Origin of the sequence: Nostoc edaphicum CCNP1411 (genome assembly GCF_014023275.1) — a bacterium.
GTDB classification, from domain to species: domain Bacteria; phylum Cyanobacteriota; class Cyanobacteriia; order Cyanobacteriales; family Nostocaceae; genus Nostoc; species Nostoc edaphicum_A.
This window is the reverse complement of sequence record NZ_CP054698.1, coordinates 3919926-4035268: the sequence shown is the minus strand read 5'-3', so window position 1 is coordinate 4035268 and position 115343 is coordinate 3919926. Positions and strand designations below refer to the sequence as shown.

Below are 115343 nucleotides of genomic sequence, written 5' to 3'. Positions count from 1 at the left end.
ATGATGTGACTGCCAAAGATGATCGGGAAACTTTAGTGTTTCTACATGGTTTTGGTGGTGGATCTTCTGCTTATGAGTGGTCGAAAGTTTATCCAGCTTTTGCGGCTGAATATCGCGTGATTGCGCCAGATTTGATTGGTTGGGGTAGGTCTGAGCATCCAGCACGGAGTTATAAGATTGAGGATTATTTGATCACGATTCGGGAGTTTTTTGAGCAAACTTGTACTGGGCCAGTAACAGCGATCGCTTCTTCTTTGACCGGAGCATTTACAATTCGGGTAGCAGCAGACCATCCTGATTTATTCAAGTCTTTAATTCTTACCACCCCCGCCGGACTTTCCGATTTTGGCGAAGACTACTCCCGTAGTTTTTTTGCTCAGTTAGTTAGCGTTCCTGTTGTTGATCGCTTACTTTACAGCGCTGGAATTGCTACCAGTGGCGGTATTCGCGGCTTTTTGGAACAACGGCAATTTGCTAAATCTAATCGAGTGTACGAAGAAATTGTAGATGCTTATCTACAATCTGCCCAACAACCTAATGCTGAGTATGCGGCATTGTCATTTGTACGTGGCGATTTATGCTTTGATTTATCCCTTTACATTCAACAGTTAATTACCCCCACCGCCATTATTTGGGGACAAAAGTCAGAATTTACAGGGCCCTCAATTGGTCGCCGCCTTGCCGAAATTAATCCCCAAGCGATCCGATTTTTTCAACAATTAGAAGATGTGGGGTTAACACCGCAGTTGGAATTACCAGCAGTGACAATTGGATTAATTCGCAAATATTTGCCTTTGCTTAATTAGGTTATTTAGTAGCATCTCAGTTTTGCAAATATACCTGGCGATTAGAAATTGCGGCTACACAAACGTTCGCCCTTGGCCTACCCTCCGGGAAGGCCAAGGGCGCGGACTTAAGAAATTGGAAACCCGCCTACGCGGGTTTTGTCTGTTATGTACACACACGTCTTATGTAATTGCTCTGCACAGTTTTGATTTCACCCAGTTTATGCCAGTTATTTTTCCTGTTGGAGATGGAGAAATATATAAGACAAAATGTGAATACTATTTGTCAAATCTGATATCAATAACAGTTGCATTAAAGTTGTAGTTAAAGCCTTCTAACTCAAATGGCATACCAATTTTAACTTTACTGCTACCTAGAACTAGTCCGCTTTCGGTCTGCTTGGCTTTGCCTTCTAAGGTCAAAAGCATATCTGTGCTAAAATTATTGGTCTTTGGATCTGGCAATTCTTTAACAGTGCCATCAGGTTGGAAAACATTGACTGTTCTAGGTAGCTGCTGAACAGATTTAATCTCAATTTGCCCATAAGGTTGATTGCGGATAATCACATTAGTTTTTCCGCCTGTTTTTAAGCCGTTATTAAATAATTGCTCAGGATCGCGTACATTCAAACCACGAACTACTAAGTCTACTTCTATCGGTACTATTTTCTCACCGATTTGGGCAAGACCCAAGCTAGACAAGAAGGTAGACAATATGACAAATATAACTAGCAGAGTTACCAGCGCAGCACCTAAATCTAGGAGGTTGATTTTGCCGAACAAACGACCTTTTGAATCTAAAATAGCCATAAAAACTTTTCCGAGGTAATAGCGAAGTAATTGATTGTAGCAAGAAGGTTTTTGATGGGAACGGCAATTTTCCCTATTTGGTAATAACTCAAAGCATTCGAGGATTGCGGTTATGCGACAGTTTATCACGAGTTCGCAAGTTCCGAGGAGTGGCAGCTAAACCTTAAACTTGTACCTATTAAGACTGACGTATCTAGAAAGTAGAATCTAGTGTTAAAACCTATCTCTAGAGGGAATCCCTAGCGCCGCCCAGTTCAGTAGATTTGCGTAAGGATTATCTGTATAACAAATCCTTTGGTCTTGAGTTAAGAATTGCAACTTAGAATACTCTAAATCCGTCTCATAATTTGTCTCATTATTTTATGTTCTCCCGAAATAATCTTCAAAGCGTATTATGTTCAATTGGAAAGGTTTTGTTACAAATTACCGTATGTGGCGGCGCCGCTGGTTTTATCCCCTAATTTCGGTGGTAGTCGCCCTGAGTCTCTGCCTGAGTACACCCTTACCGGGAAGAACTTTAGACTTCTTGCCTCTGATATTGCAGGGAGTCCAGGTACTTCAGCTTTCTAATATATCCGATCGCCAGGAAACTGATATTGGTAAGCAGATTAATCAGCAAATACTGGGAAGTCAAGTCCGACTTTACCGAAATTCTAATGTTAATGCCTATGTCGAACAAATTGGTCGGCGTTTAGCAGCTAATAGCGATCGCCCCAATCTTCCCTATACCTTCCAAGTGGTTGAAGATGATGCTATTAATGCCTTTGCTACTCTAGGAGGTTATGTATATGTCCACACGGGTTTGCTGAAAGCTGCCGATAATGAAGCGGAACTTGCAAGTGTCATCGCCCATGAAATTGGTCATATTGGCGGTAAACACCTAGTTAAACAGATGCGGCAAAAAGCGATCGCAAGTGGTTTAGCAACAGCAAGTGGTTTAGATCGCAATGCAGCTGTGGGTATTGGTGTAGAACTTGCTTTGAATCGTCCCCGCAGTCGTAGTGATGAATTTGATGCTGACCAAAGAGGGTTAAGAACTTTGACACGCGCTGGTTATGCCCAGTCTGGGATGGTTTCTTTTATGCAAAAGCTGCTGAAAAAGGGTGGTTCTGTGCCAACATTTTTGAGTACACACCCCGGAACGAGCGATCGCATTAATGGCCTTAAACGTGCTATTAACTCCCAACCTAGTAATGGAAAATATGGCTTGGATAACGCTAGTTATAAAGCTAATATTCGACCATTAGCGTAGTCTTGAGAGTCTTGGGAATTGGGCATTGGGCATTGGTTATCTCCCTCATCTCCCCACTCCCCCTCAATTCTTATTGCGACGATCAACTTTAATCTTGGCTGGATCAACGTTAATTACAACTTCTTCTAAGGGCAGGACACGGATATAGTTTTTAAATATGTTAACTTGATAAACCAAGTCATTTGTGACATCCAGTCCAGTCAACCAGCCACTCCGGGGATGATAAGCGCCAGTATCTATGTCTAGCCATCCCTTTCCTTGTGCCAGTTTACCAGGAGAAACACCCGGCAGAGTAAAGGTAATGGTGTGACCGATAATAATTTGCTTATCTGGAAAGTAGGGTTTTTCAATGCTGTGAAATTCCTCTCGTATCCAGCACAGTTCATCGGCTGTTTGCTCTGTCACTGACTTGGAAGGGTCAACACCAGCATGAGTTAACCAAATATCCCCCAAGTCAATGTATGTAGGCAAAGTTTTTAACCAATCCAGATGGTCATCAGGAATTGGAGCCTCTTGGTAACTGGCCACGGTAGCTTGTCCTCCACCATACAGCCATGCTTGCATCGTCGAGGCGGAAGTCTTTTCATTGGTCAGAATGTTTAATAACATCTGCTCGTGATTTCCCAATAAACATGAGTAGTTATTTCGCTTGACAAAATTAACTACTTGTGCGCTATGGGGACCGCGATCAATTAAGTCTCCCAGAAAATAGACTTGATCTTCTGATGTGGGGGCGATCGCCTCCAACAATGTCATTAAACCTTCATAGTGTCCATGCACATCCCCAATTACAATTCGTCTGGGGCTAATTTCGCTCATTGTCTCTTAGCTACAATAGTTTTGGCTAATACTTCTGCTACAGTTTACGCTGTTTGCTTTCCGCAATTAAAGGTAAAAATACTGGATAATGTTTATTTTAATTTAATTGTTGTACGAGTAATAAACTTAACTTATCAAATATATACAACGGCAATTGTTTTTCAGATATCACTTATAATAACGATGGTGCAAGACTAATGCCTTTTCTGCTAATTTGAAATATTGGCAAATCTCATCTACTTAGGTGAGAATTTAGACTCTTGCCGTATTGGCCACTTTTAATCTCACAATGTCTAAAGATTTTTCTCCTGAAATTAGTTCGCGCATCTGCAAGCATATGAATGATGATCATGCTGATGCTGTAGTTATTTATGCTAAAGCTTTTGGTGGTGTGACAGATGCGATCGCAGCCGAAATGCTTTCAATTGATGCACAGGGTATGGATTTAACAGTGCAAGTGAATGGCGAGCCTGTACCAGTTCGCATTCAATTTGATCATGTTTTAGCAGATGCGGAAGATGCCCATCAAACTCTGATTGCGATGGTGAAGCAAGCGCGGGTGAAAACTAAGTAGGAAATAACAAACTAACTTACAGCGATTTTTAATTGAATAGACCATAGGCGTAGGGGCACAATAATATATTGTGCCCCTATAGTAATTTGTATGACATGAATTTTTACTAGCTAGATTTCCTTGTCAATCTTTTTCTCATGCTGGCACAAGAGAAGGGTTTGTTGATACACGAGGTACGCTATTTTTTGAAATAACGAGATTACTTGATACCTATAAACCACAAGCTTTCATATTCACAACGTAGGGGACTTGTTTGCTTCCGAGTCGAAATGGCATGACAATTGTCAGCAAACCATACTGATGCATGAGGCTAAGAGTCACAAGCAATTCAAAATTCACTCAATAAAGAGAATAATATTTTTGGCAATTAATATCCATTTTCTGACCGCAATAACCAAAAGCCGCTATAAGTCATCCCAGAATCATCTGGTTGAACTAACAAAAAATGCAATCCTCGGCTTTGCTGTTTCCGTTGTTCAAATGCTTGGGCTGCTGTTGTAACTTCTGGATCTTCAAATGTGGCAACAATCCATCTATCCACCAAGCCAGCTTCTAAAATTAAGCCATCTGGTGCGCCAGAAATATAGTTTAATGCCACAGAACGGGCTTGCTGCAACCACCGTACTAGGCGCATTGATTGCCGTCCACCATAAATTACCACACCAGGAACGGGGACTGTTGATGCCAAACCTAAATTGATCGGTTTGAGATGTTCTGGGATGTGCAAAATGGGAATGGGGCGATCGCTAAATATCGTTTCTACATCACTAGCAGCTAGACTCGCAAAACGCCATTGTTCTCCCCAAAGGTTTTCTGGTAATGGTGCTGGGGGTGGTTTATCTAGCGCTGAGGGATACTGCTTTTCTTGTAACCATTGCTTTAACGCCAAGGTGTAGCGGGTAGGTTCGACATTAATACTTAAATTGCGTCCAGCCGCTTCAATTAAACTTAGAGACTGAGGACGAAACACCTGAATCACATCTGGCAATTTTTCACCTGCGGCTAACTCAAGTTGAGCAGCCACCCAACTAGAATTCGCTGCTGACTGGAGACAGGTAGCTTCATATTCAAAGCTGCGAGTTGCGTCACAAATTAACAACTCCCATAAAATTTGTCCAGACGCGTCTTGTGAGGGACGACGATAAAAATCAACTTGCCAAATTTTCATATTATGTGGGGAGTGGGGATGAGGGAGATGAGGCAATAGGTTCGGTTAAGCCAAGAGACGTGATAAATCGCCGTCAAGACGAAGGATTGATTATTGTAGAGACGGCGATTTATCGCGTCTTTGTGATTTAGAATTTTCATCAAAAAACCCTAACCGAACCCTATGAGGAGATGAGGGAGCGAGGGAGAAGAATTAATAACCAATGCTTTATGCCCCATGCCCCACAATAAATTTAAAAAGCTTGAATCCATTCTTTGACAGAATATTCAGTCCAGATGCCATTTTTCCAGTAGGGATCATTTTCAATCAACTGGCGCACAGTGGCTTCGTCTTCGGCTTCGTAAATCCCAAAAACTTTTGTAACATCCTTGGTGGGGCCGATGGTAATCAGCACACCGGATTCTTTCTGTTTTGCTAATCCGTCTAAATGAGCTTGACGGTGAGGGACACGTTTTTCGAGAACGTCTTCGCAGTAAGTTCCCCAGAGTACATATTTAGTCATAATTGCTTGTTACTCCTACTGGTTAATAAGATATTACTCTCGCGGTTTCTAAGAGGTTGCTTGAAAAGTGTTTCCCTGTGATTTTAGGCACCTTGAGATCCTCCCTAACCCCCCTTAAAAAGCTACGGTGTACACACAAGTCTGAAATCGCTGATTAACCAAGGTTTTACCCCACCCTAACCCTCCCCTTGCAAAGGGGAGGGAACTAGATTTATTTTTTCCCCCCAATGCATCGGGGGGATTAAGGGGGGTAATTCGACTTGTGTGTATACGGTAGCCTTAAAAAGGGGGGAACCGGAATCAAAGTCCCCCTTTTTAAGGGGGATTTAGGGGGATCTAAAACTTCTGCTACCGACAATAGGACTTTTCAAACATCCTCTAAGCGCCCTTTTAACTCAAAATTTAGACTCTATTTGTTGCCTCAACCAATCACGAAAACTAGCATGATAAACACTATAGTGGATTTCGGCTGCTATTGATTCTAAATATAAAAATTCTCGCCACTTGTCTAAAATTACCTTGATTTCATATTCATCTACATCTAATCTTTCTGCGATCGCTTCCATTGATATTGATTGCTCTTGAACTAAGATATTTAACACCTGCAAAGCCATTGGTTGCTGTTTACTGGTGGCTAAATTCATTTTTTCTAAATGATTTTGGTAATATATCTGTAAATTTTGGGGGTAAATATCCTCATTAATAGCTGCTAAAATTTCTTTAACATACATAAAATTGGTTTCATCATTAAAACCTTGCTCTGTCATGTTGAGCGAAACATCTTTACGAGTCTTATCTTCGCTAACACTAGGCACTCTGTGGGAAGCCGAAAAATCGTCTACAGAATGAGATGATTCATTTAAATAAGTTTTAATATATTCCTGAATATCAGCGCGATTTTGTTCAGGGTAATTTGATAAATCTAAAGATTGGGCTGGTGTTTCAATTAATAAACCTGATTTATCTGCCAAAAAAGGACGACGAATAAGGATAAAATAAACTTTTTCGGGTAGATAACGGGGTAAATAGAAAATATTTGAGCCGCGTGGTTGATTGTTGATATCAATTCTATCGCAGCCATCTATAGTAATAATTAAATGTTGTTTTGGTTGCAATCTATTGCTGATTTGTTGCAGTAATAACGATAAAAAACCACTGTCTTCTGTGGTAGAGTCAGAAAAGTTAGCGGTGAGATTGTTTCGACTCCGCTCAACACTAGTTTTAATACCTTGATTTTGGGCGATTTCTATTAATTGAGTGCAAATCGTCGTCAGAAATTCCTCAACGCGATTTTTACCTGAGATTTCGACATTGTAATAGACAACTCCCGGATTTTGACTGACATAGTGGGCAAGAATGGCACTTTTACCAATGCCAGGATCGCCGATAATAGTAAAGTAGCCCCGGTCAGATTGATTGAGAAATTTGTTGATAGCAGCAAAGACAAATTCACGACCGACAAAGTTTTGATTTTTAGCGGTAATGATTTGCTGAAATTCTAGGGGATATCTGGGGATATTGATCGGATTTTCAGCGATCGGTTTCATTTTTTGAACCCCCTTCTAAACGGAGGAAATGAACCCGCCCTGAGCTTTCGCCTGCTGCAATTGTTAATCCATCTGGGGAAACAGCACAGCAATATATATAACTTTCACCAGTAAAAGTAGAGATTTCCTGTGCTGTGTCTAAATCCCACAATTTCAGGGTGTGGTCAGCAGAAGCAGAAACGGCTATTTGACCATCTGGGGCGTTGGCTTTGCCCGCCGCAGGCATCGCTACTCCTTTTACCCAGTGGTTATGACCAGTCAGGGTAGAGATTTCCTTTCCTGTCTCTAAATCCCACAGTTTTAAGGTCTTGTCATCTGAAGCAGAAACGGCTTTTTGACCATCTGGGGTAATGGCTACTGCATTTACCGAGTTGTTATGACCTCTCAGGGTAGAGATTTCCTTTCCTGTCTCTAAATCCCACAGTTTCAGGGTGGTGTCGCTAGAAGCAGAAAACGCTGTTTGACCATCTGGGGTAATGGCTACTGCATTTACTGAGTCGTTATGACCTCTCAGGGTAGAGATTTCCTTTCCTGTCTCCAAATCCCATAGTTTCAGGGTGTTGTCACTAGAAGCAGAAACGGCTGTTTGACCATTTGGGGTAATGGCTACTGCGTTTACTGAGTCGTTATGACCTTTCAGGGTAGAGATTTCCTTTCCTGTCTCCAAATTCCATAGTTTCAGGGTGTTGTCACTAGAAGCAGAAACGGCTGTTTGACCATTTGGGGTAATGGCTACTGCATTTACCGAGTTGTTATGGCCTCTCAGGGTAGAGGTTTGCCATCCTGTGTTCAAATTCCACAGTTTCAGGTTATTAGAAGCAGAAACGGCTTTTTTTCCATCTGGGGTGATGGCTACTGTATTTACTGAACCTCTATGATCTCTCAGGGTAAAGATTTCCCTTCTTGTCTCCACATTCCACAGTTTCAGAGTCCACAATTTCAGAGTCCACAGTTTCAAGGTGTTGTCACTAGAAGCAGAAACCGCCGTTTGACCATCTGGGGTAATGACTACTGCATTTACCAAGTCGTTATGACCTCTTAGGGTAGAGATTTCCTTTCCTGTCTCCAAATCCCACAGTTTCAGGTTGTTAGAAACAGAAACGACTGTTTGACCATCTGGGGTAATGGCTACTGCTGTTACCGAGTTGTTATGACCTTTGAGGGTAGAGATTTCCCTTCCTGTCTTCAAATCCCACAGTTTCAGGGTATTGTCACTAGAAGCAGAAACGGCTTTTTTTCCATCTGGGGTAATGACTACTGCGTTTACCGAGTCGTTATGACCGCTTAGGGTATAGATTTCCCCTCCCGTCTTCAAATTCCACAGTTTCAGGGTGTTGTCACTAGAAGCAGAAACCACTGTTTGACCATCTGGGGTAATGACTACTGCATTCACCGAGTCTTTATGACCGCTTAAGGTAGATATTTCCCTTTTCGTTTCCAAATCCCACAGTTTTAACTGTTTCAGATGACCTCTCAGGGAAGAGAAATCTCTTGCTGTCTCCAAATTCCATAGTTTGAGGGTGTTGTCACTAGAAGCAGAAACTGCTGTTTTGCCATCTGGGGCGATCGCTACTGCTGTTACCGAGTCTTTATGACCTCTCAGGGTAGAGATTTCTTCTCCAGTCTCCAAATCCCACAGTTTCAAAGTCCACAGTTCCAGGCTATTAGAAATAGAAATTGCTGTTTGACCATTTGGGGCGATCGCTACTGCTGTTACTGAATCTTTATGACCTCTCAGGGTAGAGATTTCCTCTCCAGTCTCCAAATTCCACAGTTTCAGGGTGTTGTCACTAGAAGCAGAAACCGCTGTTTGACCATTTGGGGTAATGGCTACTGCATTTACTGAGTCGTTATGACCTCTCAGGGTAGAGATTTCCTTTCCTGTCTCCAAATCCCACAGTTTCAGGGTGTTGTCAACAGAAGCGGAAACTGCTGTTTTGCCATCTGGAGCGATCACTACTGCATTTACTGAGTCGTTATGACCAGTCAGAATACGCACTAGGTTTCCACCCGGAGAGGTTAAACTGGCTGTAATCGGTTGAAGTCGAGGAATTTCACTTTTACTTTGTACTGCATCTGCCAATATTTTCTGAATTTCTGGCTCAGGAAAACTCTGCAATCTTCCCCATAATTGTCCTACTAATTGATTTGGGTCTTGATTCAAAACATGGGCTGATAACTGTAGGGTACGTTGAATTAATTTGAGGGGTTTGATTCGTTCTGGGTCTAGTTTCTCTTCTTCTTCTAAGCTATCTAATATTTCTGGGTCATCAATGAAATAATAATCTCTAATCAGGCTTTCTACTCCAAATTGAGGATATTGAATTTTCAAACAAATAAAATCAAAATCTGTGAGAGTTTGATAATATTTTTCCGAGTTCCCAGCTTTTAATTGTTGTTCAGGAAATTGACCTAAAAACAAATTTTGAAATTCTGCTGATTTTGATGCTAATTTAATGGCAATCTCTCCCATTTTATGCCATCTCCTTCAGCATAAAATTAGCCATACTCTTATTAACTTCTTTAAATAGTTTTCGACCTTTACCTAGTTTATCTTGACCTTTGAGAAATTCTAGAAAACTCTGATGGTAAATACTATAGTAAGTTTTTTGGTCATCTTCATTTACTTGCGATTTTACATACTCAACCCAATCATTTAAGACTGATTTTACCTCATATTCATCCTCATCAAGAATTTCTGCAATCATGTTTAGGGATATTGGCTCACCTCTTTCTACCAATATATACAGTATTTTTACCTTTTTTTCATTGGATTCTTTGTCCATTCCCATCCGGTTCCAATGAGCCATATAATAGTCATGAAGACCTTGTGGTAATCCCTTTAAAGTTAAATCATTGTATTTACCTTCAGAGATTCCGGGTAATATATAGCGCAAATATATAAAATTATTTTCACTCTTAACAGCTATTTCCTGAGTAAAAATATCTTCAGAAATATTGCGCTCATTAATCCAATGTCTTAGTTTATAATCATTATTCAAAAATAATTGAATATACTCTTTTACATCTTCTTGACTCAAAGCTGTGTAATCACGCTTTGTTAAATCTAATTCATCTACAGGAGTATCGGGAGACAAAGTTAAACGTTTTGTTTCTTGATTGTAAAGTCTTCTAGTCAGTAAAAAATAGACTCCATCAGGAAGATTTTGTGGTAAATCTAAAAGATTACTATTTCCTTCTTGTTCTACTTCATCTAGTGCATCGACAACAATGATAAGTTTTTGTCCTTTTAGTTCTTCACTAACTTTTTGCAGGAAAGTTCTCAAATCAACGTTGTCTACATTTTGGAGAGAATGACGCTTGATTAATTGTTGACGAATACTGGCTAAAAACTTTTCTGGTTTGTTGCGTCCTTCTGCGAAAACATTAAAATAACAAGGGAATTTAGTAGCTAAAACGTATTTAGCAGCAATGGAACTTTTACCCATCCCTGCATCCCCAATCACAGTAAAATAACCCTTATTTTGAGTTGCGAAGAATCTTTGAATAGCCTGAAAAACAAAATCACGTCCGCAAAATAAACGAGTCTTTTCAAAGATTAAGGCTTTAAATTCTTTGGGATAAACATCCAAATTCCAATCTGGATAAGGCTGATATTTAGAGGCTTTCGTTTGTTTAGCAACCGCAATAAAGGTTTCGCCAAATTCTTCTAATTCAGCCAAAAAGTTAATTTTAGCATTAATTATCTGCGTTTTTAGTTCGCTATTTTGAGTTATAAATTTTTTTGTATTCTCTACGAATTTAAAGGGAGCATTAGAACTGTAAGCATCCCAAAAATAATCTTTAATTACTTTCTCTCTAAACAGTTTTAAAATTGCTTCAGGCTTAAATACACCATATTTTACCAGAGTGTAAGCATAAACCCCATCAACATCATCAGGAATTTGGGTAGGATTGAGTTTTAATTCTTGTAAAACTTTGATAACAGCTTCGTTTTTTTGAGCTTGTTTAATGATTAGTTGACTAGCTTGAGGAGCATACTTACTAATCACTGAAGTAATGGCGGCAAATTCTATCATGGCATATTACCGAAAACTTACTATGTTTGTTACGAGCAGTATTATACTAAGTACTGTTGAATAATATTATAGTTGCATAATAATGTTGTTGTATTTAAACATCTGCCAAAACTACTGCTGCTGGAGCAATGCCTACGCAGGGCAAAGCCTACACACAGTACTGCAATTGCGATACTGATTATAAAAATGTGTAATATAACATTATTTTCCTAGTGATAACACTGATTTATTAAATGAAATTGGATTAGTATTATTAGATGCGATCGCCTCCGCCGGGGCGTAGCCTATCGCCACACCTCATGTATCATCAAATATGATATCTGCCAAATTATTCGTAATAAAACAACCCCTCCCCGCAAGGGGTTACGGTGTACTGCAATCATGACGAGCGCAGCCGAAGTGCTAGCTACGCCTACGCATTTGCTATTTCGGCGAACCCATTTGCTATTTCAGCGATCGCATTTGCTATTTCGGCGAACCCATTTGTTATTTCGGTGATCGCATTTGTTATTTCGGCGATCGCATTTGCTATTTCGGCGATCGCATTTGCTATTTTGGCGATCGCATTTGCTATTTTGGCGTACCCATTTGTTATTTTGGCGAACCCATTTGCTATTTCGGCGAACCCATTTGCTATTTCGGCGAACCCATTTGCTATTTCGGCGAACCCATTTGCTATTTTGGCGATCGCATTTGTTATTTCGGCGAACCCATTTGCTATTTCGGCGAACCCATTTGCTATTTCGGCGTGTCAACAAGTCTGAAATAGCTGATTAACCAGGATTTTACCCCACCCTAACCCTCCCCGTATGTATTGGGGAGGGAACTAGATTTCTTTTTCCCCCCTTTCCAAGGGGGGATTAAGGGGGGTAATTCGACCAGAATCAGTCGGACATGATATTACTTCTAACTTCTCAAGTTCACGCCGAATTTTTCCACCAAGGCTTCGCGGACTTTATTGTGTACTGGTTCGACTTCCGCCTCAGTCAGAGTGCGATCGCTAGCCCGATAAATTAAGCGGAATGCTAAACTCCGCTGTCCTTCGGGGACATTTTCACCCCGATATTCATCAAATAATTCCACCGAGTCGAGCAAATCTTTACCAGCTTTGGTAATTACTTTTTGAATATCGGCAACTGAGATTTTCACGGGTGCGAAAAAGGCGATATCGCGATCGCTAGCTGGATAGGTAGAATAGGGCCCGAATGTGGGAACGAGAACTTCATCTTGTCCTAGCGAATCTAAAAGTACATCTAGATCCAACTGGAAAACGTAGACGGAATCTGGTAAGCCTTTTTCTCGTCGTAGTTGGGGATGGATTTGTCCAAAAATACCCAGCCTGTTACCCCGAATCCACAGAGAAGCGGTGCGTCCTGGATGTAAGCGATCGTCGCGGCGATCGGGTTGAAATTCTACCTCCAAGGCAAGTTGCCGAAATACACTTTCTAAAATGCCTTTGGCTTCAAACCAGGTGATGGGTTCTTCGCGCCCACTTTTTGACCATTTGCCAAGGGAAGTATCGCCTCCCACAATCCCTGCAAGGGCTTCTGTCTCTTGCAAACCGTCTTCTTCTCGCCAGAATATTTGCCCGATTTCAAAACCGTTAAGGGCACCATTACCCTGCTCTAAATTGTATTGGAAGGCATCAATTAACCCAGATAACAAATCGGTTCGCAGCGCTGAATATTCGACAAATAAAGGGTTTGACAGGACTATATTTCTGTCTTCTCCTGGTTTGACTAAAGAATAGTGGATTAATTCTGTCAACCCTTCAGCCCGCAAGAAAGCTCGTAACTTGCGAACTAGTTCTTGATCTAAAGGCAGATAGCCAGCTTCCGCTTTTTCTGGTAGTGTGTCGCAGAATTTGTTGTAACCATAGAGACGGGCAATTTCTTCAATTAAATCAATTTCCCGCTCTAAGTCGCGGTAACGATAAGGTGGGACGGAGACAGACCACGTAGGTTGATGGCTGCTATCTTCTCCTGAAGGAGTTAACTTACATCCCAATGCAGTCAGGATGCGCTCAACATCTTGTTCTTGGAGTTCACCTGTGTCCTCTTCTAATTCGATTGGCCCTAATATCTGATTAACTCTGTCTAAACGCAGGGCGATAGAACGACTCCAGGTAGAAGGATCGGGGCGGGTGTCGGCAATTTCCTGCTGGACAAGAATTCCACTAGCTAATTCGCTAATTAAAGATAAGGCGCGGCGATTAGCTATTTCCAACTCAGCGCGGTTAACTCCCCGTTCATATCTGCCAGAAGCCTCACTTCTTAAGCCTGCACTGCGGGAAGAACGGCGAATTGCCACAGAATCAAATAATGCTGCTTCTAAAACTAGACTTTGAGTCCCTTCATAGACTTCCGTTTCTTCTCCACCCATAACTCCCGCCAGTGCAACGGGTTTGTCGTTAGCGGTAATTAACAAATTTTGGGATGCTAGGGTGCGAGTTTGTCCATCTAGTGTTTTCAGAAATTCTCCATTATTGGCGAAACGAACGCCGATGGTTAAATTTTCGCTACTTGCAACAGATTTTATGCGATCGCAATCAAAGGCGTGTAGTGGTTGTCCCCATTCCAACAAAACGTAGTTAGTAATGTCCACCACATTACTGATGGGACGTACCCCAGCCGCCCGTAAACGCTGTTGCAACCATTCGGGAGATGGAGCAATTTTGACCTGTTCAATTACCGTACCAATGTATGCAGGACAAGCTTGGGTATCAGCAATTTTTAAAGCTAAATTTCCGGTAGTTTTGGGAATAGAGACTTCACCAGGTTCAGGAATGCTCAACTTTCCACCAGTTAAAGCTGCTACTTCCCGTGCTACGCCTACCATACTTAGAGCATCAGCGCGGTTGGCAGTTGCGGTAAGGTCTAAAATTACATCATCTAAACCCAACAACGGCCGCACATCACTACCCAATGGTAAATTTTCTTGAGTGAAAATATGAATTCCGTCTACATCGGTGGGCAAACCGAGTTCCTTTAAAGAACAAATCATGCCCTGAGATGGGACCCCACGTAGTTTTGCAGGTTTAATTTTTAAATCGATGTTGGGTAAGTAAGTACCCGTAGTAGCCACTGGGACATAGATATCTGCCTTCACATTGGCAGCGCCACAGACAATATTTAAAATCTCATCTGCACCGATATCCACTTGGCAAACACTCAATTTATCGGCGTTGGGATGGGGTTGACGCTCAAGCACTTTCCCGATCACCACGCCATTTGCCCAAGTGCGGCGGTCTTCAATATCTTCTACCTCAAACCCTGCCATTGTCAGGGTTTCGGCTAATTCTTCCGGACTAAGTTTTATCTCTACTAGTTCGCGCAGCCAATTTAGAGAAATACGCATGGAGTGTGCTTGTTTTAGGAATCGTCTTTTGCTCTTATTTTAGGGTGCAAGAAGCGCTCGATGGCTACTCGTCCTGCAAAGCGTACCCTTTCACTTGAACAATCCTACTACGTTAGACTGGCAGAACAATCTCTCATGCTAATCTTTTCTTTTCGTCTTGACTTATGTCAGTCAATGTGAGTTAGATGTTTGCTACGAGAGATTCAGTAGCTAATCTATACAAATGGAACCCACTATTGAACAGTTAAAAGCTTTCTACGATTTATGTGTGCGAGTAAGTAACCTACTACAAACAATTGAGCTAACCAGGTACGACAAGCGATCGCAAAGAATAGTAGTGCTAATAGGCCAAACAATTCAAGTAGAAATTTTGAGTAACGGAGAGGAAATCATCCAATGAGTAATTTAGATTATCAGCAATTAACTGAAGCTGAATTACGGGAATATGTAAAGCATCATCCCCAGGATGAAGAAGCTTTTCAACACTATTTAATGATTGTTAGAGCCAGACCAAATAGGGTTGTGGTTAGCACAGGTGAACAGTTGGAGGCTGAGTTAAGGAAAAGGCTGGCATTATGAGCAAAACCCTTTATCCTCTAACTTGAGTGTAGGGTTAAGTAGCGTAGACCTAGCATTGAAACAATGTTATGGGAATATGCTGACTGAAATTCGCAAAATCTTTATCTGTGGTTACTATTGTGTAATTTCTCCGAACGGCTGCGGAACAAATGAGAAAATCAGTGTTTGCACCTTGAATACCATTGCTTCGGCAAGTGTTATAAAACTCAGAAGCAAGTTCATAGTCTTCCATATCTAACTCCAGATTGGGAAATGCGCGGAGATAATTTTTCAGCCGATTGTATTGGTTAGCATCACGAATCCCTGAGAGTATCTCTTGCCGAACAGCACCCAGCAAAGCAACTCGACCATCACTAATTAATTCTTGCAACACTGCAACATAGGGTGATTCATCAACTTTATAATTGCGTCTGAGAGCTAAAGACCAGACCGAAGTATCAACAATGACTTTCATCGACTCCGACGCTGTTGCTTGTAGTCATAATCATCGTCATATTCAATCGTACCAAATAGCTCCAGAATTTTCAGTTGTTTTCGACGTTGCACATACTCTCGTAATGCCTCTTCAACAACGGCATCCTTAGTTGGATGACCACCAAGTTCGAGAGCTTCCTTAATTAAGTTTTCGTCAATTTCTAGATTAGTAGCCATGTATAGATTATCGCACAAAATAATGTGCAGCAAAAACTCATTGGAGTAGTTAATTTAAGTCAAATGCATAAAGACTATTTTCAGTAATTCGGCGCGGGTAAATGGTTTAGTCAGATAGCCAGATGCTCCAACTAATTTCGCTTTTACTTTGTCTACAATCCCTTTACTTCCAGTGACAAAAATGATGGGAGTCTTCTGAAATATTGAATTATTTCGTATAATCCGGCACAACTCATAACCATCGATTCCTAGCATATTTAAATCCAGCAAAATTAAATCTGGTTTGTGCCTTATAATTGACAAAACGGCTTTTAGTGGATCGTTGATAGTCACGACAGAAAAATTTTCATTTTCTAAGAAATGGCTAATTTCTTTGAGAATTGTGGGGCTATCATCTACAGAAACGATTTTGTGGACTTTTTGTGCGGTTACAGTAGCAGCCGTTACTCTTTGGGAAGCAGAATTTATGTTATTTGATATTGTTGGTTCCTGAAAGTTCTCTTTTGGAGGAGTAGATATCTGTGGTAATCGCTGAACAGGAGCTATATTCTCTTCAGAAATATTTGGGTAAGAGTTGACGCTGGTACTTAGTTTTTCTTTGGTGTCAACTAACTCTGGAACTAATTTTGAGGAAAGCGTAGACGTAGCCCGTCGTAGATATCGCTCTTCAAAAATCTTTGGTAATTTATCAAATGGTGGATCGGGTTCATGTAGGATAATCGCACCCTGAAGGATGTAAGGGTATAAATTGCGAGCCAGTTGGATTTCATCTTGATTCAAAATTGCAGCCAGATGACACAGGCTAAAACCCTTCATCCAGCTAATTAAATCTGGCTGAAGTTTTGGTAAGTCTTGGCTCTCAAGTTTACTGTTAATCAACAGATATGGACGTTGATATGGAGAAGAAATTTGGGGAACAAAAGCCTGCCAATTCTGTAATCTTATTTGGCAACGCTCTAGAATTTTTTCTACATCTAGCCTGCAAATTTTTGGCATTCGATTAAGTGATTCTGCTAATTCATAAGTACCTTCTTCGATGAGCAAAAATGATTCAATCACCTCTTTAACTAATTCCTGAATCAGCACTGCTGCTTGTGTAGAATGTAAATGTTGTTGACTAATAAGCCAGGATATAGCCTGATATTCAGGAGGATAGCTTCTCGAATTGCTGTCATCTTCGATTAACTGACTGTGTAAATCAGGTTCAAACATCAACCTTACTTGAACACGAACCTCATTAGTAAGGAGTGGAATTTGGTGGCTGAGACGACGCAAATGGCGTTCTAGTCGATCAAAAGGTTCTACGGAATGAGTAGCGTAAGTTATTTTGCCCTGTTCTAAGTAAATAGACCAAGTAACTGAGTTACTGAATGCTTGTAAACAAGTACTGTCGGAGCAATTTGATAACTGTCTTAACAAACTTAGAGGACGTAGTTTGGTGAATGTACCTGAGTTATTCATATTTTTCAAGTTTTTTTTGCGGAATCAACAACTGAACATTTGTAGATTGAAAATATGAGCTATGAAGTATTTTCTTCTTTGTAATATGTCTTTATGCACAGCTTATTCCTTTTAAAATATGTATATATATTAAAAAATATAAGTTTTGCAACCTATCTGTTACATTTTGTACGTACTACTTAATTTATCTCAAAAAATAAGTAGGTGGGTATGAATAAAAGTAAACACTTGTCATAGCTATGACTAACAGTAGATATTGTTGCTTCTAGGCTTTACTCACTACTAACAACTCTTGAGTGAAGACATTAATCATCACGTTTATTGATTCCCACTTACAAAAAGCAGGTAAATCTTATTCCAAGTTCGCGCAGTTACACTGGTATACTTCTAAAGTTGATGATCTTAATTATGGTTAATTATTTTTCGATAAAGAAACGATTCTTCTACATAAAATCTTTAAGAAGTTACCTAGGAAAGTTTACGTATTTATTGTACTGTAGGTTTAATGGATATAAATTTTTGGTAGATACATTACAACAGGTAATGCTGGGTTTTGATAAACTCTTTTTTGCTAAACTAAGCTGTGTTCAAGTTCATCTTAAATATATAGAGAACTTCATGAAAATAATTTGTTTAATAAAGATTAGAGCATCTACCACTAGATACTATATTCTGTAGTCGCCTCGGCGACTGAGAATTATATACTTTGAACAAAGGAAAATAAAACGTTGAATTTTAACATAACACAAAAAGTTATGCATGATACATTAAGACTTGATGAAGTAGTAGAATTTGCTGAGAACCCAGAACCACGTTGTCCTTGTGTACTTTTACTAGACACATCTGGGTCGATGCAAGGAGATCCGATTGAGGCTTTAAATCAGGGTTTACTGAGTTTGAAGGATGAATTAGTCAAAAATTCCTTAGCCGCAAGACGGGTGGAAGTGGCGATCGTCACGTTTGATAGTAATATCAATGTAGTACAAGACTTTGTGACTGCTGATCAATTCAACCCACCTATTTTGACAGCACAGGGCTTGACTACTATGGGTGCAGGAATTCATAAAGCTTTGGACATAATTCAAGAGCGGAAATCTCAGTATCGTGCCAATGGGATTGCTTACTATCGTCCTTGGGTATTTATGATTACTGATGGGGAACCGCAAGGTGAGTTAGATCATGTGGTAGAGCAAGCATCCCAACGGTTACAGGGAGATGAAGCGAATAAGCGGGTAGCATTTTTTACAGTAGGCGTAGAAAATGCGAATATGACGCGTTTAAATCAAATAACCGTGCGTACACCTCTGAAGCTCAAAGGCTTAAATTTTATTGAGATGTTTGTCTGGCTATCAACTAGTATGTCAGCTGTTTCTCATTCACAGGTGGATGAACAGGTAGCACTACCGCCAATTGGTTGGGGGACTGTTTAATTAAAAATTGCAGCTTGATGTTTACACAGCTAGCTGCTGGAAAAAATTTATGAACATATCAAAACAGATTGCTCAATGGCGGATTGTGGCTGCATCTGTATGTGGTACAAGTCACTTAAAAAACAATCAATTATGTCAGGATGCTCATCACTGGCAGATATTGTCAGATAATGTTTTAGTGGCGGCCGCAGCAGATGGTGCGGGTTCTGCTAGCCTTGGGAAAGTGGGAGCGATGATTGCTGTGGAGACAGCAATAGAAAACATTTCCACTAAAGGACTGACCCGAAAAAGTTTGACTGATGATGCATTGGTGCGATCGCTTTTAAATGATGCCATACTAGCGGCAAAAAAAGCTGTGGAGGCTGAAGCGGCTACTTGTGACAAACAGCCTCAAGACTTAGCAACTACCTTAATTATGCTAGTCGCCACACCAGAAGTTGTCGCTGTGGTACAGATAGGTGATGGTTTGGCAGTGGCAAAAGATCGTATGGGTAATTTGCTGGCACTGACTATGCCTGACAGTGGTGAATACATCAACGAAACCACCTTCTTAACTTCGCCTAGTGCTTTAGATGCAGCGCAGATGAGATTGTGGCGCACAGATATAGTGAATGTTGGTATAATTACTGACGGACTACAAATGCTGGCTTTGAATATGGTTGTTGGCGAACCTCACAAACCCTTCTTTTTTCCGCTGTTTGAATTCGTAGCCAATACCGAAGACAAGACAGTAGCCAAGGAACAATTGGTAAAATTTTTACACTCAGAGCGGATTACACAACGCACTGATGATGATTTGACACTCATCATAGCTGCATTCAACGACTCATGAGCGATAAATCTACAGGTTTAACATCTTACAATAACTCCCGTTAGCGGTAATTTCATTATGCAGGTACTACGTTGTTCCCCTCGAAAAGAAATCCTCAGCCTCAATGTCAGTTTGGGGCGTGGCGGTGAAGCTTGTGTTTACACAGTGCCATCCGATAGCAACTTGGTGGCGAAGATTTACCACAAGCCAACCAAAGCCCATGCAGAGAAACTCCAGGCGATGCTGGCCAACCCGCCAGAAAACCCTACAGCTAGTTTGGGGCATATCTCTATCGCTTGGCCAGAGGATTTATTACGGGCAGCAGATGGCAAAAATAGCATCCTGGGCTTTTTGATGCCACGCATCGAGGGGATGCGTCCAATCATCGACTTTTACAACCCTAGAACCCGTCGCCAACACTGCCCCCTATTCAACTATCAGTACCTGCTCCGCACGGCTCGTAACCTGGCGGCGGCTTTTGCCGCTTTGCACGCTAGTGGATATTGTATTGGTGATGTGAACGAGTCCAATATCCTCGTCAGTGACACCGCACTGGTGACTTTGATAGACACAGACTCTTTCCAAGTAACCGACCCAAGCAACAATGTTGTTTATCGCTGCCCAGTGGGTAAACCAGAGTTTACCCCACCAGAACTACAGAATAAAACTTTTGCCCAGCACGATCGCGAAATCTCTCACGATTTATTTGGGTTAGCGGTGCTAGTATTCCAACTCTTAATGGAAGGCACTCACCCATTTTCGGGGATTTTTCAAGGTGCTATTGAGCCACCACCTTACGAAGCTCGGATTGCATCGGGTCATTTCACATACAGCCAAAAGCGTTACGTACCCTACCTACCGACACCCATTGCACCCCCTTGGGAAATTCTTCATCCCAGCCTACAAGAACTATTTGTCCGTTGTTTTGAAGAGGGTCACAACAACCCACAACTACGTCCCAGTGCCCAGACTTGGCTCTCAGCAATCGCTGAAGCCGAAGATTCTCTGATTACCTGCACGACAAATCCCCAGCATCGCTACAACAACCACATGCGTAGCTGTCCGTGGTGTGAACGTACCGTGCGATTAGGTGGACGCGACCCCTTCCCATCACATCGGGCTATCGAAGCTAGAGAACATCTCCAACCACGAGTTAAACCGAGAAAACATTACACCCAGACACCGCGTTTTCCACAGCGGGCCATGTCGCCCCACCTAACTAATTACTGGCAGCCAGTAATGACTCCCAGCAGTTCATCTTATAAACGTTCCAAGAAGTCAAAACTGTACCCGATTATTTTTTGTTTGATGGGTTTTGGTTTATTGGGATATGCGGACGTAATGATTAAATTTACTCAGCCGTTGGTTTCCCAAAATGCTTACACTCAACAAACATTGAAGTCTCGCCAGACAAATAACAAACTCAGCTTCGCTGATTCCTATCAGCAAGGTTATACAGCTTACAAAGACCGAGACTATGACCAAGCAATTGCCAGCTTTACCGCAGCAATTGAACAAGAACCTAAACATGCCAGAGCGATTGTAAATCGTGGCAATGCCCGCTATAACTTGAAAGACTACGAAGGAGCAGTTAAAGATTATAGCCAAGCTCTTACAATCCAGCCCAATCAAATCAAAGCTTTGGTGAATCGGGGCAATGCCCGTTATATGCTCGCCGAATATAGTAACGATCCCGATCTAGAATATAACCTAGCGATCGCAGACTATAATCGGGCCATCGGTCTGGATAATAATGAAATTGAAGCTTATATCAGACGGGGAATTGTCCGCGCCCAAATGGCTAAATACAGCGGTGAATCTCAACAAGAGTACAAAAGAGCGATCAAAGATTTTACTCAGGCAATAAAACTTAACGTATCCAAAGCAGAAGCTTACTTTCAGCGGGGTGTTGTCTTTTATCAAATTGCTCAATATAGCAGCAATTATGAGCAAGAATACAATCAAGCGATCGCTGACTTTAACCAAGCCTTAACTATCAGCCCCAAACTAGCAAAAGCATATCTTAAACGAGGTATGGTTCGTTATGAACTAGCACAATATGGCGGTAGTGAATCTAACAAAAATCAGACAAAAGCTGTCGAAGATATACAGTCATCTGCCAAAATCTTTCTTGAGCAAGATGATATGGATAATTATCAACAAGCACTCAGTAACATGTGCGTAGTTGTAGAAAACAAATGTGACCCTTTATTCCAAGGCCCAAGTAATAGTGAAAAAACTAACTAGAAACAAGTAAGTTTTATTACTAGTAAAATATAGGTTTTGATTGAAAAAATCAAGCCTGACTAGGGTTAGCTGATGCTAACCCTATTTATTTTATAGGTAACATTTTTATTTAATTGAGCAATTCATTTTCATCTTTATAGATATTCATAGAGCTTTTATATAGAAAAGATTTTAATTTATATTCCCTTTATAATTTTGTCGGAAATTACAGTTAGATTATTGACGGAGAAACAGAAATCAGAAATACATTTTTCTCCACCTAAGTGCATCCTCTTCATGTCGATAAAGTCAACCGATTTTGGATTTTGGATTTTGGATTTTGGATTAAAAGAGTTTTTTGGTACATGCCCCACGATGAAGCTGGGCGGAGCAAATCTACTCATAAGCTCGTGACGTTCGATGACTAATCCCAAATTGCAAATCAAAAATCAAAAATTGGCATGGTCAAATAATCATATCCCTACAAATCTCCGAGGTAATTGCATGAAAGCGGTGATTTTGGCTGGAGGACTTGGTACACGCCTCAGTGAAGAAACTAGTATCAGACCCAAGCCGATGGTTGAAATTGGTGGTAAGCCAATTCTCTGGCACATCATGAAAACTTACTCAGCCCACGGCATTAATGATTTCATCATTTGTTGTGGTTACAAAGGTTACATAATTAAAGAGTATTTTGCTAACTACTTTTTACACATGTCAGATGTAACCTTTGATATGCGCTTTAACCAGATGAACGTGCATTCTGGGTATGCTGAACCCTGGCGTGTCACCTTAGTAAATACGGGTGATAATACAATGACAGGCGGACGCTTAAAGCGAATCAGTGAACATCTTGGTAATGAGACTTTTTGCTTTACTTATGGTGATGGTGTAAGTAATATTAATATCACCGAGCTAGTTAAGTTTCACAAAGAACAAAATAGCTTAGGAACACTCACAGCCGTTCAACCAGCCGGACGTTTTGGTGCTATTTCTTTAGGATATGAGCAAACTAAAATCACCAGCTTTCGAGAGAAACCTGAAGGTGATGGAGCCTGGATTAATGGCGGTTATTTTGTCTTAGAACCAGAAGTAATTAACTTAATAGCCGATGACTCTACAGTGTGGGAACAAGAGCCATTAGAAAAGCTAGCTGATATGGAACAGCTATCTGCTTTCAGACATGATGGGTTTTGGCAACCGATGGATACTTTACGCGATAAAAACTATCTCGAAGGGCTGTGGAAAAACAACCAAGCTCCTTGGAAGGTATGGTAGAAAGAAAGTCAGAAGTCAGGAGTCAGAAGTTAAATGACCAATGACAAATGACCAATGACAAATGACAAATAAATTTACTGTAACTTGAAGTGCGATAATACTAATGTATGATTTTGCGATTATAGGTGGAGGAATAGTTGGACTCTCTACAGCATTAGCTCTAGGAAAACGCTATCCCAATGCGCGTATTTTAGTACTAGAAAAAGAGAGTCAATGGGCATTTCACCAAACTGGCAATAATAGCGGGGTGATTCATTCTGGTATTTACTACAAGCCAGGTAGTTTCAAAGCTAAATTTTGTCGTGATGGTTCTCGTTCAATGGTAGAATTCTGCCAAGAGCATGGAATTGACCATGAAGTTTGTGGTAAGGTCATTGTCGCAACTGAAGAACAAGAACTACCACGCTTAGAAAATCTCTACCAACGTGGCTTAGACAATGGCATAGAAGTCCAGAGAATCAGCCCCGAAGAAGTCAAGGAAATTGAACCTCACGTAAAATGTGTAGGTGGAATTAGGGTATTTTCAACTGGTATTGTTAATTACAAGCAAGTTTGTTTGAAATATGCCCAGCTAATTCAACAGCAGGGTGGAGATTTACACCTGAATACAAAAGTTCTGAAAATCTCCCCAAGTGGTAAAAATCAGGTATTGCAAACAAACAAGGGTAGCTTTGAAACACGGTTTGTAATTAATTGTACTGGATTGCATAGCGATCGCACCGCCAAACTAGGTCAAGTTGAACCCCAAGCAAAAATTGTCCCATTCCGGGGAGAATACTACGAACTCACCCCAGAAAAACGCTATCTGGTCAAGACACTAATTTATCCAGTACCCAATCCAGATTTTCCCTTCCTGGGTGTCCACTTTACCCGGATGATTGATGGTAGTGTCCATGCAGGGCCAAACGCGGTTCTCTCTCTCAAACGCGAAGGTTACAAAAAAACCGACTTTGACTTACGGGATTTTCTGGAAGTCATCACCTATCCCGGTTTCTGGAAATTGGCAGCCAAACACGCTGATGAAGGCATTCAAGAAATCATTCGTTCCTTTAGTAAAGCAGCCTTTACCAGAAGTTTGCAAAAACTAATTCCCGAAGTCCAAGCAGAAGACTTAGTTCCCACTCATGCAGGAGTTCGCGCTCAAGCCTTAATGAACGATGGCAAGCTTGTAGACGACTTTTTGATTGTTTCCGGTCAAAACTCCATTCATGTTTGCAATGCTCCTTCTCCTGCTGCTACATCTTCTCTAGAAATTGGCAAAGCGCTTGTAGCAGAAATTCCGCAACTTTCGCATCTAGATAGTGTAGTCACTGCATAGATATCATAGTTGTTCTTTCCGGGACTGCTGAATTAAGGCATGAATCTTGTATAGTAGGCATCTTTGTCTGCCTGGAAATACAAGGGACGGGTAAGATATCCATCCCACAAGAAAAAAGCGTAGTGCATCAATTAAGAACCGCTATAGAGTGCTGCTACTCAATGGGTTAGTCGGCAAACTATGTAATGAATGTTAGCCGATATATATAGCGCTTCTGGGTTGAGTTCAATGACCTAACCCCCAACCCCTTCCCTACTAGCGTTGGGGAGTAAGATTCAAAGCCTCTCTCTTAAGAGGAGAGAGGTTTGGAGAGAGGTCAAGTTATTGCATACAAACGAAAAATATAGCGGTTCCCTTCTAGATGCTACACGCTGTAGGGCACATATCTGTGCGCCCCAAATAAACGAAAAATTTAACTCATCAATACAAAGGCATTAACCACAATGAAAATATTAGTAACTGGCACAGAAGGTTATCTAGGTTCATTATTACCACCTCTGTTAATTGAACGGGGACATGAAGTTATTGGTCTAGATACCGGTTTTTATAAAGTTGGTTGGCTATACAACGCTAATGGGGTGACACCCAAAACCCTCAACAAAGATATCCGCAACATTACCCCTGATGATTTGGAAGGTGTTGAAGCAATAGTTCACATGGCGGAACTCTCCAACGACCCAGCCGGACAATTAGCACCTAACATTACCTACGAAATTAATCATGTAGGTTCAGTTCGCCTAGCTAGTCTGGCTAAGGCTATGGGCGTGCGTCGTTTCGTATATATGTCTTCGTGCAGTGTTTACGGTGTTGCTACCGCAGGTGATGTTACAGAAGAATCCCCAATTAATCCCCAAACAGCCTACGCAGAGTGCAAAACTCTTGTAGAACGAGATGTCAAACCACTCGCTGACGATGACTTCTCTCCCACCTTTATGCGGAATGCAACAGCCTTTGGTGCTTCCCCCAGAATGCGCTTTGATATTGTTTTAAACAACTTAGCAGGGTTGGCATGGACTAGCAAACAAATCAAAATGACCAGTGATGGTACACCTTGGCGGCCATTAGTCCACGCACTGGATATTTGCAAAGCAATAGTCTGCACCTTAGAAGCACCACGAGACATTGTACATAACCAAATCTTCAACGTGGGGGATACAGCAAACAACTATCGCGTTAAAGAAATCGCGGAAATTATTGCTGATATTTTCCCAGATTGTAAATTATCCTTTGGTGATAACGGTTCAGATAACCGCAGCTATCGGGTATCCTTCGAGAAAATTAACACAATCCTACCCGGATTTAAGTGTGATTGGAATGCCCGACTTGGCGCCCAGCAACTATTTGATTTATTCAGTCAAATACACATGGCTGAAGATACCTTTTTGTTTAGAGGATTTACTCGCTTAAAACAGCTAGAGTATCTGATTCGTACCGAGCAAATTGACCAAGATTTCTTCTGGAATAAAAAGTAGCTAGATTCCTCTAGTAACAGCGAACAAATAACCTAAGTTTCCGAATCAAATAGGATTGATTCGGACTTATCCCATCTCTTAAATTATTTGCAATCAGTGAGTTGAAATTTATGGCGATCGCAAAATGTCGTTTTAGTGGTCAACCTCTGCACCAAACCTTTATTGATCTAGGAATGTCACCTTTAGCCAATGCTTATCTTAGAGCAGAACAGCTAAATAATGCCGAAAAGTTTTATCCTCTCCACGCTTATATTTCTGAAGACACTCTTTTAGTTCAATTAGAACAATTTGAAACTCCAGATCATATTTTTAGTGACTATGCTTACTTTTCTTCCTACTCATTAAGTTGGCTAAATCATGCTAAAGCTTACACCAATATGATGGTAGAAAAGTTTGGCTTTAATCATCATAATCAAGTTATTGAAATTGCCAGTAACGATGGCTACCTACTGCAATATTTTTTAGAGAAGGGAATCCCCGTCTTAGGAATAGAACCAGCAGCAAATATAGCCAAAGTTGCTGAAGGTAGAGGCATTCCTTGTATCAACAAGTTTTTTGGAGTTGAAACGGCCAGAGAACTCGTGATACAAGGAAAAGTAGCTGACCTTTTAATTGGTAATAATGTTTTAGCTCATGTACCAGATTTAAACGATTTTATCGCTGGGATGAAACTCATCCTCAAACCTAATGGGATCTTGACGATGGAGTTTCCTCATATTTTACAACTCATTCAACAAAATCAGTTTGATACCATTTATCACGAGCATTTTTCTTACTTCTCATTCCTCACTATCGAAAAGATTTTTGCCGCACACAACTTACAGCTTTTTGATGTAGAAGAATTATCAACTCATGGCGGCTCACTCAGAATTTATGCCAAACATGACCACGCTGATAATCCTAGCATTAGCGACCGAGTTAGCCATCTAAAAGCAAAAGAAATTGCCGCTGGACTACATTGCATAGAGACTTACATTACATTTGCTGAAAAAGTCAAACAAACAAAGCACAAGCTATTAAATTTTCTCTTGAAGGCTAAAGCCGAAGGAAAATCAATTGCTGGTTATGGCGCACCAGCTAAAGGTAATACATTGCTCAATTACTGTGGAATTGGGAAAGATTTTATCGATTACACAGTAGATTGTAGCCCCTATAAGCAAGGTCTATTTTTACCTGGAACTCATATTTCCATATTTGAACCAGATAAAATCCGCGAAACTCAGCCAGATTATCTCCTAATTTTACCTTGGAATCTCAAGGAGGAAATTATGGAACAAATGGCATTTATTGGTGAATGGGGTGGACAGTTTGTAGTGCCAATTCCTGAAGTCAAAATTTATCCATCTCCTGTTCCGGATAGCCTTTTAATAGCGTCGTAATTACTAAACATAAGCACGAAAACGCCTTTTATTACTAATTCTTTAATTATCTTGGTAATAGATAGTCTGGAAAAAGCAATTAAAAGGCGTATATCCTTTAAAAATCTGGCTGTCAAACCACAAATAATTAGATCAAGCTGCTGTAAATAGCGATTTCTATTAACTACATCTTTTAATTTAATATGAACAAATTACTTACCATCGCCATTCCTACATTCAATCGTGCTGAATTACTTAATAAACAGTTAGCATGGCTAGCTCAAGCTATCAAAGGTTTTGAAGATGATTGTGAAATTTTAGTTTCTGATAATTGTTCAACAGATAATACTCAGCAGGTAATCCAAAAATGGCAAGCAACACTTAGCAACATCACATTTAATTCTAATAAAAATCCTAAAAATTTAGGCGTTGTCAAAAATATTATGTATTGCCTAAATTCTACAACGACAAAATATGTTTGGACAATTGGTGATGATGACCCAATTCAAGACAGAGCCATTGCTTATGTAATTAGCAAACTCAGACAACATGAAGATTTATCATTATTGTTCCTCAACTTTTCTGGACGGAACCAAATTACTGGTGAACCAGTTCATCCACCAAAAATTATTGGTAATCGTTGGTTTGATGTAGATAGTGAAGATGGTAAAGGTGATGGTAAAGCTATATTCGAGCATTGTTTTTCAAAAAGTGTTGGCGCAGTCATTTTTCTGACTGCTACAATCTACCGCACTGACTTAGTGAAACGCGCTCTCCAAAATTGGCAAGATGCTGAGAATAACTGGATATCTTTAGCATATTTAGCCGGATATTGTGCTGCTAATGGTAGTGTAATTGTCACTAAAGAGACTTATTTGGAATGTGTTGTTGGTGTGAGTTATTGGCAGAAAGAACCAAAATCTGCACTTTTAATGCAATACAAACACATACCCGAAGTGATTTTGAAACTGGAAGAGAATGGATATTCTAAGCAGTTTTGTAGACGGATGCTGTTGCAGAACGGTAAAGAAGTTAACTTGAAAGTTTTCTTGGGTGCTTTAAGAAGATGGCCTATGTCTGCAATTAAGACAGTAGTTCCATTTTTAGCTTTAGTTAGCTTATGTGCTTTGGATGTGATGGTTTTTAAAGAGTTTGGATTAGCAGAATCAAGCGAAATCTCTACTCAAGAAATACGGGGTTATAAGCCATAAGCTATTAAATTACTGATAAAGATACATCTGAACTAGAAGGAATTTACGTCATGTTTAGTGCAATTAAACGCAAAATATCTACACTGTCTTCTGACTTTAAATACTACGTAGCCCGTTGGAAGCATAGCAGAAATCTGCCAGCATTAGAAGGAAGCGATCGCAACATCCTTAATGCTCTCAAAAAAGATGGTGTTTATGTCACAACACTGGCAGATTTAGGGTTAAACTCTACCTCCGAACTGCTCAAAGCTGCTTACCATCAATTGTCTCAGATGGAAAATCCCAACAACGACCATCTAGACGAAAGGTTACCACAAATTTACACAGTTACAGGTTTACCAGAATTTTATGCTTGGGGAATCGAGAAAAGACTGGTCAACATCATCGAAAATTATATCGGTCTTCCGATAGCTTTTCATGGTGTACATTTACGCAAAGATTTCAAGAGCAAACATCAGTTTGGAACACTCCTATGGCATAGTGATGCAGAAGACCGCCGCATTATCAAAATCTTTATTTACTTGAATGATGTAGAAGAAAAAACTGGGCCTTTTGAATATATTCCCCGCTCTTTAACTCCCTTATTTAGCTGGAAATATTTTCAACTTTACTACAAACTTTATAAGTCAAGATATTTGGGTATCGATGACGAAGAAGTAAAAGCAGTCATCCCCAAATCAGCTTGGAAATCCTGTCCCGGCCCAGCAGGTACAGTCATCATTGTAGATACGAAAAATGCTTTGCATCACGGCACAATTCGCATAGAAGACAGGTCAACACTATTCTTTTGTTACACCGCTAATCCCCCCGAACGACCAGACCTTTGTACCCAATATTGGGATGATACATATCCCAGAGCAGAATTACGATCTTCATCAGATGCAATTTCTGTTTAGGGACTAATTATTTACTGTGGGGTGGGCATCTTGCCCGCCTACTAGCCAAAGGCGGGCAAGATGCCCACCCCACAAATATTTCTTGGAAATCCTTTAATCTGTAGGCGTTCTAAAACTCAATATTCATCTCAAATAAATCATCATGATTTTCACCGAAACCGCACTTAAAGACGCATTTATTATTGACTTAGAAGAAAAACCAGACCACCGTGGTTTTTTTGCTCGATCTTTCTGCGCTCAAGAATTTGAGGCACACGGATTAAAGGCAACAGTTGCCCAATGCAACCTATCTTTTAACTACAAAAAAGGCACTATCCGGGGAATGCACTATCAAATTTTGCCAGCAGCCGAAACAAAATTAATTCGCTGTACGAAAGGTGCAATCTATGACGTAATTATTGATATGCGTCCTGAATCTCCCACTTTTTTATCACACATCGGTGTAGAGCTAACTCCAGAAAACCGCCGCGCCTTGTATGTTCCAGAAATGTTTGCTCACGGCTATCAAGCACTCACAGATGAAACCGAGGTTGTATATCAAGTGGGTGAATTTTACACGCCAGGGTATGAAAGAGGTTTACGTTATGATGACCCATTCTTTGAGATTAATTGGCCTTTAGATGTAACTGAAATTTCCGAAAAAGATTTAAATTGGCCTCTGTTGAGAATGATGACTGTTGGAGCAAAATAGCTGTTTGAAAGTTGCAAATACTCTTTGTTTAACTTCACAATTACAAGAGGTATCAAATGCCAAATAATACTCTATCCCATCTGACTACTTCTATCAATTCGTTGTTAAAAAAAGTAGTAAATCGCATTAATTACATCAAAGGCTTAAAGGTTGTTTCACTCAAACCAAACCAGCCTTCTAGAGGGAATGTACTTTTTTCTTACCGGATTGAGCCATTCTTGTTAAAAGCTGGTCAGCCCATACCCCACGACCACACTTGGTACTGGGAGGTTTGGCGGATGGTGCAAACATTTTTGGATCTTGGTTATAACGTTGATGTTATTCAGTTCTACAATGATGAATTCGTTCCTGAAAAACATTATTCATTTTTCATCGATGTCCGTCATCGGATGCAAGAACTAGCACCAAAACTCAATAGAGATTGTGTGAAAATTTTCCACGTTGACATTGCGAATATGGTGTTTCGTAATGCGGCTGAATGTCATAGACATTTAGAACTACAACAACGGCGAGGAATTACTCTCTGTCCACAGCGATATGAAGTGCCTAATTTGGGAATTGAATATGCCGACTATGGCATAGTTTTAGGGAATGAATTTACCATCAATACCTTCAAATACGCGAATAAACCGATTTATCGTGTACCGCTTTCTAATCCTACTGTCTATCCTTGGCCAGAACAAAAAGATTTTGAAGCCGCAAGAAAACATTTTTTATGGTTTGCTAGTCACGGGTTTGTTCATAAAGGTCTGGATTTAGTTTTAGAAGCATTTGCACAAATGCCAGATTTCCATTTAACAGTTTGTGGGCCAATTAAGCAGGAACCAGAATTTGAACAAGCTTTCCATCAAGAGCTTTACGAAACACCAAACATCCATACTTATGGTTGGATTGATGTTACTAGCCCTGAGTTTATAGAAGTTAGCAATAGTTGTATTGGTACTGTGTTAGTTTCAGCAGCAGAAGGTGGAGCGGGCAGCGTTATCACTTGTATGCATACAGGATTAATCCCGATCGTCAATTACGAAACTAGCGTTGATGTGCATGAGGATTACGGTGTCCTATTAAAGAATTCTTCGATCGCAGAAATTCAAGCGGCAGTTAGAAGAATTTCTAATTTGCCTATAGAAGACCTGAAAAGTATGTCTCGAAAGGCGTGGGAATATGTAAGAGCAAATCATACTAAAGAGAACTTTGCCCAAGTATACCGAAATACTATAGAGCAAATTATCGAAAACCACAGCCAGAAAAAGCAGACATCTAGCAAACAACTGGTTAGTAGCGATGCCTCCGGCGGGCTACGCCTACGCTAACACCAATTAACTATGAAAATGTACTTAATATTTAGTTGTAACAAATCATTAAGTGCAAGTTTATAGAGAATTTGTATCACAACCAACAGTTCCAAAAAGGAGTTTAGTTCATGATTATTATCGATCGCGCCTTACAAGCTCGTGCAGCAGCAGGAAATCCTATCAAAGTAGGAATGATCGGTGCTGGTTTCATGGGTCGAGGAATTGCCAACCAAATTGTCAATTCAGTGCCAGGAATGGAGTTAGTTGCTATCTCCAATCGCAAGATTGACGCAGCCAAACAAGCTTATTCGGAAGCAGGAATTGAAGATATTCAAGTTGTTGCAACTGTCAGCGAATTAGAAGATGCGATCGCTAACGGTAAGTATGCAGTCACAGAAGACGCTAAGTTACTGTGTCGAGCTGAAGGCATCGATGCATTAATCGAAGTCACAGGTGCAGTGGAATTTGGCGCTCAGATCGTTATGGAAGCGATCGCTCATTGCAAACATGTGATCATGATGAATGCCGAACTCGACGGCACCATTGGCCCCATCCTAAAAGTGTATGCCGACAAAGCAGGCGTCATTCTCAGCGCTTGCGATGGCGATCAGCCAGGGGTACAAATGAACCTTTACCGCTTTGTCAAAAGCATTGGTTTAACTCCCTTATTGTGCGGTAACATTAAAGGACTCCAAGACCCCTATCGCAATCCCACCACCCAAGAAGGATTTGCTAAACGTTGGGGTCAAAAGCCCCACATGGTGGCTAGCTTCGCAGACGGAACCAAAATTTCCTTCGAGCAAGCGATCGTTGCCAATGCCACAGGGATGAAAGTCGCCAAACGGGGAATGCTGGGATATGACTTCAACGGTTATGTCGATGAAATGACCCAGTTATATGATGTTGAACAACTCAAAGAACTAGGCGGCATTGTCGATTATGTAGTTGGAGCAAAACCAGGCCCAGGCGTATATGTATTTGCCACTCACGACGACCCCAAGCAACAGCACTATCTCAACTTATATAAATTAGGCGAAGGCCCACTTTACAGCTTCTATACTCCTTATCACCTCTGTCATTTTGAAGTTCCCCTGTCCGTAGCGCGTGCTGTCCTATTCGGTGATGCCGTTATGTCTCCACTAGCAGGCCCGCTAGTAGATGTTGTCACCACCGCCAAAATCGACCTGAAAGCAGGAGAAACCCTGGATGGCATCGGCTACTACATGACCTACGGACAATGTGAGAATTCCAATATTGTCCAACAGCAAAATCTCCTACCAATTGGTTTAGCCGAAGGATGTCGCCTGAAACGAGACATTTCTAAGGATCAAGTTCTCACTTATGAGGATGTAGAATTACCTGAAGGCAGACTTTGCGACCAACTACGAACTGAGCAAAACAACTATTTCGCCTCAGAAAAAATCTTGGTAGCAGTTGGATAATAGCGACAAATGAATTGGCTGTAGGGGCGTACAGCTGTACGCCCCTTACGTTTCGGAAAGATCCCCCCGCCTGCGGCGACCCCCTTAAAAAGGGGGTGAAAATTAAAAAAGCCCCCCTTTTTAAGGGGGGTTGGGGGGATCTCCGAGGCCCCTACCAACGTATGTATTTGTCGCCAGAATTTCGTGAAGAGGATAGGAAGTTATACTGCTGAACACTAAAGTTGTTGATAATATATTTGCTGGGGAGCGTTGAAATAAACCTGATCGAAACTTTAGGTTAAATTCATGAAAATTGCTCTAGTCCACGATTATTTAACCCAGCGAGGTGGGGCAGAGCGTGTGTTTGAACTGCTTTGTAAACGGTATCCTGAAGCAGATATTTTCACATCTCTGTACGATCCACAAAAAACTATCGATCTAGGCGATCGCGTAGTCAACACAACTTTCTTACAAAAGATTCCTGGTGCAGCAAAATATTTTAGGTCGATGGCTCCTCTATATTTTCCTGCCTTTCGCGCCTTGGATCTACAAGACTACGATTTAATTATTAGTAGTAGCACCAGCTTTGCCAAAGCAGTGCGAAAAAATCCCAATGCCCGCCACATTTGCTTTTGCCATAACGTCACCCGTTTCTTATGGGATACAGCAACTTATTTAAGAGAGTACGGAGACTATAGATATTTTGCTCCTTTAATAGAACAAGTATTTCAAGTCATGAGAAAGGTAGACCTGAAATATGCCCAGGAACCTGATCTTTATATTGCTAATTCTAGTGTTGTTGCCCGCCGTATTGAAAATATTTATGGCAAAAAGGCAATGATGGTGAATTATCCAATTGATACTAGTAAATTTCTTTTTTCAGATATAAAAGATGAATATTATCTGGCCTCCGCCCGGATGATCAGTTATAAGCGACTTGATATAATAGTCGAAGCTTTTAATTGGTTGGGGTGGCGGTTATTAATATCTGGTGATGGGCCAGAACAAGCACGGTTAAAATCCAAAGCATTACAAAATATTGAATTCTTGGGACACGTAAGTGATAGAACCCGCAAAGACTTGTTTTCCAAAGCCAAGTCTATTATTGTCGCAGCCCTAGAAGATTATGGGTTAGTTCCAGTAGAGGCTAATGCTAGCGGCACACCAGTCATCGCCTATGGAGCAGGTGGAGTATTAGATACTCAAATTCCAGGTGAAACAGGAGTCTTTTTCAAAAGACAAACACCCGAATCTCTACAACTTGCATTACTAGAAGCCAATGGCATTTCTTGGGATTACGATCGCATCCGTAATCATGCAGTAGCAAACTTTTCAGAGAATGCATTCTTTAGTAAAGTTGAGCAAATTATTAACCAAGCTTGTGGTGTGCATCTTTAATAATAAAGAATTCAGGAGTCAGGAGTCAGAATTCAGAATGGGCTAAACCTTAGCTATCCGCTAATAGCATGAACTCTGCCAAACTTGCAAAATCATAGGTTAAATTTACTAGTCTTCAACCAGCGACACATTTAAATTATCTACTGATTACATTCTGACTTCTGAATTCTGAATTCTTCTTTATCTCTTAGCGTAAATCTTGAAGACAAGGATATAAAAGTGGTTCAAACTAGTCTAAATCCTCAAATAATTCCATCATCTGAAAATGAGCCAAGTTACGGACAAATGTTTGCCGTATTTGTGCGGAGATTCCCTTGGTTCTTAGCAGTATTTGTTGCTTCTATTGCTATTGCAAGTATGGTAACTTTAAAAACCAAACCTACTTATAGAAGTTCTATGCAACTGCTTGTAGAGCCTAACTATCAGGGTAAGAAAGAAGGTGCTGGGGTAGACAACCAGTTTACTGACTCGAATGTGTTTATAGATACTGCTACTCAGCTTAACTTGATGCAGAGTTCGGGACTCATCCAAAAAGCAGTTGATAAACTTCAGTCTGACTATCCAGATATAAGTACATCTGAGATTAAAGCTTCTTTGGTCTTAACTCAATTAAGGAGCAAAGAAGATAATGTTGCTACTAAAATATTTCAAGTTGAATACACTGCTGGAGATCCAGAAAAAACACAAAAAGTTCTGGGTGCAATTCGACAAGTTTATGTGGAATATAACAAACAGCAACAGAGTTCTCGTTTGCAAAAAGGTTTGCAAATTATCAGGGAACAGTTAAGTAAAGCCAGTGAAGAAGTAAACGCGGCTGAAACAAATTTACAAAGGTTTCGGAGAAATCAGAACTTAATTGATCCAGAGTCACAGGCGAAAGCTATTGAGACAGCTTTGAACAATATTGGCCAAGAAAGACAGACAACTCGCGCCCAATATGGGGAAGCTTTAGCACGCCAAAAATCTTTAGAAGAACAACTTAATCGTTCTCCCCAAAATGCTCTAGTTGCTTCTCGTCTGAGTCAGTCTACTCGCTACCAAAGCTTACTCAACGAAATCCAAAAAAGCGAACTAGCACTAGCACAAGAACGTTTACGCTTTACAGATCAAACTCCGAGTGTGCAAAAGCTCAAAGAACAGCTTCAGGGACAGAAGGAATTATTACAACAAGAAGTAGGAAGAACTTTAGGCGGAAAGTCTGCTGGTGCTTTCACTTCTGGAGACTCTCTTCTCGAACGAGGACAACTCGGTGAAATTGATCTCAGCCTTGCCGGTCAGCTAGTGGAAACGCAGACTAATATAGTTGCCTTAACTGCTCGCGATCAAACTTTAGTTCAGAAAGAAAACGAGCTACGTTTGGAAATTAAACGTTTCCCGCCTCTGTTAGCTTATTACAATCGGATGCTACCGCAGTTGCAATTTAGTCGTGAAAGATTAGAACAACTTTTAAGAGCAGAACAGCAATTGCGGCAAGAACTTTCCAAGGGTGGATTTAATTGGGAAGTGGTAGAAGATCCCCAACAGGGCGCACAATTAGGCCCCAATCTTCAGCAGAATTTGCTGTTAGGTGCTGTGGTAGGGTTAATGTTAGGAGGTATTGCTGCCTTTATTCGGGAATCGGCTGATGATGCAGTTCACACCACTGCTGAGTTGGAGAAGCAAATGGCTATGCCGTTGTTGGGAACAACTCCCAAATTACCGCCAGCCAAACCCAGAGAATCAATGATCAAGTTACCTTTTGGGAAGCCAGAAGTTCTTGCCCCCTGGACGATTCAGGTATTGCAATCTCCACCGCGTTGGGAATCGCTGGATCTGATTTACAAAAACATTGAACTTTTAAATACTGTTACTAGCTTAAAATCTTTGATGATCACCTCGGCTTTAGCCGATGAGGGTAAATCAGCTTTGGCGTTGGGTTTGGCGATGAGTGCTGCCCGTTTACACAAAAGGGTACTGCTCATTGATGCCAATTTACGCGATCCCAGTCTACACCACCAACTGAATCTTCCTAACGAGCAGGGGCTTTCAACTCTATTGGCGAGTGATGCAAGTCTACCCAACCAGATTAGTCTGCAATACTCAGGTTCCGCTTACATCGATATTTTGACCGCCGGCCCCAAACCTGCTGATCCAGCTAATCTGTTGAGTTCGCCTCGGATGATGCAACTAATGGCAGCATTTGAGGAAAACTATGATTTGGTACTGATAGATGCTCCCCCAGTTCTCGGCTTGGTGGATGCTATGCTCACCGCCTCATCTTGTCGTAGCGTGGTTATGGTGGCAAGCATTGGTATTGTGACGCGGAGTCAGCTTAATCAAGCAACAGCCATGCTGAGTAAGTTAAATCTGATTGGGGTTGTAGCTAATGGGGTATCAAACTCTAGCAGTAATTACGTACCTTATATCAAACAACAGCAATTAGCCCTGCGACAAGCTGTAGAAAAGTAATTCGTAATTTCTCGTTTCTAGCCTCTGGCTGGAAATGCATTCAAAGCGGCTCTGCCGCGAGTAAGGGAGGCGGAGCCTCTAGGATGGCATTCCCAGTCGGAGACTGGGAACGAGGTAAAGACTGATTAGGTAGGGGCAATTCATGAATTGCCCCTACATTTTTATGACCAAAATTTAATTTTATTGCTATCAGGAAAATTTCAGTATATTTATGCTATCTTTATGGATTTTCAGGGAAATCACTGGCTCTTTAAAGAGTAAATAAAGAATTTATTTGAGCGATCGCTATTTCTACATAGTCTTATATTCTAGAGATTAAAGCACCTTCATAAAGGCTAGAAGACAAGAGTGGACTGGTTTTGGTAAATCTATCGACACAAGAAACACCTCAGTACGATTAAACGTATATATAGATTTATGGGTAATTTCCCTCTACACATTTCTACTTTCAGTAGTTACCGGAAAAATACCAATTACCCATGAATATTGATAGTAACGTTGATTTGTACACCTCTACACCAGCAGAATTCTGCATGATGTGTGCTTGGCTGAGTGGCAAATAGCAATAGCATATTTTTGCCCTCAATCTTTTTGGACTGACAACAAGATTCGGATTTGGGTCTTTGGCATTGATAGCCTTTGATAACGCCTCAGTAATTCACTCCTGTATAAACCCAAAGACATTATGACAACTTCAATAATTCCAACTCTACAGAATTTATATGATGTAACCCAGGAAAACCAAGATAATCGTGGGTACTGCACACTCCAATGGCGGCGCGGTAAGTTGTTGGTGAAGGTGCCTGGAAAAGTTAAACAACCATATCTGCCTGCATTAGATAGTAAGCGATCGCTAGTAAAATGCTTACAACATTCTCCAGTAAGTTTGGTAAGCATAGATCCAAAGCTGGGTGAAGCTTCGCTCCGGTTTTGGGCAGATGCATGTGAAGAAGCTCAAAAGCCAATATTCCTCAGCATACCCACTGGCAAAAAACTACCCTTCAGACAATTGCAGCGACTAATTGATTGGATTGCTGCTTTAGGGTTGCTGCTATTACTGAGTCCAGTAATGCTGGGATTGATTGTGTTGATGCAGGTTTACTCACCAGGATCACTTTTTTGTCATGAATGGCGTGTTGGAGAACGGGGTAAACTCTTTCAATCGATGAGTTTTTGCACGTACAACACCACACCCCTAGAGCGTTGGATGGGCAAATACAATCTCAACAATCTGCCACAGTTATTTAACGTGCTGCGGGGTGACATGAGTTTAACCGGCTCTCGTTGTTGGACTTTAGAAGATGCAGTACAGCTAAATAAACTACCAGCTTTATGGGAAGTAGAGGCACAGTCTCACCTGTTACATCTGGATGGCCAAACCCTATGAAAAGGAGTCAGAATTCAGAATTCAGAATACCTCAACAGTCAAGTCAGGGGCAACAGTCACGGAAAGAATTTTTTCTTCTCCACGATAGCGTAGCGGTAGCGAATCCTTGAGTGTCTTAAAATCGCTTGCTCTAAACCTCGATTTTCCATCCAGTCGCACAGAATCCATTCTGGATTCTGGCTCCTGAATTCTGAATTCTTCTTCCGTAATTGATGATTTCATCTACCGCACTGAGGCTAAAGTAAAAATTGCTTGCGTAGCATCTATAGCGGTCTATCTACCTTGCCAAACTATTATTATAAAATTCATGCATTCTCAACTTCCTCAACAACTTCGTAATCTGCTCAAAGCTACCAGCTTTTGGCAAGAAAACTATTTGATATTGCGAGAATTTAAACACTTTCGCAAAATTGCAATTTTAGCTCTGATATTTTCGATTTTGGCGGCAACTTTTGAAGGCGTGAGTATTGGTTTCTTACTTTCATTTTTGCAAAGTTTAACCAGCCCCAATGCTCAACCTGTCCAAACAGGAATAGAATGGTTTGATATTTGGATTCTGGGAGCCAAGACATCAGCAATTAATCGCCTCTACCGCGTATCTTTGCTGATTTTATTGAGTACTTGGTTACGTGCTACCTTCAATTATTTTTCTCAAGTCTATACTGAATTATCTCAACTACATCTTGCCGACCGCTTACGTAAGCAAATTTTTGAACAGTTACAATCTTTATCGCTGAGTTACTTTGCCAAAACTCGTTCTGGTGAACTAATTAACACAATTACCACAGAAATCGAAAAGATCAGACAGGGTTTCAGTGGCGGTGCTTTTTTAGTAACAAGAGGATTGACAACTATTGTCTACTTAATATCAATGTTTTTGATATCATGGCAACTGACGCTAATTTCAGCATTACTATTTACACTTTTAGGTGTGGGGTTGTCTAATCTGAACGCTAGAGTCAGAGAATCAAGTTTTGGGATGACAACTGCTAATGCTAATTTTACATCAACAGCCATAGAATTTATTAATGGAATTCGGACTGTTCACACCTGCGGTACTCAAGAATTTGAGCGTCAGCGTTACTACAAAGCTAGCGACAAAGTAATAAGTTCTACAACAAAAGTTGTATTCACTTGGACACTTGTGAAGCCAATTGCCGAAGGGGTAGCAACTACGGTATTGGTGGGAATGATTATTTTGGCTTTCACTAGCCTTGTTACCAATGGAACACTACAAGTTGCTTCTTTGCTAACCTTTTTCTTTGTGTTATTTCGCTTTATTCCCTTCGTTCAAGATATCAATGGGACGAGAGCATATCTCAGTACTTTACATGGTTCGGCAGACAATGTTAAAAAGCTGTTGACAACGGAGGAAAAATATTACTTTAAAAATGGCAAAGTTCAGTTTACTGGTTTAAAAAGATCAATAGATTTAGTATCTGTAGATTTTGGTTATGATGATGAAAATCTAGTGCTGCATAATATTACCCTAACTATTGAAAAGGGAAAAATGACAGCATTAGTCGGAGCCTCTGGTGCTGGTAAAACAACTCTTGCGGATTTAATTCCCAGATTTTATAATGCTACAGATGGATATCTCTATATTGATGAAATTGATATTCAGCAGTTTGAAATTAACTCTCTGCGTCGCAAAATAGCTGTTGTCAGTCAGGATACTTTTATCTTCAATACTAATGTTTGGGAAAATATTTCTTACGGGACTCCAGAAGCAACTAATGAGGAAATTCAAGAAGCAGCTAAACTAGCAAACGCACTAGAATTTATTTTAGAAATGCCCGAAGGTTTTAACACCCAATTGGGAGATCGGGGTGTTAGATTATCTGGAGGACAAAGACAGCGAATTGCTATTGCACGAGCTTTGCTAAGGAACCCCGAAATTTTGATTTTGGATGAAGCAACTAGCGCCTTAGATTCACTATCTGAGCGCTTAATTCAAGATTCATTAGAAAAGCTATCTGTTGGTAAAACAGTAATTGCGATCGCTCACCGTCTTTCTACTATTTCTAAAGCAGATAAAGTTGTAGTTTTAGAACAGGGACGGATAGTAGAACAAGGTAAATATCAAGAACTTTTGGAACTAAAAGGTAAGCTTTGGAAATATCATCAAATGCAGTATGAAGTAAGACAATCGGATTAGAAGCAATATCCGATTACCCAAAGACTTGTAACCTATAAATCGGCTGTATATTTCTACAGCCGTATGACCCTAACTATGTATCTGTAACAGTAATTGGGTGAAATTGTATCGGAGGATGTCTGAAAAGTCGCAAAGTATACTGTGAACCCCTCTCCAAACCTCTCCCCGAAACGGAGAGAGGCTTTGAAACCCCTATTCCCTTGTAGCTATGGGGGTTAGGTTTCCGAGGCTTAGATGTTATCAAAAATACTTTTCAGACATCCTCTCGCCAAAAAACAGTATTCTAAAGCTTTATTATCTTTGATAATATCCCTCTTCTGTCACTTTCCGGGAAAGTGATCGCTAGAAGCCTCATGAGGCAATCAATACAAGCTATACTATTAGAAAAAAATAGGACTTGTATTTGTTATTAGAAAATAATCGCGCAATCGCTTGTTATACAAAAGCTCTAGATTTTAGAAAAGGCAAATGTTTTCGGAGAGTGACAGAAGAGGGATATAGCGTTTCCCAGGCAACTGAGGTACATCCAAATCTTGCTCACCAAGGTTAATAGCTTTAAAAACGTACCTGACTAGGTCGGGAACCGCTATAAGTTTTTAGCAATTATCAAACTTGGTTAAATATACTAAAAAATAACAGAAAATATGTACCAGAAAATAATTGACCCAAACCTGATTTATCAATGCTCCAATTTTGATGTAGGTGAGGGCGGAGGTGTTGAAACTTATTTAGCTTCTCTATTTGAACATCGACCACACGAAGTTAGCGATCGCGTGATAAAATCACTCGATAATGTAGATCAAAGCCAGTTTAAACTGCTGCACATTCACAGCCCAGATTTGCTGTTGCAGCTTACAGGCGAATGTCCCGCAGTTTTCAGCGTTCATAATCACTCATTCTACTGTCCTAGTGGCACAAAGTATTTAGCAGAGCAGCGGACAATCTGCGATCGCAATTTCTCTTACTTAGGATGTACCTGGGGTAAGTTAATAGATAAATGTGGTAGCCGTAGGCCTTTAAGAACTCTTAGAGAACTTCAAAATACTCATCAATTATTAGATTTATTAAAAAAGGTAAAAATTACTTTTCTGGCTAATAGCGAATATGTGCGCCAAGAATTAATTAAAAATGGTGTACCCCCTGAACAAACTGTAACAATACACTGTGGTATATCTGTACCGCAAACAGCAACCGTACCCCTAAGTTTAGAAGTTCATAAAAATCATAGAATTTTGTTTGCTGGACGAATTGTTTCTGATAAAGGTCTGGAATGGTTACTCAAAACCTTAATACATACAGACCCAAAAATTCAACTTGATATTGCGGGTGAAGGCTGGGAACGACCCCGCTTAGAAAAGTTAGCAAAGACCCTCGGATTGAATGACCGAATTACTTGGCATGGTTGGTGCGATCGCGATAAAATAAATCAACTTTATCAACAGTGTTTTGCAGTCGTTTTTCCTAGTGTTTGGCCTGAACCTGCTGGTCTTGTAACTCTCGAAGCATACTCTCGTTGTCGGCCTGTAATTGGTAGTGCAGTCGGAGGAATTCCAGAACATTTACGAGATGGAGAAACGGGTATTCTTGTTCCAGGTAATGATATTCAAAAACTAGCTGATGCCATCCATGAGTTGTATAGAGATTATCAAAAAAGCCGATATATGGGCGAACAAGGTCATGCTTTATTGATGAAAGAATTTACAATGGCTGCTCATGTAAATAATCTGCGAACAATTTATGCAAAAACAATAGCTGAATTTCCTTCGAGAGCGAAAAAGTTATATAGCATCCCTCAAGCTAAATAATCTGAGTTCGCTAAAAATATCAATTAGTGCAATCTTCTACTTAGAAAAAATCAAGGGAGAACAATATGTCATTGCAGCAAGAATGCGAACCACCTTTAGTTAGCGTGATTATTCCCACCTATAACCGTTCAGAGTATCTTAAGCTAGCGATCGCTAGTGCTGTAAAACAAACTTATCAAAATATCGAAATTATTATTTCTGATAATTGTAGCCCAGAAAATCCTCAAGCACTTGTCGAATCTTTTGGTGATTCACGTATCAGATTTTGGCGACATCAGCAAAATGTGGGTATGCTTGCTAATCAGCAGCATGGCTTTAAGATGGCACAGGGTAAATATGTTGCTAGTCTCCATGATGATGATATCTGGAATGAAGATTTTTTAACAAAGCTAGTACCACTACTTGAAGCAAATTCTGAGTTAGTTATCGCTTTTTGCGACCAATATATTATAAATGCATCTGGGAAAATTAATAAAATTGGAACTGAAGAAAATACACGTGCTTACAAACGGGACAAACTAGCAAAAGGAATTCATCAATCTTTTTATAAAATTGGATTGATAGATAAAAGCATACCCACTGCTGCATCTTGTGTAATTCGCAATAATTTTATTGATTGGCATACTATTCCCTCAGAAGTTGGCGGAATGTGGGATTTATATTTAACTTACCTCTGCTGTATATCTGGTGGTAGCGCTTATTACTATCCTGAAAGATTGACGCAATATCGCGCCCATGAGCAAACTGATACTATGCTCAGTGGCAGTCGAGATGTACAGGCAAAAATTCGCAAAGCTAAAAGCGAAATGTTTTGTTATCAAGTCTTTATGGAAGACCCTCGCTTACAGCACTTTAAAACTTACTTTCAACGGAAATGGTTAGAAGCTAATACTACTTTAGGAATTGGTTTGCTGCGAAGTGAACAAATAGCCGCAGCACGCCCTTATTTTTGGCAAGTGCTGAATCAACAAAAATTTGATGTGCGAACTATAGCGGCACTTACTCTTAGTTTCACGCCGCGAGTTGTGGCAAGTAAGTTAATGAAAATACCGAAATAATGAAAAACTCCACCCACAAGGGGATGGAGTTTTTGGGCATGGGGAATGGGGAATGGGGCATGGGGAAGAAGGTACTAATTATGCCCCAAGCGACAGGGCGATTATCCCTCTCCAGACACCTGGGGATGGAGTTTACCGTCGCTTTCAATAAAGTAATAGTGAACGCAGAGGCAAGAAAATAAGATTATTTAAAATTCTTTATCTGCGGTTATGAGTGAGCTTTTATAATTAAGGAAGGTAATGGATGAAACTTTGTATTGTTACTCATAAAATCAAAAAAGGTGATGGTCAGGGGCGGGTAAACTATGAAGTTGCTAATGAAGCAATTCGTCGTGGTCATCACCTGACATTATTAGCTAGTGAAGTTGCTCCAGAACTAGAAGACAATAGCCAAGTTAATTGGATTAAAATTCCAGTCAAAGGCTATCCCACAGAATTTGTGCGTAATTTTGTATTTGCTCAAAAAAGTGCAGATTGGTTACGTCAACATCGCTCTGAAATTGATTTAGTTAAAGTCAATGGAGCGATTAATCTGGCTGCGGCTGATGTGAATGCTGTACATTTTGTCCACAGTTCATGGTTGCGATCGCCTGTTCATATTTCCCGCAACCGCCGAGACTTATATGGTTTCTATCAATGGCTGTTTACGGCTTTTAATGCCCATTGGGAAAAACAGGCTTTCCAAAAAGCGCAGGTTGTCGTAGCTGTATCGGAAAAAATTGGTCACGAATTAGTCAATATTGGTGTACCTCGTTCTCGGATTCGCGTAATTGTCAATGGCGTAGACTTAGAAGAGTTTGCCCCTGGCCAAAGCGACCGCCAAAAATTAGGTTTACCGGAAAATGTCACCCTAGCATTGTTCGCTGGAGACATCCGCACACCGAGAAAGAACTTAGATACCATACTGCACGCCTTGGTGAAAGTTCCCGATTTACATCTGGCGGTGGTGGGCCATATCGAAGGTAGTCCCTTCCCTCAACTGGCAGCTTCCTTGGGGTTAAGCGATCGCGTGCATTTTCTCGGATATCGTCGTGATATCCCCGAAATTATGCGGTCAGTAGATTTATTTATTTTTCCTTCCCGATATGAAGCTTGTAGCCTCGTATTGTTAGAAGCACTTTCTTCAGGACTACCAGTAATTACTGCCACAGCTACCGGAGGTGCAGAGTTGGTGACACCAGAATGTGGCATCGTCTTACCCGACTCAGATGATATTGATGCTTTAGCTGTGGCGTTGATGTCCTTGGTGAACGATGTCCCATTGATGCAGCAAATGAGCAAAGCAGCTCGTTCTGTGGCAGAACAACATAGCTGGATTACTATGGCACAAACTTATGTGGATCTATTCGAGGAGTTAAGCAAGAATGCGGAACACTGTTCTGATACCGACTTATCGCCGTCCACAAGACCTATCACGCTGCCTTTTGGCGCTACAGGAGCAAATTAAACCCGTTGATCAGGTGATAGTGGTTGTCCGCGATACGGATGCAGAAACTTGGCAATTCCTGGCGCAATTAAACGCGCCCAACTTGCCACTGCATACTGTGAAAGTTACACAACCGGGGGTAGTAGCAGCCCTCAACGCCGGATTGGCAGCAGTGGAAGGCGATATTGTTTCCATTACTGATGATGATGCCGCACCTCACCCAGATTGGTTAGAGCGCATCGCCGCTTACTTTACCTCAGATAGTCGCCTCGGCGGTCTGGGAGGGCGTGATTGGATACACCACGGCAGCAAATTAGAAGACGCATCCCGCCCAGTAGTAGGACAATTGCAGTGGTTTGGGCGAGTAATTGGCAACCATCACCTGGGAGTGGGAGAACCCCGCGAAGTCGATATTCTCAAGGGCGTAAACATGAGTTTTCGTAAAGAGGCAATCGGACAATTACGCTTTGATGAACGGATGCGTGGTACTGGAGCGCAAGTACACTTTGAAATGGCATTCACTCTGACATTAAAACGGGCTGGTTGGAAAATAATTTATGATCCTAATGTTGCTGTAGATCACTATCCAGCACAACGTTTTGATGAAGATCAGCGAAATAACTTTAATGAAGTTGCCTTTATTAATTTAGTTCATAACGAAACCTTAGTCTTATTAGAGCATCTGCCATTTATCCGCCGAATTGTATTTTTATTCTGGGCAATATTCGTGGGTACATGCGATAGCTTGGGCTTCGTACAATGGCTAAGATTTTTACCTAGTCAAGGGCAGTTGGCGGGGAAAAAATTGCTAGCATCTTGGCGTGGGCGTTGGCAAGGATATAAAGAATTCGTAATTCGTAATTCGTAATTAAAGTTGAAATTGATGGGTAAAGAAGTTTGTAGTAATGACTTTAGTCTTTATTTTAACGTGAATTCGACAGACCTCTCCCTCCCAGCCTCCCTCTCCGAAGCGGAAAGGGAGGAGCAACACAAAAATTAGGTTCTTAAGCCTCTCTCCGTTTCGGGGAGAGGTTTGGAGAGGGGTTCTTCAGAATCTATCGAACTCAAGTTTATTTTTTAAGCACTAAAGTGCTTACTACAAACCTTTGGTAAATCCAAAATCTAAAATTGAATGAATTCTAGACAGATACTTTTTAATAGTTTTTCACAAGAAAACTATTCTCCCCAAGAGCGATCGCTACAGGGTTGGATGGCGATCGCAGGTTTTCTATTACTGACTGTAGTTTGCTATTTTGCTGGTGCTACTGCTGCATTGCGCCTAATTTATCCGGTGACAGCTTTAATAGTAGCCGTGTTTTTATACTTGCGGCATCCCATTCTCTACATCAGCTTTACCTGGTGGATCTGGTTTCTGACGCCCTTAGCTACCCGCTTAGTTGACTATCGAGTTGGCTGGGATGCTAGCCGTCAAATGCTCATAGCACCCTATTTAGTGGTGTTTGTCACCATAGCAACTTTTTTACGACACTTTCCCCGCGCCTCTCGCCAAGGCGGATTACCCTTTGTTTTGGCTTTTATTGGAGTGTTCTATGGTTTTCTGATAGGTCTGATTTATAATCCACCTATCCCTGTAGCCCGCGGTTTATTAGATTGGCTCAGTCCGATCATCTTCGCTTTTCACTTATTTACTAATTGGCGAGATTATCCCAGCTATCGCCAGAATATTCAGCGAACATTCCTCTGGTGTGTGTTGATTTTAGGGGCTTATGGCGTATACCAATTCGTGGTAGCTCCTGAATGGGACAGATATTGGCTCATCGAATCAAAATTATTCACCAGTTCTGGAAACCCCGTACCCTTTGGGATGCGCGTCTGGAGTACATTGCATTCAGTCGGCCCCTTTGGTGCTGTTATGCAGGCTGGGTTACTGTTGTTATTTACTAGTTCAGGGAATTTAATTTTTCCTGCTTCAGCTGTTGGTTACTTATCTTTTTTGTTGACGCAAGCACGTACTAATTGGGGAGGCTGGTTATTTGGAGTAATTATGATTATGGGTTCAGTCAAAACCCGAATTCAAATGCGTTTAATTGGCATAATCGTGGTGATGGCAATTTGTGTTGTGCCATTGACAACTATCGAGCCAATTGCCGGAGTGGTAGCAGCGCGTTTGGAAACTTTGTCCAGTCTTGAAGATGACGGCAGCTTTCAAGATAGATCGGGAAGTTATGACAAAAATCTTGGTTTAGCCCTTTCTAATGCTTTAGGTAATGGGTTAGGAAATATTTGGAAAGTCAACGAAAAAACTGGTCAAATTGAAGTGGTGGTGATTGATAGCGGTATTTTAGATATGTTTTTCACTCTTGGTTGGTTTGGAGCCATCTTTTATATGGGTGGATTAATTTTTTTAATTATTAGTGTCAGCAAATATGGTGAAGGTCGTTTTGATAGTTTTATCAGTGCTGCCCGCGCTATTGGTATTAGTTCTGCTACTCAGCTAGTTATTGGTAGTGGGATGTTAAGCGTCGCAGGGATGATTCTTTGGGGATTTTTAGCTATGGCTATGGCGGGACATAAATATTATCAACATCAAAATAATTCGTTAAGTGGTCATTAGTCATCGAAACAGAATTCAGGAGTCAGGAGTCAGAATGGGCTAAACGCCCCGCTACCGCTAACAGAATGAATTTTGTACGAGTGGCGGATAGCGCCGGCGGCAAGCGAGTCCGCGTTCGCGTAGCGTCTCGTAGAGAGCGTCTTGATTCTGACTCCTGAATTCTGACTTCTGAATTCTTCTTCAATAGTCATTTGTCATTGGATTTTGTTAAAAGACGAAACTTATAACTTAAATAGGAATGATATAGATTATGAAAGTAATTATTGTAATGCCGCTGGCTGAACAACGAGGCGGCGGTGAAATGATGCTTTGGGATTTGGTGAAGCAGGGACGTAATGCTGGTGTCGAGTGGCTGGTGATATTTTTAGAAGACGGCCCGATGGTCGAACAAGTAAGGTCGCTTGGTATTGATACGCGAGTTGTGGAAAGTGGGCGTTTACGCCAAATCCACCGTTTTATTGCCGCCGTTTTTCGGATAGCTGCGATCGCACGCCGCGAACGTGCAGATATAATTGTCAATTGGATGTGGATCACGCATATATCTGGAGGTTTGGCGGCGATACTGGCGGGCTTGCCAGCTATATGGTATCAACTAGAAGTACCTAGTGATAAGACTTGGTTAGTACGATTTGCTACTTTAATCCCAGCGCGGGCAATTATCACTCTCTCCCAAGATGGTAAGCAAGCACAGGCAGAAATTTGGCCCCACAGACCAACACCTTTGGTTTATCCTGGTGTCGCATTAGACCGATTTGAGCCTAATGCTTTACCAACTCCAGAAGAAGCACGCCGGAAACTGGGCTTACCTTTACACGGGCCGTTGATTGGAATTGTTGGGCGATTGCAACGATGGAAGGGAATGCACGTATTGGTGCAAGCAATGCCCAAAATTTTACAGAAGTATCCCGATGCCCATTGTGTTGTGGTTGGCGGTAAACATGATTTGGAGCCGGATTATGAGGACTTCTTAAAAACTGAAATCGCAACCTTGGGCTTGAAAGAGCAAGTAATTATGGCTGGGCTACAGCGTAATATCCCAGAGTGGGTACAGGCGATGGATGTATTCGTTCATGCATCGGATAAAGAGCCGTTTGGGATTGTGATTATTGAGGCGATGGCACTGGGTAAACCTGTGATTGCTGGTGATGCAGGTGGCCCGACGGAAATTATTACCGATGGCATGAATGGACTATTAACACCTTACGGCGATGCAGAGAAATTAGCGATCGCAATTCTCCGCTATCTTGACGAACAAGAATTTGCCCGGAGTGCGGGAGTAGCCGCCAGACAACGCGCCCTCGATTTTTCAACGCAGAACTATGCCCAAAATTTTATTAATGCAATTCGTTCTGCGATGCCTAGCACTCTATCGCAAAAGTTTTAATCCTTGTTGTAAACAATGCTGAGTGCGATTATTAACGCCATGTGCGACTTTATCTCAAACCTAACCCCTAACCCCTTCCCTACAAGGGAAGGGGAGCAAAAATCAAAGCCTCTCTCCTTTTAGGAGAGAGGTTTGGAGAGAGGTCAGAATATTAAGTTGCACATCGCGTATTATTACTTTATTTTTACTCAGCACTCAGCACTCATTACTCAGCACTCCTTAACTAAGCACTTCTCAAGGCCACAATGGGGTCGAGTTTAGCGGCGCGACGTGCAGGAACAACGCCAAAAAATAAACCAATACCTCCAGAGACACCAACTGCCATAGTAATCGCTACAGGAGAAAGACTCGCTTCTAAAGGTGTCAAGGCTCCCACTAATAGGATGCCACTAATACCAACCGCAGTCCCAACTAAACCGCCAGCTGCGGAAACTATCACTGCCTCAATGATGAACTGTAGCAAAATATCTTGCTCAGTTGCCCCGATCGCTTTTCGCAATCCGATTTCTTGGGTGCGTTCGGTGACGGAAACTAGCATAATATTCATGATGCCGATGCCGCCGACAAATAACGATATGCCTGCGATCGCAGCTAGCATAATTGTCAATGCACCTGTAATTTGACCGACAGTTTGCAAAGCATCTTTCTGGGTGCGAAGAGTAAAGTCATCTTCACCATTAATTTTGTGCCGTAGACGTAACAAATTAGTAATTTGAAATTCTGCTGCATCCACGCTCTCTGAATCACGAGCTGCCGCGACAAGGTAATCTAAAGCAATACCATAGGGAGAATTCTTTCCCACAAGTCGGTTTGCTGAAGTTGTAATTGGTATTAAGGCAGCATCATCATAATCTGCTCCCACACTGGAACCTTTGGCTATTAACGTCCCAATCACTTGAAAGCTGGTATTTCCAACTCGCAATTGCTCACCTATCGGGTTACTATTACCGAATAGTTTTTCTGCCAAGTCTCCACCTAGTACAACGACTTGGTTATTTCGCTTCATGTCTACATCGCTGAAAAACCTGCCTTTATCAGTTTCAAAATCCCGCACTGATAGGAAGCTGGGAGTTGTGCCAATGATGTTGACATCGGTGTTTTTATTGCGATATGTAACTACCTGTCTTCTGTTTAACTCTGGCGCAACTCCCACTACTGTTGGTACTTGAGAAGCGATCGCTTCCGCATCTTGCAACACCAGAGTTTTTGGCACTTCAAAGGATATCCGCTGAGTTTCTCGATTACCTGGCAGTACAAATAGCACATTTGGCCCTAGTGACTCCAGCTGTTTATTAACGAACTTTTGCCCACCTTCGCCAATCCCAATCATGGCAATCACTGAGGCGTTGCCAATAACTATACCCAACATCGTGAGGGCACTACGCAGCTTATTCGATAGCAGAGTTTTCCCCGCCATTTGGACACTTTCTAAAAAATTCATGTTTTAAACAATTACTAATTACGAATTATTCTGTTCTTTCGCCTTTTCAATTTTGTAGTCTTTAGGTGGGTTCACAAAAACGCGATCGCCTTCTTTAATTCCCCCTAAAATCTGAGTTTGGTCTTGAATTTGCGCCCCAATTGTAACTTCGCGGAACTGGGGTTTATTGTTTGCATCTGGTATGAGTACCCCAGTTTGACCCTTTTCGGTGACGATTGACACCGTTGGTAACACTAAGGCATTATTAACGCGATCGCCCAAGAAAGTCAGATCCACATTTAAGCCAGAACGCAGTTTATCTGTGCCAGTATCGAGACTAACCCGCACCTGGAAGGATGTTACACCTTGTTCCACCACTGCTTCGGGAGCAATCAGGCGCACTTTACCTTTAAAAACTTGATCGGGATAGGCATCGGCGACAATTTCCACCTGCTGTCCCTGCTTAATTCTGCCAATATCGGCTTCGGGAACTTGAGCTAATACTTCTAAACCCCTTGCTACGGCGACAATTGAACTAGAAGTTGCTGACGCACTAGCAGAAGCAGAGGTTGTCGGTGTGACAAATGCCCCTGGATCAGCATATTTTTGGGTAACAATTCCCGAAAGAGGAGCGCGAATAATAGTCTCATCTAACTGCACTTGCACACCCTTCAATTGAGCCTCAGCGGATGCAACAGCGGCTTGACGCTGGACAATTTCTTCAGAACGGGTGCCATCTTCTAACAGTACCAATGCTGCTCGTGCTTCATTCACAGCGGCTTGGCGTTGGTCGATTTCCTCAGTCCGAGTGCCACTTTGGACTAATGACAATCGTTTTTTAGCTTCTTCTAGACTAGCTCTAGCACTTTTGTCGTCGCTGATGGCTTGATCGAGTAATTGTTTTCTCTCTGCTCCCTCTTTATACAAGTATTGATAACGCTTTACCTGTTCACCGGTGTAATTCACCCTTGCTTGAGCTGCATCCACTTGTGATTGAGATTGAGCAATCTCTTGAGGACGATTACCAGCCTTAGCCGCAGCTAGTTGGGCTTGTGCTTGTGCTAATCGCGCCCTAGATTGAGCGATTTCTTGAGGACGACTACCAGCAACGGCTTGGGCTAGCTGTGCTTGACTTTGGGCTAAGTTGGCACGGTACTGGCTCCTTTGAGCTTCGATGCTGGCACTATCCATCCGGGCGAGAATTTGCCCTTGTTGAATGCGATCGCCTTGTTCCACGTATAATTGCGACAGCACACCGGGGTTCTTCGGACTAATATTTACGCTCTGAACTGGTACGACTTTGCCACTAGCTGTAATCCGCAATGTCACATTTTGTGCTGCCACTGGCACAGTTAATTGAGCAATATCTTCTTTGTTTGTCCCTTGATTTACCAAGGTATAGGTTGTAACTGTACCTACAACCAAAGCACCCCCTGCCATCAGCCCCATCAGCCAGCGTAATGGATACTTAACTTTGCCAATAACCGGAATTTCTATGTGCGTAGCCATGTTAAAGAAGCCTGTAAATCTTGTTATATAAGAGTAGCTTTTAGTTAGAGAACAAATTGAGAATACGGGGTTGTTAAAGCTTTAGGATTAAATTTTTATGAGTGAAGAAACAACTAGTACCGCAAGGCGGAATTAAAAATTAAAAATTAAAAATGAAGACAGCGTAAGGGTTTTGTTGATTGGGAATGGGTGGTTTATTTCCGCCGTACTGTACTAGACGCATATAGGACTCGTATTTGATTTGAAAAAAACTCAGTACACTTTTATTCCTTCTTCCCTGTTCCCTATTCCCTGTTCCCTGTTCCCTCCCTACGTAAATAATTTCAGGAATCAAAGCGGATTCCTATAGTGTGCTTCATATTTGCTTAATCTTCCTTCATACTAGGCATTAGTATTTCTGTATGTCTTCACCTGAATGGGTGACTTTAGCCACAATGTATTAGTGCAATCCTGAACCATTCGTGAGATTCTACGGCTTGCAATTCTCACAAATTTAATAGGATTGCTATGGTGCAATCAGGGATTAGTTGCTCTGTATCCTTTTCCCTATTCCCAAGGCAGTTTGTAATTATTGCTGAAATTGGGTTAGTAACCAAGCACCAACTTGACTTTGATTTATTTGGCGAATCTGTCGTAATGCTAATCCTGCTAATACCTGAGATTCTGTAATTCGCCTACTACCTTGGTTCTCAATGGCAAAAGCCATAACTTGGACATTCTGGACATTTAAAATCCAGTATTCTTTCACTCCTAAATCTTCGTACAAAAGCTGTTTTTCACCTTGATCATCAGCAAGTGAAGTATTCGCAACTTCAATAACTAAATCTGGTGGTGGATATATATCTAGATTAATGATTGAAGTTCCATAAGAAATAACACCCACATTTTCACCAATATAGTAACATGCGTCAGCTTCCCGCTTCCTTGCGAGAGTTCAAGGGGTCGTAATGATTTACTCCTTTTGCCTCCTGCCTCCTTTACGATACTTAAACTGATCTACTACTGTAAAACTAGTACATCGTGGAGAAGATTTTCCGCCATATTTTTCTGTATTTGATTCCAAATTATGGAAATAAATTTGTCCAGGTCGAATGGTTTAAGTAAATATTCTTCAAACTCTACATCTGGAATTTGGTCATGAGTACCTGTGGTAGATGTCGAAGTCACAATGATTGGAATATGATTACCATTATCTGCTTCCATAGCACTCAATGTGTTGAGCAATGTATAAATACTTTCACCGAAAAACCTAATTTCACAGACAATGATGTTGGGTGTAAACCAACTCAGGGTTTCTAAAGCTTCTTTTACTGAACCGGCGGTAATCACATTTGCGCTCAGGTCTTTGAGTAAAAATGCGTACAAATCTCTACTATCGCGATCGTTGTCTACAACAAGTACTTGTACACCTTTAAGTATCCCAACTGCCAAGCAAAAGTCATTGATTAAATTCATAATAAGACCTGCGATTAAGGCTTAAGTGCAAAGTGATCTAAAAAATCCTTAGTCTTAAGGAGAGCAGAGAACCGAATAGGTCAAATAAAAAGTAGCAGAAAACCACTTAAGGCTTAAAATTACTAGGTTATGTTCTTATACTATGAGCAAGTGTTGTTTGATTTCCTAAATGAGTTGATTAATTACGACACAAAACGTAGGAAAGCTTTACAAATTACAAAAATTTCTGCTTCATCTGTAAGGGGATGTTTTAAAAGTCCTCTAGTCGGTAGCAAAACGTTTTAGATCCCCTTAAATCCCTCTTTTTAAGGGGGACTTTTAGGATTTCCCCCTCAAAAAGGCTACTGTGCATACACAAGTCTGAAATAGCTGATTAATCAAGGTTTTACCCCACCCTAACCCTCCCCTTGCAAACTACGGTGTACACACATCTTTGTGCTAGGTGCAAAATGTCGTTTGATCCCCCTAAATCCCCCTTAAAAAGGGGGACTTTAATTCTAGTTCCCCCCTTTTTTAAGGGGGGTTAGGGGGGATCTAAACGTTGTGGGGCTGGGTTATCAGACTTCTGTGTACACCGTAGCCCCTTGCAAAGGGGAGGGAACTAGATTTATTTTTCCCCCCAATGCATCGGGGGATTAAGGGGGGTAATTCAATTTGTGTATACACCGTAGCCTAAAAAAGAGGGGTTGAGGGGATTGACAAGTGCCTAAAATTACAACCAACCACTTTTAAAACATCCTTTAAAGAGTTAACAAATAGAACTATTGCCATTCCCTATCCTCAAGTTCCTTCTGAGGCAACAATAAGGTGGCTTCAATTTCTTGCCTGATAGCGGCGGTTACTTCACAATTGCTATGCAGGCAATCGAGTAGTAACTGATTAGCATCGTAGTAATATTGTAACACTTGCTGTTGTTCAGTACTAAACTGCCACTGGTGGTTAATGTTGCGATAATTAATGATCGTCTTTTTTAACTGTTCAGCCCAGGCTGAATAGTTTGTCTGCAACCATAGCTGAAACCGTTCTTGACTTTGACGAGAATTTGGAAATTGGTCAGAGAGTTGTTGTAGGGATTTATGGAGTCCAACATCTAGAACAATGCCTAGAATGATTGACAGAGCATCTCCACAGGCGTGGATGTGGGCAAAATCCTGGTTCCCATCAATTGCACACTCCAGCAGCAGGTCATCTAATGCGGCATCCAGAAACATGCCTTGGTCGAGGCTGCTAGCTAGAGCAAAGTGGGGAGCTACGTGAGGAGTCCGACTCAAGGCGAGGTAAAATGCTCGAACTGTCGCATCTTTTGTTTGGGTGGGAATACTGCGAGATTTTTGGCTAGCCCATGCTAAAAACTCTTGTAAATAAGCGTCTTGGGCAACTAGTGCATCAATCTGTTGCTTCATCAACTGTACTAAAGAGTCTGCACTCCGAAGCATGGTGGCGGTTAATAAGAAGATTTCGCGCCAGTGCGGGTCGGTGATATGACTGACCAGACCTGCGAGTGCTTGCCCAAATGCCTCTAGGTTATGGCTGGCAACGATTTTCCTGGCTGTGAAGTATTCTTGAAAGGCCAGATAGGAGAAAGAAAAAATTCCCCGCGCCCGTTCTGCTAATAGCCCATGTTGAGCCTCGATTGCCTTCAGCGCTGCTTCGCTTTCTATTTGCAGTTCGTCTGCATCCATTGGCACATTGGTCAAATTCTGAATATAGTCACCAATATATTGCTCAACGATGCGTTGCTCAAAAAAGTACTGACCTTCCTCAAATGTCGCGGCTGCAATCTGACTCAATAATTTAAGCTTTTGTGGTAATAAAAATCCTCGGTAAATGTTATCTCGTTCAATACCTTTAGCTTCATCCCATTTACCCAATAGAAGGTCTAAACCTTGCTTATAAAAGTCAGTCCGCTTAGTCGGAAATTTTTCTTGACCGTGAAACACCCAGCAGGCAAGATGCAGAAATAGGGGTGTGACGACGAGTTGGCGAAATTGCCAGTTTTCAGCTAAGTCTAGCTTCTGAATAAACTCAGCGGACTGTGCTTGACCATCTTGAGTGTTGGTCTTGCTAAAGGCCACAAACCATTTTTGAGCGAAGGCTTGGATTTGTTCTGAGGTAAATGGGGCAATTTCAACATCGGTAAAGCCTCTGAGTCTAAGTCTTTGAGATGCTGTTCGACAGGTGGCTACCAATTTATTTTTGTGATACTTCTCTGAAAATCTACGAATTTCGCTTAAGACAGCATTGCTTTGTTGGTTAAGAATTTCATCCATGCCATCAAGCAACAATAACACTCTGCCTGCACTAAACAAGGTTTCGATGACTGAGGGATCTGAAATTCCGGATGTGATAAACTCCTGGCGGATGTACTTTAATAGGCTGAAGTCGTTGGTAATCTTATACTCTTGGGCAAAGTTTCTCAGTGTGATAAATATCGGCACATGATTTGCCGCAAATGCGCCTTGGTTACACTGAATGGCGAGATGTTGCAAAAAGGTGGTTTTACCTACTCCTGGTTTGCCTAGCACCCTGAGCTTGGAGTGTGTTTCAACTGCCTGTGTACCAGGTATCTGGTTTAAGCCAATTTCACCTAAGCCAAAACGGTCAAATTCTTTAGGATCAAGTTTTTGCAGTTCGGTGATTTCTAACCACTGTTGACTGGCAATTTCCTCCAAAATATTCACATCTACATATATGTCATCGATCGCAACAGGACGGCTGATATCCAATAACTGCAAAATACCACACTGGTCTTGAATTTTGTCGAAGCGTTGCGATCGCACCTGTTGCACTAATATATCAACATCTAGCACAGGAGGTTGGGTGTATTCTTCTAGTTCCAAGAATTCTGCCGGCGGATTGGTAGCAATCTCCCGCCAATTCAGTTGCAAAATCAAACAAATTTCAATAAAGGTATGACGCTCAACCGGACGACCACTGAAAAACCGCCAAATTGGTTGTCTAGTCTTGAGGTTGACTTCTGCTGCTAGATTGTCTTGTGTCCACCCCTTGAGAGTAAATGCTCTTTTAGCCTGTTGAATTCCAGTGATTGATGCTTGGAGCGATCGCTTGACCATAGGACAAAAACCCTGCTCCGAAATCATGAACTTTAACTTTTATAAATATATGCAATCTTATAACTGTTGTTGTGATAATAGCATTTTACTTGCTTAAAGTTATACGAAATCCCAGAGTTACTCTCAAGTTTTTAAACTTTTGCAACAAACTCAAACGTTATATATTTATCTTATACATTTTAAGCGTTGCCAATACCTGAATTCAAACAATTGTTGTTTTGAATAAAAGAAACCTCTCTCCTCTTAGAGGATGTTTTAAAAGTTCTCTAGTCGGTAGTAAAACGTTTTAGATCCCCCTAAATCCCCCGATAAATTGGGGGAATTTTAGAGACTCCCCTTTTTAAGGGCTACGGTGTATACACAAGTACTTTTCACCCCCTCTAACTCCCCCTTGCAAAGGGGGAGAACCGGATATTTCCCCCCAATGCATCGGGGGGATTAAGGGGGGTAAATCAAGGGTTTGCGCTTCATTACCAAGATGTGTGTACACGTAGCTTTTTAAGGGGGGTTGGGGGGATCAACAAGCGCCTAAAATTACAGCCAAACACTTTTAAAACATCCTCTGAGGAGAGAGGTATAACATTTAACTTGATTGAGTTACTTAAAATATATCTAGACACTTGTGAAGTAGTTACTATAAATAGTTTCTAGCTCACACACATGATTCGTTATCTATACATTTGTTACCTGAGGAATCAACAATGATGTGGATGACACCGTTATCATCAACAGCATTGGGTTTTGAGACTGTGGGGTATAATCTACGTTCACATTATGGAAAGGATCAATTTTCAAACTTGAACCTTCAATCGGCTTTATGGGCATTATCTTGCCAGAAACAACGTGATAGGTCAGGAGTTCCTGAAGCTTATTAATATTGTTAAGCAATGTCTCTACAGTATCTGCTGGAAGCTTTGCAAAAGCTTGATCTGTGGATGCAGAGGCGATAAACGAGTCAACACCTTTGAGAGTATCTATCAGATTAGCAGCCTTGATTGCATTGACAAGGCTGCTAAAAGAACCAGCGGTAAAGGCATTATCAACAGTATTAGCCATTTATTTCACTTGGTTTTATTTAATTTGTTAATTCTTGTTAGCATTACATCTTAGTGTTAGAAATCATGTTTGAGCAAACGGTTGAATAGCGTATAAGTTGTATGATATGAGCAAAAAAATTAAAAAATTAATTGAAGAAGAATTCAGAAGTCAGAATGGGCTAAACCTTAGCTATCCGCTAACAGGAGTCAGAATGAAGATGCTCTCTACGAGACGCTAAAAGTGAACGCGGACTCAACGCTACGCTATTAGTGGGGGATTCAGATCCGCCACTGTCTTGTTGACCACTAATGCAGATTTAGTGAGAGTGCAAAAATACCCTGGATTCATTCTGTTAGCAGTAGCGGGGCGTTTAGCCCATTCTGGCTCCTGACTCCTGAATTCTGTTTCGATTAAAATACAACAGAATTTAGAAGTTATGAAGTCAATGGAAAAATCTTGTTAGCGAAATGAGAAAGCAAACTCCAGTTTACTTGCGGAATCTACCGAAGTGAGCCAGCAATTTCCAGTTTGCTTGCTGAATCTACCGAAATGAGAAAGCAATCAAGCATTTTGAGAAAGCAATATGGCTTTTTGCTTGCTGAATCTACTGAAATGAGAAAGCAATCAAGCATTTTGAGAAAGTAATATGGCTTTTTGCTTACAGAAAATACTAAAACGAGAAAGCAAACACCCTATCTACGTCAAGGATTGGAGTGTGACTTTACCCATAAGCTTGCCGTTGCGGCAATGTTATGCTTTATGTACATTCACTAATTATTTGTCAATTTAACAAAATATTGTCGCAAAATTTCAAATGCCTAAACTCCTGATATAGCAAGGATTATGTCAGGGGTTTTGCTATTTAAAAAAGTTATACCCATCCAAGTTGGTATTCACAAATTAGATGTCAAATGCCAGATATTTCACAATTTAATTGTCAATCTCCAGAAACCAATAAAAATCATAACTTTTCGTAAATTAACCTGAGTTCGGGTTAAGCCAAAAGCTAAAAAGCTTACAATGAAGCAATCGCAAAGTCTAGATGTTGCGATTGCTTCTCTTCGAGACGCTTCGCGAACGCTCCATTTCATTTCGCTCGCAATCACAAAATATGTTTTTACACATTTGGGATGCTCCCGGAATAGGAAATAGAAAACAGCAAAGAGCTAATCAGCAACAAGGAAGAGGCTTGAAAGTATGCTAGTGTTGCGGTTTGAATTAATTACACAAATTTTGTCCTTCTTTCCTGCTCCCTGCTATATTTTATGGAAGCATTTTAGGACGACTGATAATTAGTACCTGCACTTGACCATCACCAGTGTTGATTGCTAATACTGGAGGACGTTGATCCCGTTTTGCATCAGCAGGCATTGCAGGAAACAGATAAACCCAATTGTTGTTTTCAATTAGCAATCGCCAAACAATAGGTTGCTTTGGATTAGTTGTTAGATCGTTTGTTTCTCGTCCATAAATTCGTTGGAATTGCTCAACATCTCCAATGATGCGAGAATTCTTCAAATCAGGATTTGTCAAATCCTCCAGATTGAGTCCTAAAGGACTTTTGTCTTGTGGACTGACTAGAGTCACAACAGGTCTAATTGAGGTTGTATTAACTGCATCCCGGAAAGCATCAGCAGCACCTTGCCAACAACCTAACCAAAATAAAGCAGCCAAAATCCAGGCAACAACAATGATTTCATGGCGTAAAGGCAGAGGTAGAAATTGAGCAAAAGAACGCAAACGTTGAAACAGCCAAAAGTTGTGTACTTTTTGCGTAAAAGTAGTAATAAGTGATTTTGAGGTACCAGATCGGCTGACTGGCTTTGGTAAACAAATAATCCAAAGACTGAATTGAATTAATATAACAGTAATAATCAGAGCTACTAACGCTCGTAAAAATATCCAGATATTACCTAGAATAACTTGGATTGGTACTAATAAAAAAGACTCAAATGGAAAATTTAACGCAGTAATTTCTATTTCAAAAAAACTAAAGTAAGCCCAGCGATATATCCAGCCAATAAAGTAAAGGAAGATAGCTAAGACGCCAAGCAAACTAGCGAAGCTTCCTAAAAAATTGGTGTTGGAAGAATGGTCAGGAGTAGGGGACATAATTACGATCAGAATTACTAAGAATTTAGTTATAGCTACCTACTAGCAGACCAGATAAAACGACCCCACTAAACGAGAAAGTACATTGCTTGATTGTTACATACACTCTCAGTACTGCCTTTGAATCAAAATTAGCCATAATCTGTTAATCAAGCAAAAATACTTTAGAGGATGTTTGAAAAGTCATGATTGATGTATCAAATATTTTTTACCCCTCCCTAACCCTCCCCTTGTAAAAGGGAGGGAACCGGATTTTTCTTGTTTCCCCCCTTTATAAGGCTACGGTGTACACACAAGTACTATCTGAAAGGGTTTCAGGCGTTATAGACCCCTTAAATTGTCATTACGAGCGCAGTGATAACGGAGCGAAGTAATCACATAATCCCGTGAGTTAAAGCGATTGCTCCGTCGTTCATCCTCGCGGAGGACAGGCTGACAGAGCGATCGCACAAATCCTATTGCTAGAGGACGAAATCAAGTGTCAGGTGGAATTTCACGACTTGTGTGTACACCGTAGCCTTTATAAGGGGGGACTAAGGGGGGTAAAAACGTAATTAAAATCACAGTCAACCACTTTTCAAACAACCTCTTAGAAAGCTTTTCCGAAATCAAGAGTAATTTCTTTGATTGTATAATTGATGATACTAAGCTTTTGAGACTAAATCCACCTTTTTGCTTTAGTTCCTACATTATTAGCTATAAATATATGAAAGTAGTTTTTAGCACACTGAGTATTGTGTCAATAATAGCTACGACTATAACAGTAGAAAATATATGGGTAGCAAGTGCAACTCCTCAAATAGCGCAAACACAACGTTCAACAATTAACAGTCTAATACCTTTGGCATTACCTACTAGTGCAGATGTATGGTTCAAAGATGGAAAATCCATCACTGGGCAATTAACAGATTTTAATTCCCAAAACCAAAAAATTCAGATTTTCCGTGCTGGCACACCTCGCTCGGTTCAGCTTAGCCAAGTACAGCGAATAAGTTTTAGACGAGATGCATTAGTTTATCTCGGTGGTGAAGGGCGAGTAATCCGAGGAGAAGATCGGACAAAAGCAACACAAAATATATGGGGAAATATACCAATAGATGCGTTTCGGTTAATCGACTCAAAGCAAGGGCAAGCTAGCGTAGACCTATCAAAAGTAATGAATCAAAAACAACTACGTGGTATTTTGGGAGTAGCACAGGACAGTTTATATGTAGTGGATGAGATGGAATTTCAACCAGGTAAAAAGCTAACGATTAAGGTGACACCAACGGATCGATTACAAGCTCGTTAACTCAGATTTCATAACTGCAATCCATCAAACTGCTTTGTGACTGCAACGGCGTTGCTGATTAAAAATGAAACAGCTAGGTAGAGTTTTGCTGGCAATAGGAATTGGCTTGGCTTGTGTGGTAATGGAGCCAAGCCAATTAGCAGTTTGGGGACAAACTAACAATTCTCAAACTCAACAAGCACAAAAACTGCTGGAGCTTGCAATAGAGCAAGCAAACAAAGGACAACCACAAAAAGCTATTGCTACTCTTGAGCAAGCATTATTGTTGGCACAGCAACAAAAAGATAGAAAACTGGAAGCAGTTATTCTAGCTTGGATTGGCTTCAACTACAGAAACATTGGACAGCCAAAGTTGGCATTGGATTATTACAACCAATCTCTGCCCATTACAAAAGAAGTAGGCGATCGCACTGGCGAAGCTAGTACTCTGTCCAATATCGGTTTAGTCTACGCCAATATTGGACAGCCAAAGTTGGCATTGGATTATTACAATCAATCTCTGCTCATTAGAAAACAAGTAGGCGATCGCGCTGGTGAAGCAAAAACTCTCAACAATATCGGTACTGTATACGCTGATATTGGGCAGCCAAAGTTGGCATTGGATTATTACAACCAATCTCTGCCCATTAGAAAAGAAGTGGGCGATCGCGCTGGTGAAGCAAAAACTCTCAACAATATCGGTTTTGTCTACGCTGATATTGGGGAGCCAAACAAAGCATTGGATTATTTCAACCAATCTCTGCCCATTACAAAAGAAGTGGGCGATCGCGCTAGTGAAGCTACTACTCTGTCCAATATCGGTACTGTATACGCTGATATTGGGCAGCCAAACAAGGCATTGGATTATCACAACCAATCTCTGCCCATTACAAAAGAAGTGGGCGATCGCGCTGGTGAAGCTACTACTCTCAACAATATCGGTTTTGTCTACACCAATATTGGGCAGCCAAAGTTGGCATTGGATTATTACAACCAATCTCTGCTCATTACAAAAGAAGTGGGCGATCGTGCTGGTGAAGCTACTACTCTCAACAATATCGGTTTTGTCTACGCCTATATTGAGCAGCCAAAGTTGGCATTGGATTATTACAACCAATCTCTGCTCATTAGAAAACAAGTGGGCGATCGCGCTGGTGAAGCTACTACTCTCAACAATATCGGTACTATCTACGCCTATATTGAGCAGCCAAAGTTGGCATTGGATTATTACAACCAATCTCTGCTCATTAGAAAACAAGTGGGCGATCGCGCTGGTGAAGCTACTACTCTCAACAATATCGGTTTTGTGTACGCTGATATTGGGAAGCCAGACAAAGCAGTTGAACATTTCAAGCAATCACTAACTCGAATCTTGGAAATACGTGCCAACATCACCAAAGATGAACGGATCAAATTTTTACAGTTACAACAAGACACCCGTAACGCCCTCATTAATATCCTTATCAAATTGCATCAAAATAAAGATGCTTATGAATGGGCTAACTTTGTTACTACTGTTGATTTGGTTGATTACACTCGCCTCATTGATGCCAAAGTCAAAGACCCTGCATCTCAAAAAGCTATTAACGAGTGGAACCAACTCAACCAACAACTGCAATTACTTCGGCAAAACCTACAGCAACAATTTTCTGAACCCCTCTCAGGACAAATGCGCGAACTAGAAGCGCAAGTCTTCAAAAAAAGTGAAGAAATTTCCCAACGCTTTCCAGAAGTTGCAGAAATATTTGAAACCACTCCCACTGATATTAGTCGCCTACAAGCAAATATTCCTACTGGTACAACACTCATCCATCCTGTTGTTTTAACTGATACAAAGAATGCACCCAATACAATTGCCTTATTCGTGTTAACTAAAAACAGCTTGACAGTAAAGCAAGTCTCTGTTCCCAAGCAGTTTTATAAGTTAGTGAAACAAACTTATGAGCAACTGACTAATCGTCTAAAATATGAATATCTAGATAACTTGGAAAGTCTTTATAACCTACTGATTGCTCCAGTAGAATCTGAAATTCAGGCAACTAAGCCTCAACAACTTGGCTTCATTGCCAGCGGAGCTTTACGCTACATCCCCTTTGATACTCTTTATGATAGTAAGAACAATCAATTTTTACTAGAGAAATATCCTGTTAGCTACTTAACTCGTTTATCTACCCGTTCTTTTCAATCTCCCAAAACAAATCCTTCACCTGCTCAAAAACGAGTTCTGGCTTTTGGGAATCCATCTCCTAATGGTTTGCTCGCACTTACAAATGCAGAAATCGAAGTTAAAAAAATCGCTGATACACTCCCAGGAAGTAAATTCTTTACTGGTGACAAAGCAACTCTTGATTCATTTAAAATTTTAGCTCCTCAATTTCCTTTGCTGCATTTGGCAACACACGGCTGTTTTCAACGTGGTGGTTGTCTCAAATTAAAGCTCGAAGAAAATGTTTTAGTGTTTGCGGACGAAAAGCTCAAAATTGCTGATGCTGCTCGACTGGGATTAGAGAATGTTGATTTAATCACCCTTAGTGCTTGTCAGACTGCTCTACAAACTGATAATTCTGGCGAACCTATTATTGATGATAACGAAGCTTCGATTACTGGACTTGCTTATTTATTTGAGAGAGCAGGTGCTAAGGCTGTGATTGGTAATCTTTGGAGTATTGATGACAAAGCTACACGAGATATTATGGTTGAGTTTTACCAAAACCTCAATCAGGGGAAGAGTAAAACACAAGCACTACGCGAAGCTAAACTCACTCAGATTCAAAGGCACCCTTTTTTCTGGTCTTCTTTTGTTCTGATTGGTGACCCTAATTAACAAATTATTTGTCAATTAAATAGTATAATACAACTATGTTTTGATAAAACACTATATGCAAGATGCAGAATTTTCTACAACCACTACGAAAAAAGCAAGCTCTGTAGATGTGAATAACGATCTTGCTGAAGCAAACGTTATTGTTTCTAAACTTTCAGATGAAGCTTTGCTGAAAATGGAGGTGATTCAAAGTCTTTTAGAAAATAGCGATCGCACTACATACACACAAAAACTTAAGGAAGCGGCAGAGAAGCTTGGTAAATCAGTACGTACAGTGCGACGGCTGGTAGATAAATGGGAACAGGAAGGTTTGGCTGGACTGGCGCAAAATCAACGGGTGGATAAAGGGAAGCATCGAGTTGATGAAGACTGGCAAGAGTTTGTATTGAAAACTTATAAGGATGGTAATAAGGGAAGTAAAAGAATGACTCGCCAGCAGGTATTTATTAGAGTGAAGGCGAGAGCAGACGAACTGGGAGTTAAGCCTCCTTCCCACATGACGGTTTACCGGATTTTGCAACCGTTAATAGATAAAATTGAGCAAGCCAAAAGTATTCGTAGTCCGGGTTGGCGTGGTTCGCGGCTATCAGTTCAAACCCGTGATGGAAAAGATTTACAAATAGAACACAGTAACCAAGTTTGGCAGTGCGACCACACCCTTGTTGATGTTTTATTAGTAGACCAGCATGGCAAAATTCTAAGTCGTCCTTGGTTAACAACGGTTATTGATAGCTATTCGCGTTGCATTATGGGGATTAACTTGGGCTACGATGCACCAAGTTCTCAAGTTGTAGCTTTAGCGTTACGTCATGCAATTTTGCCCAAGCAATATGGTTCAGAATATGGGCTTAATGAACAATGGGGTACTTCTGGTTTACCGCAACACTTTTATACAGATGGGGGTAAAGATTTTCGTTCCAATCATTTACAGCAAATTGGGGTGCAGTTAGGATTTGTTTGTCATTTGCGTGATCGTCCATCTGAAGGTGGTAGTGTTGAGCGCCCGTTTAAAACTCTAAATACAGAATTATTCTCAACTTTACAAGGATATACAGGTTCAAACGTTCAAGAGCGACCAGAGGAAGCGGAGAAAGAAGCTTGCTTAACGTTGCGGCAGTTAGAGCAAATGTTGGTGCGTTACATCGTTGATAACTACAACCAGCGACTTGATGCTCGAATGGGCGACCAGACAAGATTTCAACGCTGGGAATCTGGTTTAATTGCAGCACCTGATTTACTTTCCGAGAGGGATTTGGATATTTGCTTAATGAAGCAAACACGGCGACAAATTCAACGCGGGGGATATCTGCAATTTGAAAACTTGATGTATAGAGGTGAACTCTTAGCGGGTTATGCGGGGGAAAGTGTTGTGTTGCGATATGACCCCAGAGATATCACAACGATTTTGATTTATCGCATAGAAGGGGATAAAGAGGTATTTATTGCTCGTGCTTATGCTCAAGATTTGGAGGCGGAGGAACTATCTCTAGATGAGGCAAAAGCTAGCAGCCGTAAAGTGCGCGAAGCGGGTAAAGCTGTGAGTAATCGCTCAATTTTGGCTGAAGTTAGGGAACGCGAAATATTCCAAACTCAAAAGAAAACCAAAAAAGAGCGTCAGAAAGTAGAACAGGCTGAGGTCAAAAAATCTAAACAACTTATACCTGTTGAGCCAGAGTCATCAGTAGAGGCAGTATCTATTGATAGCGAACCTGAGCCAGAGATGCCGGAAGTTTTTGATTACGAACAAATGCGTGAAGATTACGGGTGGTAAAAATGACTTTACAAGAAGCTCAAGCGATCGCCCAACAATTGGGCAATATTCCCGTTAATAGTGAAAAATTACAGGCGGAGATTCAACGATTAAATCGTAAAGGTTATGTCCCACTTGAACAAGTGCAAATTCTCCATGATTGGTTGGAAGGAAAGCGCCAATCAAGACAATCTGGGCGTGTAGTAGGTGAGTCGAGAACGGGAAAAACAATGGGTTGTGATGCCTATAGGCTTAGGAATAAACCCTCTCAAGTTGCAGGAAAACCCCCAACTGTACCTGTGGCTTATATCCAAATTCCCCAGGAGTGCGGTGCTAAGGAATTCTTTGGGGTAATTATGGAGCATTTGAAATATCAAGTAACTAAAGGAACAGTGGCAGAAATTCGAGATAGAACACTGCGAGTTCTTAAAGGTTGCGGGGTGGAGATGTTGATTATTGATGAAGCTGACCGCTTTAAGCCGAAAACTTTTGCGGAAGTGCGTGATATTTTTGACAGGTTAGAAATAGCAGTGATTTTGGTAGGAACTGATCGCTTAGATGCAGTGATTAAGCGGGATGAGCAGGTTTACAACCGTTTTCGGTCTTGTCACCGTTTTGGAAAGATGTCAGGGGAGGATTTTAAGCGAACGGTGGATATTTGGGAGAAACAAATACTGAGATTGCCAGTTGCTTCCAACCTTTCCAGTAAAACGATGTTGAAGACGTTAGGGGAAGCAACTGGAGGTTATATCGGTTTGATGGATATGATTCTCCGAGAGACTGCAATTCGGGCTTTAAAAAAAGGACTGCAAAAAATTGACTTGGAAACTTTGAAGGAAGTAGCTGCTGAGTACAAGTGATCGAAGTGGAAAATATTAAGCCTTGGCTGTTTAGAGTTCAACCATATCAAGGAGAAAGCCTAAGTCATTTTTTGGGACGCTTTCGACAGGCAAATGATTTAACCCCTACTGGGTTAGGTAAGGCAGCAGGACTTGGGGGTGCGATCGCACGTTGGGAAAAGTTTCGGTTTAATCCTCCCCCTTCTCGACAGCAGTTGGAGGCATTAGCTACTGTAGTGGGAGTTGAGGCAGATAGATTAACGCAGATGTTGCCTCCTGCTGAAGTAGGGATGAAGCTTGAGCCAATAAGGTTATGTGCAGCTTGTTATACTGAGTCGCCTTGTCACAAGATTGAGTGGCAGTTGAAGCTAAAGCAGGGGTGCGATCGCCACCAGTTAAGCTTGCTTTCAGAATGCCCAAACTGTGGGGCAAGGTTTAAGCTTCCAGCATTGTGGGTGGATGGATGGTGTCAACGATGTTTTCTGACATTTGCAGAAATGGCAGAATTTCAGAAGGCTATAACTAATGAATAAACAATTATTTAGGTAGTTTTTTATAATACGAAACGACTTCCATTTTCAGCTAGCCACTGTTTGCGTAATACAAAGTCTGGCAGAACACGCTCTATATATCTCCAAAATTGTGTATTGTGATGCGATTCATGTAAATGCACTAATTCATGAACGATAATATATTCAATAATTCGCGGTGGTAAAAGGATAGTTAACCAGTGAAAATAAAGATTTCCTTGACTACCACATGACCCCCAACGGAAACCCAAATCTCGGATTTTTATTATGCTGGGAGCTACCCCAAGTCTGGCAGAGAACAGGTTAAGCCGACGCTGTAACCACAGTTCAGCGTGTTGTGTGTACCAATGAATAAAATGCTCCCTAGCATGGTTATGTTCGTTAGACCTCAGCATGAATCGACCTTGGTAAAGGCGTAGAGGAGTTGCTAATTTTGGTGGTACTAGCAACAGTCGGTAACTCCGACCTAGATAATAAAATCCTTCACCGTTGACAAACTCTTTCTCAAACCGATTTTGGCAGAGTAATTCTTTTTCTGCTAATTTTGTATAAATCCAAAAGCGCTTCTGTTGGGCAATTTGCTCAATTATTTCCAGGGGACAGTCAGAGGGAGCGTTAAGGATTAATTCTCCACCCCGGTCAATGGTAATGCCTACAGTTTTGCGCTTGTCACTGCGGTGCAAAACAAAGTATAAGTCATCAATTACCAGAGACTCACTCATGTGGTTAATCTTGCATGGAGGGCTTTGGCTAATTCTACGATGCGATCGCTTACTGCTTGCTGTCGAGAGAAGGATATCACATCGTTGTCATCTAAGAAGCGGACAATCCACCCCCGCAAGACGTTTTGAGCGTGGGCATTTCTCCAGAAATCCACTATCCGAATTTCCTGACGGATATGTTCCACCATTTCCACTGTAATTGCTGCCAGTTTGTCAAGTTCTGGCTTGAGCAATTCCTGGTCTAAGCCAATTTCTTCTACTAGGATGCCTAAAAATGGTGCTTGGGTCTTGGGGTCAAGCTGAGTTTCATCCTCTGGACGACCTTGCCGCAAATCTTGAGTAAATTGGCGTAGTGCTTCCACCAATTCTGCCCATTTATCCTGAAACTTTTCTAGGATGTCTTCTAGCCGTTCGCTTAATTTTTTGTAATAGGCTGGGTCTTCCTGAAAGTTTTTGCTGATATGGTAGCGGGCAGCGTGTTCCATCTCGGATGCTTTGGCACGGTCTGAAGTTCGAGCGCTGACAGCACTCTCAAAGTCAGCATCCATAATCGAGATTGGCGGGACTTGAGGATCTATCCCACTGGCTACGATGTACTCATCTATGAGTTGCCGCACTTTATTTCCTGCGCCATAAAGATTGAGTTGGAAATCACGATAAAGGTTAGCGGCAGCTTTGTTGATGTAACCGAGAATTTTCGCGTCCCGTATGTAAGGTAATGCTTCTGGACGGGGCATGACAATATCTAAGCTTTCCAAGAACTGCTTCAGCTTCACTACAAATTCAGCGCGGATTTTCATGTCTCGCAGCAAATCAATGCAAGCATTGACATCAGCAATATCATGAATATCCTGTCCTTGGAAAACTGCAAGCACGCGCTGATGCCGATCGCCTAACTTAGGTAATTCATCCTTAAGGCTGATTAAAGCACTTTGGATATCTTCAGCACTATAAACTGCCAAGGCTTTTTTAAGATGTCGGGCAACCCCGTAGTAGTCTACAACAAAGCCACAGGATTTAGAGGAGTAGGTGCGGTTGACACGGGCGATCGCTTGTAATAATTCGTGTCCTTGCATTGAGCGATCCAAATACAAAACTTGCTCAATTGGGGCATCAAACCCAGTTAGCAGCATACTTTTGACAATGAGAAAAGCAAGACCATCTTGTTTGCTTGGCTCAGTATGCACTAGTGGTTTTTTAAAACGGTTGATGTACTCTTCTACTTTGGCTTTGTCACTCCACTGCTTCCAAGCTGGATTATCATTGTGTCCATTGGAAATTACAGTTGCAAACTCTAATTGTTTGATTTGCTCTATTCGAGGATAGATACGTGTTAAAAACTCAGTTTCGAGATTTTGCAATTGTTGAGAAGGGTTAAAATTCTCTAACTGAGCCACCAGTTTTTGATGTGCAGCAACAAAAGCTTGTTGATAACGCACTGCTGCCAGACGGCTGCTAGCAACGATTTGGGCTTTGAATCCATTAGGTAATACGGTATCAACATAATGGCGCAGCATATCCTCTGCCTTAGCAGCTATTAGCTTGGGAGCTTCCAAAACATTGCCTTCTGTGGCATATTTAGCACGGATTGCTGCTAATTCTTTAGGAGTGCGATCGCAAAACATATCCTCGAAGAGTTGATCTAGCGATCGCCCATCTGCAACCTCGGCTTCAGCCGTGCGTCCTTCGTAAAGAATAGGCACTGTTGCCCCATCTGCCTCTGATTGTTGAATGGTGTAGCTGTCAATAAAATCACCAAAAATTTCGTAAGTACGCTTGCGATCGCCTACCAAAATAGGAGTCCCTGTAAAGCCAATCTTGGCACAATTAGGCAGCGCTCTCATCAAATTGGCGTGTAGCTGACTAGCTTGGGTGCGATGGGCTTCATCCACCAAAACTAGAATATCTTCAGAATCGTTCAGGATGGGAAATTGGTCAGTTTCGGTTATTAGACGGCGTATATTTGGATTGATGTTGTAGCTAGAAGAATTTTCTGCGGCTTTGCGATCGCTAGGATTTCGTTTATTGGATGTGTATTGTAATATCGCTTTACTATCGTCGGTGCTATCCTCATCTCGCTGTTGATATTTCTGAATTGTGGCAAAGATTAAATCTGGACTAGATTGACGCAGCAGTTCCTTTAATTCGTCGGTGTTGCTTGCTCTTAGAACTGTTTCATTGGTAAGACTGGCAGTATTGCTAAGTTGTTTTTCTAGATCCACTCTGTCGGTTACTACAACCACTTTCAAACGACGTAAAGCTGCTAAAGTCCTCAGTTTTCGTACCAAGAACACCATTGTCAAGCTTTTGCCTGAGCCTTGGGTGTGCCAGATAATACCCCCCCGTTGGTCGTTTTCACCATTTTGACGGCGAGTTTGACCGTTTTGTAAGCGCCGAACTGCTTCCTGTACAGCTCTAAACTGCTGGTAGCGACCCACAATTTTGATATTCTTACCACCCGATTCCTGAAACAGAGTAAAGTTGCGAATAATATCAAGTAAGTGGGCTGGACGCAGCATTCCGGCGACTAAGATTTGCTGGCTGCTTAGTTTTGTCTCACCCAATGATGCTGCAACTTCAGCCATTGGCACGGGACTGGTGTCTTTCCATTCCAGGTAACGTTCATAGGATGCGCCAATTGTGCCAACTCTGGCTGCATGGAAAAATGTGGCAATCAAGAATTGGTTGTAATGAAATAGTCTTTCTGCCCCTTCGTCATCTGCAATTTCTTCGCGTTGGTTGGAGTAGCGCCGCAACTGGGTAATCCCTTCTGCCATTGGTTCTGTTGCGGAGGGGCTTTTGCACTCAATTACTACTAGCGGGATGCCATTTACGAATAAAACAGTATCAGGAACAATGTAAGTGCGGCCACCTGGAACATCTACGCGAAATTGGTTGATAATTAGGAAATCATTGCGTTCAGGTTGGTCAAAATCAATAAAGCGAACTGTCTGATCTCTACCACCATCGCGTTGCGGATCACCTTCTACTACAGTTCCTTTAAGTAGCAAATCTGTGGCTATCTGATTTGCTTCCATTAGTTTGGCTGTTCCCAAACGTTCTAGAGTACCGATGGCTGTGTTGATTCGACCATCGTCGAGCCAGGGTTGTCTTTTGTCATCAAGGTTTATTCTGCGAATGGCGTTATGAAGTCTTTTCATCAGCAGCACTTCGCGGAAGTTTTGCCGTTCAGTTAAGTAAGGAACATCAATATCACCCTCAATATATTGCCAACTCATGAGTTGAAGTTGGTTAATTAGAGGGAGTTCAACCTGCGTGTACTCGTTTAACATCAGAGGTGAAGACGAGTTATTTTTTATTCCATCATATTAGTTGAATTTATGGTCAACCAGTTTTGTTCACCTAAGCGTTGCCAAGCTTTCCGAATATGTTCGGGTTTAAATAACTTGCGTTTACGATCACTCCATTTATGTACAAGGGCGATCGCTTCTTCACTATCTTTTGCTGGGTTGGGGTGTTTGGTAGCTACCCAGTGAACTGTCGCTAATAATTCCATCCCATAAGGCGTTTCAAAGCCATATATCAGCTTGCTAACTCGCTCTAAATGCTCTTGGGCTTCTGTTTCTGTTTCTAAAAAAGTCTTTGCTGCTTTTCTACCTTCTGGCAATACATAAATGCTAGCTCTGCCAGTACCGTCACCATAACCAAGAATGTAATGACCTTCTATATGTTTTAAAACTTGGTTAAGGTTGTCAGCGTAGGGGCCATATAAATGCTTTTGATAGGGTAACTTGAGCAATTCCCCAGCTTCTTGGAGAAAATAGGCAAGTTTTTGAATTTCTAGCTTGGTTAACTCATAGCCTGGAATACCGTAAGCTTCCAGCAAGTGAATGATTAAGGCCCTACCACGGGTCATGTTGGGCTTTTTACTTGCAACCAGCATCTTTTCTGCTGCTGGTGCGCCTGATGGCTCAAAAATAATCACTTGCACATTAGGCAGTTGGGCAAATGCTGATTTGATTAAAGGCTTAACTTCTAGCCAGTTTAAGCCACCGTTGCCACATCCTAACGGGGGAATGGCAATTGAGGTAATACCCAATCTTTGCACTTCTGCAACTAAGGCCACCAGTCCACTTTTAATGTCAGCTATTTTTGACTTGCTTTTCCAATGGGCTTTAGTGGGGAAGTTAATAATATATTTGGGATTAAACAGGCTACCTGTTGCCACGGTAAACATCCGCCCTGGCTGCACTTCTCCCGCACGACAGGCTTTTTCGTATTGACGGAAGTTTTCAGGATAAGCTTGCTTAAATTGCAAGGCGATACCTTTACCCATGACACCGACATTATTAACGGTGTTAACTAGGGCTTCGGCGTTTTCTGCTAATAAGTTGCCTTGCTTAAACTCAATCATCTCCCTTCACTGGCTATATATATATGTACTATAATTGTACTTTTATCTCAAAACTTTTAATAGTACCATTTAGAGCAAACTTTTATTGGAGTTTGAATGTTAATTTTATATAACATTTCTCTAACTTGTGTTTGAATTGTGGTGTTAATGACTCCAATTTCTTGAATTAGTTGCCAGGGAAAAAACTGATGCACTAAAAACTCGGCTTGTCGTCGGCGTTTTCTGTCCCCGTCTTCTTCTGTATCAGCCCAGTAGGTGGCTTCCATTATTTCCCAGTCAATTAGTTTATCTGCATACAAATATTCAAGTTCATCAAAAAAAGCTGTATATTCCATAGCTGCGTGTCCGTCCGTACCTACAAAAGATAGTCCCGCAGCATCAACAGCTTCTGCACTGGAAACTAAATGGAGAATTGGTGTTTGTCCACCACTATATTTGTCTACACTCTTTTTGTGATTGGCGTAGAGCATGGGAGAGCGAGGGGCAAAATAGAACGGTACATAATCGTGTAAAGATCCACCAGCACCACAAGGAACACGAGTCATTCCTCGTCTATCTTGGATGTGTCCATAAGCAATAAGCTGTTACGCAGCTAGATTGTATAATATTAGATTAAGTAATTAATTTAGTATCAGCCATCTATGCCAGCAAAAAATCATCTTTCCCAAGAGCAGAAGGAAAGGCTACTAAAAACGCTAAAAGAGCATGAAAATCCCTACGTAAGAGAAAAGATTCTGATTTTATTATTAATGAATGATGGAAAAACTTATCAAGAGATTAGTAAGTTTTTAGATATTGCATATCCAACAGTAGCATATTGGGCAGTTCACGGCGATCCAGATAACCTAGAAAGTTTTTTAGATGGAAGAAGAGAAGGGAACTTCCGCAAAGTTACCAAAGAATATGAGGATTTATTATTAGAAATAATTGAAAAAGAGCCACTAGAGTATGGGTATGAATTTGGTCGTTGGACAGCAGCAAGACTAGCTACATACCTCGAAAAGATAACAGGAATTAAGTTAAGTGGTTCACAAGTTGGGAGAATATTAGAGCGAAAAAAAGTACGTTTACCTTTGGGCAAAATACAGCCTAGAGGACAAACAGAATCCTGAAATGCGTAAGGCATTTAAAGAAAAAATTGTCAGAATACTTAAGAATAACAAAGGAAGCCCCAGAGCGTTTACAGGTATGGTTTTGGGATGAGAGTGGATTTAGTTTAAGAGTGATAAGAAGAAAAAAACTGGGGTAAGAAAGGTACAAGGAAACAAATCACAGGTCAAAGAAGAAGAGGAAGAGTAAATATTATGGGAGGGTTACGTTATCACGACAAGAAGAGAATGAATTTTGTGATTAAAAAAGGAAATGCCGATGTATTTTATGAGCAGCTTCAATCTTTGAATAATTTTCTATTGCAAGAATGGATAGAGCAAGGAAATAGAATTGAGACTTTCAATAAATGTTCTGCGAAAATAGTGATTATCTTAGATAATGCCAGCTTCCATAAAAGAAAAGATATTTTAGTTCGTATCAAGGCAGAAATGCCAAATATTATCCTGGAATTTCTACCACCTTATAGTCCAGATTATAATTTGATTGAATTGGTTTGGCATTCAGCAAAAGAATATATAGCTCATAGATTGTTCGAGTCAGTATCACAGCTAGAAGAGTTGTTAAATAAATTGTTAAATGAAGGAGGTCTTATTATTAAATGGGAACGCAAAATTAAAAATAAAGGTAATGCTGTTTATTAAATTTAGCTGCGTAACAGCTTATCAGCCTCGCTCAGTTGATCTTCATCCTCTATTTCAGGTTCTTCACTTTCTTCATCACTCTTTTTATTGGCTGCTAATTGGCTTTCTAACTCAGCTTTTTTTAACTCATATTCTGCTAACTCCTGTAAATAATCTGGCAATAATCGCACCACCAATTTATGGCTTAAAGGGTCAGAACGATTACCGTTTTTATCATCACTATCCAAATCTGCACGAATTGTCTCTACCCAACCTTCTATCAAACCATCAAAATTTTGAGCAGCAATCGTTTTGAGGTCATACTGAATTTCATCCCACCAGCTAGCAATCACTCCATTCACCTGAAATTCATCCAAAAACAGAAGCATCTGTTCCTGGATTGCCTCTTTTCGTAGAGCCTCAGCCTTTGCTTCTATTTGATTCTCTACTAAACCCTTAAAGTTTTGATTGGCAGCAGTTGCAAAAGTGTTTTGGTTATTATCTAACCATTCAGTCATTGTTCCTGCCACTTGGTAAGGTTCCAAAATTTTTATAGGACGAAGTGCCTCAGTAAAAGATGTGAGAAAATCAGCACGAATTTCCATCACATCCTTTTTTTCTGGTAACTTCAACAGCCTGTCTTCGTGAGTTTCCCACCAATTAAGAAAAGCATTCTTTAGCCTTTTTTCCTGCTCTACTATGCCAGGGTTTGATTCCAAAATCTCCTTAATTTGATTTCGTTCCGACAGTGTAGACACAAAATCAAAATAATTTTGATTCCGCTCCACAAACAAAGTACCGGGGTCAAAACCATGAGCAATAAACGGTTCCTGTTTAGCTTCTACCTCAGCTTTGGGAATACCTCCTAAAAGATGCGCTCTTACATCATGGGGTTCTGGAGGTGGAGCATTGTCAGCATAGCGGCGAATATTACAGTTGTAATCATTAGTGGCTAAATATTCCTTAGTCACCACTGCTGCATAACCAGGTACATTCACAAACGCTTCAAAAGTCGAGACAATTTTTTCAATATGCTCCGGCTTCAGGAAATTCTGTGCCCGCCCTGCCTGATATTCTGCATCAGCATTAATAAACAGAACCTTACCTCGACGTGACTCAGGCTTTGCATCTTTTGAGCCTCGCATCACCAAAATACAAGCTGGGATACCAGTACCATAAAACAAATTCGGTGGTAAACCAATCACTGCTTCTAGCAAATCATCTTCAATAAATCCTTGACGAATATCCTTTTCCACCCCACCTCGAAACAATATCCCATGAGGCATCACTGTCGCCATCATTCCTTGAGGTCGCAACACCGCTAGCATGTGCTGCACAAACATCAAATCCCCTTTTTTGCCATTTTCAGGACAGAAGCCATAACGGAAACGCCCCTCGAATTTTAACTCTCTCCTAGAATAGTTTTGACTAAATGGTGGATTACTGATTACACGATCAAAACGCATCAATTCCCCACCTTCTATATGCAGTGGGTTAGCAAGCGTGTCATCATTCTCAATAAAAGCATCGGGAATACCATGCAAAATCATGTTCATTTTGCAAATTGCCCAAACGCCCCATTAGCTTCCTGACCGTAGAGACTTAAATCTTTGGCATTTGCATTTCTTTGTGACTCCTCTAAATACTCTTTAGAGAGAATTAGCATACCGCCTGAACCAACACAAGGATCATAGATTCGCATTTTCTGTTGTGGTTTGAGCAATCGCACCATTAATCGTGCCACATCGCGGGGTGTATAAAATTCACCCCCTTTCTTGCCTGCGGAGTCAGCAAAATGTCTAATCAAATACTCATAAGCTGCACCCAGCAAATCAGGAAATTCAAAATCCTCATTGCGGAGACGATATTTACCAAAATGCCGAATTAAATCCCGCAATTTTTGATCAGGAACTCTGGTTTTACCCATTGTCTTATTAAAGTCAATATGGCTAACAACGCCTTCTAAAATTGGATTTTCAGTTTCCAATGCACCCAAGGCTTTATTCAAGCCATTACCAACATCATTATGTAATTCTTTTTCGATATAAGACCAACGTGCCCGATCTGGGACAAAAAAAGTCTCGGCATAATAAGCAGGTGACTCAGCACGTTGCTCTGCTTCTGCTAAAGTGCGTCCCTTAGCTATATTTGCTTTGATAACCTGCTCGCGTTGCTCCTCAAACACATCAGAACAACGTTTCAAAAAGAGCATTCCGAAAAGATATTCTTTGTAATCAGAAGCGTCCATTTTTCCACGCAAAATATCAGCTGCTGCAAACAAATGACGTTCAAGTTGAGGTAGTGTTATTTTTCTCATAAATACATAGTTAATATACTCAAGACACCTGCCCCAAGACCAAATACTATTGCAAAAAAAATAATTTTATTTAATTATTCCTAATAATTAGGTTAGCATCGTAGTGGACTAAAGTCAATATTATTAACATCTTTGTACTAAAATCTAACTCGAAGTTTTGTTTAATTCTTAATGAAAATATGATAAAAAATATAGGTTTTTTTATTGATTAATAAATTTTTGCGGAATACTTAAAAATCAAAAAATGGATAAGCAGGTTTACGTATATTTTCAAGGATAGAATATATTAATTTTCAATATAAATAGTCATTATCAATTGACATATAATCTAAACAAAAATATGTACTTGTCAATTATTGGGGAGCGAATCACTATGTAAATTTTAATAGCAATTAGTTAATTAATAATGATTAACTTTATCGTCAAATATATCTAAAAAATAATTAGCGAATAAGGATATAATGTTTAACTCTTTTATCTAACAGATTTAAGCTTATCTAAAAGAGCTAATGCACGGAGCGATCGCATATTAAAAATCTTATAATTAAACTTTCCCCAAAGATAATTTATGGGGAGTCAGCCACCTGAAACTAATATCAATGTCATTTCCTGATGAACTAGTACATACCCTCAATCATTTGTAAAAATTCTTTCACAACTTCATTTGGCTGCTTCTCACACTTTTTAGAGTCAAAACGTTCGACCACTCGTATTCCATGAAACCGGAACAAGCGTTCTCGTTCTTGTTCCTCTACTCGTCTTGAAGGCGTGTGCCAAGGCCCGTCAACTTCGAGAATACCCCACTTACCTTGGTGGCAAACTATAAAATCTGGTTCTAGATTCCGTCTACCTTCTGGTGAATTGAGCCGGGCTAGACTATTTGGCATGAACAGTACTCCCGCGCGATCTAATGCTTTTGCAATTTCTATTTCAGATTTTGAGCGATAGCGCAGTCCTTCCCAGGTGTAAAGCCGCCATTTTGGATTGAACAAAATTCCTTGATTGCTGATCTTTTTGTCAGCAGACTGTAAATCCTCTGGCATTTTGGCTCCATCAAGCACTACTCCTTCCAGGTTGACTCCATCTAGTTTTGTTTGAGATAGGTCAACTCCTCTCAAGCTTGCACCTGCTAGCTTGGCGTTACTCAAATCTGCCCCACGAAGAATTGTATAACTGAGGTCGGCATTACTTAAGTTTGCTTTTATTAAAAAAGTAATAAATAGAATTGCACTATTTAGATCCGCTGAATCTAAATTTGCTTGATGCAATCTCGCCAAGCTTAAATCCGCTGCAACCAAACAAGCATTTTGTAATTTAGCCTTCTCTAATCTAGTTTGGCAGAGATAGGCGTTACTCAAGTCAGCCTCACGCAGGTCAACTCCACACAAATCTGTTTTAACAAGACAAGCTTGTTTCAAATTTGCACCATAGAGATTTACTCCTCTCAAATCTTTTCCTTGAAGATTAGCTTGTGATAAATTCTCTCCACGGAAATTTTTTCTGCCATCTATCAACTCACACATAAATTCATCTGCATCCATTGGTAGTGGCATTGGAGAACCTCTATTTAGACAACACACCAACCATCAGTAATTAGTTATGTAACATAAATATGTTAATTTTGCATATTTTTGCAACGGCTGTAGCCTCCCAACATGGGAGGTTCAATCTACTCGGTTAGGTACAAAGCATTTCTCACACGCCTGCGCGAGGCGCGACTTGAAGCTGGACTAACTCAAATAGAAGTTGCACAAAAGCTGAATCAGCCTCAGTCCTATGTTTCAAGGTGTGAATCGGGAGAGAGGAGAGTAGACGTAGTAGAGTTAACAGACTTTGCAATGATTTACAAAAAACCCTTAACCTATTTCGTTGACTTTACAACTGAAAACGAAAATCACTTAAAGTTAACGTAATCAGTATCTAGTCAAAAATATTCAGCTCATTTCACTTGTGCAAAAAGGCAACCACTTAATCATTTTGTGAGTCATTTAGATCGCTTGTCTCTTGTAATCCTTTACGGCATAGGATTTCTGGTCAAGTCTGACAAGTCAAAGCAGTTGACTTAATTTTCTCCAGTTAATAGCCGTGATTCCACACGACTATAAATTAGGTCAAGCCATACAGGAATCACTGGTAGACCATCACTTAGGTTTAAGATCGCCCGTTCCCGGTTAAACTCTACAAGCTCAAGCGATTGCGTTTCCCAATTCCACAACAACATAAAACGCCCACCTTGACCTGAGTTTAATAACTCAGGTTCTTGTTCTTTGATCTGTCTGAGGGTTCGACTGGCTAAGTCAAAATTTAGCCCCAGAGACAGCCAATACGCCATTGCTGCCAGTTCTATTAAGTTAGACCGCGAATAGTAAATGCTTCGCCCAATTCCCGTATCACCAATCACGGGGACAACTACTTCTTTCTCTCGCCAATACTGCAACTGCCGAAGGGTGCAGCCTGTAATCTCAGCAGCTTGTTTGCTTGTAAAAAATTCTTCCTGCATGAGATTTATCTTACAGAAGCAAGTTATTATACATATATGTTTTTATTGAACTTATTTGTTCAACTGTGGCATGAGCCAAATTACGATTCAGTGTCGTCTAGTAGCCAACGCCAATACTCGCCAACAGCGGCAGTTAATGGCAGATAAAAACACGCCACTAATTAACGAACTATTGCTTCATATTTCTCAACATCCGGACTTTGGGACATGGCGGCATCAAGGTAGATTCCCGATTAGTACAGTTAAGCAAGTGTGTGAAATGCTCAAAGCAGACCCGCGCTTTATTGGCCAGCCTGCACGGTTTTACACGAGTGCAACTACATTGGTTAACTACATCTATAAATCATGGTTCGCGTTGATGAAGCGATCGCAGTTCCAACTAGAAGGCAAAATTCGCTGGTTGGAAATGCTCAACAGTGATGTTGAATTGGTAGAAAGTAGTGGTGTCAGCTTAGATAGTCTTCGCACTAAATCTGCTGAAATTTTGGTTCAATTTGCTACTCTCAATACTGCTGAAACTCAATCAACGAATGTAAAAAAAGCTAAAAAGCGCAAAAAAGCTCAAAATTCAGATAGCGATCGCAATTTATCAAAGAATTTATTTGAGACTTACCGCAACACAGAAGATAACTTGACTCGTTGCGCCATCAGCTATTTGCTCAAAAATGGTTGCAAAATCAACGAGAAAGAGGAAGACGCTAAAAAATTTGCTCAACGTCGCCGTAAACTTGAAATTCAGATTGAACGCATCAGAGAACAGCTAGAAACACGAATTCCCAAAGGTCGAGATTTAACTGCTGCCAAATGGTTAGAAACTATTGTTGTTGCCACTCACAACGTTCCAACAAATGAATCCGAGGCAAAATCTTGGCAAGACAGCCTTTTAAGGCAATCTAGCAAAGTACCTTTCCCGGTAGCTTACGAAACTAACGAAGACATGACTTGGTTTTTAAACCAGTTTGGGCGCATCTGTGTAAAATTCAACGGTTTGAGTGAGCATAGCTTTCAAGTCTATTGTGACTCTCGCCAACTCCACTGGTTTCAACGTTTCCTAGAAGATCAGCAAATTAAGAAAAATAGCAAAAATCAACACTCTAGTAGCCTATCCACCCTGCGTAGTGGGCGTATTGCTTGGCAAGAAGAGGAAGGCAAAGGCGATCCTTGGAATGTTAATCGCTTAACCCTCTACTGTTCTGTAGATACCCGCCTATGGACGACTGAAGGAACGAATCAAGTAAGGGAAGAGAAAGCCGAAAAAATCGCTAAAATTATCACCAATACAAAAGCCAAAGGCAAGCTTAATGAAGAACAGCAAGCTTATATAAAACGGAAAAACTCCACCCTAGACAGAATTAATAACCTTTTCCCTCGCCCCACGAAACCTTTATATAAAGGGCAATCTCATATTCTTGTTGGTATTAGCCTCGGCTTAGAAAAGCCTGCAACGCTAGCGGTAGTAGACGGCACTACAGGTCAAGTAATTACCTATCGCAGCATCAAACAACTACTGGGTGATAATTACAAACTGCTAAATCGACAGCGACAGCAAAAGCATTCCTTATCCCACCAACGCCAAATAGCTCAAACGCTTGCTGCACCAAATCAGTTTGGAGAATCGGAGTTAGGGGAATATATAGACAGATTACTAGCGAAAGAGATTATTGCGATCGCCCAAACATACTCTGCCGGAAGTATTGTTCTACCTAACTTGGACAATATGCGTGAACAAGTTCAAAGTGAGGTTCAAGCCAAAGCTGAACAAAAATCAGACTTAATAGAAGTTCAACAAAAGTATGCCAAACGGTACCGAGTTAGCGTTCATCAATGGAGTTATGGCAGATTGATGGCAAATATTCACTCGTCAGCTGTTAAAGCTGGAATTGTTATAGAGGAGTCAAAACAGCCAATTCGAGGTAGTCCACAAGAGAAAGCGAAAGAATTAGCGATCGCAGCTTACCATTCCCGCAAAATAAACTGATTGACAAAACATCGAACCTTGACAATAAAATAAGGAAATTCAACAGCGCCGCAGTTCATGCTTATACAAGCCTCTGTGCTGTGTAAATTTGGGTTAGTTTGACTGCTGTTAAACAGTCTTGCTTTCTGACCCTGGTAGCTGCCCACCTTGATGCTGCTATCCCTTGTGGATAGGAATTAGGTGCGCCCCCAGTAATAGAGGTGCGGGTTTACCGCAGTGGTGGCTACTGAATCACCTCCGACCAAGGAGGAACCCACCTTAATTATTTTTTGGCATGGTAAAGCGGGGGCGATTTCCCTGGGACTCCTGCCAAAACTTTAAATCGCTTGTTTAATAAGGTTTATAGCCTTTAATGTGTCAGTTAATTTACTTTTTTAAGTATTAACTGACGGGCGATTTTGGGAGACGTGACAAAAATGCCTTCATAACGATTGGTAAATCAAGGGTTTGAAGCGCAGAGTTTCAACACCCCTCCCAGCTAGAGGCGGGTTGAAAGCGACGAATACAAATCTCTGCAAAAAGCTTTGTGTTTCAACACCCCTCCCAGCTAGAGGCGGGTTGAAAGTTGACCGTCTGCGGCGAGAGATAACGACCTCGGTCCTTTCAACACCCCTCCCAGCTAGAGGCGGGTTGAAAGTAGTGTTTGGGGGAACCCCACGGAACACGGAGAGTTTCAACACCCCTCCCAGCTAGAGGCGGGTTGAAAGTGCATCGCCTTCAACTGAAGAGAAGGAAAATGTTGAGTTTCAACACCCCTCCCAGCTAGACTTTCAAGGATAGGGGTTTAAAAATCTCGAAAATAGTTGAGAAAATTCTCAACTGTTTAACATGGTTTGGTCGTTTCAGGATTTAAGCATTGGTTGAAATAGTCAAAAAATGACTAAATACAAAACCCCTACCCTTGTAAGTCCCAGCTAGAGGCGGGTTGAAAGAGGCGAGAGATGGCTGTTTTTGCAGAAGCGATCGGTTTCAACACCCCTCCCAGCTAGAGGCGGGTTGAAAGTGCGGAATACGAAAAGGACTATTGGCAGCGGATAAAGTTTCAACACCCCTCCCAGCTAGAGGCGGGTTGAAAGGTGTTGATATCAGTTTACGAATTTATAACAAAAGATTTTTAGAAAAGGGTGGGTTGAAAGCGAATCCAGTTACGTCCTTGTTAGACTGGTATTGTGACTGTAGCAGTTTATCTTTGATATGGGTATCCAGACTGCCTAGTAGTCACTAATTTGTTAACAGTGACAAGATTTTGTTAAAAGTGACAACAATCTGTTAACAGTGACAAATAATTAGTGAATGTACATAAAGTCACAGACACTAATCTGTAGCTGTACAAATACAAAATGGACGTAACTGGATTCGAACCAGTGACCTCTACGATGTCAACGTAGCGCTCTAACCAACTGAGCTATACGTCCTTAACCACACAATTATCAATAGTAGCATATACTTCTTGGACAAGGCAAGACAAAAGACCAAATTAGGCGAACTCCATGCACCACCCGCTACGAATGAAAGAAAAAAGTCAACTCCTCTTCCCTCTTGCTTCCAGTAAAACTGCCTGATTTCCTGAAAAAGTCTTTAACTACTTCGTCGTCACCAATTATTTTTTTGGCACTTTATCACAATCTATATTTATGGTAGAGTAATTATGTCAAGGAGGTGAAAGTAAAGTGTTACACAAGGTTGTACAAGTCCGTTTATATCCGTCAGTTGAGCAAGAAATACAACTAGCGCAAACTTTTGGGTGTGCTAGATGGTGGTGGAATTATGCTCTGAATAAATCTATTGAGACTTACAAAGAGACGGGTAAAGGGCTTGGACGTGCTGCACTTAACGCATTTCTTCCTGCACTCAAAAAAGCTGAAGAGACGATGTGGTTATCTGATTGTTACAGCCAAGTTTTACAGGCTATAACACTTAACCTAACTACGGCGTACAAAAACTTTTTTGAGAAACGTGCTGGATTTCCTAAATTCAAATCTAGACACGGAAAACAGTCTATCCAGTATCCTCAAAACGTCAAGATTGTAGATGGCAATGTTAAACTTCCTGGCAATATTGGGATAGTCAAAGCCAAAATACACAGGACTATTGAGGGGAAAATTAAAACTGTTACTGTAAGCAAAACGCCTTCTGGTAAATATCTTGCATCTATCCTGACTGAGTTAGAGGGTGAAAACCCAATTATTTCAGAAGGTAAGATATATGGTATTGATCTAGGCTTGAAACATTTTGCTATTGTTACTGACGGTGAGAAAATCTCTAAATATGATAATCCTAAACACCTTGCCAAACATGAGAAAAATCTCAACCGTAAGCAAAAGAAATTAGCGCGTAAAGTAAAAGGGAGTAATTCGAGAAATAGATACAGAAAAGTTGTTGCTAAGGTGTACGAGCGAGTTAGTAATTCGCGGCAGGATTTTCTACATAAACTTAGTTATAAGTTGGTCAGCGATAGCCAAGCTGTCATAGTAGAAAATCTTAATGTCAAAGGCATGGTTCGTAATCACAAATTAGCGAAATCAATATCTGATGTTGGATGGGGGACATTCACTAACTTTTTAGCTTACAAACTGGAACGCAAAGGTGCAAAGTTTGTTGAAATTGATAGGTGGTTCCCCAGTTCCAAGCTCTGTCAAAAATGTTTCTACCAAATAGGTGAGATGCCATTAGATGTCCGTGAATGGACTTGTCCCCACTGCAATACTCACCATGACCGTGACGCGAACGCCGCGATAAACATTAGAGCAGAAGGAATCAGAATGATAAAGGCGGAAGGTTCAGCCGTCTCTGCTGTAGGAGGGGAGGTAAGTCCTACTCTTGGGCGAAAGTCTAAGTTTAGGCACTCCCCAATGATTACAGAAGCCCCAACTTCAACCGTACTCGGTAAGTTGGGGTAGTTCACACTTCTCGAATCCAAAATGCTAATCCTCCTCCACGACCACGAGCCGCAATGAAATCTTCCGTCACTAAAAAGAAGGCAAAGAAGGGTAATTTAGCTATGGGCTGGTTGTAGAAATCTTCTGTTTGAATTTGACCAGCACGGATTGGTCTGTTGTAAACAACACGACCAAACAGACTGATAAGCATCTGGTTAAAGTCAAACGCCAATAAATTTTTCTTACCTAAATATTGCACTGGCCCCGTGAGCTTCAATAAAACTGGGCCAAATTCAACCTGATTACTAATTTCGCCTTTATTTGAATCCTGTTGCAAAGTGGCATCAAAGGAAACATGGATTGCAATAAACTTGGGTACATACAAACCCTTGCCTAATAAAATTCCCCCACGCTTTCTCGCTTTCTTAGTGCCAGTAACAAAGCAAAGTTGCCATTTACCGACAAGAGACTCAAACGGATAATTCAACCGTTGCTGCTTGGCAGCTTTTTCTGCTTGTAGCAACGCAGTTACTAATATTTCAGCGCTAGGGCGTGTACCTCTCTCTCCTCGATAGGCAGCCGCAGCCTGGGATAGCATAGTCACAAAGTCAAATGTCGTTATAGATGTCAAGTTAGCCGTCATGAAGGCATTTTGGGTTTAACTATTTCTATTGCTTTCCTGATAAATTGTACCGTTTATCTGTTTTGTTTCCTTCTATCTGTAGGTATTTTATAAACAGGACTTACGCACTAGCTTGTAAAAGATTAGGGACAAATGAGCAATCATGAAACACCTTGAAGGTAAAGTGGCGTTGGTCACAGGTGCTACGCGGGGAATTGGTAGGGGAATTGCGATTGGACTTGGTGAAGCAGGTGCAACTGTATACATTACAGGTCGCAGCCTCAACAACTCTTCCAGTGATGCGGTTTCAGGAAGTCTTGGTGACACTCAATTAGCTATTGAGGAAGTCGGTGGTGTATGCATTCCCGTTCAAGTAGACCACAGCGACGATGAACAGGTACGTTTGCTGTTCGATCGCATTCAAGATGAGCAGGATGGACAACTCGACCTACTGGTAAATAATGCTTACTCAGGAGTTCAGGCATTAAGAGACGCTTATGGGCAGCCCTTTTGGGATTGCGAACCAGGTCTTTGGGATGCTAGTAACAATGTTGGTCTTCGTAGCCATTATGTTGCGAGTGTTTTTGCAGCCCGAATGATGACTAAGCGTAATTCTGGACTAATTTGCACCATTTCCTCGTGGGGCAGTATGTCTTATATTTTTAATACAGCTTATGGTGTTGGTAAAGCTGCTTGCGATCGCCTAGCTGCTGATATGGCTGTTGAGTTAAAGCCTTATAATGTTGCTTCTGTTTCAATTTGGCCGGGGATTGTTGGTACTGAGCTTTTTGCCCGTTTTGCTTCGGAAATGAATCAAACCAATGAGACTGACCAAAAAAACTCATTAATTAGCGTAGGCGTAGCCCGTCGTAGACATCGTTATAACTGGGAAACTCCCTTATTAACTGGACGGGTGATTGCTGCACTTGCTTGTGAGCCAAATGTTATCCGCCGTACAGGACGTGTGCAGATTGTTGCTGAACTGGCTAAGAAATATGGAATTGTCGATGAAAATGGCGATCAGCCTGCATCGCTACGTTCTCTACGTTTTGTGCTGCCAGCTGCATTGCCTGTACTAAGACAATACTCATGGCTCATACCTGATATTAAAGTGCCGTGGTCACTGCTATTATTGAATGCTCTCGGTTCGCCTAAAATTTAATTGGTATTGAGCATTGGGTATTGGGCATTGGGCATTGGGCATGGGGCATTGGGGCGTACATTTTTTAATGCAACAATGAGTCTTTGAACTGGATTAATCCATCTTTAATCCTCGTGAATGAGACTTTGAAATGGATTCATTCACCTTTAATCCTCGTGAATGAGTCTTTGAAATGGATTCATTCACCTTTAATCCTCGTGAATGAGTCTTTGAACTGGATTCATCCACCTTTAATCCTCGTGAATGAGTCTTTGAACTGGATTCATCCATCTTTGATCCTCGTGATTCAACATACCTTCAAAAAGCTTGATATCTCTTTCCTACTTAACTGCTCCTTGCTCCCTTCAAAGTAAACAAATTTTGTCGCTCTTTCACCAAACAAGCTATTTGGAATCATAAAACTTTGTATCCTAAATTAATAGGTCTTAATAGTTCTTTTAAAACTAGTGCAAGAAGATTTTAGGTTAATTGTTGATTTAGTTTTAGTTTTAGGCGTTGCAGCCTGTGGCGGATTACTGGCAGCACTTTTGCGACAACCCGTGCTGCTGGGGTATCTCATTGGCGGAATGATCATTGGGCCAGCCGGACTGGGATTGATTAAAGAACTTATTCAAGTAGAAACTCTGGCACAGTTCGGGGTTGCCTTTTTATTATTCGCTTTGGGTGTGGAATTTTCCTTTGCGGAACTCAAGAAGGTAAAAGCGATCGCTCTTGGTGGAGGTGGACTCCAGATTGCTCTGACGATTTTGGTTACAGTTTTAGTCTGTGGGCTAACAGGAGCCTGGGGAGCCTTACCTGCTAAGGGGATGTTTTTGGGGTGTATTCTGTCCTTGTCTTCTACAGCCGTTGTCCTCAAGTGCTTGATGGAGCGCAACGAAACAGAAACGCCTCACGGGCAAGTGATGCTAGGGATTTTGGTAGTCCAAGACTTGGCACTGGGACTCATGTTAGCAGTCTTACCAGCCCTCAACCAACCAGCAGAAACCATTGGTATCACCGTGCTAACAGCCCTAGCTTCGATTGGTTTATTTGCCGCTGGCGCAGTAGCAGCAGGAATTTGGCTGATACCACCTTTGTTGCGACTGTTAGCCCGGACTGAAAGCAAAGAACTATTTTTATTAGGGGTTGTAGCTTTATGTTTGGGCATTGCTCTGTTGACAGAGCATTTGGGACTGTCCATTGAAATGGGGGCATTTGTCGCCGGTTTGATGATTTCTGAGGTGGAGTATGCCGATCAAACTCTGACTTATGTCGAACCCCTGCGAGATATCTTTGCCAGTTTATTTTTTGCTGCCATTGGGATGTTAATTGACCCAGTGTTTTTGTGGAACAACCTGGAATTGATTTTGGGGTTGGTGACACTAGTTTTCGTTGGGAAATTTTTGATTATCACGCCCTTAGTGAAACTGTTCCGCTATCCTTTGAAAACAGCCATAATCGCGGGTTTGGGATTGGCGCAAATTGGGGAATTTTCCTTTGTTCTCGCTAGTGAAGGGCAGTCTTTGGGGCTGGTGTCCCGACAAATATACTTATTAATTTTGGGAACTACCGCAGTCACTCTCATGCTTACTCCCTTTGTATTGCGGTTAGTACCATTTTTATTTAACTTTGCTGAATCAATGCCTTGGTTGAAACCATACTTAGAGGAACAAGAGGCGCGAGATGTGTCGGAAGATTTGCCCTTCAAAGACCATGTGGTAGTCTGTGGCTATGGACGAGTCGGCAAAAATTTGGTGAAATTGTTGCTGCAACACGACCTACCTGTAGTAGTAATCGACCAATCAGAGAGTAGAATTCAGCAGTTGCGTGAGGCTGGGGTGTCTTATGTTTATGGCAATTGCGTCAGTTTACACGTTCTGGAAACTGCTGGCGTGAATCATGCCAAAGGAATGGCGATCGCACTTCCAGATCCCATGAGTACTCGTCTTTGCTTGAAACGCGCTTTGGAATTGCGCCCAGAATTAGATTTGGTTGTCCGTGCTACCCAGGATAAAAATATTGAGGTGCTGTATCAATTGGGAGCTAGGGAAGTTGTACAACCAGAGTTTGAAGCCAGCTTAGAAATGGCAACCTATTTATTAACTGGCTTAGGCTTGTTGTCGCCAGCTGTCGTCCAACGGGAAATGCAGCAAATCCGCAACGATCATTATTTAGATTTGCGCCCAGAGCTTTCTGCAACCGAAGTCGCCCGCGATTTGCGCCAAGCAACTCTCGATTTAAATCAGCGCTGGTATCCTCTCCCAGATAATTCGCCCTTAATTGGTATGAGCATAGAAGAAGCAGATATGCGCTACTTAACAGGAGCGAGTTTGATGGCAATTCGCCGCGCTAACGGCGATGAAATCGATTATCCCAGTAATCAAACCAGATTGGAAAAAGGCGATCGCTTACTGGTAGTGGGAGCAGATGAAGAACTGGCGGCTTTGGCAGAATTCGCTAAGGGACAAGCGGCTGTTCCCGGAGAAAATAGTGCTTGTCAGTGGGTTACAGTCAATGCAGATGCGCCAACACTAGGTAAAACCCTTGCAGATTTAGATATCGCCAAGCAATTTGGAGTACAGGTACAGGCGATCCGACGAGATGGCAAGTTTATCCGCTATCCTGATGGCGGCATGGATTTGCGAGTCGGCGACCAAGTATTGTTATGTGGTGGACTCACAGGTTTGAGTCAATTAGAGCAGCTATTTGCGATCGCCACTTCAATACCCCTGATCAAAAATCAAATATGAGTTCTATATCTAATTAGTACAATAGCGATCGCGACCCTTTTGTTTAGCATTGTAGAGTGCTTTATCGGCTGAAGCGATGAGTGTATCTGGCTTGATGTCGCAAGTGGGTATGACACAAGTAATACCCAAACTAAGGGTAACGATATTCTTGACATCAGACTGTGCATGGGGAATGGCCTGATCGTGGATTGCTTGTTGAATATTTTGTGCGACTTTGATTGATCCCGCTAAGTCAGTATTGGGGAGGAGTACCGAAAATTCTTCTCCACCATAACGCGCCACGAGATCAGCAGGACGATAAACTGTCTGTTGCACTGTTTGCGCTATTCTGATTAGACAATCATCGCCTCCAAGATGACCATAGTAGTCGTTGTAAGATTTGAATTTATCAACATCTAATAAAATCAGTGACAGGGGTTGTTGTTCTCGTGCAAGGCGTTTCCATTCTGCTTGCAGTCGTCCATCGAAGCAGCGACGGTTAGCCACCTGAGTCAAACCATCTAGATTTACCAGTTTTTCTAATTTCTGATTTGCATCTTCTGCTTTTTCTTTAGCAATTACTAATTCTGCTGTTCTCTCCTGTACCCGTTGTTCTAAAGTTTCAAAAGATGTTTGTAATTGAAGTGCCATGTTGTTAAACGATTTTGCCAGTTGCTCTATTTCGTCTTTTGAGCTAATTTTGGCGCGGATATCTAAGTTACCTGTGGTAAACTGGAAAACTATATTGGTAAGATAAATTATTGGCTTTGTTAGCAGTTGCCCAATGGCAAAAGCGATGATTGTAACTACTGAAGCGATAATTGCAAATAGAAACATTGCATCACGAATTTGCTTTTCTACAGGTGCTAGGGCAACAGCAAGAGGCTGTGCGAACAACACAGACCAAGGTTTATATTTTAAACGAGCGATCGCAATCAGATTAACCTGATTACCTGTTGCTGGCAAAGATGCAATTAAATACGATTGTTTATTATCCAATGCTTGCTTAAGCTTAAACTCATTAGTTGCTAATTCTTTGACAGGATAATTAGACAAACGCCCTTCCTGTTGCAGTTGAGTCACAACATCGTCAGGCAGAGGCACAATTGATTGAAAAAGCAGTTCTGGTGCAGCGCTGTGTGCCAAATAAATATTATTTTCATTTAAAAGAGTAGCAAATGATTTTGCCCCAGCCCGTTCAGTTTCTCTAGTTACTAATTGCTGAACAACAGTAGCATTGTATGAAACACGCAATACACCCAATATATCTCCCTTAGCATTGCGAACCGGACTGCTAAAAAAGATGGTAATAAGGTCAAGAATTGTTGGCGATTGCTTCATACTAGAAACAAAGGAAAACCCAGTTTGTAGCGGTTTTTTAAAATAATTTTGAACTGATTCATCTTTGCCAATATTCGCTGTTTGTGTATCCAATACATTTTTCCCGTTTAAGTCAAGCAAAGAGTATGAGAGAACATTGAGCATATCTTTGCGACTGAGACGGATTAATGTTTCTGTCGCCAATTGCATTTCGGGACTATCATCTCGCTGTTTTGGATTTAGGCTGAGGTAGCGTGCCAAACCTGGTAAAATCGCTTCTACACGCACGGCATTGAGATTTCCATCAATAAAAGCATCTATTCTGTTAGCAGTTTCGTTAGCCGCCGCAGATAGGGCTTGTTTCGCGTTGTCAGTTAGTGCTTTTTCAGTTGTCTGTTTGTTGATAAATGTCAATAACAGCAACGGAACCAAAGCAACAATGAGAAACGAGGCGATCAACTTTGTACGGATGCTGCTCAAAAGATAGCGCTGCATGGATTTAAACTAGGAGGGAGGGTTCAAGAAGGAAGAATTGAACAAGTTTTTTAGTTCAGGAATCCGATTCATGTTTCCAGAGCGAATAAAAAAGTCTGCGTATATCTTGGCAGTTTTGTAGATAGAATTAGGGTTGCTAGATTGAAATAATTTTTGATTTTCACTTAAATCAGTTAGGTTTACTCCCTCCAGAGAGATTGTATTGCTAGGAATTTTTAACGCTTTGCTGATGATAGCGTTTCCTTCCTGAACATTTGCTTTCCAGTAACTCGCGGCTTGCAGCCATCCTCGCACAAATGCACGAATATCTTCGGGGCGATCGCGAATTGTTTCACCGCGAAAGATAATCAAATCTAAAATCAAGCCAGGGGTTTTTTTACTGGTAAATAGGATATGTCCCCCTAATTTCATAGCTTCAAAAAGATGGGGTTCCCAAGTGTGTCCGGCTTGGATAGTATTATTTTTCAGGCGTTGAGGAATTTCTGAAGCCTCTAATTTAACCAAGTTAACATCATCGCTGGTTAAGTTAGCAGTTTTCAACATTTCAGTCACAAAAACTTCGCTAAAACCGCCTAGATTTGCACCGAGCTTTTTCCCTTTCAAGTCAGTGATCGTTTTAATTTTTGGTTGGGTGACTATTACATCTGCTCCTGTTGATTCATCTATAACGATCACGCCTTGCATATCTGGATTTGTGGCGCTCAAGATTATAAAACTTCCTAATGCCAATGAAATACCATCATACTTACCCGCACTGAAATTTGCTTGTTCCAATTGGATGTATCGTTTATGAATTAGTTCTACATCTACCCCTTGGGCTTTGAAGAACCCTTTTTCTTGAGCAATGATGCCTGGATACTCCCCAACAAAATATCCAAATGGTATTTTCAAGGGAGGGCGTTTTAATTCGGTCGGTGTCCAAGCATGACACGCAAATAGCAAACAGACAACAATGAGAAAAATGCTAACGTATCTGAGAAGTTTAAACATAGAATATTTGATATTTTTTTATTGATTGGAAAATCAAATATTCAGATTAATTAATTGCTGAAATTAAAATTTATAGATAACTTCCGTTTACATTTAGATTAAAAACTTCTTTTTTAGAAATGTTTATTATTAATTATATAGCAAAAATTATTATTTGCTTCTAAAGCAGCTTATAGAATTGATTAGACATATAAATTAGCTTATCAGATGTTAAATAATTTTATTCTGTATATTCAAAATTTGAATAATCATTTTCAGCAAATATATATTTGACATCTAAATGCTTTTTAATGTATAAAGTGCTATACTTTACAAAAAAATACATAGAAAATCATCAAACTCGGCTGAAAGAACGATCGCTTTCTCTTCTTGTAAAACACACGCCGTTAAAGTGATCGCAGCCTTAGCATTGCCCTTGGTAGTAATTTAACAGGTGGGGATGCAGGTAGATTGCTGAGAGCGGTTTGAGCGCTACCCAGCAATAAAAGGCAACTTTTCCTAACTTGTTTTCGGCTTGATGTATGCGATCGCTTGTTTCCAAACAGTGCTTTGCTGACTGTTTTCATCAGCAATACAGATACACTGTGGGTCTTGCCATAAAACCTTTCCTGTCAACACATCACCAGTCAGCAGCTTTAATTCCACTGGCGTTGTTTGTTTAATCAGGTTTTGGACTTGTCTAATACTGGGTAAAGTGGTGTCAAATTCGGTAAGCATTTTTAGTAAAGATGAACCTACAAGGCAAAATAAAGAGTAACTAATCCTTGATAATTCATCCTTGAAGAAATGGCAATCGAATTTACTAAGTATCATGGTCTAGGCAACGACTTTATTTTGATTGACAATCGCTCGTCATCCTTGCCTGTAGTGACTCCAGAGCAAGCCATCAAGTTGTGCGATCGCCACTTTGGCATCGGTGCTGATGGTGTAATTTTTGCCCTACCTGGAGAAAACGGCACTGACTACACCATGCGGATTTTTAATTCCGATGGTTCAGAACCAGAAATGTGTGGCAATGGTATTCGTTGTTTAGCTGGCTTTTTGGCAGATTTAGAAGGGGAATCCCGGAATAAAGATTCATATCGGATTCATACTTTGGGTGGTGTAATGACTCCCCAACTCTTATCTGATGGTCAAGTTAAAGTAGACATGGGTTTACCCAGGTTACTCGCTAGTGAAATTCCGACTAATCTTGCACCCGCCCAAGAAAAAGTAATTTCTCAGCCGTTGGAGGTGGCGGGGAAAACTTGGGATGTCACGTGTGTAAATATGGGAAATCCTCACTGCATTACCTTTGTGGAAGATGTCGCAGCAATTGAATTAGAAAGCATCGGCCCAAAATTTGAGCATCACCCAGCTTTTCCCCAACGCATAAATACCGAATTTATTCAAGTAGTACGCCGTGACTATTTGAAAATGCGGGTGTGGGAACGGGGTGCTGGGATTACATTAGCTTGTGGGACTGGTGCTTGCGCTTCTTTAGTGGCTGGAGTGTTAACTGGAAAATGCGATCGCACCGCGACTATAGAATTACCGGGTGGCCCCTTGGAAATTGAGTGGTCAGAATTAGACCAACGAGTTTATATGACAGGCCCGGCTGAGAAGGTATTTACAGGTAAACTGTAACCGACATAATTACAAATTGTTTTTGAGGGTTTGTAGTAAGGACTTTAGTCCTTATTTTCTAAGCACTAAAGTGCTTACTACGAACTTGTTAAGATTCACTTTCTGCTGGAGATTGGATGGGTGGACTAACGCTAGATCGGATAGATTCTTTATTAGAAATTGCTAGATATATACCCCCTAAAATTAGAGCTAATCCTAACAAGTTAAAAATACTCAAGTTTTCCGAGAAAAGTATCCAAGCAAGAACAGCAACAATCACTGGATTGAGTAACAACAGCAAAGAGATAAATCCTGAAGAAAAAGTTTTCAGGCTGTATACAATTAGGCCATGCCCCAATGCTTCACAAATAGCAGCTAGGGCAAATACTACTAACCACCCCGATAAAGTAACTGGGAAAACTTGTTTTTCAAAGATTAGGACTACTGGAATCATCAATGAAGTTGCGATCACGCAGCGCCAAACGAGGATGGTAATAATTGAGAACTTATTGCGGATTTGCTCGATAAGTAAAAAGTTTGCTGCATAAAATATAGATGACATCAGGGCAACTGCATCACCTGTAAAATTATTATTAGAGCGTAATAAATCTTCAAACCCAACTGCGATCGCACCCACTATTGCTAATATCAGACCGAGAATAAATTTGCGTCCAAAAATTTGATTAAAAAATAGCCATCCTCCTAATGTAGTAAATAGCGGATTCAGACTACCTAACGCATTAGCATTAGCAGCACCAGTTTGAGTTAGCGACCAAGTCCAAGATAATCTACCGATTACATGTACTAGACCCACTGCTATTAAGAAAGCTATCTCTTTGATTGGATAACGCTGCTGTGGTAATACAGGTTCATCGTCTTTAATCTGAGTCCGGGCTTGGTTAATTCCACTCCATAATCCAAAGATAATGGTCGCTATCCATAAGCGATTAAATAATGTAGCAACAGCGCTCATTTCGTTAACAGCAATTTTAATAAATATTGCTGTTGAAGATAAAGCTAATAATGCAATTATTACTGTGATTATCGGCAGGATGTTTGAAGCTTTATCAGGTTTTTCTTCTGTTAGGCTTAATTTATTTTCTACCATTTAATTTATATTTATTAAACAAACTGCCAAGTACAAAGGAGCAATCATTAAGTGCAAGTTTAGGGAGACTTGGTATTACCATTACTTAGGTAGTAGTGCCATAGAAGTCTTGCAGCTACCGCTCGCCAGGGTCGCCAGTGCTGTGTCATTGCTTCGAGTTGTGCTGGTGTTGGGCGTGTCGCCAATTTTTTGAGTTTGTGTAATGCGATCGCGATCGCTAAATCGCCTTTAGGAAAGACATCAGGACGTTGCAGCACCATGAGCAAATAAATATCAACTGTCCAGTCTCCGATACCTTTGAGACGCTTTAACTCTGTTCTGATAGTAGTTTCGTGCATTCTTTCCAGCTTGGTTAGATCAAGCTGACCACTTGCGATCGCATTCGCCAACCCACGACAGTATAGAATCTTTTGCCGACTGAATCCAATTCCTCTTAATTGAGCATCATCCAATATTAGAAAGTTTTCTGGCGTTAGAGTTACAACCACGCCACATAATCGGTTAAATACAGCTTTTGCAGCTGCTAAGGAAACTTGTTGTTCCAGAATTATGCACAGAAGCGTTGCAAAACCTGGTTCTCTTGACCAGATTGGTGGAGGCCCCAGTGTCTCTAAAATCCGAGCCAAATCGCTGTCAAGATTGGCAAGCACCATTAAACCACGGGTTAGACTTTCTTCAGTTAACGATTCTAGTTCAGGTGTTTGAGTCATCTTTGAGAAATTTCGATTCTTGTGTAAGCAGTTTTTGTTTGCGCTCAATTCCCCAGTGATAACCGCCAAGACTGCCATCACTCCGCAGCACACGGTGACACGGTACAATCAGCGCTGTTGGATTAGCTCCACAAGCATTTGCCACCGCGCGGACTGCTTCGGGTTTGGCAATATCACGGGCAATATCGGTATATGTGCGCGTTTCGCCATGAGGAATTTTTTGTAATGCTTGCCAAACCTGTTTCTGAAATGCTGTCCCACGGACATCAAGTGGTAAATCGAGATGTGTTTTATCTCCCGCAATCAAGTCGAGGATTGCTTGTATCCAGTCGTTGTGTGTGTGGTCATCACGCATGATGTGCGCTTGGTGAAATTCTTGATTCAAAATGTCTTCAAGCTTGTCTGCTTCATCACCTAGTTTAACGGCGCAAATACCCTTCTCTGTTGTTGCCACCAGCAAATATCCTAGTAGACATGGAGCGATCGCATAGACAATGCTGATTGTCTTTCCAGCTTGTTGGTAAATCTTTGGTGTCATTCCCAGTTGCTTAGGTGCTTTCTCATACAATTGGCTACTTGAACCATACCCCGTATCGTAAACTACATCAGCAATTTCTTCCCCTAACTGGAGACGCTGTTTTAATCGTTGGCTACGCAGCGCATCTGCATATTGAAAAGGGGATACGCCAATTATCTGCTTAAATATTCTTTGCAGATAACTGGGACTCATTTCCACCTGAGAGGATAATTCTGAGAGAGTTGGAATGTAGTCAACTTGTGCTTCAATGTATCGACATACTGCTAAAACTTTCGCTTTGGCTGTAATTGGAACTATTTCAGATTGTGGCTGACAGCGCTTACAAGGTCGAAAACCTGCAATTTCAGCATCTTGTACCGACTGGAAAAAACAAACTTGATTCCGATTCGGTCTGCGACTAGGGCAAATAGGTCGGCAATAAATGCCTGTAGAGCGAACACCATAAAAAAGCTTACCTTCAAAAGTGGGATCTCGATTGAGAACTGCTTGCCAGAGCGTTTCTTCTAAAAGTTGTGTCTGTTGTAATTGCATTCATGTCTCCTCTACCCTTTCTGGTAAGTGAAGGGGCGATCGCTACGGACTCAGCTTGATATAGCGGTTATCGACCCAGTAAAGTACAATTTTGACCTCTCTCCAAACCTCTCTCCTAAAAGGAGAGAGGCTTTGAATTATTCCCCCTTCCCGCTTCGGGAAGGGCAGGGTGGTTTCATACAACGAGGGAAAAACTAAAACTGGGTTTCAAAGCCTCTCTCCGCTTCGGGGAGAGGTTTGGAGAGGGGTCAAAATCTATGGTTATACATGAGGAATCAAGACTTATGTATTTTTCTTTTTTCGTATGAAACCACCCTGCTTCCCGCTTCGGGAAGGGGGGTTAGGTCTATTTGCATATTTGTACCTCCCCGGATTGAAAATGGCTACATAACACTAAATTAAATGTATTAAAAAACTATTTTCTATCTGATTGTTGCGATCAAACTTGGCTGCGGTTTACTGCAACTATGGCTAAAGAATATTACGTGCAATACTTTCGATGTTGTAGTTGCTTAGGCGTAGACTGTCTTAGATATCGAATTTATTTTATGAGAATAATTTATGATAATTATGCCAGCGTTCTACAATAGGCGAATTACTCACCAAATTTCCGCTAAATCTAAAACAAATCCTGGCAAAACATCTTCTCCAGATAGAGTTTTAGGACTTTGTAAAATCTCAACTTCTCGATTGGAACGATAAATCTCTACTTGCTGCTGTCCTCTATTAATTAACCAGCCCAATCTTGCCCCATTATCGATGTATTCCCTCATTTTGGCTCGCGTTTTTTCTAATGAATCACTCGGAGACATTAACTCAACCACAAAATCGGGACACAAAGGAGCAAATCTTTCTTTTTCTGCTTCGCTTAAAGCATTCCACCGTTCCATTTTCACCCAGGAAGCATCTGGAGAACGCTCTGCACCATTAGGAAGTTTGAAACCACCAGAAGAGTCAAAGGATTTTCCTAGCTTATTTTGACGACTCCAAGCTCTTAATTGATAAGTTAAATCAGCATTACGGTCACTAGTACTACTCCCAGTAGGTGGCATAATAATAATTAATTCCCCTGAGGCTGTCCGTTCAAACTTTAAGTCTCGATTATTTTGACAAAGCTGAAAAAATTGCTCGTCAGTCAAGTCGATATTTAATTCGAGGGTAGGAGGTAAACTGACGGTGATATTATTCATGTTATCAGTTTGGGTGTAACTAGTATATTTATTCTAGTAGTTTGTCAAGTTAACTATAGTAATCCGCTTTGATTTCTGAAATTATTTTTGTGGTGCGCGTTCGCGTTGGCAAAGCCTCTCGTAGAAAAGCGTCTCGCAGAGAAGCGCAGTGCAAGCGCGATAGGTAGGCAATAGGCAACAGGAAACAAGCCTCTTCAAGTTGATTCGTTCTTTGACAAATGGTTCACCCGATTGGGTGAATGCGATCGCATCATCCAGAACTACTCTGAAAGTAGAGCCACTTTTTCTGCTGTTAGTGATCATGCTGACAGCCAAAAATCTCTCACAATGGCTATGATTGCCTTGAATATTATGCCAATTGCTTATATATCAAAGGGTCTAAGAGTGGATGAAATTGTAAAATCAGCGTATAAACCAGATTTTCAACCAGAGAATATCACTCTGTTGGACACAATTGCTGCCAATTTACCGGGGATGATTTTCCAAATTCTGCAACAGCAGGATGGTTCTGTATTTATCCCTTATATTAGTTTTGGTTGTAAATATTTGTATGAATTAGAACCAGAAGCTATACAGGCAGACTTTCAGGTGCTATATAAACTGATTCATCCACAGGATATAAAAGCTTTTGCAGAATCTATTGCTGTTTGTCGCACCACTTTTACACCTTGGCATTGGGAAGGTCGGATTATTACGCCTAGTGGCAAACTTAAGTGGATTCAAGGTACTTCACAACCAGAACTACAAGCCAATGGTGATTTTCTTTGGAATGGCTTGGCCATGGATATTACAGACCGGAAACAAGCCGAAGAAAAATTGCAAGAAAGTGAGGCGCGGTATAAAGCAATTTTGGATGCTATCCCCGATTTGATGTTTCGCATCAGCCGCGATGGCGAGTATTTAGATTTGAAAAGTGAAGGAGCAAATGTCACTCTTTCGAGAGAAGAAATAGTTGGAAAACATGTACAAGAGTTATTGCCTAGTGATGTTGCAGCCATTAGCCAAGTAGCGATCGCTAAAACTTTAGATTCTGGAACTTTACAAACTTGCGAATATCAGCTACCAACGCCTTTGGGAATCAGAAATTATGAGGCGCGGTTGGTCGTGAGTGGTGAAGATGAGGTACTAGCAATTGTCCGAGATATCACAGATCAGAAACAGGGAGAAGTCGCTTTACAAAATCTTGCCCAAAAATTTGCTAAAGCTTTTAGTTGCAGCCCCGATTCAATTACCATTAGTACGCTACAAGAAGGACGCTTCATCGAAGTTAACGACAGTTTTGTAAAACTTTCAGGTTATGAGCGAGATGAGGCGATTGGTAAAACTTCTTTTGAGTTAAATCTTTGGGTAGACGATGGCGATCGCCTGAATTTGTTACAGCAGTTGCAAGGCACGGGAGTTGTTCGCAACTTAGAATTTGAATTTCGGCAAAAGTCTGGCGAGATCATTACAACGCTGCTTTCAGCCGAAGTGATTGATTTAGATGGTATACCTTCCATCCTGGCAGTGCATCACGACATTACAGAACGCAAACAGGTAGAAGCGCAGTTCCGCCTTTGTGCCCAACGCGATCGCTTGTTGGCAGAAACCCTAGTGCGAATTCGGTCTTCGCTTAACTTAGAGCAAATTCTCCAAACCACCGTCACGGAAGTCAGACAATTTCTGCAAGCAGATCGAGTTTTCATCAGTTTAAATAATGCCAATTTAGGAATCAGAACTCTTGCCGAATCAGTAGATCCCAAATATCCATCAGTCTCAGGTTGGTCTACTAATGATGAAGCTTATCTAAAAGAAGTGCGAAATTTACTAAAAGATAATTTTGTGCGTGTCGTTGAAGACATAACGCAAATGAAAGTATCTCCCAAAGTCAAAGCACACTGTCAAAAATTCCAAACGCAGGCTAGCTTGGCTGTACCAATTATGCTTGGTGATGAATTATTTGGGGCGTTGATTGCCAATCAATGCTCAGGTTCGCGTCATTGGCTGCCGATAGAAATTGATTTGTTACAGCAGATGTCAGAACAGGTTGCGATCGCTATTCAGCAAAGCCAGATATGCCAAAAACTAGCAGAACTCAACACTAATTTAGAACACCAAGTAGAAGAACGAACAGCCCAGTTGCAGCAGAAAATGCAAGAAGTTGAAAAATTGCATCGCGTCAAAGATGTAGTTTTGCACACCGTTGCCCACGATTTACGAACTTCGGTAATGGGTAACTTGATGGTGTTGAAGAATTTGTTAAATCAGGGGCAGGGGAGCAAGGGAGCAGGGGAGCAGGGGAGCAGGGGAGCAATTACAGCAAGTCTTTCCCCTCTGCCCCCCATCCCCTCTGCCCCTCTGCCTCTTTCCCATGCCCAATCCCCAATCTCCAATTCCCAATCTTCAATTCCAATATCTCGCTCAATTATCGAGCGGATGATTCAAGGCAACGATCGCCAACTAACAATGATTAACTCATTGCTAGAAATTAATTCCTGTGAAAAACAGGGTCTTGAGATCAAACTCGAACCTGTGCAACTTAGCACCCTACTGGGAGGCACATTCGCCCAGTTGGAACCCATACTTACACAAAATCAAGCGACTCTAAAAAACTTAGTTCCCGCAGACTTGCCTTTAGTAATGGCAGATGGGACTCGATTGCAGAAAGTTTTGGCAAATTTAATCACACATGGCTTGCAAAATAATCCACCAGGATTAAATTTTACCCTGAGTGCCACCGTTGAGAGGGGAATGATTCGCACTCAGATTCAAGATGACGGTGTGGGAATGAGTAAAGTAGAGTGCGATCGCCTTTTCGATCTTCATGTCCGCGATCCCCAAGACTGTTGCTCTACAAGCATTGGCTTAAAAATGTATCTTTGTCGGAAAGTTATTAAGGCACATGGCGGCGAAATCGGTGTTATTAGTAACCGCAAGCGCGGGTTAACTTTCTGGTTTACACTACCTTTGGCAACTTGATCCGCAACAAATCGCCCATAAATCACCAAAAAATGAGAGGGTGTTATTTATAGCAATATTAAACTTCTTGCAAAGGTGCTTTTTGCACTCTTGTGGGAAAAAGGTAAAGGTTAAAGGGAAAGGGTTAAATACAAAACCTTTACCCTTTCCCGCCTTCCCTTTTCCCTACTTCTGCAAGAAGTCTATTGAGTAAGGGAAACACCCTCAAGGTATGGGCAAAGTTGCTCGGATGCTAATGGCTACTCCATTTACAACAGTGCAAAGCTGGTGGAGAAAAATCTTTTCTGCACCAACAACAGATGAAATCAATACTCTTTACAAAGCTTGGCGTAACCGCTTTTTGTGGCAGAGATTACGTTTATGGTTATGGCTGGCGCTGATTTGTCTGTTGTCTTTTACTTTGCGAGACATTTACGGCTTGTTTTTTCCTTTTCAAGAGTTGCAGCAGTTGCCAGAAGTAGTTAGAACTCAACGTATTGTAATTAATGTTGCAATGCTCATGAGTATACTGGTCTGCTTTGCCTTACATAAAACTAAATTAGGTCGTCATCGTCCAGATTTATTATTTTTGGGGTCTTCTTGGTCAATTAGTTTAGCATCGCAGTTGTTTGCAACTCTTACAGGTTTTGCACTACCTGATACCATCGGTTGGTCGCTGCTATTCTTGAGCCAAGCTGTGTTGATGCCCGTCTGCTGGATTCTTCACTTGCTGACTCAAGTGAGTGTGCTGGTTTACTATTTTGGTGTGAATACGGCACTTGGACTAGAAACACCGATTCCTGAACACCCAGGAATATATAATGTGACGTTCATTTTATACATTTTTTGGTTTTGTACTATATGTGATATTGGTGTTTATCTGTACGATCGCTTGCAACGCTCTGAGTTTTATGCCCGTCAAGAACTGGAATCTGCCTATCAAAAACTCAAGGTTGCAGAAGCTAAATATCGCACCATTTTTGAAAACGCCGTTGAAGGAATTTTCCAAAGCAGTCCCGATGGACGTTACATTACGGCAAATCCCGCTCTAGCACGTATTTATGGCTACTCTTTAGTGGAAGAGGTGACAGCAAATTTCACTGATATTGAACAATTTTACGTTGATCCGAACCGTCGGGCAGAATTTGTGCGCCTGATGGAAAAGTATGGCAGGGTTTCAGAGTTTGAGTCTCAAATTTATCGCCGAGATGGGAGTATTGTCTGGATTTCAGAAAAAGCTTACGCAGTCCGTGACGAACAGGGAAAATTGCTTTACTACGAAGGTTTAATTGAAGACATTACCCAGCGCAAGCAAACTGAAGAGGAACTACGAGTATTTTTCCATGCAGTTTCCCACGACTTACGTAACCCGGTGCTGGGTACTTTAATGGTATTGAAGAATTTGCTAAATCAGGGAGCGGGGACTGGGGAGCAGGGGACAGGGGGCAGGGAGCAGGGGGGAAATTCCTCTCCTCTGCCCCCTGCACCCCGCCCCTCTACCTCTTTCCAATCCCCAATCCCTGTTTCACGCTCAATTTTAGAGCGGATGATTCAAAGTAGCGATCGCCAACTGAACTTAATTAATTCGTTGATGGAAACTCATATCAGTGAAATGCAAGGTGTTGTTTTACAACGTCAAACCGTACAATTACTGGCAGTTGTCGAAGCTGCGATCGCTGATTTAGAGCCATTATTAGAGCAAAATCAAGCCAAGCTGACAAATCTAGTATCCGCAGATTTGCCATTAGTGAATGCTGATCCCACACAACTATGGCGAGTTTTTTCTAACTTAATTGTCAATGCTCTAAAACACAATCCCCCGGAATTGCTTTTGACAATCAACGCTACTCATAAGGATGACAAAATTTATTGTACTGTTAGTGATAATGGTGTGGGAATTAGTCAACAACAAAGCGATCGGCTTTTTGACCTTTACTTTCGGGGTGCAAGTATCCGCAATTCTGTAAGTTTGGGATTGGGGTTGTATCTGTGTAAGCAAATTATCCATGCTCACGGCGGCGAAATTGGCGTAAACAGTGCATTGGATGCAGGGGCAACTTTCTGGTTTACATTACCTATTAGCTAAGTACTGAAAAAAGAATGCGACAAATAGATAATTTGTAAAGACGCGATGAATCGCGTCTTTTTGCAAGTTAAAGAATATCAAGATGATGATAATAAGCAATCGCTAGAATGAAGCATATTCCTAAATTAAAGTTTCAACTATGATAGCCTCACCCCAACAAAACTACATCACCGTTGAAGAATACCTCCAAATGGAGGAACAGAGCAATATCAAGCATGAATACATCGACGGCTACATCTATGCAATGGCTGGAGCGCTAGATCCACACGTTACCATTGCAGGAAACCTATTCGCTCTCCTCCGTAATCATGTGCGCGGCTCTGGTTGTCGTGTTTACATCGCTGACATGAAAGCCAGAATTGAATCCCTGAATCGCTTTTATTATCCCGATGTGATGGTTACTTGCGATCAACGAGATCGAGAAACGCCAGGTTATAAAAGATTTCCCTGTTTAATTGTCGAAGTTTTATCTAATTCTACCGAAGCTTTTGATCGTGGCGATAAATTCGCCGATTATCAAACACTGGAAAGTCTGCAAGAGTATGTTTTAATTAATACAAAACGTCAGCGAGTCGAGTGTTTTCGCCGCAATGAGCAAGGGTTATGGGTTTTACAATCTTACACATCAGAGGATCAATCATTTCGACTCAATAGCGTGGATTTTGAGGAAACAATGGCAACACTCTACGAAGATGTAGTTTTTGAATAATCAATTATTACAGGGTATTCGACGCAATTTTTAGTAAACTATATAACTGATAAGCCTTGAAGGCTTCCTAACCAGGTGGAAGCGTTAATGAAAGCAGGCACAATTGATTAAATAAAAAGTTATGGCGCTCATAGTTCAGAAATACGGTGGTACATCTGTCGGTTCAGTGGAACGTATTCAAGCTGTTGCACAGCGTGTTTATAAAACTGTTAAAGCTGGAAACTCTCTTGTCGTAGTGGTTTCGGCAATGGGCAAAACCACCGATGGACTCGTCAAACTAGCTAATGAAATTTCTCCAAATCCTAACCGCCGGGAAATGGATATGCTGCTTTCTACTGGCGAACAAGTAACTATTGCCTTACTCAGCATGGCTTTGCAGGAACTCGGACAACCCGCAATTTCCATGACTGGCGCTCAGGTAGGAATTGTTACCGAAGCTGAACACAGCCGCGCTCGGATTTTGCATATTGAAACTACTCGTCTCAGTCGCCACATAAATGAAGGTAAAGTAGTTGTAGTAGCAGGGTTTCAAGGTACATCTAGCGCCGGAGAGATGGAAATTACGACTTTGGGTCGTGGTGGTTCTGACACATCAGCAGTGGCGATCGCAGCCGCATTAAGAGCGAATTTTTGCGAAATTTATACAGATGTTCCAGGTATTCTCACTACAGACCCCCGCTTAGTTGCTGAAGCTCAGTTGATGGATGCCATCACCTGCGATGAAATGTTGGAATTAGCTAGCTTGGGGGCAAAAGTGCTGCATCCCCGTGCTGTGGAAATTGCCCGTAACTATGGTGTTCCCCTTGTAGTTAGGTCTAGTTGGACGGATCAACCAGGTACTTGGGTGACATCAGCCAAACCCCAAGGGCGATCGCTAATCAATCTAGAAATTGCTCGTCCAGTAGATGCTGTAGAATTTGACACTGACCAAGCGAAGGTTGCTTTGTTGCGCGTACCTGATAAACCAGGTGTTGCAGCTAGGTTATTTGGCGAAATTTCTCGGCAAAAAGTAGACGTAGATTTAATTATTCAGTCAGTTCATGAAGGTAACAGCAATGACATTGCTTTTACTGTGACAACACCAATATTAAAACGGGCAGAAGCAGTAGCAACAGCGATCGCCCCAGCACTAAGAAGTCAATCTAACCCCAAATCGGAAGAAGCCGAGGTAATGGTAGAACATAACATTGCCAAAGTCAGCATCGCAGGCGCAGGAATGATTGGCCGTCCTGGTGTTGCAGCAAAGATGTTTGCCACCTTAGCTGAAGCAGGCGTGAATATTCAAATGATTTCCACCAGCGAAGTCAAAGTAAGTTGCGTAGTCGATGCCAACCAATGCGATCGCGCTGTCAACGCACTCCGCACCGCCTTTGAGATTGAAGCAGGGGAGCAGGGGAGCAGGGGAGCAGGGGAGAGTAGCTGCATAGATTCCCCTCTGCCCAATTGTCCTCCCGTTCGCGGTGTTGCTCTCGATTTGAATCAAGCGCGTCTTGCTATTCGCCAATTGCCAGATCGTCCGGGGATGGCGGCAAAATTGTTTGGATTATTAGCGCAACATAATATTAGTGTTGATATGATTATCCAATCTCAGCGCTGTCGGGTAATTGATGGTGTTCCCAGACGAGATATTGCCTTTACAGTCTCGCGGATAGACGGGGAAAGTGCAAAAAAAATGCTTACCCAAGTAGCAGCAGAGTTAGGATGGGGTGAAGTTGTTTTAGATAGTGCGATCGCTAAGGTGAGTATTGTCGGTGCAGGTATGCTCGGACAACCAGGTGTTGCGGCTAAAATGTTTGAAGCTTTAGCCCAACAACAAATCAATATTCAAATGATTGCCACTTCAGAAATTAAAATTAGTTGTGTCGTGGCCCAAGAGCAAGGTGTTAAAGCTTTACAAGCTATTCATGCAGCCTTTGAACTGGCTGGTAGCGAGAAATTTGTAGTGCCAGCGTAAAACGTGACTCATTTCATGTCCGCTTGATTAGAATGGCACTAAGATAAGCCCAAAGTCTTGTGTTGCCTCGTTCCCAGCCTCTAGGCTAGGAAGCAGCCAGGGCAAGAACTGTGTCTTAACTTAGTGCCATTGCACTTAAGCTATAATCAAGCAATTTATCAGACTATATTTATATTGATGAATAGTCATTTCCTAGATGGACATTACCGAATACTAAAAGTTCTCAATGATGGGGACAAGGGGAAAACCTATCTAGTTGAAGATACTAATCTTCTTGGCAGCGAACTTATAGTAAAGCAATTATGTCCTCCTAGTAAAAATCCCCAAACTTTAACAATTCTAAGCCACTTGTTTGCCAGTAAAGCAGCAACTTTAGAAAAACTAGGACAGGAAAACGATAAAATCCAAAAGCTAGTTGCTTATTTTGAAGAAAATGAAGAATTCTATATAGTCCAAGAATTCATACCTGGTAATTCTTTAAGTGACGAAATTATCCAGGGACAACCTCTAAGTGAAAACCAAGTAATTAATCTTTTATCCGAAATATTAGAAATTTTGGTTATTGCACATAGCTATGGCGTGATTCATCGGGATATTCAACCAGCAAATATTATTCGTAGAGAATCAGATAAAAAGTTAGTTTTGGTTAATTTTGGTACTTTTAATGAAGCCATCACCAATACCGTTGACAATCTTGAGTATATGCCAATAGAACAAGTTAACGGCAACCTCAAATACAACAGCAATATATATGCTTTAGGTATTGTTGCGATCGCAGCACTTCGAGGTTTAAATGCAAAGGAAATATCTAATTTGCAAAGTCAGAAACATAAGCTGACAGGTGAAATAGTTTGGCGTCCCAAAAGCCTAAAAGTTAACAGAAAGTTAGAAAAAATTATTAATAAGATGGTGCGTTTTGATTATCGTAAACGCTACCAGTATGCAACCGAAGTTTTAGATGATCTGAAAAAATTAACAAATGTTGAAGTTCAGCAAAAACAGGATGATAAAAAATTATTACTAATTTTGACGGGGATAGCTGGTTGTATCACACTTGGTGTTGGAGCTTGGCAATTGAGGTTGCCAAAACCTGTAAGTGATGCTCAACAAACATTATACCAACATGGAATAAATAAATATGAATCCGGAAACTATGAAGAAGCAGTTAAAGATTTCAATCAGGTTATTGAATTAGATCCGCAAAATGCTCTGGCTTATAATAAGCGGGGCGATGCTTATTATCGATTAGGAGACTATGAGCAAGCACAAGCAGACTCTAGCCAAGCAATTTTACTCAATCCTCAAGATGCCAATGCCTATTTTGACCGAGGATTTGCTTTTTATGGATTAAGTAAGTACAAAGAAGCGATCGCAGACTATACCCAAGCGATTAAGTTAAACTCTGAGAATGCTTATGCTTACTATGGCCGGGGATTAGCTCGTTCTCAAGTGAAGGATAATAAAGGAGCAATTGGAGATTTTAGCAAAGCGATCGCTCTCAAGCCTGAGTATACCGAAGCCTACTTGCAACGAGGTATCCTTCGCCGTCGCCTTAAACAAAGACTTGCAGCAATCCAAGATTTTGACACAATAATTAAAATTAATCCTAGTGATGCTAAAGCTTATTATCAAAGGGGTTTAACTCAATCTGTTAATAAACAGCAATATGCAGCACTTAAAGATTACGCAGATGCAATCAACATCAATCCCAAATATATCGAAGCTTTTCTTAATCGTGGTGATATTTACAGTGAGTTGGGAAATAAAGTAGAAGCTACTGAAGATTACAACACTATTTTAGAGATTGATCCTAAATTTATTGCAGCTTACATCCACAGGGGAATTCACCGTTTTTCCTTCGGAAATTATAAAGGCGCTATTGAAGATTACACCGAAGCATTAAAACTAGATACTAATAATGTAGCAGCTTACAACAACCGTGGTAACGCCTATCTCGAACTGGGAAATATAAAAGCTGCAAATCAAGATTATTCACGAGCGATTGCAATTAATGCTAACAATGCCTTAGCCTACTATAACCGGGGTATAATTCGCACCAAGCAGAAAAACAAACAAGGAGCGATCGCAGATTTCAAAAAAGCTGCAAAACTATTCCAACAGCAAGGAGAGAAAGATAGTTATCAAGATGCACAAAGAGAAATTGCAATTCTGCAAAATAAGTCAGCACCAGCACCAAGCACTCGCCCTAAATCTGGGAAAAGATAAAAAGATTTAGCTAGTAAAAGGGACTGGGGATTAGGGATTAGGGACTGGGCGTAAAATCGAAAAATTACAAGTCCTTCTCACCCCCCTTAGTCTCCCCTTTCCAAAGGCTACGGTGTACACACAAATCGAATTACCCCCTCAATCCCCCCTTGCAAAGGCTACGGTGTATACACAAGTCGAATTACCCCCTCTAACTCCCCCTTGCAAAGGGGGAGAACCGGATATTTCCCCCCTTTGCAAGGGGGGAAACCGGAAAATCTTGTTCCCTCCCCTTTGCAAGGGGAGGGCTAGGGTGGGGTAAAACCTTGGGTTTTTCAGCGATTTCAGATTTGTGTGTACACCGTAGCTGGGGGGTGAATTATATGCAGCTTCACAAAAGAACGGTATAAGTATGCAAGAATAAATTAAACTAAGTTACTAAAAGGAAATACCCCTAAAACCCTTACCAATAACGAATGACAAAGGACAAATCACAACCATTACCAGTTAGATTTATTTACACCCACCTACTTAATACTTACTATGAGTTACCGTTTTTTTTATGACTAAATTATGATTACTGTATGCTAACTCTCTTCACTTTTTATCCAGACAACCTGGAATTATTCACTAGCAATGATGTCGATAAGGTACTGGCAAGAATTGATGGTTCTCACAATATTTGGTTGCGCTGTATCCACTTCCGCGATCGCACTGGAACCGCCAGAATTATCAAGCATTTTGGACTGAACCCATATCGTGTTGAGATGATTTTTAACCATTCCTCTGTAGGAATTGACGAAGATGTAGAAGATTGTTTATTTGACAGCTATGAAATTCTAACTACTCAAATAAAAAATAATGAATTTGAGGTTGCCTGTGGCAATATTGTAGTTGGGAATAATTTTATTATCACTTTTGAAATCACTGAACTAAAAATTTTAAGCAATCTAGCAAATAATTTGCAAAAGCGAACTCCAGATATACCAAATTTGGGAATTGACTATCTTTTTTATCTGATTTTTAAATATGTTTTGAATAATTATGATAATGTCTTTGATTATATTTCTAGAAAACTTGATGATTTAGAAGATGAAGTTTTAGATAATTTGGGTGATGAATCAACGTACAAAAAAATTGCCACAATGAGGCAATCTACTCGTTCAGGACGCCGTAATTTTCAAAGCATTAAGTTACTTATGGCTATGATGAATAACGAAGATTTCCAATGGATCACCCAGCCAGTGAAAGAACTCTTCAATCAAGAATTAGTTCATCAGGTTGATAAACTCTGGCAAGAATATCAATCTCTGAGAGCCTGGATGTCAGAATTAATGGAAATTCAACGCGATAATATTGCTAGCAAAACTGGTGAACGAATTAATCGTCTGACTATCCTCTCTACCATATTTTTACCAATAACTTTCATGTCTGGTTTTTATGGTATGAACTTCAAATATATGCCGGAGTTAGAGCAACCTTGGGCTTATCCTGCTGTGATCTGCATGATGGCGTTAATTGTGATTTGTAGTATTACTTATGCTAAAAAACAACGTTGGTTGTAGAGAAAGGGAATAGGGAATAGGGAATAGGGAATAGTAAAATTTACATCTTGTTTGGGATTGCTATATGCTTTCTTTCAGTAGACTGAATCAACCCTCAATTGGTAAAAAACGTGAATATACCATTGATTATTCGTGCTGAAGAACACAACGAGAAAACAGCGATTGCTACAACAGATGGAGCATTTACTTATCGGGATTTGCTTCACGCTTCCAGTCAAATAGCAACAAGCCTTCTTCAGAATACAGAAGATTTACAGGAGCAGCGAGTTGCCTTTCTCATCCCACCTGGGTTTGAGTATGTAGCGACTCTATGGGGGATTTGGCGGGCTGGTGGCATAGCTGTACCTCTGTGTGTTTCCCATCCACGCCCAGAATTGGAGTATGTAATTACCAATTCTGGAGCATCGATTATTGTTGCTCATCCTAATTTTGAAGGTATACTGCGATCGCTCGCCCAAGAATACAATTTGCGATTTATCCTCACCTCAGAAACTCTTCCATCTAATATTGGTCGCCTCCCAGAGATTGATATCACTAGACGCGCCTTAATTCTCTACACCAGCGGTACAACAGGTAAACCGAAGGGTGTAGTTACAACCCATCAGAATATTCAAGCGCAAGTGACTTGCTTAATAACCGCTTGGGAATGGACATCGGATGATCGCATTTTACATATCCTGCCACTACATCATATTCATGGAATTATTAACGTACTGACTTGTGCTTTATGGGCTGGCGCGGAGTGCCAAATGTTAAGCAAGTTTGACGCCCAAACCGTTTGGAACCGAATTTGTGACGGTGACTTAACCCTATTTATGGCAGTACCAACAATTTATGTAAAGCTGATTGCTGCTTGGGAAACTGCTTCTAAGGAACGCCAAAAAAGTATGTCAGAAGGCTGTGCTAAAATGCGCCTGATGGTTTCTGGTTCGGCGGCATTACCAGTTCAAGTTTTAGAAAAGTGGCAAACCATCAGCGGCCATTTTCTGCTTGAGCGCTATGGGATGACAGAAATCGGTATGGCGTTATCGAACCCTTTACACGGTGAACGGTTGTCTGGATATGTAGGAAAGCCACTACCTGAAGTTGAAGTGAGATTAGTGGATGAGAACGGGGAGTTAGTTCCAGGCGGAACACCAGGAGAGATTCAAGTTAAAAGCCCCGGAGTGTTTTTAGAATATTGGCAAAACCCCCAAGCAACCGCCAAAGCTTTCCAAGATAGTTGGTTCCGTACTGGAGATACCGCCGTAGTTGAGAATGGTAACTACCGCATTCTGGGACGGATGAGTGTGGATATTATCAAAACGGGAGGGTATAAAGTTTCAGCTTTAGAAATTGAAGAAGTATTGCGATCGCATCCAGATATTCAGGAATGTGCAGTGGTTGGAGTTGCCGATCCAGAGTGGGGTGAACGGGTCTGTGCAGCATTAGTATTGCAAGGTTCAGAACCTTTAACATTAGAATCTTTTAGGAGTTGGGCAAAAGAGCGATTGGCGGTTTATAAAGTACCAACCCAAATTTTGATAGTTGAAGAATTACCGCGCAACGCAATGGGGAAAGTGACTAAGCCGACAGTGGTTGAGCTATTTCGAGTATAGCGATCAAAAATCAGAAGCAGTTCGACATTGCAAATGCGTGTATATTGTGGAAGGATGTGATGTCAATTGTGGTTGAGTTCTAAGCAGTGAAAAACTGCCAGGAATTGTAAAAACCAAATTTACCGACATCTACATTAAAACTATTGTTAAAATCCAAATAATTTTAAGTTAATATTCATACCCAACTCCTATGAGAGAAACTGTCCTAGAGGTTCGCAATCTACAAGTTGAATTTCCCAGTGATGGCAATACTGTCAGAGCTTTGGATGGTATTTCTTTTGGGTTGCATCGAGGTCAAACTCTAGGAATAGTAGGAGAATCTGGAAGTGGTAAATCAGTGACAGCCCTAGCTGTGATGGGTTTGTTGCAGACTCCCGGTATAGTTACTGGCGGTGAAATCTGGTTTCGTCCTCAAGAGAACGCCAACCCTATAGATTTGGTAACATTGCCTCCTGAGCAAATGCAGTTACACCGGGGTGGCGACATCGCCATGATTTTTCAAGAACCGATGAGTTCGCTCAATCCAGTTTATAACATTGGGTTTCAGCTAACAGAAGCGATTATGCGGCATCAAAATGTGTCAGCAGCCCAAGCACGACAAATTGCGATCGCAGGTTTACAAGAGGTAAAACTTCTACCGAGTGATGAAGAGATACAGCAGCAGTATATCGAAACTTCATCGAAACCAGAACCATCAAAGTTAGCACAGTTGGTTAAAGAACACAAAGAAGCCATGCTGGAACGCTACCCCCATGAACTTTCTGGGGGTCAGTTGCAACGGGTAATGATTGCAATGGCAATTTCTTGCAACCCATTAATTTTAATTGCTGATGAACCAACCACAGCTTTAGATGTGACGGTGCAAGCAACTATTTTGGAGTTAATGCGAGAATTGCAGCAAAGCCGTGACATGGCAATGATTTTCATCACTCACGACTTGGGACTAATTTCAGAAATTGCTGACGAAGTAGCGGTGATGTATAGAGGCAAAGTTGTCGAATCTGGTACTTCTGGGCAAATTTTCAGCAGTCCCCAGCATCCATATACTAAAGGCTTGATAGCTTGTCGCCCCACACTTAACCGCCGTCCCCAAAAACTACTCACCGTTTCTGACTACATGAGTGCAGAAGAGACAACGACGGGACAAATAGTAATTCAGGCGAAAGAACCCGCACAACCTACAGAAGTCACCACTGAAGAGATTGCTGCAAGATTAGCAAACTTCAATGAGAAAGAACCCCTGCTGCAAATCCGCAACCTGAAAGTTGGTTTTCCAGTGCGCGGGGTGTTTGGTGGGACAAAACGCTACAACATGGCAGTGAATGGGGTTTCCTTTGATGTCAAACCAGGGGAAACATTAGGTTTGGTGGGAGAATCTGGTTGCGGTAAAACCACCCTTGGTAGAACCTTGCTGCGATTAATTGAACCGATGAGTGGTCAGATTATCTTTGAGAAACAAGATATTACTACCCTCAAAGGAGAACCGTTGCAAAAACTGCGGCGGGAAATGCAAATAGTTTTCCAAAATCCTTTCAGTTCCCTCGATCCCCGGATGAAGGTTGGGGACGCGGTGATGGAACCGTTGATAATTCACGGCGTTGGGAAGACAAAGCAACAACGACGCCAACGGGTAGCTGAACTTTTAGAAAGGGTAGGGTTGAGTGCAGATGCGATTAACCGCTATCCTCATCAGTTTTCTGGGGGTCAACGCCAACGGATTTGCATAGCCCGTTCTTTGGCGTTAAATCCTAAGTTTATCATCTGCGATGAATCAGTTTCAGCACTGGATGTTTCAGTACAGGCGCAGGTATTAAATCTTCTCAAAGAATTACAGTCAGACTTTCAACTTACTTATATTTTTATTTCTCACGATTTAAGTGTGGTGAAATTTATGAGCGATCGCATTTTAGTCATGAATCGCGGTCAAATTGTTGAAGAAGGCACAGCCGAAAGCATCTACCAAGAACCCAAAGAGGAATACACGCAAAAATTAATTGCTGCAATTCCTACTGGTAGTGCTGAACGGGTGCGAAGCCGTCATTTGAGGGCTTTATAGTTAAAACGGCGGCTATAAACCGCATCTATCATCCCCCTACTCCCTACTGTCCAAGTTCTTTGATGTTATTCATCACTTGTTGATATAAGTCATTGTTTCCCTGACTTTGAAAAATGCTTGCTGCTTGTTCCAAGTCTTTAAGCGCTCCCTGTCTGTCTCCATTGGTGGCGCGGGCATTTCCTCGGTTATTGTAGGCAGGGGCAAAGTTAGGATTGAGGCGAATAGCTTGATTGTAATCTGCGATCGCACCCTGGGGATCTCCATTGGCAACACGGGCATTTCCTCGGTTATTGTAAGCGATCGCATATTTGGGGTTGAGGAGAATCGCTTGGTCAAGATCATCTAGTGCCCCTTTTTTGTCTCCATTGGTGGCGCGGGCATTCCCCCGGTTATTGTAGGCTTCGGCATAGTTGGGATTCAGGCGAATCGCTTCACTGTAATCTTTAACTGCTTCTCTGTTATTTCCTAGTGAGGCGCGGGCATTTCCCAAGTTATTGTGGGCTTCGGCATCATTAGGGTTGATGCGGAGTGCTTGATTGTAATCTGCGATCGCTTTTTCTTTGTCTCCCAAATCAAAGTAGGCTAGTCCCCGACCGTTGTAGGCAGCGCCATACTGAGAATTCTGATCAATCGCCTTACCATAAGAAGCGATCGCAGCTTGCAAGTCGCCGTTTAAATGCTGGTTCTTTCCCTGAAGATAGAACTGCCCACCCTTAGATGTTGTAGCTGAACGACGGCTAGGTTGACTGACTCCTATTTCTGTCACCAATACATTGTCATTCTTACTACAAGAAATACTGCTAATTGCAGTCAAGGTAGTAAAAATAGCTATGGTAAATAAAGTATTTACCCTTATCCGCTTTTGCCTGAATAAACGCCGTTTCATAAGTTAATATAAACTACCATAACGCCTGAACAAAATTAGTACCAAAATCTAGATTTTAATTCTTTAACTCAATAGTTATTTTAACTTTTGATAGACATTAAAAGTCAATTGACATATTTACCTGATATTAAATAGATTTATTTAATAGTTATATTAAGGAAAAAATCTGATTCATAAAGTATAAAAATTGTCAATTTGGCTTTTTGCTCTTGTCATATTTGCGCTTTTCGACAATAGATTTATGACCAGTAAACTACCAATACGGTTCGGTTAAGGCAAGAGACGCGATAAATCGCCGTCTTTGTAATCTAGGGCGTGTCATCAAAAAATCTTATCCGAACCGTATTGAGTAAACTACTGTTGGTCACGTTTTTTAGAATACTGTTGAAAAAATATATTTGAAATATTAAGATTTCTTCTTTACGAGAACTCCATAAATTCTGGCATTTGTAGCTAGATGGACAATTTACTCATCTTCTGTTTCACTCTCTTGAATTTTGGAAGTCAGCCGCCAAGAGATGCTTTTCTCAATATCTACAGACAATTGTTCCAGATTTTGCCCTAAATCTTTTTGGAGTTTCTGAGTTATTGTAATGGGAAAATCTAAATTAATACCTTGAGTTTGTGCTAGCCTTGCCAATTCTGTAAATGTAGCTTTGACTGTAGTCCGTTCATAACTAGTCAGCTTATAATAAGAAGTTTCAGATATATTTTGAGCTTGCATAGCTTTTTTCATGCGTTCTTGTAAATGCTCAAATTCAGAGTTCAACAACTTGCATTGCTGTTCAAGTTGTAAGTATCTGGTACTTAGTGATATTAAGTCTTCCGTTGCGGAGTCCGGAGTGGCTTGGGCTTGTAATCTCAACAAATTTAAGTGGATTTGAGCCAGATAAATACAATCTAAATAAGCATACTCTATCTGTTCTTCAGTCAGGGGACGTTTTCCCCAATCACTTTTTTGTTCTTGTTTGTCAATATTGTTAAAGCTACAAAGTGCAGTAGCTATAGTCTTGAGTTGGTAGTTGGGTAATGGTAGAAGATAATAGGGAATTTTTTTTGCCATTTCCAAAGTGCAGGTAATATTTTTGGCTTTCTTATTGCCGAGAAGCTTTAGATCATAATTGGCATTGTGAAAAACTTTTTCAATGGCAGAATTTATCATAATTTCTTCAATAAATTCTGCTATAATGTTCTGCTGATCTAAGACATCTAAAAGGTAGACGCGATCGCCACTCATATCTTGAGGATTATCTAATACCTGAATCAGTGATAATCTAGGATTACGACTTTTATAGTCAGCCACTTCTGTATCTATCCACAGCGTTTTAGCCTTGGTATATTCAGCGACAATCGCACTAATTTCGCTGGCGGAAGTAAGGTAGGGCATTGGCTAATATTTCCTGATATTTAGGGCATTGTAAGTAAGCCATAGTTTTCTAAAGTAACATTTTGTTGGGACTTTTGCTGCTACAGCATTGCATAAACGCTGAAGTTTTGAATTCGTCATAGACATCGCCAAATTGACTAAAATCTGATAATATCGAGTCACCACTGTGGGGTGGCATAATCTACCATTGAAATAGCTACTGGGCATCTACATTAAATTCATAGAGAGCTATAGGCTGTATATAGAGCCATCCTGGTTAGCAGCCGTTAGGAAAATTGAATTGGCATTTCTCAAAACTAGTCGCAAAATCTTAGCTTCAAGAAATCGTCCAAGGTTCAATTTTCAGTAACCTGAGCTATTGCTTAGGTACTTTTGCTAATTCACATTAATTGTTTTTAACATCTGCTCCTCACCATGACATCACACATCAATTAATCGCTTCAAGTACTCAATTCGGAGATAAATAATGAAAAAGCTAATTCCATTGCTAATTAGTGGCATTTTGGTAGTTGGTACTTTTGGCTGCGAAGAGGCTCCTAAAACTGGTTCAGAAACTCCTAGCACAACTAATCAAGCTGCTCAAGCACCAGCAACACCAGCTTCTCAGATAAATCAAACTGCGGATAAAACTGCCAAAATTCCAGGAAAAGAAGCAACTCCTTTAGCAGCGAGTACAGATACTAAAGTTAAAACCAATTCTGAAAAAACAGCAGCCACAAAAGCTAAGAGCGACTTAAAAACTGAAGTTAGCGAAAAATTGAACAAAGGCTTACCAGGCAACAAGTTACAAGTTGAAAACAAAGAGGGTGAAATTATCCTCAAAGGCACAGCCGCTTCTACTGAAGAACTCAAGAAAGCTGAAACCTTAGCTAAAGAAGTTCAAGGTGTAAAGACAGTAAAGGTAGAAGCAAAAGTTGATACTGTGAAAAAGCCATAAAAGAATAACTGAAGCTTTCAGTTAGCATCGGTATAAAAGCCAAATAGAGACTTACACAGATGTAAGTCTCTATTTGGCTTGCTTGTAGCTATTTTCAGGTAAATAGACCACACGGTACGAACACAAGACCTTGCAGTTCAAATATATGAAAACTGCTGTAAATAAAAAGTAAGCGATAGGTAGTTGATACCACTTGAATGACTTTATAAACCTATGGTTAATAGTTAAAATCTTATAAAAAAGACCGAAACCATTTTTCAGTCTAGTTGAGTAGACTTCAGTTTAGCTATGGCTTATTTATAATTCTATAACTTCATCTTTCAACTTCCATTATTTGAACCTCGATAAATTCGCTCCATCTGCTCTGGAGAAAGGCGTCTCATTGGAAACCACTCAAATGGAGAAACAGACTGTTTCTCATAAGGTTGAATATCATCTTGCGGGTTTTGAGGGGAACGCACTCCTACATTGGTATTTAGAACCTGACTCCTGAACGACTCATCTATTTCTGATTCTGGAAGCTGAGTTTGAGGCAAAACATAAGCGTGTTTTTGGGGATCGTATGCGAAAACTTCTCCTGTTTCAATGTGATAAATCCAAGCATAAATGCTGAGTTCCCCCTGATAAAGCTTAGAGTGAATCACTGGATATGTCCGCAAGTTCTCAATTTGAGTAAGAACATTTTCGGCAATCATAATCTCTAGCAGTTCTTCGCCGTCGTAGTGACTGTAGTGGTCTATAACTAGCCTTCGAGTTGCCTCTGCATATTTAAGCCAATCATGTACGAGCGGCATTTCATCGCTGAGATTATGTAACTTCATTAATCCTTTCATTGCACCGCAATGAGAGTGACCACAAATAATAATTTGGCGAATATCTAAAGCTTGAACAGCATATTCAATTGTCGCACCTTCACCACCATTACTTGCCCCATAGGGTGGAATGATGTTACCTGCATTGCGAATGACAAATAATTCACCAACTTGGGCTTGTGTAATGAGATTTGGATCGAGACGCGAATCAGAACAGGTAATAAATAATACTCTGGGCTTTTGACCTTGTGAAAGTTGCTCAAACAATTGTTGATGTGTCGAAAAATAGCTAGATTTAAATTCGCGCAGACCTTTAATT

The 115343-nt window shown here is 41.1% G+C and carries 88 protein-coding genes, 1 tRNA gene and 3 pseudogenes (2 of these 92 cut by a window edge); 52 read left to right on the top strand and 40 right to left on the bottom strand.

Going from position 1 to position 115343, the window contains the following annotated elements; genetic code table 11:
* A protein-coding gene (locus HUN01_RS19515) for an alpha/beta fold hydrolase (RefSeq protein WP_181927586.1) crosses the window boundary here: on the top strand, window positions 1-806 show its 3' portion. Its footprint begins 91 nt before the window's first position; only the last 806 of its 897 coding nucleotides appear in the window; its start codon lies off the left edge, out of view; its stop codon occupies window positions 804-806.
* A 258-nt stretch (window positions 807-1064) separates the two neighbouring features.
* On the opposite strand, the gene HUN01_RS19510 is transcribed toward HUN01_RS19515, so the two are convergent.
* Entirely contained in the window at window positions 1065-1595 is a 531-nt protein-coding gene (locus HUN01_RS19510; RefSeq protein ID WP_181927585.1) for a DUF4330 domain-containing protein, read from the bottom strand.
* 394 nt (window positions 1596-1989) lie between these two features.
* Between HUN01_RS19510 and HUN01_RS19505 the strand changes: the two genes are divergently transcribed.
* Window positions 1990-2847, top strand: a complete 858-nt coding sequence (locus tag HUN01_RS19505) for a M48 family metallopeptidase (protein WP_181927584.1) — start codon at window positions 1990-1992, stop codon at window positions 2845-2847.
* Window positions 2848-2910: 63 nt separating this feature from the next.
* Here HUN01_RS19505 and HUN01_RS19500 read toward each other — a convergent pair whose 3' ends face one another.
* Window positions 2911-3666 (bottom strand): metallophosphoesterase family protein, encoded by a 756-nt coding sequence (locus HUN01_RS19500; RefSeq protein ID WP_181927583.1) that lies wholly within the window; start codon window positions 3664-3666, stop codon window positions 2911-2913.
* 289 nt (window positions 3667-3955) lie between these two features.
* On the opposite strand from HUN01_RS19500, the gene HUN01_RS19495 reads away from it, so the two are divergent.
* Together HUN01_RS19495 and HUN01_RS35490 are read left to right on the top strand one after the other, a co-directional pair.
* Window positions 3956-4240 (top strand): DUF2470 domain-containing protein, encoded by a 285-nt coding sequence (locus tag HUN01_RS19495; protein ID WP_181927582.1) that lies wholly within the window; start codon window positions 3956-3958, stop codon window positions 4238-4240.
* A 154-nt stretch (window positions 4241-4394) separates the two neighbouring features.
* Window positions 4395-4484 (top strand): annotated as a pseudogene (locus HUN01_RS35490) (DNA cytosine methyltransferase); the annotation flags it as partial.
* 123 nt (window positions 4485-4607) lie between these two features.
* Here HUN01_RS35490 and HUN01_RS19485 read toward each other — a convergent pair.
* Window positions 4608-5408: a Tab2/Atab2 family RNA-binding protein gene (locus HUN01_RS19485; RefSeq protein WP_181927581.1), complete on the bottom strand. Its 801-nt coding sequence runs from the start codon at window positions 5406-5408 to the stop codon at window positions 4608-4610.
* A 5-nt stretch (window positions 5409-5413) separates the two neighbouring features.
* Here HUN01_RS19485 and HUN01_RS36170 point away from each other — a divergent pair, with 5 nt between their 5' ends.
* Window positions 5414-5539, top strand: a complete 126-nt coding sequence (locus tag HUN01_RS36170) for a hypothetical protein (protein ID WP_257797983.1) — start codon at window positions 5414-5416, stop codon at window positions 5537-5539.
* Window positions 5540-5640: 101 nt separating this feature from the next.
* On the opposite strand, the gene HUN01_RS19480 is transcribed toward HUN01_RS36170, so the two are convergent.
* The 4 genes from HUN01_RS19480 to HUN01_RS19465 all read right to left on the bottom strand — a co-directional run bounded on the left by HUN01_RS19480 (window position 5641) and on the right by HUN01_RS19465 (window position 11497).
* On the bottom strand, window positions 5641-5910 hold the full coding sequence (locus tag HUN01_RS19480) for a YciI family protein (RefSeq protein WP_181927580.1): 270 nt from the start codon (window positions 5908-5910) through the stop codon (window positions 5641-5643).
* A 395-nt stretch (window positions 5911-6305) separates the two neighbouring features.
* On the bottom strand, window positions 6306-7457 hold the full coding sequence (locus HUN01_RS19475; protein ID WP_181927579.1) for an ATP-binding protein: 1152 nt from the start codon (window positions 7455-7457) through the stop codon (window positions 6306-6308).
* Window positions 7441-9930, bottom strand: coding sequence for a WD40 repeat domain-containing protein (locus HUN01_RS19470; protein ID WP_181927578.1), 2490 nt, complete (start codon window positions 9928-9930; stop codon window positions 7441-7443). Before HUN01_RS19470 ends, HUN01_RS19475 begins: the two co-directional genes overlap by 17 nt.
* 1 nt (window position 9931) lies before the next feature.
* Window positions 9932-11497 carry a P-loop domain-containing protein gene (locus HUN01_RS19465; RefSeq protein ID WP_181927577.1) on the bottom strand — a complete coding sequence of 522 codons (1566 nt, stop codon included), beginning with the start codon at window positions 11495-11497 and terminating at the stop codon, window positions 9932-9934.
* A gap of 368 nt (window positions 11498-11865) precedes the next feature.
* On the opposite strand from HUN01_RS19465, the gene HUN01_RS19460 reads away from it, so the two are divergent.
* Complete coding sequence (locus HUN01_RS19460) at window positions 11866-12261, top strand: hypothetical protein (RefSeq protein ID WP_181927576.1); 396 nt, start codon at window positions 11866-11868, stop codon at window positions 12259-12261.
* Between the two features lie 142 nt (window positions 12262-12403).
* Here HUN01_RS19460 and pheT read toward each other — a convergent pair whose 3' ends face one another.
* Window positions 12404-14854 (bottom strand): phenylalanine--tRNA ligase subunit beta, encoded by a 2451-nt coding sequence (gene pheT / locus HUN01_RS19455; RefSeq protein ID WP_181927575.1) that lies wholly within the window; start codon window positions 14852-14854, stop codon window positions 12404-12406.
* Window positions 14855-15077: 223 nt separating this feature from the next.
* On the opposite strand from pheT, the gene HUN01_RS19450 reads away from it, so the two are divergent.
* Both HUN01_RS19450 and HUN01_RS19445 read left to right on the top strand, forming a co-directional pair.
* Window positions 15078-15254: a DUF6888 family protein gene (locus HUN01_RS19450; RefSeq protein WP_176727039.1), complete on the top strand. Its 177-nt coding sequence runs from the start codon at window positions 15078-15080 to the stop codon at window positions 15252-15254.
* Window positions 15251-15433: a DUF6887 family protein gene (locus tag HUN01_RS19445; RefSeq protein ID WP_181927574.1), complete on the top strand. Its 183-nt coding sequence runs from the start codon at window positions 15251-15253 to the stop codon at window positions 15431-15433. Before HUN01_RS19450 ends, HUN01_RS19445 begins: the two co-directional genes overlap by 4 nt.
* A gap of 49 nt (window positions 15434-15482) precedes the next feature.
* On the opposite strand, the gene vapC is transcribed toward HUN01_RS19445, so the two are convergent.
* Genes vapC through HUN01_RS19430 form a run of 3 tightly spaced genes read right to left on the bottom strand, consistent with a single transcriptional unit; the run spans window position 15483 to window position 17545 of the window.
* The gene (gene vapC / locus HUN01_RS19440; RefSeq protein WP_181927573.1) at window positions 15483-15887 is read right to left on the bottom strand and encodes a type II toxin-antitoxin system VapC family toxin; all 405 of its coding nucleotides are present in this window, start codon (window positions 15885-15887) and stop codon (window positions 15483-15485) included.
* Window positions 15884-16084 carry a type II toxin-antitoxin system VapB family antitoxin gene (locus tag HUN01_RS19435; RefSeq protein ID WP_181927572.1) on the bottom strand — a complete coding sequence of 67 codons (201 nt, stop codon included), beginning with the start codon at window positions 16082-16084 and terminating at the stop codon, window positions 15884-15886. The genes vapC and HUN01_RS19435 overlap by 4 nt, the downstream gene beginning before the upstream one ends.
* 54 nt (window positions 16085-16138) lie before the next feature.
* Window positions 16139-17545 carry a response regulator gene (locus HUN01_RS19430; RefSeq protein ID WP_181927571.1) on the bottom strand — a complete coding sequence of 469 codons (1407 nt, stop codon included), beginning with the start codon at window positions 17543-17545 and terminating at the stop codon, window positions 16139-16141.
* 755 nt (window positions 17546-18300) lie between these two features.
* Between HUN01_RS19430 and HUN01_RS19425 the strand changes: the two genes are divergently transcribed.
* From HUN01_RS19425 to hepC, 15 genes are all read left to right on the top strand, one after another.
* The gene (locus tag HUN01_RS19425; RefSeq protein ID WP_069071187.1) at window positions 18301-18975 is read left to right on the top strand and encodes a vWA domain-containing protein; all 675 of its coding nucleotides are present in this window, start codon (window positions 18301-18303) and stop codon (window positions 18973-18975) included.
* A 49-nt stretch (window positions 18976-19024) separates the two neighbouring features.
* Window positions 19025-19807 carry a PP2C family serine/threonine-protein phosphatase gene (locus tag HUN01_RS19420; protein WP_181927570.1) on the top strand — a complete coding sequence of 261 codons (783 nt, stop codon included), beginning with the start codon at window positions 19025-19027 and terminating at the stop codon, window positions 19805-19807.
* A gap of 57 nt (window positions 19808-19864) precedes the next feature.
* Window positions 19865-22033 (top strand): tetratricopeptide repeat protein, encoded by a 2169-nt coding sequence (locus tag HUN01_RS19415; protein ID WP_181927569.1) that lies wholly within the window; start codon window positions 19865-19867, stop codon window positions 22031-22033.
* 483 nt (window positions 22034-22516) lie between these two features.
* Window positions 22517-23290, top strand: a complete 774-nt coding sequence (rfbF, locus tag HUN01_RS19410) for a glucose-1-phosphate cytidylyltransferase (RefSeq protein ID WP_181932741.1) — start codon at window positions 22517-22519, stop codon at window positions 23288-23290.
* Window positions 23291-23393: 103 nt separating this feature from the next.
* A complete protein-coding gene (gene lhgO / locus HUN01_RS19405) occupies window positions 23394-24608 on the top strand; it encodes an L-2-hydroxyglutarate oxidase (RefSeq protein ID WP_181927568.1) in 1215 nt (404 codons plus the stop codon).
* Between the two features lie 443 nt (window positions 24609-25051).
* On the top strand, window positions 25052-26080 hold the full coding sequence (locus HUN01_RS19400; RefSeq protein ID WP_181927567.1) for an NAD-dependent epimerase/dehydratase family protein: 1029 nt from the start codon (window positions 25052-25054) through the stop codon (window positions 26078-26080).
* Between the two features lie 110 nt (window positions 26081-26190).
* Window positions 26191-27459, top strand: a complete 1269-nt coding sequence (locus tag HUN01_RS19395) for a class I SAM-dependent methyltransferase (protein ID WP_181927566.1) — start codon at window positions 26191-26193, stop codon at window positions 27457-27459.
* 182 nt (window positions 27460-27641) lie between these two features.
* The gene (locus HUN01_RS19390; protein WP_181927565.1) at window positions 27642-28649 is read left to right on the top strand and encodes a glycosyltransferase family 2 protein; all 1008 of its coding nucleotides are present in this window, start codon (window positions 27642-27644) and stop codon (window positions 28647-28649) included.
* A gap of 50 nt (window positions 28650-28699) precedes the next feature.
* Window positions 28700-29545, top strand: a complete 846-nt coding sequence (locus HUN01_RS19385; RefSeq protein ID WP_181927564.1) for a phytanoyl-CoA dioxygenase family protein — start codon at window positions 28700-28702, stop codon at window positions 29543-29545.
* Window positions 29546-29687: 142 nt separating this feature from the next.
* Window positions 29688-30236 carry a dTDP-4-dehydrorhamnose 3,5-epimerase gene (gene rfbC / locus HUN01_RS19380; RefSeq protein WP_181927563.1) on the top strand — a complete coding sequence of 183 codons (549 nt, stop codon included), beginning with the start codon at window positions 29688-29690 and terminating at the stop codon, window positions 30234-30236.
* Between the two features lie 56 nt (window positions 30237-30292).
* The gene (locus HUN01_RS19375; RefSeq protein ID WP_181927562.1) at window positions 30293-31549 is read left to right on the top strand and encodes a glycosyltransferase; all 1257 of its coding nucleotides are present in this window, start codon (window positions 30293-30295) and stop codon (window positions 31547-31549) included.
* Between the two features lie 110 nt (window positions 31550-31659).
* Entirely contained in the window at window positions 31660-32973 is a 1314-nt protein-coding gene (locus tag HUN01_RS19370; RefSeq protein WP_181927561.1) for an NAD(P)H-dependent oxidoreductase, read from the top strand.
* Window positions 32974-33258: 285 nt separating this feature from the next.
* Window positions 33259-34350: a glycosyltransferase gene (locus tag HUN01_RS19365; RefSeq protein ID WP_069071176.1), complete on the top strand. Its 1092-nt coding sequence runs from the start codon at window positions 33259-33261 to the stop codon at window positions 34348-34350.
* 219 nt (window positions 34351-34569) lie between these two features.
* Window positions 34570-36798, top strand: coding sequence for a GumC family protein (locus HUN01_RS19360; RefSeq protein WP_181927560.1), 2229 nt, complete (start codon window positions 34570-34572; stop codon window positions 36796-36798).
* 685 nt (window positions 36799-37483) lie between these two features.
* Window positions 37484-38185 (top strand): heterocyst development glycosyltransferase HepC, encoded by a 702-nt coding sequence (gene hepC, locus HUN01_RS19355; protein WP_181927559.1) that lies wholly within the window; start codon window positions 37484-37486, stop codon window positions 38183-38185.
* A 21-nt stretch (window positions 38186-38206) separates the two neighbouring features.
* Here hepC and HUN01_RS19350 read toward each other — a convergent pair whose 3' ends face one another.
* On the bottom strand, window positions 38207-38407 hold the full coding sequence (locus HUN01_RS19350) for a hypothetical protein (RefSeq protein WP_181932953.1): 201 nt from the start codon (window positions 38405-38407) through the stop codon (window positions 38207-38209).
* A gap of 85 nt (window positions 38408-38492) precedes the next feature.
* Here HUN01_RS19350 and hepA point away from each other — a divergent pair, with 85 nt between their 5' ends.
* From hepA to HUN01_RS19320, 6 genes are all read left to right on the top strand, one after another.
* Window positions 38493-40343 (top strand): heterocyst formation ABC transporter subunit HepA, encoded by a 1851-nt coding sequence (gene hepA, locus HUN01_RS19345; protein ID WP_181927558.1) that lies wholly within the window; start codon window positions 38493-38495, stop codon window positions 40341-40343.
* A 644-nt stretch (window positions 40344-40987) separates the two neighbouring features.
* The gene (locus HUN01_RS19340; protein WP_181927557.1) at window positions 40988-42148 is read left to right on the top strand and encodes a glycosyltransferase family 4 protein; all 1161 of its coding nucleotides are present in this window, start codon (window positions 40988-40990) and stop codon (window positions 42146-42148) included.
* A gap of 65 nt (window positions 42149-42213) precedes the next feature.
* Complete coding sequence (locus HUN01_RS19335) at window positions 42214-43206, top strand: glycosyltransferase family 2 protein (protein ID WP_181927556.1); 993 nt, start codon at window positions 42214-42216, stop codon at window positions 43204-43206.
* A gap of 244 nt (window positions 43207-43450) precedes the next feature.
* Window positions 43451-44653: a glycosyltransferase family 4 protein gene (locus HUN01_RS19330; protein ID WP_181927555.1), complete on the top strand. Its 1203-nt coding sequence runs from the start codon at window positions 43451-43453 to the stop codon at window positions 44651-44653.
* The gene (locus HUN01_RS19325) at window positions 44571-45500 is read left to right on the top strand and encodes a glycosyltransferase family 2 protein (RefSeq protein WP_181927554.1); all 930 of its coding nucleotides are present in this window, start codon (window positions 44571-44573) and stop codon (window positions 45498-45500) included. The genes HUN01_RS19330 and HUN01_RS19325 overlap by 83 nt, the downstream gene beginning before the upstream one ends.
* A gap of 264 nt (window positions 45501-45764) precedes the next feature.
* Window positions 45765-47207, top strand: coding sequence for an O-antigen ligase domain-containing protein (locus HUN01_RS19320; RefSeq protein WP_181927553.1), 1443 nt, complete (start codon window positions 45765-45767; stop codon window positions 47205-47207).
* Window positions 47208-47229: 22 nt separating this feature from the next.
* Here the strand turns inward: HUN01_RS19320 and HUN01_RS19315 are convergent, their stop codons facing one another.
* On the bottom strand, window positions 47230-47391 hold the full coding sequence (locus HUN01_RS19315) for a hypothetical protein (protein WP_181927552.1): 162 nt from the start codon (window positions 47389-47391) through the stop codon (window positions 47230-47232).
* 66 nt (window positions 47392-47457) lie between these two features.
* Here HUN01_RS19315 and HUN01_RS19310 point away from each other — a divergent pair, with 66 nt between their 5' ends.
* The gene (locus HUN01_RS19310; protein WP_181927551.1) at window positions 47458-48591 is read left to right on the top strand and encodes a glycosyltransferase family 4 protein; all 1134 of its coding nucleotides are present in this window, start codon (window positions 47458-47460) and stop codon (window positions 48589-48591) included.
* A gap of 223 nt (window positions 48592-48814) precedes the next feature.
* On the opposite strand, the gene HUN01_RS19305 is transcribed toward HUN01_RS19310, so the two are convergent.
* The 7 genes and pseudogenes from HUN01_RS19305 to HUN01_RS19275 all read right to left on the bottom strand — a co-directional run bounded on the left by HUN01_RS19305 (window position 48815) and on the right by HUN01_RS19275 (window position 59199).
* Entirely contained in the window at window positions 48815-50032 is a 1218-nt protein-coding gene (locus HUN01_RS19305) for an ABC transporter permease (protein WP_181927550.1), read from the bottom strand.
* Window positions 50033-50050: 18 nt separating this feature from the next.
* Window positions 50051-51520 carry an efflux RND transporter periplasmic adaptor subunit gene (locus tag HUN01_RS19300; RefSeq protein ID WP_181927549.1) on the bottom strand — a complete coding sequence of 490 codons (1470 nt, stop codon included), beginning with the start codon at window positions 51518-51520 and terminating at the stop codon, window positions 50051-50053.
* 568 nt (window positions 51521-52088) lie between these two features.
* The gene (locus HUN01_RS19295) at window positions 52089-52403 is read right to left on the bottom strand and encodes a Uma2 family endonuclease (protein WP_238845477.1); all 315 of its coding nucleotides are present in this window, start codon (window positions 52401-52403) and stop codon (window positions 52089-52091) included.
* Between the two features lie 116 nt (window positions 52404-52519).
* Window positions 52520-52975 (bottom strand): response regulator, encoded by a 456-nt coding sequence (locus HUN01_RS19290; RefSeq protein WP_181927548.1) that lies wholly within the window; start codon window positions 52973-52975, stop codon window positions 52520-52522.
* Window positions 52976-53736: 761 nt separating this feature from the next.
* Window positions 53737-56049, bottom strand: a complete 2313-nt coding sequence (locus HUN01_RS19285; protein ID WP_181932739.1) for an NACHT domain-containing protein — start codon at window positions 56047-56049, stop codon at window positions 53737-53739.
* 652 nt (window positions 56050-56701) lie between these two features.
* A pseudogene (locus HUN01_RS19280) lies at window positions 56702-57105 on the bottom strand (fasciclin domain-containing protein).
* Between the two features lie 1245 nt (window positions 57106-58350).
* A complete protein-coding gene (locus tag HUN01_RS19275; RefSeq protein ID WP_181927547.1) occupies window positions 58351-59199 on the bottom strand; it encodes a hypothetical protein in 849 nt (282 codons plus the stop codon).
* Between the two features lie 706 nt (window positions 59200-59905).
* Here HUN01_RS19275 and HUN01_RS19270 point away from each other — a divergent pair.
* The 5 genes from HUN01_RS19270 (at window position 59906) to HUN01_RS19250 (ending at window position 66415) form a co-directional block, all read left to right on the top strand.
* Window positions 59906-60490, top strand: a complete 585-nt coding sequence (locus HUN01_RS19270; protein ID WP_181927546.1) for a hypothetical protein — start codon at window positions 59906-59908, stop codon at window positions 60488-60490.
* 64 nt (window positions 60491-60554) lie between these two features.
* On the top strand, window positions 60555-63293 hold the full coding sequence (locus HUN01_RS19265) for a CHAT domain-containing protein (protein ID WP_181927545.1): 2739 nt from the start codon (window positions 60555-60557) through the stop codon (window positions 63291-63293).
* Window positions 63294-63348: 55 nt separating this feature from the next.
* The gene (locus HUN01_RS19260) at window positions 63349-65064 is read left to right on the top strand and encodes a Mu transposase C-terminal domain-containing protein (RefSeq protein ID WP_181927544.1); all 1716 of its coding nucleotides are present in this window, start codon (window positions 63349-63351) and stop codon (window positions 65062-65064) included.
* A 2-nt stretch (window positions 65065-65066) separates the two neighbouring features.
* The gene (locus tag HUN01_RS19255; RefSeq protein ID WP_181927543.1) at window positions 65067-65903 is read left to right on the top strand and encodes a TniB family NTP-binding protein; all 837 of its coding nucleotides are present in this window, start codon (window positions 65067-65069) and stop codon (window positions 65901-65903) included.
* Window positions 65903-66415: a TniQ family protein gene (locus HUN01_RS19250; RefSeq protein WP_181932738.1), complete on the top strand. Its 513-nt coding sequence runs from the start codon at window positions 65903-65905 to the stop codon at window positions 66413-66415. The genes HUN01_RS19255 and HUN01_RS19250 overlap by 1 nt, the downstream gene beginning before the upstream one ends.
* Before the next feature lie 20 nt (window positions 66416-66435).
* Here HUN01_RS19250 and HUN01_RS19245 read toward each other — a convergent pair whose 3' ends face one another.
* From HUN01_RS19245 to darT, 4 genes are all read right to left on the bottom strand, one after another.
* Complete coding sequence (locus tag HUN01_RS19245) at window positions 66436-67134, bottom strand: M48 family metallopeptidase (RefSeq protein WP_181927542.1); 699 nt, start codon at window positions 67132-67134, stop codon at window positions 66436-66438.
* On the bottom strand, window positions 67131-70373 hold the full coding sequence (locus tag HUN01_RS19240; protein WP_238845473.1) for a type I restriction endonuclease subunit R: 3243 nt from the start codon (window positions 70371-70373) through the stop codon (window positions 67131-67133). The genes HUN01_RS19245 and HUN01_RS19240 overlap by 4 nt, the downstream gene beginning before the upstream one ends.
* Before the next feature lie 77 nt (window positions 70374-70450).
* Window positions 70451-71509 carry a type II toxin-antitoxin system antitoxin DNA ADP-ribosyl glycohydrolase DarG gene (darG, locus tag HUN01_RS19235; RefSeq protein ID WP_181927540.1) on the bottom strand — a complete coding sequence of 353 codons (1059 nt, stop codon included), beginning with the start codon at window positions 71507-71509 and terminating at the stop codon, window positions 70451-70453.
* Between the two features lie 56 nt (window positions 71510-71565).
* The gene (darT, locus tag HUN01_RS19230; protein ID WP_181927539.1) at window positions 71566-72054 is read right to left on the bottom strand and encodes a type II toxin-antitoxin system toxin DNA ADP-ribosyl transferase DarT; all 489 of its coding nucleotides are present in this window, start codon (window positions 72052-72054) and stop codon (window positions 71566-71568) included.
* 96 nt (window positions 72055-72150) lie between these two features.
* On the opposite strand from darT, the pseudogene HUN01_RS19225 reads away from it, so the two are divergent.
* Window positions 72151-73260, top strand: a pseudogene (locus tag HUN01_RS19225) (IS630 family transposase).
* Window positions 73261-73262: 2 nt separating this feature from the next.
* Here HUN01_RS19225 and HUN01_RS19220 read toward each other — a convergent pair.
* From HUN01_RS19220 to HUN01_RS19215, 3 genes are all read right to left on the bottom strand, one after another.
* Complete coding sequence (locus tag HUN01_RS19220; RefSeq protein WP_203219487.1) at window positions 73263-74795, bottom strand: N-6 DNA methylase; 1533 nt, start codon at window positions 74793-74795, stop codon at window positions 73263-73265.
* A complete protein-coding gene (locus HUN01_RS36165; protein ID WP_203219486.1) occupies window positions 74792-75556 on the bottom strand; it encodes a type I restriction-modification system subunit M in 765 nt (254 codons plus the stop codon). Before HUN01_RS36165 ends, HUN01_RS19220 begins: the two co-directional genes overlap by 4 nt.
* Before the next feature lie 617 nt (window positions 75557-76173).
* Window positions 76174-77109 (bottom strand): pentapeptide repeat-containing protein, encoded by a 936-nt coding sequence (locus HUN01_RS19215; protein WP_181927538.1) that lies wholly within the window; start codon window positions 77107-77109, stop codon window positions 76174-76176.
* Window positions 77110-77211: 102 nt separating this feature from the next.
* Here HUN01_RS19215 and HUN01_RS19210 point away from each other — a divergent pair, with 102 nt between their 5' ends.
* The gene (locus HUN01_RS19210; protein WP_181927537.1) at window positions 77212-77469 is read left to right on the top strand and encodes a helix-turn-helix domain-containing protein; all 258 of its coding nucleotides are present in this window, start codon (window positions 77212-77214) and stop codon (window positions 77467-77469) included.
* A gap of 149 nt (window positions 77470-77618) precedes the next feature.
* Here the strand turns inward: HUN01_RS19210 and HUN01_RS19205 are convergent, their stop codons facing one another.
* Window positions 77619-78056 carry a MerR family transcriptional regulator gene (locus tag HUN01_RS19205; RefSeq protein WP_181927536.1) on the bottom strand — a complete coding sequence of 146 codons (438 nt, stop codon included), beginning with the start codon at window positions 78054-78056 and terminating at the stop codon, window positions 77619-77621.
* Window positions 78057-78126: 70 nt separating this feature from the next.
* On the opposite strand from HUN01_RS19205, the gene cas12k reads away from it, so the two are divergent.
* Window positions 78127-80034, top strand: a complete 1908-nt coding sequence (gene cas12k / locus HUN01_RS19200; RefSeq protein WP_181927535.1) for a type V CRISPR-associated protein Cas12k — start codon at window positions 78127-78129, stop codon at window positions 80032-80034.
* 1341 nt (window positions 80035-81375) lie between these two features.
* Here the strand turns inward: cas12k and HUN01_RS19195 are convergent.
* A tRNA-Val gene (locus HUN01_RS19195) sits at window positions 81376-81449 on the bottom strand.
* 255 nt (window positions 81450-81704) lie between these two features.
* Here HUN01_RS19195 and HUN01_RS19190 point away from each other — a divergent pair.
* Window positions 81705-82934: an RNA-guided endonuclease InsQ/TnpB family protein gene (locus HUN01_RS19190; RefSeq protein WP_181927534.1), complete on the top strand. Its 1230-nt coding sequence runs from the start codon at window positions 81705-81707 to the stop codon at window positions 82932-82934.
* 1 nt (window position 82935) lies between these two features.
* On the opposite strand, the gene HUN01_RS19185 is transcribed toward HUN01_RS19190, so the two are convergent.
* The gene (locus HUN01_RS19185) at window positions 82936-83556 is read right to left on the bottom strand and encodes a hypothetical protein (protein WP_181927533.1); all 621 of its coding nucleotides are present in this window, start codon (window positions 83554-83556) and stop codon (window positions 82936-82938) included.
* Between the two features lie 142 nt (window positions 83557-83698).
* On the opposite strand from HUN01_RS19185, the gene HUN01_RS19180 reads away from it, so the two are divergent.
* Window positions 83699-84697, top strand: a complete 999-nt coding sequence (locus HUN01_RS19180; RefSeq protein WP_181927532.1) for an SDR family NAD(P)-dependent oxidoreductase — start codon at window positions 83699-83701, stop codon at window positions 84695-84697.
* A gap of 446 nt (window positions 84698-85143) precedes the next feature.
* Window positions 85144-87426, top strand: a complete 2283-nt coding sequence (locus HUN01_RS19175) for a cation:proton antiporter domain-containing protein (RefSeq protein ID WP_181927531.1) — start codon at window positions 85144-85146, stop codon at window positions 87424-87426.
* Window positions 87427-87435: 9 nt separating this feature from the next.
* On the opposite strand, the gene HUN01_RS19170 is transcribed toward HUN01_RS19175, so the two are convergent.
* The 3 genes from HUN01_RS19170 to HUN01_RS19160 form a co-directional block, all read right to left on the bottom strand.
* On the bottom strand, window positions 87436-89220 hold the full coding sequence (locus HUN01_RS19170) for a diguanylate cyclase domain-containing protein (protein WP_181927530.1): 1785 nt from the start codon (window positions 89218-89220) through the stop codon (window positions 87436-87438).
* Window positions 89221-89229: 9 nt separating this feature from the next.
* Window positions 89230-90210, bottom strand: coding sequence for an ABC transporter substrate-binding protein (locus HUN01_RS19165; RefSeq protein ID WP_181927529.1), 981 nt, complete (start codon window positions 90208-90210; stop codon window positions 89230-89232).
* A gap of 498 nt (window positions 90211-90708) precedes the next feature.
* A complete protein-coding gene (locus tag HUN01_RS19160) occupies window positions 90709-90927 on the bottom strand; it encodes an Hfq-related RNA-binding protein (protein WP_181927528.1) in 219 nt (72 codons plus the stop codon).
* Between the two features lie 69 nt (window positions 90928-90996).
* On the opposite strand from HUN01_RS19160, the gene dapF reads away from it, so the two are divergent.
* Window positions 90997-91836 (top strand): diaminopimelate epimerase, encoded by an 840-nt coding sequence (gene dapF, locus HUN01_RS19155; protein ID WP_181927527.1) that lies wholly within the window; start codon window positions 90997-90999, stop codon window positions 91834-91836.
* Window positions 91837-91924: 88 nt separating this feature from the next.
* Here the strand turns inward: dapF and HUN01_RS19150 are convergent, their stop codons facing one another.
* The 4 genes from HUN01_RS19150 to HUN01_RS19135 form a co-directional block, all read right to left on the bottom strand.
* Window positions 91925-92923: a DMT family transporter gene (locus HUN01_RS19150; RefSeq protein WP_181927526.1), complete on the bottom strand. Its 999-nt coding sequence runs from the start codon at window positions 92921-92923 to the stop codon at window positions 91925-91927.
* Between the two features lie 59 nt (window positions 92924-92982).
* Complete coding sequence (locus HUN01_RS19145) at window positions 92983-93633, bottom strand: DNA-3-methyladenine glycosylase family protein (RefSeq protein WP_181927525.1); 651 nt, start codon at window positions 93631-93633, stop codon at window positions 92983-92985.
* On the bottom strand, window positions 93617-94702 hold the full coding sequence (ada, locus tag HUN01_RS19140) for a bifunctional DNA-binding transcriptional regulator/O6-methylguanine-DNA methyltransferase Ada (RefSeq protein WP_181927524.1): 1086 nt from the start codon (window positions 94700-94702) through the stop codon (window positions 93617-93619). The genes HUN01_RS19145 and ada overlap by 17 nt, the downstream gene beginning before the upstream one ends.
* 599 nt (window positions 94703-95301) lie before the next feature.
* A complete protein-coding gene (locus HUN01_RS19135) occupies window positions 95302-95892 on the bottom strand; it encodes a Uma2 family endonuclease (RefSeq protein WP_181927523.1) in 591 nt (196 codons plus the stop codon).
* Between the two features lie 211 nt (window positions 95893-96103).
* On the opposite strand from HUN01_RS19135, the gene HUN01_RS36160 reads away from it, so the two are divergent.
* From HUN01_RS36160 to HUN01_RS19095, 9 genes are all read left to right on the top strand, one after another.
* Window positions 96104-96229, top strand: a complete 126-nt coding sequence (locus HUN01_RS36160) for a hypothetical protein (RefSeq protein ID WP_257797980.1) — start codon at window positions 96104-96106, stop codon at window positions 96227-96229.
* On the top strand, window positions 96220-98850 hold the full coding sequence (locus HUN01_RS19130; protein ID WP_181927522.1) for a sensor histidine kinase: 2631 nt from the start codon (window positions 96220-96222) through the stop codon (window positions 98848-98850). The genes HUN01_RS36160 and HUN01_RS19130 overlap by 10 nt, the downstream gene beginning before the upstream one ends.
* Window positions 98851-99061: 211 nt before the next feature.
* Window positions 99062-100915 carry a PAS domain-containing sensor histidine kinase gene (locus tag HUN01_RS19125; RefSeq protein ID WP_238845471.1) on the top strand — a complete coding sequence of 618 codons (1854 nt, stop codon included), beginning with the start codon at window positions 99062-99064 and terminating at the stop codon, window positions 100913-100915.
* A 139-nt stretch (window positions 100916-101054) separates the two neighbouring features.
* Window positions 101055-101624 (top strand): Uma2 family endonuclease, encoded by a 570-nt coding sequence (locus tag HUN01_RS19120; RefSeq protein WP_181927521.1) that lies wholly within the window; start codon window positions 101055-101057, stop codon window positions 101622-101624.
* Window positions 101625-101745: 121 nt separating this feature from the next.
* Window positions 101746-103578 (top strand): aspartate kinase, encoded by a 1833-nt coding sequence (locus HUN01_RS19115; protein WP_181927520.1) that lies wholly within the window; start codon window positions 101746-101748, stop codon window positions 103576-103578.
* A gap of 177 nt (window positions 103579-103755) precedes the next feature.
* A complete protein-coding gene (locus HUN01_RS19110) occupies window positions 103756-105804 on the top strand; it encodes a serine/threonine-protein kinase (protein ID WP_181927519.1) in 2049 nt (682 codons plus the stop codon).
* Between the two features lie 563 nt (window positions 105805-106367).
* Window positions 106368-107348, top strand: coding sequence for a magnesium transporter CorA family protein (locus HUN01_RS19105; protein ID WP_181927518.1), 981 nt, complete (start codon window positions 106368-106370; stop codon window positions 107346-107348).
* 110 nt (window positions 107349-107458) lie between these two features.
* Window positions 107459-108946 (top strand): acyl-CoA synthetase, encoded by a 1488-nt coding sequence (locus HUN01_RS19100; protein WP_181927517.1) that lies wholly within the window; start codon window positions 107459-107461, stop codon window positions 108944-108946.
* A 190-nt stretch (window positions 108947-109136) separates the two neighbouring features.
* Complete coding sequence (locus tag HUN01_RS19095) at window positions 109137-111002, top strand: ABC transporter ATP-binding protein (protein ID WP_181927516.1); 1866 nt, start codon at window positions 109137-109139, stop codon at window positions 111000-111002.
* A 43-nt stretch (window positions 111003-111045) separates the two neighbouring features.
* Here the strand turns inward: HUN01_RS19095 and HUN01_RS19090 are convergent, their stop codons facing one another.
* Complete coding sequence (locus tag HUN01_RS19090) at window positions 111046-111888, bottom strand: tetratricopeptide repeat protein (RefSeq protein WP_181927515.1); 843 nt, start codon at window positions 111886-111888, stop codon at window positions 111046-111048.
* A gap of 466 nt (window positions 111889-112354) precedes the next feature.
* The gene (locus HUN01_RS19085) at window positions 112355-113275 is read right to left on the bottom strand and encodes a ribonuclease D (protein WP_181927514.1); all 921 of its coding nucleotides are present in this window, start codon (window positions 113273-113275) and stop codon (window positions 112355-112357) included.
* A 466-nt stretch (window positions 113276-113741) separates the two neighbouring features.
* Between HUN01_RS19085 and HUN01_RS19080 the strand changes: the two genes are divergently transcribed.
* Complete coding sequence (locus tag HUN01_RS19080; RefSeq protein ID WP_181927513.1) at window positions 113742-114212, top strand: BON domain-containing protein; 471 nt, start codon at window positions 113742-113744, stop codon at window positions 114210-114212.
* 320 nt (window positions 114213-114532) lie between these two features.
* On the opposite strand, the gene HUN01_RS19075 is transcribed toward HUN01_RS19080, so the two are convergent.
* Window positions 114533-115343, bottom strand: partial view of a carbonic anhydrase gene (locus HUN01_RS19075; protein WP_181927512.1) — the 3' portion only. Its footprint extends 11 nt past the window's final position; 811 of the gene's 822 nt are visible here — the last part of the coding sequence; the start codon falls outside the window, past its right edge; the stop codon is at window positions 114533-114535.

Coding starts and splice junctions, on each gene's coding strand:
- HUN01_RS19160 (WP_181927528.1), bottom strand. CDS start 90,927: ATGCTTACCGAATTTGACACCACTTTACCCAGTATTAGACAAGTCCAA.
- HUN01_RS36165 (WP_203219486.1), bottom strand. CDS start 75,556: ATGAGAAAAATAACACTACCTCAACTTGAACGTCATTTGTTTGCAGCA.
- HUN01_RS19265 (WP_181927545.1), top strand. CDS start 60,555: ATGAAACAGCTAGGTAGAGTTTTGCTGGCAATAGGAATTGGCTTGGCT.
- HUN01_RS19370 (WP_181927561.1), top strand. CDS start 31,660: ATGATTATTATCGATCGCGCCTTACAAGCTCGTGCAGCAGCAGGAAAT.
- HUN01_RS19470 (WP_181927578.1), bottom strand. CDS start 9,930: ATGGGAGAGATTGCCATTAAATTAGCATCAAAATCAGCAGAATTTCAA.
- HUN01_RS19475 (WP_181927579.1), bottom strand. CDS start 7,457: ATGAAACCGATCGCTGAAAATCCGATCAATATCCCCAGATATCCCCTA.
- HUN01_RS19185 (WP_181927533.1), bottom strand. CDS start 83,556: ATGACGGCTAACTTGACATCTATAACGACATTTGACTTTGTGACTATG.
- HUN01_RS19210 (WP_181927537.1), top strand. CDS start 77,212: ATGGGAGGTTCAATCTACTCGGTTAGGTACAAAGCATTTCTCACACGC.
- HUN01_RS19465 (WP_181927577.1), bottom strand. CDS start 11,497: ATGATAGAATTTGCCGCCATTACTTCAGTGATTAGTAAGTATGCTCCT.
- dapF (WP_181927527.1), top strand. CDS start 90,997: ATGGCAATCGAATTTACTAAGTATCATGGTCTAGGCAACGACTTTATT.
- HUN01_RS19450 (WP_176727039.1), top strand. CDS start 15,078: ATGGAACCCACTATTGAACAGTTAAAAGCTTTCTACGATTTATGTGTG.
- HUN01_RS19105 (WP_181927518.1), top strand. CDS start 106,368: ATGCTAACTCTCTTCACTTTTTATCCAGACAACCTGGAATTATTCACT.
- HUN01_RS19110 (WP_181927519.1), top strand. CDS start 103,756: ATGAATAGTCATTTCCTAGATGGACATTACCGAATACTAAAAGTTCTC.
- HUN01_RS19240 (WP_238845473.1), bottom strand. CDS start 70,373: ATGAGTTGGCAATATATTGAGGGTGATATTGATGTTCCTTACTTAACT.
- HUN01_RS19220 (WP_203219487.1), bottom strand. CDS start 74,795: ATGAACATGATTTTGCATGGTATTCCCGATGCTTTTATTGAGAATGAT.
- HUN01_RS19330 (WP_181927555.1), top strand. CDS start 43,451: ATGAAACTTTGTATTGTTACTCATAAAATCAAAAAAGGTGATGGTCAG.
- HUN01_RS19445 (WP_181927574.1), top strand. CDS start 15,251: ATGAGTAATTTAGATTATCAGCAATTAACTGAAGCTGAATTACGGGAA.
- HUN01_RS19335 (WP_181927556.1), top strand. CDS start 42,214: ATGTCATTGCAGCAAGAATGCGAACCACCTTTAGTTAGCGTGATTATT.
- darG (WP_181927540.1), bottom strand. CDS start 71,509: ATGATTGAGTTTAAGCAAGGCAACTTATTAGCAGAAAACGCCGAAGCC.
- rfbC (WP_181927563.1), top strand. CDS start 29,688: ATGATTTTCACCGAAACCGCACTTAAAGACGCATTTATTATTGACTTA.
- HUN01_RS19135 (WP_181927523.1), bottom strand. CDS start 95,892: ATGAATAATATCACCGTCAGTTTACCTCCTACCCTCGAATTAAATATC.
- HUN01_RS19085 (WP_181927514.1), bottom strand. CDS start 113,275: ATGCCCTACCTTACTTCCGCCAGCGAAATTAGTGCGATTGTCGCTGAA.
- vapC (WP_181927573.1), bottom strand. CDS start 15,887: ATGAAAGTCATTGTTGATACTTCGGTCTGGTCTTTAGCTCTCAGACGC.
- HUN01_RS19180 (WP_181927532.1), top strand. CDS start 83,699: ATGAAACACCTTGAAGGTAAAGTGGCGTTGGTCACAGGTGCTACGCGG.
- HUN01_RS19310 (WP_181927551.1), top strand. CDS start 47,458: ATGAAAGTAATTATTGTAATGCCGCTGGCTGAACAACGAGGCGGCGGT.
- HUN01_RS19435 (WP_181927572.1), bottom strand. CDS start 16,084: ATGGCTACTAATCTAGAAATTGACGAAAACTTAATTAAGGAAGCTCTC.
- HUN01_RS19090 (WP_181927515.1), bottom strand. CDS start 111,888: ATGAAACGGCGTTTATTCAGGCAAAAGCGGATAAGGGTAAATACTTTA.
- HUN01_RS19150 (WP_181927526.1), bottom strand. CDS start 92,923: ATGGTAGAAAATAAATTAAGCCTAACAGAAGAAAAACCTGATAAAGCT.
- rfbF (WP_181932741.1), top strand. CDS start 22,517: ATGAAAGCGGTGATTTTGGCTGGAGGACTTGGTACACGCCTCAGTGAA.
- HUN01_RS19170 (WP_181927530.1), bottom strand. CDS start 89,220: ATGCAGCGCTATCTTTTGAGCAGCATCCGTACAAAGTTGATCGCCTCG.
- HUN01_RS19095 (WP_181927516.1), top strand. CDS start 109,137: ATGAGAGAAACTGTCCTAGAGGTTCGCAATCTACAAGTTGAATTTCCC.
- HUN01_RS19275 (WP_181927547.1), bottom strand. CDS start 59,199: ATGTCCCCTACTCCTGACCATTCTTCCAACACCAATTTTTTAGGAAGC.
- HUN01_RS19385 (WP_181927564.1), top strand. CDS start 28,700: ATGTTTAGTGCAATTAAACGCAAAATATCTACACTGTCTTCTGACTTT.
- cas12k (WP_181927535.1), top strand. CDS start 78,127: ATGAGCCAAATTACGATTCAGTGTCGTCTAGTAGCCAACGCCAATACT.
- HUN01_RS19290 (WP_181927548.1), bottom strand. CDS start 52,975: ATGAATTTAATCAATGACTTTTGCTTGGCAGTTGGGATACTTAAAGGT.
- HUN01_RS19415 (WP_181927569.1), top strand. CDS start 19,865: ATGCAGGTACTACGTTGTTCCCCTCGAAAAGAAATCCTCAGCCTCAAT.
- HUN01_RS19205 (WP_181927536.1), bottom strand. CDS start 78,056: ATGCAGGAAGAATTTTTTACAAGCAAACAAGCTGCTGAGATTACAGGC.
- HUN01_RS19285 (WP_181932739.1), bottom strand. CDS start 56,049: ATGGTCAAGCGATCGCTCCAAGCATCAATCACTGGAATTCAACAGGCT.
- HUN01_RS19130 (WP_181927522.1), top strand. CDS start 96,220: ATGGCTATGATTGCCTTGAATATTATGCCAATTGCTTATATATCAAAG.
- HUN01_RS19260 (WP_181927544.1), top strand. CDS start 63,349: ATGCAAGATGCAGAATTTTCTACAACCACTACGAAAAAAGCAAGCTCT.
- HUN01_RS19510 (WP_181927585.1), bottom strand. CDS start 1,595: ATGGCTATTTTAGATTCAAAAGGTCGTTTGTTCGGCAAAATCAACCTC.
- HUN01_RS19120 (WP_181927521.1), top strand. CDS start 101,055: ATGATAGCCTCACCCCAACAAAACTACATCACCGTTGAAGAATACCTC.
- hepC (WP_181927559.1), top strand. CDS start 37,484: ATGACAACTTCAATAATTCCAACTCTACAGAATTTATATGATGTAACC.
- HUN01_RS19420 (WP_181927570.1), top strand. CDS start 19,025: ATGAACATATCAAAACAGATTGCTCAATGGCGGATTGTGGCTGCATCT.
- HUN01_RS19245 (WP_181927542.1), bottom strand. CDS start 67,134: ATGAGTGAGTCTCTGGTAATTGATGACTTATACTTTGTTTTGCACCGC.
- HUN01_RS19480 (WP_181927580.1), bottom strand. CDS start 5,910: ATGACTAAATATGTACTCTGGGGAACTTACTGCGAAGACGTTCTCGAA.
- HUN01_RS19115 (WP_181927520.1), top strand. CDS start 101,746: ATGGCGCTCATAGTTCAGAAATACGGTGGTACATCTGTCGGTTCAGTG.
- HUN01_RS19305 (WP_181927550.1), bottom strand. CDS start 50,032: ATGAATTTTTTAGAAAGTGTCCAAATGGCGGGGAAAACTCTGCTATCG.
- HUN01_RS19270 (WP_181927546.1), top strand. CDS start 59,906: ATGAAAGTAGTTTTTAGCACACTGAGTATTGTGTCAATAATAGCTACG.
- HUN01_RS19500 (WP_181927583.1), bottom strand. CDS start 3,666: ATGAGCGAAATTAGCCCCAGACGAATTGTAATTGGGGATGTGCATGGA.
- HUN01_RS19350 (WP_181932953.1), bottom strand. CDS start 38,407: ATGAAATCATCAATTACGGAAGAAGAATTCAGAATTCAGGAGCCAGAA.
- HUN01_RS19390 (WP_181927565.1), top strand. CDS start 27,642: ATGAACAAATTACTTACCATCGCCATTCCTACATTCAATCGTGCTGAA.
- HUN01_RS19125 (WP_238845471.1), top strand. CDS start 99,062: ATGGGCAAAGTTGCTCGGATGCTAATGGCTACTCCATTTACAACAGTG.
- HUN01_RS19495 (WP_181927582.1), top strand. CDS start 3,956: ATGTCTAAAGATTTTTCTCCTGAAATTAGTTCGCGCATCTGCAAGCAT.
- HUN01_RS19325 (WP_181927554.1), top strand. CDS start 44,571: ATGCGGAACACTGTTCTGATACCGACTTATCGCCGTCCACAAGACCTA.
- pheT (WP_181927575.1), bottom strand. CDS start 14,854: ATGCGTATTTCTCTAAATTGGCTGCGCGAACTAGTAGAGATAAAACTT.
- HUN01_RS19300 (WP_181927549.1), bottom strand. CDS start 51,520: ATGGCTACGCACATAGAAATTCCGGTTATTGGCAAAGTTAAGTATCCA.
- HUN01_RS19425 (WP_069071187.1), top strand. CDS start 18,301: ATGCATGATACATTAAGACTTGATGAAGTAGTAGAATTTGCTGAGAAC.
- HUN01_RS19375 (WP_181927562.1), top strand. CDS start 30,293: ATGCCAAATAATACTCTATCCCATCTGACTACTTCTATCAATTCGTTG.
- HUN01_RS19165 (WP_181927529.1), bottom strand. CDS start 90,210: ATGTTTAAACTTCTCAGATACGTTAGCATTTTTCTCATTGTTGTCTGT.
- HUN01_RS19395 (WP_181927566.1), top strand. CDS start 26,191: ATGGCGATCGCAAAATGTCGTTTTAGTGGTCAACCTCTGCACCAAACC.
- darT (WP_181927539.1), bottom strand. CDS start 72,054: ATGACTCGTGTTCCTTGTGGTGCTGGTGGATCTTTACACGATTATGTA.
- HUN01_RS19505 (WP_181927584.1), top strand. CDS start 1,990: ATGTTCAATTGGAAAGGTTTTGTTACAAATTACCGTATGTGGCGGCGC.
- lhgO (WP_181927568.1), top strand. CDS start 23,394: ATGTATGATTTTGCGATTATAGGTGGAGGAATAGTTGGACTCTCTACA.
- HUN01_RS19255 (WP_181927543.1), top strand. CDS start 65,067: ATGACTTTACAAGAAGCTCAAGCGATCGCCCAACAATTGGGCAATATT.
- HUN01_RS19400 (WP_181927567.1), top strand. CDS start 25,052: ATGAAAATATTAGTAACTGGCACAGAAGGTTATCTAGGTTCATTATTA.
- HUN01_RS19145 (WP_181927525.1), bottom strand. CDS start 93,633: ATGACTCAAACACCTGAACTAGAATCGTTAACTGAAGAAAGTCTAACC.
- HUN01_RS19430 (WP_181927571.1), bottom strand. CDS start 17,545: ATGAATAACTCAGGTACATTCACCAAACTACGTCCTCTAAGTTTGTTA.
- HUN01_RS19485 (WP_181927581.1), bottom strand. CDS start 5,408: ATGAAAATTTGGCAAGTTGATTTTTATCGTCGTCCCTCACAAGACGCG.
- HUN01_RS19365 (WP_069071176.1), top strand. CDS start 33,259: ATGAAAATTGCTCTAGTCCACGATTATTTAACCCAGCGAGGTGGGGCA.
- HUN01_RS19340 (WP_181927557.1), top strand. CDS start 40,988: ATGTACCAGAAAATAATTGACCCAAACCTGATTTATCAATGCTCCAAT.
- HUN01_RS19320 (WP_181927553.1), top strand. CDS start 45,765: ATGAATTCTAGACAGATACTTTTTAATAGTTTTTCACAAGAAAACTAT.
- hepA (WP_181927558.1), top strand. CDS start 38,493: ATGCATTCTCAACTTCCTCAACAACTTCGTAATCTGCTCAAAGCTACC.
- HUN01_RS19080 (WP_181927513.1), top strand. CDS start 113,742: ATGAAAAAGCTAATTCCATTGCTAATTAGTGGCATTTTGGTAGTTGGT.
- ada (WP_181927524.1), bottom strand. CDS start 94,702: ATGCAATTACAACAGACACAACTTTTAGAAGAAACGCTCTGGCAAGCA.
- HUN01_RS19215 (WP_181927538.1), bottom strand. CDS start 77,109: ATGCCACTACCAATGGATGCAGATGAATTTATGTGTGAGTTGATAGAT.